Here is a 111895-nt window from a genome sequence, read left to right on the forward strand (position 1 = left end):
GCCACCGGGCGCCCCGGGGGCCCGCGGGGGGGGGGGGTGGGGGGGGGGGGGCGGGGGCCCGGGGGGGTCCGCCCCGGGGCCCCCGGCCCCCCCGCCACGAACCTAGTGCGCCTCCGGCGGGTCGTTCCACCCATTTTCTCCCGATCGGTGCGCCCCGCCCCGACGCGTCCTCACCGTCCGTCCGGCGGACATCACTTGACATGAGCAATTGGTCCAGTCCATTTTGGGGCCCTCCCCGCACCTCCACCCCCCACATCCCCCACTGGAGGTCATCGGTGCTGCACAAACGCACCCGACTGCCCGCCGTCGGTGCCGCCGCGCTGCTCGCGGCTGCCGCGGCGTTCACCGCGCCCACCGTCGCCCACGCGGCCGACCAGCTCACCAACGGCGGCTTCGAGACCGGCACCCTGTCCGGCTGGACCTGCTCCGGCGGTCTCGGATCGGTCGTCACCACCCCCGTGCACGGCGGCGGCAAGGCGCTCGCCGGCGCCGCCACCGCGAGCGACACCGCCAAGTGCGTCCAGAGCGTCGCGGTCAAGCCCAACACCACGTACACGCTCTCCGGCTGGGTCCGCGGCAGCTACGTCTACCTCGGTGTCACCGGCGGCGGCTCCGCCTGGACCTCCGCCGCCGACTACAGCAGGCTGAGCGTCTCGTTCACCACCGGCGCCACCCAGACCAGCGCCGAGGTCTACGTCAACGGCTGGTACGGCCAGGGCACCTACTACGCCGACGACATCGTGTTCGACGGCCCCGGCGGCGGCACCCCGCCGGCCGACACCCAGGCCCCCACCGTGCCCGGCAACCTGCGCGCCACCGGCAAGTCCGCCACCAGCGTGACCCTCGCCTGGGACGCCGCCACCGACAACGTCGGCGTCACCGGCTACGACGTCTACCAGGGCACCGCCAAGGTCGCGAGCGCCACCGGCACCACCGCGACCGTCCCCGGCCTGACCGCGTCCACCGCCTACACCTTCACCGTCAAGGCCCGCGACGCGGCCGGGAACGCCTCGGCCGCCTCCACCGCCCTGACCGTCACCACCGACGCCAACGGCGGCGGCCCGACCCCGGGCGCCTTCAAGCAGGCCGCGCCCTACCTCTACAACGGCTGGGGCAACCCGCCGGCCGCCACCACCGTCATGAACGCCACCGGCATCAAGTGGTTCACCCTGGCGTTCGTCCTGGCCCAGAACGGCTGCAACCCCACCTGGGACAGCCAGCGGCCGCTGCTGAACGGCGTCGACCAGGCCACCATCAACGCGGTGCGCGCGGCCGGCGGCGACGTCGTCCCGTCGATCGGCGGCTGGAGCGGCAACAAGCTCGGCCCCAACTGCGCCACCACCGCCGACCTCGCCGCCGCCTACCAGAAGGTGATCGACGCCTACGGCCTCAAGGCGATCGACGTCGACATCGAGAACACCGACGAGTTCGAGAACACCGCCGTCCAGGACCGGATCCTCGGTGCGCTCAAGATCGTCAAGCAGAACAACCCCGGTCTGCGCACCATCGTGACCTTCGGCACCGCCACCACCGGCCCGACCTACTACGGCAACCGGCTGATCGAGCAGGCCAAGGCGCTCGGCGCGGACATCGACGTCTTCACCATCATGCCGTTCGACTTCGGCAACGCCTCGACCGACATGTACGCCGCCACCGTCAGCGCCACCGAGGGCCTGAAGAACAAGCTGAAGTCCGTCTTCGGCTGGGACGACGCCACCGCCTACGCGCACATCGGTATCTCCGGCATGAACGGCCTGAGCGACACCGGCGAGGTCACCAGCGTCCAGAACTGGACGGCGATCCGCGACTGGGCCAACAGCCACCACCTGGCCCGGATGGCCTTCTGGTCGGTCAACCGTGACCGGGGCTGCCCGGGCGGCGGCCAGCAGGAGACCTGCTCCGGCATCGCCCAGAACGACTGGCAGTTCACCTCCATCACGGCCGGCTTCACCGGCTGACGCACCCCCGCGGTACGACGGCCCGGCCCCTCGGCGGAGGGGCCGGGCCGTTCCGCGCCGCCGCGCGGGCGGGTGACCCCGGCGGCGTGGCGCCGTCGGCCGTCCTCGTGGCGCTCCTAGGGTCCGTGTGATCACCGACCACCCCCCCCGGAGCGTCATGCCCTCCCATCGCGAGCCGACCCTTCCCGAGCCGCGCCGGCCCGAGCCGCCCGCCGGCGTCAAGGCCCGCCGGGTGCTCCGCAACCCCCGGGTCTGGGCCGTCCCGGCCGTGCTGGTCGGCCTGCTCAGCCTGCTGATGTCGCTGCTCTACCTCGGCGGCATCCTCGACCCCCGCGGCGACCTGCGACACCTGCCGATCGCGCTGGTGAACACCGACCGCGGCGCGGACGTCGCCGGGCAGCGGCAGAACCTCGGCGAACAGCTGGTCACCGGCATCGCCACCGCCCCCGGCCAGGGGGACGCCGTCTCCTGGCGGCAGCTCGACGAGGCCACCGCGCGGGAGCAGCTGGCCTCCGGCAAGCTCTACGGCGCGCTCCAGGTGCCCCCCGAGTTCACCGCCACCGTCGCGGCCCTCGGCGGCGCGAGCGCCAAGCCCGCGCGCCCCACTGTGCTCCAGTACACCAACCCGGGCGTCGGCAGCCTCGGCTCCTCGCTCGCCGCCCAGATCGGCCAGCAGGCCGTCCACCAGGCCTCCCTGGCCCTCGGCGCCCGGCTCTCCGCCCTCCCGCAGGCCCAGGGCCTGGACGACGCGGCCCGGCTGCTGGTCGCCGACCCGGTCGCCCTCAGCACCACCGTCGGCCACCCGATCGGCAACCGCAGCGGCCTCGGGCTCTCCGCCTTCTACTACACCCTGCTGCTGGTCCTGGCCGGTTTCTTCGGCGCCAACATCATCGGCAACGGCGTCGACGTCGCGCTCGGCTACGCCGACAACGAGGTCGGCCCCTGGCGGGCCCGCCACCCGGTGGTGCCGATCAGCCGCACCAGCACCCTCGCCGTCAAGTGCGTGATGTCGGTGGGCCTGTCGCTGCTCACCTCGTCGCTGATCATGCTGGCCGGGGTGGTGATCCTCGACATGGACGCCGCCCACCTGCCGCTGCTGTGGATCTTCTCGGTCTGCGCCAGCAGCGCGGTCGGCCTCGGCGTCCAGGCGATCAACGCGGCCTTCGGCGGCCTCGGCCTGCTGGTCAGCATGTTCGTGTTCATCGTGCTCGGCCTGCCGTCCTCCGGCGCCACCGTGCCGCTGGACGCCCTGCCGTCGTTCTACCGGTTCCTCGCGCTGTTCGAACCGATGCGCCAGCTCACCGACGGCGTACGGGCCATCCTGTTCTTCGACGCGCAGGCCGGCGCCGGCCTCACCCGGGCCTGGACCTGGATCGCCATCGGCACCGTCGCGGCCCTGCTGTTCGGCTTCGTGACGGCCCGCTACTACGACCGCAAGGGCCTGCACCGCGCCGTCCCCGAGCTCGCCTGAGCCGGGGACGGCGCCCCGCGGAGGCACCCGCCCGCGGCGCACCGGGGACGGGCGCCGCGGGCGGCGTCAGCCGGCCGGCAGCGGCGGCAGCTCCGGCCGCCACAGCCAGGCCTCGAACAGCTCGTCCAGCGGCGCCCGCGCGTACCGGGCCGCATGGGCGCGGAAGTCCGCGGTGGTCACCACCCCGTGCCGGTGGAACGCCGCCCAGTCCCTGAGCATCCGGAAGAACGCGGCGTCCCCGAGCGCCAGCCGCAGCGCGTGCACCACCAGCCCGCCGCGCTGGTACAGCCGGTCGTCGAACATCAGCTTGCGGCCCGGGTCGGCCAGCCGCAGGTCCTGCGGGAGCCCGGCCAGCAGCCGGTGCGCGTACGCCGCCCGGGCGCCCGCCGCCGGCCCGCCGGAGCGCTCCGACCAGAGCCACTCCGCGTACTTCGCCAGCCCCTCGTTCAGCCAGATCTGGCTCCAGTCGCCGACCGAGACGCTGTTGCCGAACCACTGGTGCGCCAGCTCGTGGGCGACCAGCCGCTCCCGCTCCCAGCCGCCGCCCAGGTGGTTGGTGCCGAAGGTCGCCACCCCCTGCGCCTCCACCGGGACGTCCAGCTCCTCGTCGGCCACCACCACCGTGTACTCGCCGAACGGGTACGGGCCGAACACCTCCCCGAAGTACGCCATCATCTTCGGCTGCCGCCCGAAGTCCGTGGCGAACGCCCCTGCCAGCCGCTCCGGCACGTAGCCGGTCTGCGGCACCTGCGGGTGCTCGGCCAGCACCACCGGCCGGTACTGGCCGATCGAGACCGTCACCAGGTACGTCGAGGTCGGCGCGGACTGCTCGTACACCCAGGTCGTGCTGGACGAACCGGTGGTGCGGGTCAGCAGCCGCCCGCCCACCACCACCGTGTACGGGGACGGCGTGGTGACCGCGATCTGGTACGTCGCCTTGTCCGCCGGGCGGTCGTTGCAGGGGAACCAGGACGGCGCCCCGACCGGCTGGCTGGCCACCAGCGCGCCGTCGGTCAGCTCCTCCCAGCCCAGGCCGCCCCACGGGCTGCGCACCGGCCGCGGATTGCCGGTGTAGTGCACGTCGACGGTGAACGCCGCACCCGCCGTCAGCGCCCGGGGAGGGCGGATCCGCAGCTTGCCCGCCCGGTGGGTGTAGCGGGCGGCCTTGCCGTCCACCAGCACCCGGCCGATCCGGAACTCGGCGAGGTCCAGCGCGAACTCCGTCAGCGCGGTCACGGCGACCGCACTCAGCCGGGCCGTACCGCCCAGCCGGTTCGGGCCCGGCCGGTAGTCCAGCGCCAGCTCGTAGCGGTGGACCCGGTAGCGCGGATCACCGCTGGCCGGGAAGTAGGGGTCCGGCGGGGCGACGGGCTGCGGGGGCTGCGGGGACTGCGCCGGGCGGGGGTTCACCGGGTCGTACGCTCCTGGAAACACGGGACTGGACGGGGGTCGGGGGCGGGAGACGCCGGGGGGCCGGACGGGGTGCGGACCCCGGCCGGCCCCCCGGGGGACGGCGGTCAGGAGGTGGTCTGCCACACCTCGATCGGATTGCCGAGCCACCGGGTGTCGGCGGGCACGGACTCGGCGCGCATCACCAGCGAGGCCGGGCCCAGCGTGCTGCGCTCACCCACCGTGCTGCCGGGCAGCACGATGCCGCCGGGCCCCAGGGTGGCGCCCTCGCGCAGGACGACAGTATCCATCCGCATGATCCGGTCGTGGAAGAGGTGGGTCTGCACCACACACCCGCGGTTCACCGACACCCCGTCCCCGAGCGTCACCAGATCCGCCTCCGGCAGCCAGTAGCTCTCGCACCACACGCCGCGCCCGACCTTGGCGCCGAGCGCCCGCAGCCACAGGTTCAGCACCGGCGTGCCGGGCACCGCGCCCACCAGCCACGGCACCGCCAGCACCTCCACGAAGGTGTCCGCCAGCTCGTTGCGCCACACGAAACCGCTCCACAGCGGGTGCTCCACCGCCCGGAACCGGCCGACCAGCAGCCACTTCGCCGCCACCGCCACCCCGCACGCCGCCGCGCCCGCCGCCAGCAGCACCACGCCCGACAGCAGCGCCGCCGCCGACGGGGACCACGCCTGCGCCAGCCAGGACAGCGCCGCCAGCGTCAGCGCGCCCAGCGCCCCCGAGGCCAGCACCGGCAGCAGCCGGGCCACCTCGACCAGCCCGCGCGCCCACAGCAGCCGCGCCGGCGGCTCGTACGTCAGGCTCTGGTCCGCCCGGTCGGCCGAGCGCGGCAGCCGCACCGGCGGCATGCCCAGGTACGAGCCGCCCTTCTTCGCCTTCTCCGGCGTCGCCGACAGCACGCCCACCAGGCCGCGCTTGGGCACCGAACGGCCCGGCGCGGTCATCCCCGAGTTGCCGAGGAACGCCCGCTCGCCGACCTTCGCCTCCCCGAGCCGCACCCAGCCGCCGCCCAGCTCGTACGGCGCCATCAGGGTGTCGTCGGCCAGGAACGCGCCGTCGCCGACCGTGGTCAGGCTCGGCAGCGCCAGCACCGTGGAGACCTCCGCGTGCTTGCCGACCCGCATGCCCAGCGCCCGCAGCCACAGCGGGGTCACCAGACCCGCGTACAGCGGGAAGAGGATCTCCCGGGCCCGGTCCATCAGCTGCATCACCGTCCAGGCCTGCCAGCCGACCCGGCCGTGCAGCGGGTGCACCCCCGGCTCCAGCCCGACCGACAGCAGCCGCACCGCCGCGACCAGCTGCGCCGCGTACACCGCCCCGTACGCCAGGGTGGCCGGCAGCAGGCCGAGCAGGGCGCCGCCGAGCGCGCCGCCCAGGCCGTCCGCCGGGTCGACGAACGGGGCCAGCACCGCCAGCCCGGCCACCGCGGGCAGCAGCGGCAGCAGGCTCAGCGCCGTACCGCTCAGCCCGTAGAGCGCGGACCAGCGGGCCCGGCGCACCGGGCGCTCCTTGGGCCAGCTCCGCTCGGCGCGGCCCAGCTTGACGGCGGGCGCGCCGCCCCAGCGCTGGCCGGTCGGCACGTGCCCGGTGACGCTGGAGCCGGCCACCACCTGGGCCCGCTTGCCGACCCGGGCGCCCGGCAGCAGGGTCGAGCGGGTGCCGACCACGGCGCCCGAGCCGACCTTGAGCTGCCCGACCTCCAGCCGGTCGCCGTCCAGCCAGTAGCCGCTGAGGTCCACCTCGGCCTCCACCGCGCAGCCCCGGCCCAGCTTGAGCATGCCGGTCACCGGCGGCAGCGAGTGCAGGTCCACCTCCTCGCCGACCTTGGCGCCGAGCGCCCGGGCGTAGCGCACCAGCCAGGAGCCGGACAGCGAGGTCGCGCCGCTCACCTCGGCCAGCCGCTCGGCGGCCCACAGCCGCAGGTGGACGCCGCCGCCGCGCGGGTAGCTGCCCGGGCGCAGGCCGCGCAGCAGCAGCCGGGCACCGCCGGCCGCCAGCGCCAGCCGGCCCGCCGGGGTGAACAGCACCGCCGCGCCCGCGCCGACCGCCCACCAGGAGGCGGTCGGTGCCCAGGCGTAGCCGTCCAGGTGGGAGAGCAGGTTGCCGAGCGCCAGCAGGGCCACCGTCCAGCGCAGGCCGACCACGGTGAACAGCGGCACCAGCAGGAGCAGCTGCAGCAGTTTGGCGCGGGTCGGCACCGGTGCGACGGTCCGGGCCTCGCCGGTGTCGGCGGCGGTGCGCTCCAGGTGGCGGGCGAGCTTGCGCAGCGTCGGCTGCTGGTAGATGTCCAGCACCGCCGCGTTCGGGTAGCGGGTGCGCAGCAGGGTGGTCAGCCGGGCGGCGGCCAGGCTGCCGCCGCCGATCGCGAAGAAGTCCTCCCGGGGGCCGCTCACCGGCACGCCGAGGATCTCCGTCCACTGCTCGGCCAGCCACGCCTCGGTGCCGTAGAGCTGCTCGGTGGGCCCGGCGCTCTCCAGGTCGGGCAGCGGCCAGGGCAGCGCGTTGCGGTCCACCTTGCCGGAGGTGCGGGTGGGCAGGGTGTCGACCGGGGCCAGCAGCGGGACCAGCGCGGCCGGCAGCTCGGCGCGCAGCCGCTGCACCGCCTGCTCGCGGTCCCAGCCCTCGCCGGTCACCAGGTAGCCGACCAGCAGCTGGTTGCCGCCGCGCGCGGTGCGCACGGCCGCGGCCGCGCCGGCGACGCCGGGCAGTGCCTGGAGCGCCGCGTCGACCTCGCCGAGCTCGATCCGCCGGCCGCCGAGCTTGATCTGCTCGTCGGCGCGGCCCAGGAAGAGCAGGCCCTCCGGGTCGGCCTGGACGAGGTCGCCGCTGCGGTAGGCGCGCTCCCAGCCCATCGAGGGCAGCGGCGCGTACTTCTCGGCGTCCTTCTCCGGGTCCAGGTAGCGGGCCAGGCCGACGCCGCCGATCACCAGCTGGCCGGTGCCGCCGGGGGCGACCGGCTCGCCGGCCTCGTCGACGACGACGAGGTCCCAGCCGTCCAGCGGCAGGCCGATCCGGACCGGGCCCTCGCCGGTCAGCAGCGCCCCGCAGGCGACCACGGTGGCCTCGGTGGGGCCGTAGGTGTTCCACACCTCGCGGCCCTCGGTGACCACGCGCTGGACCAGCTCGGGCGGGCAGGCCTCGCCGCCGAAGATCAGCAGCCGGACCTCGTTGAGCGCCTCGGCCGGCCAGAGCGCGGCCAGCGTCGGCACGGTGGAGACCACGGTGATCTCCTGCTCCGCCAGCCAGGGGCCGAGGTCGGCGCCGGAGCGCACCTGGGAGCGGGGGACGGGCACCAGGCAGGCGCCGTGCCGCCAGGCCAGCCACATCTCCTCGCAGGAGGCGTCGAAGGCGACGGACAGGCCGGCCATCACCCGGTCGCCGGGGCCGATCGGCTCGTCCTGGAGGAAGAGCGCGGCCTCGGCGTCGACGAAGGCGGCGGCGTTGCGGTGGGTGACGGCGACGCCCTTGGGGCGGCCGGTGGAGCCGGAGGTGAAGATGATCCAGGCGTCGTCCGCGGGGGTGGGGCGCTGCGCGGCGGCCGTCTGGTCGGCGAGCGGTCCGCGGGCCGGTCCGACCGGGGTGAGGGCGCGCTCGGCGCCGAGGACGGCGGCGACGGCGGCCTCCTCGAAGACCAGCTGGGCGCGCTCGTCCGGGTCCTCGGCGTCCACCGGGACGTAGGCGGCGCCGGCGGCGAGCACCGCGAGCACGGAGACGTAGAGGTCGTTGGTGCCGGAGGGCACCCGCACGCCGACCCGGTCGCCGCGGCCGATGCCGGCGGCGGCGAGGCGGCGGCGCAGCTGCTCGACCTCGGCGGCCAGGGCGCGGTAGCTGAGCACGGTGCGGCCGTCGTCGAGGGCGGGCTCGGCGGGGTGCTGCCGGGCGGTCGCGTCGAGGATGTCGACCAGGGTGCGCGGGGCGGCGGCGGGGCGGCCCGGGTAGCGGGCCTGCTTCTCGCCCGGCCCGGCGGTGTCCGGCCCGGCGGTGGCCCGTCCGGCGGCGTTCTGCCCGGTGGCAGGGGTCGGCCCGGAGGCGGCGTCCGGGCCCGGTTCCCGGCTGGGTGCGGCTGTCATGGCGGCCGTGTGCTCCTTGTCCTCGCCCCGTCCCGATCGATGTCCGACCCTTGGGGGCGGTGGGAGCACTGGCCTGTCCGGGTGACCCCACTCCGGGGCCGGAGCGGACAACCCGACCGATGGTAGCCCCGGGCGGTGAACACCGGAGCGGTCGACACTCCGCCCAACTGGCCCTGGAGTGGCCGAATCTGACGAGACGTCAGCTCATAACTGAGGCGCCGTGGATCATATGTGACGAACTGTCAGTCGTTTTGACGGACCGTCAGGTCGATTTTCCGACCGTGATCCATGCCACACCGGATACTGCTCCTTCGGGGTGAAGGGCCCGCCGCCCGGGGGTGCGGCGGGCCGGTCCGAGGGGGTGCCGGGGTCAGTGGAAGGGGTGGCGGAACCGCTCGGCGTGCTCCTGGAGGAAGGCCTCCAGGGTGCGCGGGGGCCGTCCGGTGAGCCGGGCGGCGGCATCGTCCGGGGCCTCCGGGCGCTCGACGGCCAGCCGCTGGATCTCCACCACATGGGCGGCCAGCCAGTCCGGCATGCCGGCCCGGGCGACCAGGTGGGCGTGCAGTTCCCCGGGCGGCAGGTCCACGTAGCGCACCGGCCGGCCGAGCAGGGCGCCGAGCAGCCCGGCGAGCTCCGGGTGGCTGTACGCCCGGCCGCCGGTGAGCGTCAGGCTGCCGCCGGCCGTCTCCGGGCGGGTGAGCACGGCGGCCGCGACGTCGCCGATGTCCCGGCAGTCGACGTAGTTGCACCGGGCCGTGCCCGTCGTGCCGTGGATCAGCCCGGCCGCCGCGATGCCGGGGGCGAGCAGCAGCAGCTTCTGCATGAACGCGTACGGCCGCAGCACGGTGGTGGTGAGGCCGTGGGCGCGCAGCCGCTCCTCGACCCGGTGGTGCCCGCGGGAGACCGCGACCGGGGAGTCCGGCTCGACGGCCGGGGCGGAGACCTTCACGACGTGCTCCACCCCGGCGTCCGCGGCGAGGTCGGCGGTGAGCAGCTCGTACGCGACCTGACGCGGGCCGTTGGCCATGGTCAGGAAGAGCTGCCTGGTCCCCCGGAGGGCGGTGCGCAGGGAGTCCGGCTCCTCGGCGTCGGCGGCGACCGCCTCGACGAGCGGGGCGGTGCGGGCGTCGAGACCGGCCAGCAGCCGGCCGGGGTCGCGGCTCAGCGCGCGGACCGGAACGCCCTGGGCGGTGAGGCTGCGCAGGGTGGCGCCGCCGGTGGCGCCGGACGCGCCCATGATGGTGATCATGCGGGGTCTCTCTTCTCGGGATCTCGGGACGGTGGCCGGGAGGGTGTTCGGAGGGACTGTGGTGCGGGGGCCGGGTCAGCGGGCCCGGCGGCGGCGCGGGCGGGTGCCGCGCCAGCGCCAGGTGACCGCGGTCGCGGCGATCGCGGCGGAGACCGGCAGGTCGAAGCGGAGCCGCCCCGGCCACGGGCTGTCGGCCAGGGCCGGGATCCGGGGCAGCAACTGCGCGCCGGCGGTGCCGAGGGCCAGGGCGAGGGCGGCGGCGCCGAGGCCGAACAGGGCCGTGACGAGCGGGCGCGGTCCCCGTTCCGCCCAGGAGCCGGCCGGGCGCCTGCGGTGCCGGGCGCCGACCAGGGCGGCGACCAGGGCCGAGGTGCCGGCGATGGTGGTGACGGCCGCGAGCCCGAGTTCCGGCTGCCCGGTGGCGAGGCCGCCGGTCCCGGCCATGACGGCGGGTGCCGCGTAGGCGACCAGCACCTCGCGCCAGAGGACGAAGGGCGGCGGTGCGGTGGTGGCGGGAGCGGCGGGCTGCCGCTCCTCGGTGGGTGAGGCGGCGGGCATGAAGGACTCCAGGTGATTAGGTGGCTAACTATAAGGGGTGAGGTGGCTGACTGCCGGGGTGTGGAGAGCCGTACCGGAGGCCTCGCCGGGCCCTTCGGGGGACCGGTCCGGTCCCCGGCCGTCAGTCGTCGGTGAGGGCGGACATGCCCTCGACCAGGCGGGCCAGCAGATCGAGGAAGAGCGTGCGCTCCTCGACCGACAGGCCGCCGACCATCGCCTGCATCCGCTCGAAGTGCTCGGGTGCCATGTCCCGCAGCCGCTGCGCTCCGCGCGTGGTCAGCACCACGACGCTGCCGCGCCCGTCCTCGGCGGACGGGCGCCGGGCCACCAGGCCGTCCCGCTCCAGCCCGTCGACCAGCCCGGTCACGGTCGCCCGGGAGACCCCGAGCGCGGCCGCCAGCTGCGACGGCGGCTTCTCGCCGCCGTGGTCCTCCAGTTCGGCCAGCAACCGGTAGCGGCCGGTGGACAGGCCGAAGCGCGCGAAGTGCGCCTCACCGGCCTGGCCGAGCCGGGATCCGGCGGCCATCAGCCGGGCCGCGACCAGGATCGCCTGCGGGTCGGCCGCCAGGCCGTAGCGGGAGAGTTGCCGGCGGGCCTGGTCGAGGGTGGGTGCGCCGTCGCCGGCCCCGGGCTGCTGAACCATGAAAGTAATATGGCGGCTAACCAGATGTGCCGTCAAGCCGCCCTCCCGGAGCCGGAAGGCCGCAGCCCCGCTCCTCGTCGCGGAGCGGGGCTGCGGCGCTCAGGGCCGGCCGGGCCGGTCGGGCCGACCGGGGTCAGCGGAGCCGGGCCCCGCCCCGGAAGTGGGAGAGGTAGACGCCCAGGCCGGTGACGGCCAGGGTGCCGACGCTGACGGCGGCGGCGATGGTCTGCTTGTGGTGCTCCAGGAAGTCCTCGATGGTGTCGAACGCGGTGTGGTGGTGGTCGGTGTCCAGGTGGACATCGCCGTGCGGAGTGACGACCGTGTACTGGTAGGCCATGGCTTCCTCCGGGTCGAGTGCTCTGCGGTAGCCGGTCCCCGGCCGCGGGTGGCCGAAAACCGGTGTCCGGTGCGGTACGGCCGGATGCACCGGAGGGAGGTGATCACATCGGACCGGTCCGGCTACGCATCGGAACCCCGGTTCGGGCGCCGGCGTTGGACCGGTGGTGCGAGCGAGTGAATTCGCCTACGGACTTCCGGTTCCCCTCCCGTGCCGGACCCCCGGCCTCCCCGGCTGCGTGCTAGCGTCCGCCGCCTGCCTCTCGGAACAGGGGAAGGAAGGTCCCGGCGATGCCCCACGCATTCTCCCGCCGCGGTTTTCTCGGCAGCACCGGAAGGGCCGCGGCCGGAGTGTCCGCCGCCTCCCTGGGCCTGGCCGCCGCCGGTGCCGCCGGAGCGGCCGGAGCCGCCGATGACACCGGTGACACCGGCATCACCGGTGACACTGGTAATGCCGGTCCGGCCGCGGCCGAGCCGGCCGAACGCCCCGAGGGGGCGACCGTCCTCCCCTCGGACCCCCGCTACGAGACGCTCAGCCAGGGCTTCAACCAGCGCTGGCGGAGCCGCCCGGCCTACATCCGGCTGGTGGGCGGCGAGGCCGACGCGGTCGCCGCACTGCGCTCCGCGCTCGACCGCGGGCTGCGGCCGACGGTGCGCGGCGGCGGCCACTGCTACGAGGGGTTCGTCGACAACGACGGAGGGGTCATCCTCGACCTCAGCACCCTGCGCGGGGTGCGGGCCGCGACCGACAAGTTCGGCGCCGCGACCTACGCCGTCGAGGGCGGAGCCACCAACTGGGACGTCTGCACCGGTCTGTTCCGCCGCTACGGCGTGACGCTCCCGGCCGGCTCCTGCTACTCGGTCGGCGCGGGCGGCCACATCTGCGGCGGCGGGTACGGGCTGCTCTCCCGCCGGCACGGGCTGACCGTCGACCACCTGGTCCAGGTCGACGTGGTCACCGTCCGCGGCGGCCGGGTGGAGGTGACCCGGGCGAACCGGGCGGATCCGGAGGGCTCGCCCGAGCGCGAGCTGTTCTGGGCCCACACCGGGGGAGGCGGCGGCAACTTCGGCGTCGTGCTGCGCTACCACTTCGCCCACCCCCTGCCGACGCCGCCGCCCCGGGTCTGGCTCAGCAGCGTCGCCTGGAGGTGGGCGGAGCTGCGCGAACACCCCGAGGACTTCCGCACCCTGCTCACCAACTTCGGGGCCTTCTTCGCCGAGCACGGCGCGCCGGCCGAGCGGGTCTACCGGGCGCTGTTCTCCATCCTCCACCTCACCCACCACTCCAACGGGAACGTCGTCCTGTTCAGCCAGTGGGACGAGGAGGACCCGGCGCCGCTGGACGCCTTCCTCGCCGCCGTGGAGGCCGGCATGCGTACCCGGGCCACCGTCCAGACCTCCGGGGCCGGCCCGCTGTTCCTGCCCTTCCCCGACCGGCGGCGCCGGCTGCCCTGGTTCCAGGCGACCATGACGGTCAACGGCTCCGGCGCCAACCAGCGCGGCAAGTACAAGTCGGCCTACCACCGCACGGCCTTCACCCCCGCCCAGATCGACACCTGGTGGAACTGGCTCACCAAGGACGTCGAGGGCGTCGACCTCACCCAGACCCTGGTCCAGATCGACTCCTACGGCTGCCGGGTGAACGAGCGCGGCCCCACCGAGACCGCCGCCGCGCAGCGCGACTCCGTGATGAAGCTCCAGTACCAGACGTACTGGACCGATCCGGCCCAGGACGCCGCGCACCTGGCCTACCTCCGCGGGCTCTACCGGGACACCTACCGGACCACCGGCGGCATCCCCGAGACCGGCACCGACACCGACGGCGCCTACGTCAACTACCCCGACACCGACCTCGGCACCACCGCCGACCGGCAGCCTGCCTACCAGCGCCTGTACTACAAGGAGAACTACCCCCGCCTCCAGCGCGTCAAGGGGCTCTGGGACGAGGGCGACGTCTTCCACCACGCCCAGTCGGTCACCCTGCCCTCCTGACCCGGGCCGGGCGGACGGGCCGGGCGGACGGGCTGCGGCGGCGCAGGCGGCGGCGGGTGCGCGGATGCGGGAGCGGGCGGGCGGGCCTAGCGTGGGGCGCATGGAGCTGTTCCCCCCGATTCCGCTGGCCCGGTGGCAGGACTCCAAGGCGACGGTGCACCGTTTCGCCCAGGTCGTCGGGAAGATCCGGCTGGCGTACAGCGTGCGGCGCAACCACTGGTGGAACGTCCCCTACTACCTCACCGGGCGCGGCATCACCACCCGTCCGATGGCGGTGGGCGACGGGGGCGGGTCCTTCTGCGTCGACTTCGACTTCGTCGCCCACCGGCTGGTGGTCAGCTCGTCCGACGGCCGGAGCACCTCGTTCCCGCTCGCCGGGCAGTCCGTGGCGTCGTTCTACCGCCGGACGCTGGAGGCCCTCGGCGCCGTCGGGGTGCCGGCGTCCCTCCGGAACCCGTACCCGTTCGACCTGCCGGACGCCGGGCGGCCGTTCACCGAGGACACCGAGCACGCCGCCTACGACCCGTTCTGGGTCAACCGCTACTGGCAGGTGCTCGGCCAGGTCGGCCTGGTGCTGGAGGAGTTCGCCGCCCGCTTCTGCGGGAAGACCAGCCCGGTGCACCACTTCTGGCACACCTTCGACATCGCCGTGACGCGGTTCTCCGGCCGGGCGGTCGAACAGCCGGCGACGGTCGACCCGGTGACCCGCGAGGCCTACTCCCGCGAGGTCATCAGCTCCGGCTTCTGGTTCGGTGACGACGACTTCCCCGGGCCGGCCTTCTACTCCTACGCGGCGCCCGAACCGGAGGGCCTGGCGGGCGCGCCGCTGCGGCCCGCCGCCGCCCGCTGGGTCGAGCGCGGCGGAAGCCACCTGGCCGTCCTGGACTACGACGCGGTGCGCGGCGGCGAGGACCCGCGGGCCGCCGTCCTCGACTTCTACGAGTCGGTCTACCGGCCCGCGGCCCGCCTCGCCGGCTGGAACACCGCGGGCGAGGCCTCGCCCGGTGGCGTCACCGACCCGGTGGCGGCCCGGCGGGAGTCGCCCGACCCGCTCTGAGACACCGTCCGGATGCCCGGCGGATGGGTCCGGTGGGGCGGTTGGCGTGCGGGCGGGGCGTGTGAAGGGCCCGGCCCGGTGGGGAGGTTGTGAGGTTGTGTCATGCTCTTAGCATGTCTAGACCAATGCTCGAAGTGATCGCGTTGGACGAGCGGGACGCCCGGGCGGCTGCGCGCGGGGGTGCGGACCGGATCGAACTGGTGAGTGACATGGGGAGATGGGGGCTCACCCCGCCGGCGGAGACACTGCGGGCGGTGCGGGCGGCGGTGGACCTGCCGGTGCGGGTGATGCTGCGGGAGGCCGACGGCTTCGCCGCCGGGGATCCGCGGACGCTGCGGGAACGGGCCCGGGAACTGCTGCGGGCCGGGGCCGAGGAGTTCGTCCTGGGCTTCCTCGGGCCGGACGGCGCGGTGGACCTGGCCGCCGTGGAGGCCGTTCTGGAGGTGCTCGACGGGCGGCCCTGGACCTTCCACAAGGCCGTCGACTTCGCCGCCGACCGTGCGGCGGCCTGGGCGGTGATCGGCGGCCTGCCCGGCCTCGACGCGGTGCTCAGCTCCGGCGGCCGGCAGGGCGTGGAGGAGGGCACGCCGACCCTGCTCGCCGAGCGGGCGGCCCGCGCGGGCACCGGCCCGCGGCTGATCGCCGGCGGGGTGCTGCGCGAACGGCACGTCGCGCCGCTGCGGGCCGGCGGCGTCGACGCCTTCCACGTCGGCACCCGGGTGCGTCCGGAGGGCAGCTGGGAGCGCCCGGTCGACGAGTCGGCCGTGCGGCACTGGCGGGAGCTGCTGGCGGACGGGTCGTGAACGGGCCGCGCGGGCGCGACGCCCCGGACGGCCTCTCGGTGACGGTCGTCGCGGAGAGCGAGCTGCACCGGCACGGCATCGCCGGGATGCTCGCCGCCCTGCCCCTGGTGGCCGAGGCGGTGACCAGGGCGCCGGACCGGATCGGCACGGCCGCCGAGCTGTGGGAGTCCGACGTGGTGGCGCTGGTGTGCGTCGCGCAGGCGCCGCCCTGGATGCGGGCGCTGCTGGCCGCCCCGCGCGGCGACGGCCGGCTGCTGGTGCTGCTGGACGCCGCCGCCGCGGGCTGCCCCGAGGCCTGGGAGGCCGCCGGGGTGGACGGCTTCCTGCCCCTGGAGCAGGTGACCACCGCGCTGCTCGCGGACTCGCTGCGCCGCCTGGTGCTGCGGCCCGCGTGGTCCCCGGCCCGCGGACGCCCCGCGCCCCGCCCGGGCGGCGGCCGGCCGGGGGTGGCCGGCGGCGCGCTGACCGGGCGGGAGCGGCAGACCCTCGGACTGCTGGTGGAGGGGCTGAGCAACAAGGAGATCGCCGCCCGCCTCGGCATCTCGGTGCACGGCGCCAAACGCCACGTGACCATGGTCCTGGCCAAGCTCAACTGCCCCAACCGGACCCTGGCGGTGGCGATCGCCCTGCGCTACGGCATCGTGAGCCCGGTCGGCGACCAGGCGGCCGAGGCCGGTCCGAGGGCCGTGACGAAGTCCGCGATGTAGTCCGGCAGTGAGATCTTCGGCTCCCAGCCGAGCTCCCGGGAGCGCGAGTTGTCCGCGCGACCGCTGGTGCGCTCGCCCCGGCGGGCCGGGACCATCGCGATCTCGCCGCCGAACATCCGGGCCACCTCGATCAGCGGGTACTCCTCGCCCCGGCCGAGCAGGTAGCCGTCCCCGGAGCCGCGCTCCGCGCACAGCAGCAGGCCCTCGACGATGTCGTCGACGTGGGTGAAGTCGCGGCTCTGGGTGCCCGGTTCGACCACGGTCAGGGGCAGCCCGGCCCGGTACTGCTGCTCGAAGATGCCGATCACGGTGGCGTACGAGCCGGTGGTGATCTGGCCGGGGCCGTACACGTTGTAGAAGTACGTGATCACGTGGTCCAGGCCGAACCAGTCCGCGGTGTTGCGGATGTACTCGATGTTCTTCGCCTTGGTCCAGGCGTAGGGGTTGAGGTGCTCGTCCCGGCCCCCGTTGCCGAACTTCGAGCTGGAGCCCGCGTAGACCAGCCGGGCGCCGTTCAGCCGGCAGAACCGGACCACCTCCCGGGTGCCGAGCAGGTTGAACTCCCAGACCCGCTCCGGCTCCTCGAAGGACTGCGGGATCCGCGAGTACTCGCCCAGGTGGTAGACGACGGCGGGCGGGCGCAGCCCCCGTTCGGGCCAGAGCGTGCCGAGGTCGGCGGTGTTGCCGTGGAGGTAGCGCACCCGGGGGTGGTCGACGTGGCGGGCCGGCGTGCCGGTGAAGTAGTTGTCCACCGAGACGATCTCCGCGCACGGCTCCGCGTCCACCAGCCGGCGGATCAGCCGGCCGCCGACGAAGCCGGCCCCGCCGGTCACCAGGATCAGCTTCCCGGCCATCAGGCCGCCTCCTTCCAGCCGAGGCCCCGGTACGTCCAGCCGGCCGCGTTCCAGGCGTACCGGTCCAGGCAGTTGCGGCCGTCGATGACGATCCGTCCGTTCACCACGCGGGCCAGGGCGGCCGGGTCGGCGTCGCGGAACTCCTGCCACTCGGTCAGCACGCAGACCAGGTCGGCCCCGGTGCAGGCCTGCTCCAGTCCGTCGGCGTAGCCGAGTTCGGGGTGGGTGCGGCGGGCGTTGTCCCGTCCGAGCGGGTCGTACACCCGCACCCGGGCGCCGGCCCCGTGCAGCAGCCGGGCGACGGCCAGCGCCGGGGCGTCCCGGACGTCGTCGGAGTCCGGTTTGAAGGCCGCGCCGAGCACGGCGATCCGGGTGCCGGACAGCTCGGGCCCGTTCGGCCCGGCCACGCAGTCCAGGAGCTCCCCGGCCAGCTGCAGGACGCGTTCGCGGCGGCGCTGGTTGATCAGGTCCACCTCGTGCAGGAAGCGCACCGCCGCACCGGCACCGAGCTGGTGGGCGCGGGCCTGTAGGGCGCGGATGTCCTTGGGCAGGCAGCCGCCGCCGAAGCCCACCCCGGCCCGCAGGAATCGCGGGCCGATCCGGTCGTCGTGGCCGAGCGCCTCGGCCAGCCCGGCGACATCGGCCCCGGTGGCCTCGCACAGCTCGGCCATCGCGTTGATGAACGAGATCTTGGTGGCGAGGAAGGCGTTGGCGGCCGACTTCACCAGCTCGGCGGTGGCGAAGTCGGTCTCCACGGTGGGCACGTCGCGTCCCTCGTGCGCGGCCAGCCGGTACACGCCCCGGTGCACCCGGGCCAGCGTCTCGCGCGCCCAGCTCCCGCGGGCGCCGACCACGATCCGGTCCGGGCGCAGCACGTCCTCGACGGCGCGCCCCTCCTGGAGGAACTCCGGGCACCAGGCGACCTCGGGGTCCGCGTCGTCGGGCGCGTGCTTGCGCAGCAGCCGCTCGACCCACTCGGCGGTGCCGACCGGGACGGTCGACTTGCCGACGACCAGGGTGCGCCCGTGCAGGTGCGGTGCGAGCGCGCGGACGGCGGCGGCGACCTGGCCGAGGTCGGCGCCCGTCCCGTCCGCGCGCTGCGGGGTGCCGACGCAGATGAGGTGCGCCTCGGCCCCGGCGGCGGCGTGCGCCGGATCGGTGGTGAAGCTCAGCCGGCCGGCGTCCAGGCCGCGCCGGACCAGCTCGGCCAGGCCGGGTTCGTGGAACGGCACCTCACCCGCGGCCAGCGCGGCGATCTTCACCGGGTCGGTGTCCAGACCGGTGACCCGGTGGCCGAGTTCGGCGTAGCAGGCCGCGTAGGTGGTGCCGAGGTAGCCGGTCCCGACGACGGACAGCCGGGGTGGAGTCCCGGGGCCGTCAGGTGGGGGGACGTCTCTTCTCATCGCTCTTCTCCTCTCTCCGCGGGCCCGAAGCCCCACGGCAGCGGCGCCACGGGCGCGAAGGTGGTGGTCGGCCGGGTGACGCTGCCGGGCCCGGCCTGGGCGATCGCCAGGGTGAGTTCGAGGACGTGCAGGGCGTGGTCCAGCGGGAGCCGCGAGGGCCGCGATCCGCCCGCGGCGACGGCGAGTTCGGCGACGCCCCGGGCGAAGTCCATGGAGTGGGTGCCCGGGTAGCGGTGGCGCCGGCGGGGGCCGGCGACGGGCGGGCAGGGTTCGGCCGGGCCGTCGGGCCGGCGGGTGACGGTGACCGGCGAGTCGTAGTCCCAGGAGTCGGCGACGGTGAGCAGGCCCTCGTCGCCGACGACCCGCAGCGAGTAGTCCTTGGGCGCGTGGATGCTGGTGGTCAGCCGGGCGGTGACACCCCCCTCGAAGCCGAGGCAGGCCAGCGAGAAGTCCGGTGCGAGCGCGGTGCCGGGCGGCACGTGCGGATTGGGGGCGACCCGCGCGGAGAACGCGGCCACCTCCCGGACCGGGCCGAAGAAGGCCGTCAGCCAGGTGAGCCAGTACCCGGCGTGTTCGAGGGTGCAGCCGGTCTCGAACTCGTCCAGGTAGGGCCAGGGCGCGCCCGAGGGGCTGATCCACTCCCGGAACGGCATCCGCAGGATCGGGCCGTCGTCCAGTTCGGCGTAGACCAGCCGGGGCGTGCCGATCCGGCCCTCGCGCAGCGCCCGCCAGGCGGTCTGGGCGGCGTCGCCGAGCAGACCGCAGGGGGCCGAGGCGAGCTGCAGGCCGCGTTCGGCGGCGAGCGCGGCCAGTTCGCGGGCCCGGTCGAGGTCGGGGGCGAGCGGCTTCTCGACGTAGACGTGCTTGCCGGCCAGCAGGGCGGCCCTGGTCACCTCGTAGTGGCTCGCGGGATTGGTCAGGTTGACCACGGCCCGCACGGCGGGGTCGGCGAGCAGCTCGGCCGCCGTCCGGTAGGCGGGCACGCCGTGGTGGGCGGTGAAGGCGGCGGCCCGGGCCGGGTCGCGGTCGTGGACGCCGACCAGACGGAGGAAGGGGTGGTCGGGCAGGGTCGCGGCGTACAGGTCGGCGACGTAGCCGCAGCCGACGAAGGCGATCCCGAACGGCTCGGCGGGCCCGTCGTAGCGCACGGCGGTCACCGCCCCTCGGGGGTCTCGAAGCGGCAGAGCACGGCGGTGGCGTCGTCCTGGTGCTTGCCGGGGTAGCGGCCCGGCGCGGTGCGCAGCTCGGCGGCGCGGACGCGTTCCACGAGTTGCACCGGGCCCTCCCGCTCCAGCAGGTCGAGGAGTTCGGGCCAGGCGCAGCCGTAGCGCTCGGCCAGCCGGGCGGCGCCGTCGGTCAGCAGCGCGGCGGTGGCCAGCCCGGCGGCGGGCGTACTGCCGGCCAGCGCGTACCGGGCGGCCTCGGGCCTGGGGCCGGCCACCCAGAAGCCGCCGGGCTGGTTGCGGTGGCGGCGCAGTTCCGCCCAGGGCAGGTGGATCAGGCGCTCCAGCCGGTCGTCGGTGACGACCTGGACGGCACCGGAGCGGTCCCGCAGCGCCACCGTGGAGTCGCCGAGCACCAGGTGCTGGACGGTGTCCCCGGCCAGCCGCAGCAGGGCGAGGGTCGCGGTGGGGCTGCACGGGTTGTCCAGGTCGCAGGTGCGGCCGTGCTCGGTGGCCAGGTCGGACAGCGCGTCGTGGAGCAGTTCGCGCGGCGGCCGTCGGCCGTCGGGGTCGTGCAGCAGGGCGCCGGTGAGCCGGAGGCCGACCTCGGCGACCAGCCAGCGGACGTCGTGGCCGCAGCCGGTGCTGGCGCCGGGTTCGGCCGTCGCGCCGTCGAGGACGAGTGCGAAGTGCGGGCCGGTGAGCACCAGGTCCTCGTTGGCGCCGCCGGGGGTGGCGATGCTGGCGGCCTCGGTGGACAGCGGGATCGGGGTCACCGGGCGCCCCCGGCGGTCCCGGCCGGCTCGGACGCCCCGGCGGGCTCGACGGACCCGGACGCGGCGGCGGGCTCGACGGACCCGGCCCCGGACGCGGCGGGGCGCGGGCCGGCCTCGTACGCCAGCCACTGGGACCAGGCCCGCAGTCCGTCCGCGAGGGCGGTGCGCGGGCGCCAGCCGAGCGCCGTCGCGGCCGCCGCCGGGGAGCGGACGGGATCCTCGGACGCCGCCGGCGCCTCCGCCGCCCGGGCCGCGTCCAGCGGTTCGACCGGCACCGGCCGGACCGCCGCCGAGGCCGCCTCGGCGAGCTGGACGGCGTCCAGCGCCTCGCCGCCGCAGACGTCCAGCGGCCGGTCGGCCGGGGGCAGCCGCAGGGCGCGGTCGACGGCCTCGGCGAGGTCGTCGACGAAGACCGGCCGCCACCGGCGCCCCTGGTGCCCGTCCACCCGGATCGGCCGCGCCAGCAGGGACCGGCGCACCGCCTGCTCCAGCACCGACCCGTTCCGGACGCCGGGGCCGTAGACCAGCCCGGTCCGCAGCACGGTGGCACCGCCGGTGTCCGGGCCGAGGGCGGCCGTCTGGGCCTCTCCCGCGACGAGCACGGCCCGGCCGACCCCTGCCGCGGCCGCCGCCCGGCCGGCCCGCAGGGCCTGCTCGGCCTGCTCGGCCGCCGCGGCGGGGTCGCCGTCCAGCACCTGGACCAGGGCGGTGGCGCCGGTCAGCGCGGTACCGGGCCCTCCCGCCGCCACCCCGGGGTGGCGGGCGTCGGCGGCGCCCCACAGGGTGACCTCCCAGTCGCCGTCGGCCAGGGCCCCGGCCAGGGCGCCCGCCAGCTCCGTCGCGTCCGGGCCGCCCCGGCCGGCGACCACCACCCGGCGCGCGCGGACCGGACGGGCCGGTCCGCCGCCGCCCGGGGCGGGGGTGAGCCGGGCCCCGGCCGCCAGGCCCTCGGCGTACCCGGCCCGGGCCAGCTCCAGCAGGCCGGGGCGCAGCCGGTCCAGGGCGTCGTCGCCGAAGCGGGTGCACAGGCCGCCCGCGCCGAGCGTGCCGAGCGCCCGCTCGGCGAGCTCGCCGTCCGGTCCGGCGGCCGCGCGGGCGCGGGTGGCGGTGACCACGCCCATCAGCAGCGCGGTCTGCCAGTGCGCCTCCAGGGCGGGCCGCCCGATCGCGTCCGGCAGGACGGCGGTCCGTGGCCCGGCGCCGTCGAGCCGTTCGTCCAGCCGCGCGCGGGCGTCCTCGGGGTCGAGGCCGATCCGGCGCAGATAGCGGTGGGCCTCGACGCCGGCCCAGCGGCCGTCCGCCCGCCGGGTGGCGACCTGGGCCCGGCCGTGCTTGAAGAACGGCACGGCGTCCAGCCGCGCCGCCCCGTCGGCGAGGTCCCAGGAGGTGCCGGGCGGCAGCGGGGCGAAGCAGGCCGCCCGGCGCGGCCCGTGGCCGCCGTTGGCGTGCATGCTGGGCACGTCGGCGTGGTCGGCGAGGTTGGGCGCGGCCAGCAGGACGGGCACACCGGCGGCGCGCAGGTAGCGGCTCATCACCACGTCGTCCGCCCAGGTGGCGCCGTGCCGCCCGGCGTACGCGGCGAAGCCGTCCGCGACCGGCGCGGGCAGCAGCAGCACCACCGTCGGGGTGTACTCGTCGGTCGCCGGCGCCCAGCGGTGCCCGGAGAGCACGGCCAGCCGCACGGCGGCGGCGTTGCGGGACTGCCAGTGCGTGTAGAAGGCGAGGGCCGCGTCGGGCACCGCGCGGGCCGCCGCCCGGACGTGGTCGAAGAATCCGGGGGTGAGCACGGCGTCGTCCTGGAGGACCAGGTGGTGGGTGGCGCCGGCGGGCACCGAGGACCAGGCCCGGACGGCGGTGCGCAGGCCGGTCGGCGGGCCGTCCGGCTCGGGGTCGAGCACCAGGTCCAGTTCCTCCGGCCGACACCGTTCGATCAACTCCCGTGCCAGCTCGGCGCGGCGCGGGTGCGTCATCACCGCTCCGCTCAGGTGTACCGCGTCCATCCCGGGTCCCCTCCCGTGGTCCTGCCGCTCGGTCAGGAGGGCGATGCTGGCACGGCGCCCACGGACGGCGGCACGGCCGAAGCGGCGGTCGGCTGTGGTACCCGGACGGGTACCACAGCCGCGTACAGACACCCGGGGCCGGCGCCGGTTAGCTTCGGCCAATGCCTCGAATGACCAGGGACGCCACCACATGGCTGCTCTACGCGCAGATCGCCGCGTACGGGTACTTCCTCTACGGATTCGGTCCGCTGGTGCCGCTGCTGCGCGACGAGCAGCACACCAGCCGGTTCGTCGCGAGCCTGCACGGCACCGCCTTCTCGGTGGCGATGCTGCTCTGCGCTCCGCTCTTCCCCCGGCTGGTCGCCCGGTTCGGGCGCGGCCGGACGCTCTGGGGGGCGATCGGCAGCGTGGCCGTCGGCTCGCTCGCCCTGGCCTTCGCCCACGGCACGGCGCAGACCCTCGGCGCGACGCTGCTGACGGCGTTCTTCGGCTGCCTGACGCTGACCGCGATCTGGCCCTCGCTCAGCGACCACCACGGTGCGGCCGGGCCGGCCGCGATCAGCGAGGCCAATGCCGCGATGTCCGGCATGGGGCTGCTGGCGCCGCTGGTCATCGCCGTCCTGGTCGACGCGGGCGCCGGCTGGCGCCCGGGCATCGCGCTGACGGCGGTGCTGGTGCTGGCGGTGATCCTGCTCGGCCGGTTCCTGCGCGCCCCGCTGCCGGAGGCGCCGGCGCCCTCGGCCGCGCCGCCCGCCGATACGCCGCCCGCCGACGCGCCGCCCGCCGACGAGCGGACGGCGCCGGGCGGCAGCCTGCCGCTGTTCCTGGCCGCGCTCGGCGTGATCGTCGCGGTCGCCGGGGTGGAGATGTGCCTCACCCAGTGGCAGTCCGACTACCTGCGCGGACACGCCGGGGTGAGCGCCGCCGGGGCGACGGCGGCCGGCTCGGCGCTGGTGGTCGGCATCTTCGTCGGGCGGTTGTTCGGCGCCCGCTTCACCCTGCGCTTCGCCGCGCCGGTCGTGCTGATCGGCTCGCTCGGCGTCTCGGCCGTCGGCTTCGCGCTGTTCTGGGCCTCGACGGTGCCCGCCGTCGCGGTCACCGGGCTGGTGCTCTGCGGGCTCGGGATGGCGCTGCAGTTCCCGATGGCGATCGTGCTGGTGCTGTCCACCGCCACCAACGGCGTCGACGCCGCCTCCAGCCGGATGGGCTACGCCTCCGGGACGGCCTTCGGCGCGGCCCCGATGCTGCTCGCCGCGCTCTCCGACCGGATCAGCCCCCAGGTCGGGTACCTGCTGGTGCCGCTGCTGCTGGTGCTGGCCGCCGTCCTGGCCGCGCTGATCCACCGCGCCCTGCGGACGCCCGCCCCCGCCCTGTCCGCCCCCGTCGTCACCCCGGAGCTGCAGCCGTGACCACCGCCCTGCCGGGACTCCTCGGAGTCCACCACGTCGCCTTCACCGTGCCGGACCTCGACGAGGCGGTCGAGTTCTTCACCGCGCTGATCGGCGGCGAGGAGCTGTACCGCGCCGGGCCGGTGGAGGACCGGGACGGCGACTGGATGCACCGTCACCTCGGCGTCCACCCGCGCGCCAGCGCCGACGTGGCGGTGGTGCGCCTGCCGGACGGCCGGGAGCTGGAGCTGTTCGAGTACCGGGCGCCCGGGCAGCGGCGGGTGCCGCCCGCCAACAGCGACTGGGGCGGCCACCACCTGGCCCTGCGGGTCGCCGACGTCGACGCCGCCGCGGCGTTCCTGCGCGCGCGGGGCGTGCGCGTCCTCGGCGAGCCGCAGACCATCGGGGCGGGCCACCCCGTCGCGGGCACCCGCTGGGTCTACTTCACCGCCCCCTGGGGCCTTCAGCTGGAGCTCTACGCGCCGCCCGCCACCGGCTGACGGCCGGCGGCCCGGTCCGGCCCGGCCCGGTGGCGGCGGCACGCGCCCGCCGGTCAGCCGGCGATGGCGCTCTCCTCGACGATCCGGCCGTCGCGCAGCTCGACCACCCGGTCGGCCAGCTCCATCAGGTTCGGGTCGTGCGTGGCGACCAGCACGGTGACGCCCTCGCTGCGCACCACCGCGCGCAGCAGCTCCATGATCGACCGGCCGGTCTCCGAGTCCAGCTGGCCGGTCGGCTCGTCGGCGATGATCAGATCGGGCTCGTTGGCCAGCGCCCGGGCGATCGCGACCCGCTGCTGCTGGCCGCCGGACAGCTCGCCGGGCCGCTGGTTGGCGTGGTCGGCCAGCCCCACCAGCGCCAGCAGCGTGCGGGCGCGCTCCTCGCGCTGGGCGGCGGGCACCTTGCGCAGCCGCATCGGGACGCCGACGTTCTCGGCGGCGGTGAGCACCGGGAGCAGGCCGAAGGACTGGAAGACGAAGCCCAGGCGGTCCCGGCGCAGCGCGAGCCGGCCCTCCTCGTCGAGCCCGCCGAGGTCGGTGCCGTCCAGGGTGATGGTGCCGCCGGTCGGGCTGTCCAGGCCGCCGACCAGGTTGAGCAGGGTGGTCTTGCCGGAGCCGGAGCGGCCCTTGAGCGCGGTGAGTTCACCGCGGCCGATGGCGAAGGAGACCCCGCGCAGGGCGTGCACGGCCCGCTCGCCGGTCCCGAAACTGCGGTGGACATCGGTGACGGCCACCATGGGAGCGGTCACGGTGCCGGCCGGTTGCTGGGTCATTGCGGCGTCCCCCCTGGGTGTGCCCGGCCCGTCCCGCCGACGGGGCGGCCGGTTCTCATTGAAGTGTTCACGTCCTCGAAATCCGGTCCGGCTGACGTGTCGTCAGGGGTGTTCCGGCTCCGGTTCGGAGCATTTGCTCATTACTTATATCCTTCGCGCAAGTCCCTTCCTTTCACCGGCCGGATCTGACAGCATCGTCCGCTATCCGGTGATCAAGCGCCGGTGATCATCTGACGGCCGCCCCTGCGGGCGCCCGTCCGCGCAGTGGGAGACGTGCGCCCGGTACGGGCGGCGCGGCGCGGACACCATTGAGGACCGGGGGAGGAACGGGATGCTCGGCTTCGTCGTGCGCCGTCTGCGCGGGCGACTGCCCCTGGCCGCCGCCGCCCTGCTCACCGTACTGATCACGACGGCGGTGCTCACCGCGCTGGTCGCCTTCCAGCGCACCGTCGGCGAGGTCGGACAGCGCCAGGCCCTCCAGGGCCGCGGCCATCCGAGGACCACCGTGGTGGTCAACTCCGAGCACGGGCTGGACCGGCGGACCAAGGACGACGCGGCGGTGGGCGACTACGCCCGCGCCCTCTTCGGCGACCTGCCGACCGAGACCCGCGGCCTGTCCCGCAGCCGCTCCTACGGCCTTCCCGCCGCGGCGGGAGGCACCGGCAGTGCCCCGACGGGCAGCCCGCAGGGCACCCCGCAGGCCTCCGCCCCCGGGGGCGACGACCTCACCCTCCTCGCCGCCCTCGACCGCCGGTACGTCCGGCTGCTCGCCGGCACCTGGCCCGCCGCCGCGAGCGGCGCGGCCGGCCCCGTCGAAACGGCCGTCCCGCGCTCGGTGCTCACCCGCCTCGGCCTCGCCGCCGAGGCCCTGCCCGCCGAGGCCGCCCTCGCCGACCGCTACGGCGGCGCGCCGCTCACCGTCCGGATCACCGGCGTCTACGGCGCCGACGACCCCACCGACCTCTACTGGCGCCTCGACCCGGTCCAGGGCCGGGAGATCCTGGTCGGCGGCTTCACCACCTACGGCCCGCTGCTCGTCGACGACACCGCCTTCACCGCCGCCGGCCTCCCGCAGAACGGCCGCAGCTGGCTGCTCGACGCCGACTTCACCGGCGTCGGTGCGAGCGCTGTGGAGGCCCTGCGCGACCGCATCACCCCGGCCCGCGACGCGCTCGACAAGAACGCCGGGCTGGTCGCCCGCACCGAACTCCCCGACCTGCTGCGCGAGCTGGACTCCAGCGCCATGGTCGCCCGCTCCACCCTGCTCATCGGCGCCCTCCAGCTGATCGTGCTGGCCTCCGCCGCCCTGCTGCTGGTCGTCCACCTCATCGCCGGCCGCCAGCAGGCCGAGAACGCCCTGCTCGCCGCCCGCGGCGCCTCCGGCCTGCGACTCGGCGGCTTCAGCGCCACCGAGGCCCTGCTGCTCGCGCTGCCCGCCGCCCTGCTCGCCCCGCTGCTCACCCCACCGCTGCTGCGCGTCCTCGGCGGCTTCGGCCCGCTGCGCCACGTCCCGCTGGACACCTCGCTGCGCTGGACCCTGTGGCCGGTCGCGATCGCCTGCGCCCTCGGCTGCGTCCTGCTCGCCGCCGTGCCCGCCCTGCTGCGCGGCGCCGGCGCCGCCGTGCTGCGCCGGGCCGGCAGCCGCCAGGCCCTGGCCGCCGGCGCCGCCCGCTCCGGCGCCGACCTCGCCCTGCTCGCCCTGGCCGTCCTCGCCCACCAGCAACTCTCCCAGTACAGCGGAGGGCTGTCGCCCGACGCGGACGGCCGCCTCGGCCTCGACCCGGTCCTGGTCGCCACCCCTACCCTGGCCCTGGGCGCCGGCACCCTGCTGGCGCTGCGCCTGCTGCCGCTCGCCGCCCGCCTGGGCGCCCGGGTCGCCGCCCGCGGCCGCGGCCTCGGGCCCGCGCTGGTCGGCTGGCAGCTCGCCCGGCGCCCCGGCCGGGCCAGCGGACCGGTCCTGCTGCTGGTGCTCGGCGTGTCCACCGGCGTCCTCGCGCTCGGCCAGCACGCCACCTGGAACACCTCCCAGCAGGACCAAGCCTCCTTCGCCACCGCCGGCGGCCTGCGCATCCACGGAGCCCACACCGCCCCGCTCGGCCAGGGCAGCCGGTTCGCCGAACTGCCCGGCGGCGACCGGATCATGCCCGTCAGCCGCCAGGAGCAGTCGCTGCCCGACAACAGCCACGGCCAGATCCTCGCCCTGAACGCGGCGGCCTTCGCCGAACGCGTCCCGGTCCGGTCCGACCTGCTCGACGGACAGGACCCGGAACGGCTGTTCACCCCGCTCACCGAGGGTGCGCCCGCCGGCGCCGCGACCGGAGTGCCGCTGCCCGGCCGCCCGCAGCGCATCGAGGCCGAGGTCAGCTACACGCCGGACCACGCGCCGGCGGACCCCGGCGCCGAGTCCGCGGCGCCGGTCAAGCCACCCGAGGCCTGGCTGCTGCTGCGCGACCGCTACGACGTCTCCTTCGTCGCCCCGCTCAAGGGCATCCCCGCCTCGGGCGAGGGCCGCGCCACCGCCGACCTCGCCGCGCTCACCGACGGCGGGCTCAGCTCGGTGTCGGCGCCGCTGACCGTGGTCGGCGTGACCCTCGCCCTCGACTCCGCCGACGGCGGCACGCTGACCGTGCGCCGGCTCGCCGCCGCCGACCACGCGAGCGCCCCCGCGGTGCCGGCCGCCGTCCCCGCCGGCCTCGCCTGGACCGGCACCGGTGACGGCACCGCGCGCGACGCCCGGGTGAGCGTCCTCGCCGACCCCTCCGACGACCGGCGGCTGCTGAGCGTGAGCTTCGCCGCCGTCCCCCACAGCGCCGGCCACCGGCGCGCCGTCGTCACCCCGGCCGGCGCCCGGCCGCAGACCGAGATCGCCGGCGTCGCCACCCGCGGCTACCTGGCCGCCACCGGTTCCGCCGTCGGATCCACCGTGCGGGTGCCGTTCGGCCTCGCCACCGTGCAGGTGCGGATCACCGGCGAGGCCGAGTCGCTGCCCGTCGTCGGCGACCGGGCCCTGCTCGTCGACCTCGGCACCGCCGGCCGGGCGCTCGCCGCCGCCGGACGCGAGACCCCCGCCCCCACCGAATGGTGGCTGCCCGCCACCGGGGCGGACGACCCCACCCCCGCCCGGGCCGCCGCCGCCCTGCGCGCGGCCCCCAACACCCCCGGACTCCAGCTCCGCGACGAGGTCGCCGCCGACCTGCTCGGCGACCCGCTCAGCGCGGCCCCGCAGAACGCGCTCGCCGCGATCGCCGTCGTCACCACCGTGCTCGCCGCGATCGGCTTCGGCGCCGCCTCGGCCGCCGCCGCGGGCGAACGCGCCCGTGACTCCGCGCTGCTGCTGGCCCTCGGCACCCCCAGACGCCGGCTGGTCCGCGCCGCCGCCGCCGAACAGGCCGCCCTGGTCGGCCTCGGCAGCATCGTCGGCCTCGCCCTCGGCGCCCTGATCGTGCGGCTGATCGTGCCGCTCGTCGTGCTCACCCCGGCGGCCCGCCGCCCCGTTCCGGAGGCCGTCGTCGACCTGCCGCTCGGCACCGCCGTGCTGCTGGCCGCCGCGATCGCCGCCGTCCCCCTGCTCTCGGCCCTGCTCGGCGGACGCCGCCGCCGCGACCTGGCCCAGCGACTGCGGCACCTGGAGGAGATGTGACCAGCCCGGCCGACCCCGCGACCCCCCGGTCCGCGGACACCGGCCCGGGGGCCGCCCACCGGCCCGCGGCCTGGGTCCGCACCCGGTTGCGCGCGGCCCCGCTCGCCGCGCTGCTCACCGCCGTGCTCGCGTTCGGCACTGTCTTCCTCGCGGCCTCCTTCCCCCGGCTCCTGGACCGCACCGCCGACCAGGGCCTGCGCGACTTCCTGCGCGACCGGGGCCCCGCGGCCACCAGCATCCTCGCCACCGCCGACCTCGGCGGCGACGCCTCGGCCCCGGGCGACCCCGCCGGGGGCCGGCCCGACGACGCCGGGCGCCTCGACGAGGACGCCGCCCGGCTCGTCGCGCGGACCGGCATCCTCGGCGTGGGCCCCGGCGGACCGGTCTACGGCGCCCGCAGCGGCAAGCCGCGCCTCCTCACCAACCCCGGCCTGGCCCGGCCCGACGAGGCCGACCCCGACCTGGACCTGCTCTACGTGCAGGGCCTGCGCGACCACGTGACCCTCGCCGAGGGCAGCTGGCCGGGCACCCCCGCGCCCGACGAGCCCGTCCCGATCGCGGTCAGCCGCAGCGTCGCCGCGACGGTCGGCTTCCACCTCGGCGACGTCCTGAGGACCGCCGCGGCCTCGCCCGACGACACCGCGCCCCTGGCGAAGGTGGTCGGCATCGTCGAGGTGACCGACCAGAACGACCCCTACTGGAGCGAGCTGCCCTGCCCCAACCGGGCCTGCCTCAACTTCACCTCCGGCAAGCAGCCCTCCGCCTACTGGCACAGCGCCGGCCTCGTCGACGCCTCCGCCCTCCCGCAGATCAAGACCTGGAACACCGGCGCCCAGGACTTCTGGCGGCTGCCCGTCGACGTCGACGGCCTGCGCGCCGACCGGATGACCGCGACCGAGCGGGAACTCGCCTCCTACCTCACCGGGCACACCGCCAACGCGCTGGCGAACGCCACCGACCGCGTCGGCCTGCGGATCAGCTCACCGCTGCCCCCGCTGCTGCGCCAGGCCGTCGCCCGGCAGGAGGCCGCCGCGCCGCTCTCCTCGATCGGCCCGGCCGGGCTGGCCGGCGTCGGCGTGGTGGTGCTCTGCCTGGCCGCCGCGCTCGCCGGCGACCGCCGGATCGCGGAACTGCGCCTGCTCCAGGCCCGCGGCGGCTCCCGGAGCGGGGTCGTCCGACGCCTGCTCGCCGAGGGCGCCGTCACCGTGCTGCCCGCCTCGCTCCTCGCCACCGCGCTCGCGCTCCTGCTGCTGCCCACCCCGCGCTGGGGCGGCGCGGTGCTCGCCGCCACGGCCGTCGCCCTGTTCTCCCTGCTCGCGCTCCCGCTGCGGGCCGCCCGGCTGTGGTCCCGGCCCCGGCCCGGCGGCGCCCGGCGGCGCCTGGTCGGCGAACTCGCCGTCCTCGGCCTGACGGTCGCCGCCGTGGCCGAGGTCGGGCGACGCGGCGTGGCCCCCGCCGGGGCGGGCGCCGACCCCCTGCTGGTCGCGGCCCCCCTGCTGCTCGCGCTCACCGGCGGGCTGCTGCTCGCCCGCCTCCAGCCGCTGCTGCTCGGCGCGCTCGCCCGCGCCACCGCCCGGCGCCCCGGCGCCATCGGCTTCCTCGGACTGGCCCGCGCCGCCCGCGGCTCCGGCGGCGGGCAGCGCCCCTCGGTGCTGCCGCTGCTCGCGCTGCTGCTCGCCGTCACCACCGCCGGCTTCGGCGCCACCATCCTCGGCGCCGTCGACACGGCGCGCACCGCCGCCGCCCGGCTGAGCGTCGGCGGCGACGCCTCCGTGGTCGTCCCGGTCGGCGTCACCGTGTCACCGGAGTTCGCCGACGCGGCCGGCCGCCTGCCCGGCGTGCGGGCCTCCGCCCGGATCTGGGCCGACACCGAGGTGTTCGTGCTCGGCGGCACCGGCGCCGTCCGGGTCTTCGCCGTCGTCGCCGACCCGGTGGCCTACGCGGAGATCTCCCGCTCGCTCGGACGCGGCGCCTTCGACCCGGCCGCGCTGTCGGGCGGCACCGGCGGGCCGGACGCGCCGGTACCCGCGCTGATCTCCACCGGACTCGCCGAGCGGCTCGGCCCGGGAGCCACCCACCGGCTGCGGCTGCCGAACGGCGGCGAACTGCTCGTCGGCACCGCCGGCACCGTCGACGGCACCCCCGCCCTCCAGGGCGACGGCCGGCTGTTCGTCGTCCTGCCGGCCGGCCCGGCCGTCGCCCTTGCCCCCGAACTCGACCGCGCCAACCTCTGGCTGGCCACCGGCCCCGTCGACGAGGGCGGGCTGCGGACCCTGGTGCGCGAGAAGATCGCCTCCGGCACCGAACGCAACGCGGCGGCCGCCGCCGGCGCCTCCGGCCCGGGCGACCTGCCGGCCGGGTACACGGTGCGCACCAGCGCGTCCGTCACCGCCGAACTCGGCGACGACCCCCTCCAGCGCTCCGCCGCCCGGCTGTTCTGGACCGCCGTCCTCGGCGCCGGCTCGCTGGCCCTGCTCGCCGTCCTGCTCACCCTGGTCCGGGCCGCGCCCGAGCGCACCGCCCTGCTCGCCCGGCTGCGCACCATGGGGCTGCGCCCCCGGCAGGGCCTGACCCTCATCCTGGTCGAGACGCTGCCGCAGACCCTGGTCGCGGCCGTCGGCGGCGGCCTCGTCGCCCTCGCCGCGGTCGCCCTGCTCGGCCCGTCCTTCGACCTGTCGATCCTGGTCGGCGCGGAGATCGCGCGCGGCCTGCCGGTCGACGTCGCGGCGGTCGCGCTGCCCACCCTCGGCCTCGCCGCGCTCGTCTCGGCCGGCATCGTCGCCGAGGCGTTCATCGCGGGCCGGCGCCAGATCACCACCGAGCTGCGCGCGGGGGACCAGCGATGAGACCCCCGGCGACGACAGCCCCGGCGGCGCCACCCCCGCGCCCGACCGACCCCGACCCCAGCACCCCAGCGCCGACGAGAGGAGAGCCGCGGTGAACGGCAGCGCCCAGGACCAGCGGACCGCCCAGGCCCCCACCTTCCAGGAGCTCCAGGAACGGGCGCGCGCCGCCGCGGCCGGGCCCCGGGCCGCCCACGACGCGGACGCCGCCATCGTCTGCGACCGGCTGGTGCGCATCTTCAGCGCCCAGGGCGTGGAGGTGCAGGCCCTGCAGGGCCTCGAACTGACCATCCGCCAGGGCGACCTGGTCGCCCTGGTCGGCGCCTCCGGCAGTGGGAAGTCCACCCTGCTGACCATCCTCGCCGGGCTGGACGTGCCGACCGCCGGCACCGCCACCGTCGCCGGCTGCGACCTGCTGGAGATGTCCCCGCGCGAGCGGCTGCGCTACCGCCGCGAGGTGGTCGGCTTCATCTGGCAGCAGACCGCCCGCAACCTGCTGCCCTTCCTCACCGCCGCCGAGAACATCGCCCTGCCGATGCAGCTGCGCGGCCGGCGGACCCACGGCGGCGCGCGTCAGCAGGCCGCCAGGGTCGCCGAACTGCTGGAGGCCCTGGAGATCGGCGACCTCGCCCGCCGCCGGCCGAGCGAGATGTCCGGCGGCCAGCAGCAGCGCGTCGCCATCGCCGTCGCCATGGCCAACAACCCGCCGGTGCTGCTCGCCGACGAGCCCACCGGCGAGCTGGACTCGGACACCGGGGCGAGCATCTTCGAGGCCTTCCGCACCGTCAACCGCGAACTCGGCGCCACCGTGGTCATCGTCACCCACGACCCGATGGTGGCCGGCGAGGTCCGCCGCACCGTCGCCATCCGCGACGGCCGCACCAGCAGCGAGGTGCTGCGCCGCACCACCACCGACGAGCACGGCGAGGAGTCGGTCAACGAGACCGAGTACGTGATGCTGGACCGCACCGGCCGCGTCCAGCTCCCGGCCAAGTTCCTGGAGGCGCTCGGCATGGAGCACCGGGTCGCCGTCGAACTCGCCCCCGACCACATCGCGGTGCGCCCGGACGACCTCGACGGGCACTGACGGACGGGCGTCGCGGTCCTGGGATACTGGACCGGAACGTTCCGCGGTGGCGACAGGTGGTGAGGGGCGGCCCATGAGCAGCCGGGTGAGGGTGCTGAGGAAGCAGAACCGGCTCAGCCTGGAGGCGCTGGCGGCGCAGGTCGGCGTCACCAAGAGCTACCTCTCCAAGGTGGAGCGCGGTCTGAGCGACCCGTCGATCTCCACCGCGCTCAAGCTCGCGCACGCGCTGAACGTGGACGTCGGCCGGCTCTTCTCGGACGAGGTCGAGCCCGAACTGGTCACCGTGGTGCGGGCCGGCGAGCGGACCCCGATGGCCGGCGGGAGCGGCCGGGGCGGCGCCGCGCGCTACGAGGGCATCGCGACCGGGCTGACCGGCAAGCAGATGGTGCCCTTCATGATGCACCCGCCCCTGGAGCCGGGCGACGCACCGTTCAAGTCCCACGCGGGCGAGGAGTTCCTCTTCGTCCACGAGGGCACCGCGGAGCTGGAGTTCCCGGAGCGGACGGTCGTCCTCGCGCAGGGCGACAGCGTCTACTTCAACGCCGCCCTGCCGCACCGCTGCCGTTCCACCGGCGGGGCGCCGGCCGAGATCCTCGTGGTGATCCACGACGACCCGGCCGGCCTCGGGGACCGCGTCCCGACGCTGCCCTGACCGCCGCCCCGTCCTCAGCGGCGCAGGCGGCGGGCCCGCAGGTACTCGCGGGCGAGCAGGCGCAGCGCGGCCGGCTTGGCCGGGCTCGCGGAACGGTGGAGCAGCGCACCGAGGTCGGCGCGCGCGGCGGCGCTGGTGAGCGTCTCCACCTCGACGACGCAGCGCACCATCGGCCGGTGGGCCTCCGGGGCCAGCGCCACCACGGCCCGGCCCTCGGCCAGCGTGCGGTCCGCCGTGTCGAGCAGTTCGCCGAGCAGGGCCCGCACGGCAGGCCGGTCCTCGGCCCGCTCCAGCTCGGCCCGGGTGACGCCGTGCCGCTCCAGCCACTGGGCGGGGATCGTGAGCCGGCCGTCCGCGAGGTCCTCGGCGAGGTCGTTGACGAAGTCGAGCCGCTGGCTGCCGTCGATGAAGGTCCGGCAGGCGGCCCGGTAGGCGCTCTGGTCGCCGGGCGGGCCGAGCAGTGCGGCGACGACCATGAAGCCCGGCAGCGAGTAGCCGTCCACGTAGCGCTGGTAGTCCTCCTCGGTGCCGAACCCGGCGAAGTCGAGGTCGGCACCGGCCGCCGCGAGGTACTCCAGGGCCCGGTCGCGCAGCACGGGGTGGGCGGCCGCGCTGTTCAGCAGCGGACCGAGCCCGGGGTCCTCGGAGCGCCCGGCGGCGAGGCCGTCGGTGACGTCCCGCCGCCACCGGGCGGCCGCCTCCCGCCGCCCCGCGACCGGGCCGCTGTCGAGCAGGGTGTCGGTGCGGTGCATGAACGCGGCCGCGGCGATCACGTGCGGGACCGTCCGCTCGGGCAGCAGCAGTCCGGCCGCCATCGCGACCTCCCGCCGGTAGCGGGCGACCTGCTCGCGCTGACGCCCGTACTCCGCCCGCAACCCGGGCTCCCGGACCCCCGCCGCGTCCAGCGCCCGCTCCCACCTGCCCACCCGGCCCACCGTTCCTCCCGCCTCTGCCCGCCCCGAAGGACTCCGAAGGCCCGAGCCTAGCCAGCGCGCCGCCGGGCGGGTGCGGCCGGGTGCCGTTCCGTGCCGGTGGCTCGGGCCGTGGCGGCGAGCAGCTCGGCGAGGCGCACGGTGCCGGGCTCGTCGAGGGGGAGCAGCGGGGGCCGCGGGGCGCCGACGTCGAGGCCGAGCAGGGACAGGCCGGCCTTGACGGTGGTGGGCAGGCCGCCGCGGAGGATGAACTCCAGGACGGGCAGCTGGCGGTAGAAGACCTCGCGGGCGGTGTCGAGGTCCCCGGCGCGTACGGCGCGGTGGAGTTCGAGCACCGGGCCGGGGATCAGGCAGGGCGCCGCGGTGCACCAGCCGGCCGCGCCGGCCGCGAAGGCCTCCAGCGCCAGTGGGTTGCTGCCGTTGTAGAACGGCAGCTCGCCGTCGGTGAGCCGGGCGAGCCGGTGCATCCGCTGCACATCGCCGCTGCTCTCCTTGACCATGGTGATGTTCTCCACCCGCCGGACCAGCGAGACCATCAGCTCGGGGGAGAGGTCGGTGCCGCTGGTGGCCGGATTGTTGTAGATCATCACCGGGACGCCGACGGCGTCGGCGACCTCGGTGAAGTGCCGGACCACCTCGCGTTCGTCGAGCTTCCAGTACGACTGCGGCAGCACCATCACCGCGTCCGCGCCCGCCCGTTCGGCGAACCGGGCGCGCCGTACGGCGTTGCGGGTGGTGAGGTCGGCGACGCCGACCACGGCGGGCACCCGGCCGGCGACGGCGGCGAGCGAGGCCTCGGCGGTGGTGTACCACTCCTGGTCGTCGAGGTAGGCGCTCTCGCCGGTGGAGCCGAGCGGGGCGACCGCGTGGCAGCCGGCCGCGATCAGCCGGTCGACGAGGGCGGTGAGGGCGGCGGTGTCGACGCCGCCCGCCGCGCCGGGGGCGAACGGGGTCACCGGGTAGGCGATGATCCCCTCCAGAACGGGACCGGCCATCTCAGGCACCTCCGTCGGTACGGGCGCCGGCGGTGGTCAGCGCGTCGCCGTGCCCGGCCCGCAGCGCGCGGCGGGCGTAGTAGGCGAAGGTGGCCTGGCTGCGCTTGGGGGTGGAGGTCCAGTCGTGGGCCTCCCGGGCGAGGGCCTCGGGTATCTCCTGGATCCGGCCGGCCGCCGAGGCGAGCAGCTGGAGCCGGGCGGCCCGTTCGAGGAGCACGGCGAGGGTGCAGGACTCCTCGACGCCGCCGGCGGCCACCAGCATGCCGTGGTGGGCGAGCAGGAGCGCGCGTCTGTCGCCGAGCGTGGCGGAGATCAGCTCGCCCTCCTCGTTGCCGACGGGGATGCCGGGCCAGCTCTCCAGGAAGGCGCAGTCGTCGTAGAGCGGGGTGAGGTCCATGTGCGAGACGACCAGGGGCGTCTCCAGCATCGACAGCGCCGAGACGTGCGGCGGGTGGGTGTGGATGATGCAGCCGACGTCGGGACGGGCCCGGTAGACCCAGCTGTGGAAGCGGTTGGCGGGGTTCGCCATGCCGTCGCCCTCCAGGACCTCCAGGTCCTCGTCGACCAGCAGCAGGTTGTCCTCGCTGATCTCGTCGAAGCCGAGCCCGAGCCGCTGGGTGTAGTAGGTGCCGGGGCGTTCGGCGCGGGCGGTGATCTGCCCGGCCAGGCCGGAGTCATGGCCGGCGTCGAACAGGATCCGGCAGGTGAGGGCGAGCTTCTGACGGGTGGTCCAGGCGTTGTCGGGGATGGCGGTGCGCATCCTGCGGTGTGCGAGGTCGACCAGGTCCGCCTTGGCGGTGGTCATGGTGTCGGCCATGCCGGGGTCCTCCTTCGTCCGGGCGGGGCGGCGCTGCCGTGCGGCCCGGGCGGGGCACGTGGCAGGCCGGTGTCCTGCGACCTGGGGGACCGGCCGGAGGACACGTTGTTCACCATAGGACACGATGTGTCCTGGTGTCGACGGCGAACCCCGCGGGCCGAACGCCGCGATGGCCGACGGTGAAGTGATGATCCGTCAGTGGTCGCGGCCGGTCGGCCGGATGAGGCCGGAACGCTCGGCGTCCGAGCGCAGATCGCCGCCGGGGGCGTCGCCGGTGGTGCGGCCGCCGCGGCCCCCGGCCGTGCAGAGGGCGAAGACGAGCACGGCGCTCGCCGCGGTGGCGAGGATGCCCAGGGCGGTCAGGACGCGGAGCCAGGTCACGGAAGATGCCTCCAGAGGAACGGCGCGAGGAAGTGCCGCCGGTGATATCGGCAGACCGGCCCGCCGGGTCGAGTGCCCACGGGAGGGTCCGGCCCCCCGGACCGCCGCACGGACGCCGGTGCGCGCGGGCGGTCGAAGCACCGGAGGCGTGGACCGGAGCGGTCCGTGCGCCCCGGGGCGCCGCCGGGGGCGCCCGTCGGCCCCACCGCCCGCACCGGGAGCCGGGGAACCGGGCGCGGGCCGGACGGCGTGGATTGTTATCGTTCCGGATCGGACACGCACGGGATGAGAGAGCAGCATGGAGAGGTCGGCCATCGCGGATGGGCCGGGGGCGGTCCCGCCCGGAGCGGGCCGGACGGCGGGGGCGGAGATGGAACCGCGGGGCCTGGTGGACCTGCGGGGCGAGCCCGGCGCCCCGTTCGCCGTGCGCTACCCGGACGACGCGGTCGTGGTGGTCTCCGGACTGCCAGGCAGTGGCAAGAGCACCCTGCTGCGCCGCTGGTCCGCCCGCGCCCCGCACGTCGTGACCGTCGACCCCCGGGCGGTGCACGAGGCCTGCGCCGCCGTCATGCCGGACCGGCTGCCGTACGCGGTCTACCGGCCCTGGGCCAGGCTGGAACACGTCCGGCTGCTGCGCCGCTCGGTGCGCCGGGGCGGTCCGCTGCTGGTGCACGACTGCGGCAGCCGGGCGTGGATGCGCCGCTGGCTGGCCCGTGAGGCCGCCCGGCGGGGGAGGGAACTGCACCTCGTCCTGCTCGACGTCGGCGCGGCCACCGCCCTGGCCGGCCAGCGGGCGCGCGGCCGCCGGGCGTCGCGACGGGCCTTCGCCCGGCACCGCCGGGGCCTCGGCCGGCTGCTCGCCGCGCTCACCGCGCACGCGCGCCACGCCGCCGCGACGCCCGTGCCGGAGGCGGTGTCGGTCCTGCTGCTGGACGGCGCCTCCCGCTCACGGGCGGCCGAGGCCCGCTTCGGTGCCTGACCCGGCCCCGGGAGCGGTCCCGGTGGCGGCTCCGGCCCCGGCGCGCACGCCGACGCGGCGGACGGTTGACGCGGACGCGGGTCGGATGGGGAGACTGTGCCCGGAGATGATCCTGTTGCCCCGTCAGCCGCGAGGGAGAGTACCCGCATGTCCGGCCGCACCGCCGTCACCGACAGCCTCTGGTTCCGCCGATTCCACCCCTTCGACACCGCGCCGGCGCGGGTCGTGATGTTCCCGCACGCGGGCGGCTCGGCCGGGTTCTTCCGCGACTGGTCGGCCGAGCTCTCGCCGTACGCCGATGTGCTCGCCGTGCAGTACCCCGGCCGGCTGGACCGGATCGAGGAGCCGGCCCTCGACTCGCTGCCCGAGCTCGCCGACCGCGTCTACGCCGCGCTGCGGCCCTGGGCGGACCGGCCGCTGGTCCTGTTCGGGCACAGCATGGGTGCGGCGGTCGCCTTCGAGGTGGCGCGCCGCTTCGAGCGCGACGGCGTGAGCGGCCCGGTGCGGCTGTGCGCCTCGGGCAGCCGGGCGCCGTCCGAACCCCGTGACTCCGCGGTGCACCTGCTGCCGGACGAGGGGCTGCTGGCCGAGCTGGCCCGGCTCGGGGGCACCGACGCCCGGCTGCTGGCCGATCCGGAGCTGCGGGCGCTGATCCTGCCGTCGCTGCGCGGCGACTACACGGCCATCGAGACGTACCTCGCCGGGCGGGAGGAGACCGTCGCGGTGCCGGTCACCGCGCTGACCGGCGACGCCGACCCGAGGGTGACGGTCGAGCAGACGCGCGACTGGGCCGCCCACACCACCGGGGACTTCGACGTGCACGTCTTCCCGGGCGGGCACTTCTACCTGACGCACCAGCGGCGGGCCGTCCTGGAGGTCGTCCCCCCCCCCCTGCGGCGCTGCCCGGGCAGGCCGCGGCGGCCCGGGGGCCCGGGGCCCCCGGGGCCGCCGCGCGTGCGGCGGCGCCCTGCGCGGCGCCGCCGGGGGTCAGCACCCCGACGGGGGCCAGGACAGGCCGGGGTCCATGGCCTGCAAGACCTGGAGGCAGATCCTGCGCAACTGTTCCAGCTGCTCGGCGTCCAGCGGATCCACGACCAGTGACCGCACCTGCTCCACGTGGCCGGGCGCGCTGCTCGCGAGCTTCCGGAACCCGTCCTCGGTGAGGACGGCGTTGGTGGCGCGGCCGTCGCCCGGACAGCGCTCGCGGCGTACGTAGCCCTGCCCTTCGAGCCGGGTGACCACGTGGGAGAGCCGCGAGAGCGAGCCGTTGGCGAGGACGGCGAGGTCGCTCATCCGCAACGTGCGGTCGGGGGCGTCGGAGAGTCCGGCCAGGACGAGGTACTCGAACTGGTTCAGGCCCGCGTCGGCTCTCAGCTGGGCGTCCAAGGCGGCCGGCAGTTTGATGATCATCGCGCTGAACGCCTTCCAGGCCTCCAGTTCGGATGCGCTGAGCCAGCGCGGTTCGTCCCTGTCCATGGCGCCCACTCTAGAACCCGGGGATTAACTTGACGCTTCAAGCAGCGTGGGCGTAATTTGCTTGAAGCTTCAACTCAATCTTCGGAGTGACATGAACGTCTTTCTCTGGGTCCTCGCCGGCCTCCTCGCCGCCCTGTTCCTCGCGGCCGGCACGCCCAAGCTGCTCCAGTCCAAGGAGAAGGTCATCGAGGCCACCGGAACCTGGGCGGTGGCCTACCCGCCCGCCGCGATCAAGGCGATCGGCCTGCTGGAGATCCTGGGCGGCATCGGCCTCGTCCTGCCGGCCGCCGTCGACGTCGCGCCCGTACTGGTCCCGGTCGCGGCGACCGGGCTGGGGATCGTCATGGCCGGCGCCGCGGTCGTGCACGGCCGGCGCGGCGAGGGCCGGAGCGTCGTGGTGAACGTGCTCCTGCTCGTCCTGGCGGCGGTCGTGGCCTGGGGGCGTTTCGGGCCGTACGCGTTCTAACGGGCGGTCAGGGATGGTCGAAAGCGCTCGACATCGGTCGCGGGAAATCAAAAGTTGACACGCCTGTGACGATGAGTCGCGCGCAAAGCCTTCCCCGCGTGCGCACCTTTCTGGCATGTTGCGTTCAAATCCCGTGTGATCCCCTCGAACACGGGTCGATCGGAGGACGCACGTGTCACCCCTGATATCCCGTCCGCTGTCCCGTCCGTTGTCCCGGCGGGCCGGCCGCCCCGCCGCCGCGCTCGCCCTCCTCGCCGCCGCGGCCCTGGCCGCTCCGGCGACCCTGGCCGCCGCGGCGCCCGCCGCCCCGGCCGGCGCGGTCCCCGTCGCCGCACCCGCCCCGCAGGCCCCGGCCGCGGCGGCCGCCCCCCTGGCCGCCGCCGGCTGGGCCGCCGGGACCCGCGCCTACCTGGTGATCAGCGCCCCCGCCGACGTCGCCGCCGCCAAGGCCGCGGTCACCGCGAACGGCGGGACGGTCTTCGCGAGTTACGACGCGATCGGCGTCGTCGTCGCCCACGCCACCGCCACCGGCTTCGCCGCCGCCGTGCGGGCCGTGCCCGGCGTCCAGCAGGTCGGCGCCACCCGGACCTCGGACGTCCCGGCCGACGCCTACAACCCGGCGCTGCCCGCCAACCCCGCCCAGGCGACCACCACCCTCACCGAGACCAACCGGTGGGACATGACCCAGATCAAGGCCGACCAGGCGTGGGCCGTCTCCACCGGCTCGGCCGCCGTCAAGGTCGGCGTGCTGGACACCGGCGTCGACGACCAGCACCAGGACCTCGCGCCCAACTTCGACGCCGCCGACTCGGTCTCCTGCGCGTACGGCAGGCCCGACACCCGCACCGGGGCCTGGCGCGACGTCGACACCCACGGCACCCACGTGGCCGGCACCATCGCCGCGGCGAAGAACGGCAAGGGCGTCGTCGGCGTGGCCCCGGGCGTGCGGATCGCCTCGGTCCGGATCGCCGAGCCGACCAGCACGCTGTTCTACGCCGAGAACACCGTCTGCGGCTTCGTCTGGGCCGGCGACCACGGCTTCAGGGTGACCAACAACAGCTACTACACCGATCCCTGGCAGTTCAACTGCCCGGACAACCTGGACCAGGCGGCCATCATCGAGGGCGTCCGCCGCGCCCAGGAGTACGCCGAGGGCAAGGGCTCGCTGCAGGTCGCCGCGGCCGGCAACTCCAACGTCGACCTCGCCAACAAGACCACCGACAGCGCCAGCCCCAACGACTCGACTCCGGTCACCCGGACCATCACCAACGCCTGCCTGGACATCCCGACCGAGTTGCCGGGCGTCGTGACGGTCTCCGCGATGGCCAGCGGCACCGCCAAGGCCTCCTACTCCAACTACGGCCGGGGCGTCATCGACGTCGCCGCGCCCGGCGGGGACGGCGCCACCGGCGTGTACTCCACGCTGCCCGGCGGCAGGTACGGCACCAAGAGCGGCACCTCGATGGCCTCCCCGCACGTCACCGGCGTCGCGGCGCTGCTCGCGTCCGCCAACCCGTCCGCCACCCCGGCCGACCTGCGGGCCCGGCTGGCCGGCCAGGCCAACGACGTCGCCTGCCCCGCGTCCGACAGCCGCTGCACCGGCACCACCGCCGTCAACGCCTTCTTCGGCGAGGGCCAGGTCGACGCGCTCAAGGCCGTGAGCGGCACCACCCCGCCGGCCGGCAGGTACTTCGAGACCCTGACCGACGTGGCGATCACCTACAACGCCACGGTGGACAGCCCGCTCGTCGTCACCGGCGTCGGCGGCAGCGCCCCCACCGCCCTGAAGGTCGGCGTGGACATCAAGCACACCTACCGCGGCGACCTGGTCCTCTCCCTGGTCGCCCCGAACGGCACCGTGTACCTCCTGGAGGACTTCGCGGACGGCGACAGCGCCGACAACGTCGCCAAGACCTACCTGGTGAACGCCTCCGCGAGCGCGGCCGACGGCACCTGGAAGCTGCGGGTGAAGGACGGCGCCGCCGGCGACACCGGCACGATCGACGCCTGGAACCTCACCTTCTGAACCCGCTGACGGGCCCCCTGCCGTCCCGGCCAGGTACCGAGGACCGCGGCGGCAGGGGACCAGGCGGCCGCGGGGCGCCGCTGGTCAGCCGGTCGGGGGGCCCTGCAGCAGCGGCCCGGTGACCTGCCGGACCTCGTCGTCGTCCGAGGTGACCTCCGCGGTGACCGAACCGCCCGCCCCGGACAGCAGCCCGAGCAGCAGGAAGGCCACCAGCAGGGCCCGGCCCGGGCCGCCGAGGACCAGCGGGCGGGTCGCCGACACCGGCCCGCCCGGCTCGGAGCCGGGCTCGTCGCCGAAGAGCCGCTTCGGGTAGGCCGAGGTCAGCATCAGCAGGTAGGCCAGGTAGCGCATGCGGTAGCGCAGCACCGCCGCGGTCGCCTCGAACAGCGGCTGCGGCATCCGGCCGAGGATCAGCACCACCAGCCAGCTGATCCAGCCGACCACCCACCAGCCGGCGAACAGCAGCCCCTGGACGACGGCCGCCGGGATCACCAGGACCAGCCGGAACAGCACGGCGAGGCGGTTGAGTCCGCCCGGCCGCAGTTCCACGCGGACCGGATGGCCCGGCGTGCGGAAGGCGAACGGCGGATAGCGGTCGTGGGTCAGCAGGAGGTAGCAGGAGACCCGGGTCTCGTACGGCACGTACGCCGCGAGGTAGTCGGCCGCGAAGCCGGGCAGGCGGCCCAGGACCAGCGCGCCGAACCAGCCGACGACCGCGACGAGGAAGGCCACCACCGACAGCACCCACACCACCACGAACTGCGGGATCAGCAGCAGGATCCGCAGCAGCACGGTGAGCCGGTTCTGCGGTCCGGGGGCCGGCAGGTCGAGCGCGGGCAGCCACTCCCGCGGATACGGGGCGGCTGCGGGGGGAGCCTGCCACATCGGGGGCCTCCAGGTCTCGGCACCGGCGGACGGCGCGGTGTAGCCGCACGTGCTCCGAAGATCCCAGCCCCGCTCCGGTGTCCGCGCGGTGCGCTGCTCCGTCCGGGGGAGGGGCGTCCTGGCGGAACGTCCGCCGGTGGTCCGCCGCGGTCAGGTCGACATCCGATCCGACAAGCAGCCCGTTGTTCAACGGTGGCGTCATGGACACCCGTGATCAGGTTCGGAGGATTCCGCTCATATGCCCGGGGGAGCGGGCCGGTACGGCAGCATCGCCCCCGGTCGGCTGTCATGTCCCGGGCGTGCTCACCCGGCGGCCGGGCCGGTCGCCGGCCGGGTCATCGGCCCGCCCGCCGGCTCGGCGTCACGCCAACTGCCCTGCCGGTCGGTGAACTTCACTCCATCAGGTGAAGCGGACGGCGGCTGGGCGGACGGGCCGCCACCGCTCGCCGATAGTGGGAGACCGATCGGGCACCCAGCGGCCCCGACGTACGGAAAGAAGGAGCGGCACATGCGGACCGAGGCCACCCAGCGGATCGAACTCGTCTTCGGCCTGTTCGACGCCAATGGCAACGGTGTGATCGACATCGGTGACTTCGAGCTGATGTCCCAGCGCGTGGTCGCGGCCGCGGTCGACGCGGACGAGGCCGCCAAGGACGCCATCCGCACCGCCTTCCGGCGCTACTGGGTGACCCTGGAGACGGAGCTGGACACCAACGGGGACGGCGTGGTTACCCGGGAGGAGTTCCGCGAGTTCGTGCTGTCCCCCGAGCGCTTCGGCCCGACCATCGGACAGTTCGCCGACGCCCTGGCCGCGCTCGGCGACCCGGACGGCGACGGCCTGGTCGAACGCCCGCTGTTCATCGCGCTGATGACCGCGATCGGCTTCGGCCACGCCAACATCGACGCCCTCTTCGACGCCTTCGGGCCGAACGCGGACGACCGGATCCCGGTCGCCACCTGGGCGGAGGGCATCCGCGACTACTACGCCCCGGACAAGGCGGGGATCCCGGGGGACCACCTGGTGGGCGACCCGACCACCTGATCCGTCCGGCCGCGGCGCCCCGCCCGTACCGGACCAGTCGACGACCAGCCGAGGAGCAGTGTGAAACCAGCAGTCGGACTCGCGGTGGGCCGGGGAACGGGCGCCGAGCTCGCGGCCGTCTTCGAACGGGCCCTGCACCGGATAGCGGCCGTGTGCGGCTCCGGTGCCGGGATCGAGATCGTGAGGTCCCCCCGGACCTACCACTCCTACGTCTCGCTCCGGCAGGAGGTGGGCGACACCGCGCGGATCCGCCGGCTGACCGAGGAGGACGCCCGCCACTACGAACGCTTCTGCCGCGAGCGGGCGCGGCTCGGCACGACGGCCGTCTTCCGGACGGCCGTCAACGCCCAGTCGCTCTACCTGGTCCGCCAGCGCCTGCAGGCCGTCAAGGTCGAGCCGATCACCGCCGGCGACGCCTCGCTGCTGCTGGTCCGGGACGAGGCCCAGGGCTTCTACACCGGGGAGAACCGGCACACCCCGGGGGTGGTCACCCGGACCATGGAGTTCAGCCGGGAGATCACCCGCAAGGTGCTCGACTTCGCCGTCCGGCGCGCCCGGCGGCAGTGGCCCGACGGCGGACCCGCCCGGGTGGTGATGGCCTACAAGCACCACCTGCTGGACGGCGCCCTGGACGACTGGGTGGACGAGATCGCGCGGGGCCTCGGCGTCGAGGTGCGGCTGTTCCAGCCCGACACGGTCAACCGCAACCTGATAACGCACGGCCCGGGCGACCGCACGGTCATCGTCGCGGGCAACGAGTGGGCCGACATCATGCACGTCGTCCTGCTCGACCGCTTCGGCGGCGAGCGGCAGGAGAACCGTTGCACGGAGAACGTCCACCTCCACCCGGAGCTGGGGGAACTGGTCGAGTACCAGACCGTGCACGGCTCCGCCGACGACCTCACGGGCAAGGACACCGTCAACCCCGTGGCCACCCTGCGCGCCGCCGCGGCGATCGCCGAGCGGCACGCGGGCGTTCCGGGGGCGGTGGCCGCCGTCGAAGCGGCCCTGGCCGCGGCGGGCCGGAGCGGCGTGCGGACGCCCGACCTCGGGGGACGGCACTCCACCACCGACGTCGTCGACGCCGTGCTCGACGGCCTGACGGCGCGGGTGCCCGCCGGGCCGCCGCCGGTCGCGGCCCCCCGGCCGCTCGTGGGCCCCCGGACCGCGGGCGACGCGCTGCCGACCGGAGCCCGGGCCGCCGAACCCCTGGCCGCCGACGTGCTGCCCGTCGGCACGGTCCCCGTCGGCACACTCCCCGTCGGCACGCTCGCGGACCGGCCGTGAACGCCGGGACGGACCGGACGGCGCTCGTCGTGGTCGACCTGCAGAACGACTTCTGCGCCGGCCCCGTCGCCGCCGCCCGCTACCCCGGGGACCCGGAGCGGCTCACCACCGTGGCCGCCACCTCCGCCCGGGCGGTCGAGACGGCCCGGGCGCACGGCACCGAGGTGGTCTTCGTCCGCTTCCTCGGCGACCCCGAGCACCAGGGCGCCGCCTGGCGCCACCGGGACGCCGTCCTCGGCAAACGCCCCAAGTGCCTCGACGGCAGCTGGGGCGCGGAGTTCCACGGCGTGGCGCCCCAGCCCGGGGAGGCGGTGTTCACCAAGTACGCCTGCTTCGACGCCTTCCTCGGCGAGGGCTTCGGCCCCTACCTCGCCGAGCACGGGATCGGGCACCTGGTCTTCGCGGGCGTCTTCGCCGACGTCTGCGTGGACAGCACCGCCCGCACCGCCTTCCAGAAGGGCTTCCACGTGACGGTGCTGCGCGACTGCACCGCCGCCCTGCACTACCCGGACGAGGAGGTCCTGCGCTTCATGGGCCGTGTCTACGGCGCCCGCGTCACCACCCACGACCGACCCGCCGTCTGGACACGGCTTCCCGACCCCCTGGAGTCTCCATGACCCCCACCGCGGCCGCTCCCGTCACCACCGGTGTCGACGAGGGGGTCGGACGGACCGCCCTGCTGGTCGCCGCCGCGCGGGCGATCGAGAGCCGCCGCCCCGACGCCCTGGCCAGGGACCCGTTCGCCGAGCACTTCGTTCGCGCCGCCCGCGCCTGCGCCCGCTGGCCGGTCCGTCCCGGGGACGTCCCGGAGGACGCGGACGTCGCGGACGACCCGCTGTGGGGCCGGCTCGGCGGCTACTTCGCGCTGCGCACCAGGACCCTGGACGACCACCTGCTGCACGCCGCCCAGCTCGGCGCCCGTCAGGTGGTGCTGCTCGGCGCCGGGCTGGACACCCGGGCCCACCGGCTGGACTGGCCGCCCGGCACGACCGTCTTCGAGCTCGACCGGGCCCGGATGCTGGCGTTCAAGCAGCAGGTCCTGGACGGGGTCGGCGCCCGGCCGACGGCACGGCGGGTGCCGGTGGCCTGCGACCTGCGCCTGGACTGGGCCGCCGCGCTGACCGCCGCCGGGTTTCGCCCCGCGGCGCCGACCGCCTGGCTCGCCGAGGGACTGCTGCTCTACCTGCCCGCCGCGGCGGAGCGGTGCCTGGTCGCCACCGTGGACCGGCTGAGCGCGGCCGGGAGCAGTCTGGCCTACGAGGTGAAGCTGGGTCTGGAACCCGCCGCCGTGCGCCGCAATCCCGTGTACCTCGCGGCCCGCGACCGGCTCGGCATCGACCTGCTCGCCCTGTTCGACGACGAGCCGCGGCCCGACACCGCCGCCGACCTGGCCGCCCTGGGCTGGGCCACCGTCACCCACACCCCGTTCGACTTCACTCGGCACTACGGTCGCGGCCCCCGGCCCGAGCCCGACGACGCGCTCGCCGCCAACCGCTGGACCTTCGCCTCACGCGGCCCGCTCCCCGGCCCCCGCGGGCCGGCCGGGACGCCGCGGTGACCGCCGCGCGTCACCGGATCCCCGCCGCGGACGGCAACCGCCGGGCGCCGCACCGGGCCGGCCGGGGCGGCCGACGGGCCGTCCGGCCGGTGGAGCAGCCGTGGCGTCCGGCTCCGGAGGCGCCTTCGGCGCGGCACGGGTAGCCGGGCAGGGACGTCCGGCCGTCACCCCGCAGGGCGGGGACGGTTGTGGCGGCGGCCCGGGTCCGGTGGCGGCGGTCGGACAATCGGCGCCGGCGGCGGGCGGGCGATGGGCAGGGCCCCGGCGCGGGCCGCCGACGGTGCCCGTTCCAGGATCTCCACGAGCGGAGCCGCGGCCGGGTGGCCGGGTGGTCCGCCGGGACCGCCGTCCGCCGGGACCGCCGCTCCGTCCCGACCGGGCGGTCCGGTCCGGTCAGCCGCGCCGCCCGGGCCGGGCCGGCACCCGCAACCGGATCCCCGGAGGCGAGCGGGGCGAGCACGCCGAGCAGCGTGGTGCAGAGGGGATCGGCCGGCCCCGGCAGCCGCCCGTCCGCCGGTGCCGGGCCTCGGTTCTCCGATTGGTGCGGACCGTCGGGCGGGCCTACGGTCGGGGCATGAGCACGTCGATCCGGCGAGCCGACCCTCCGGAGACCCACCATGCCGAAGAAGATCCTTTTCGTGATGACCGGCGCCGACCACTGGACGCTCGCCGACGGCACCCGGCACCCGACCGGCTTCTGGGCCGAGGAGGCCGCCGCGCCGTACGAGGCGTTCAAGGCCGCCGGTCACACCGTGACCGTGGCCACCCCGGGCGGCGTGGTGCCGACCGTCGACGCCGGTAGCCTCGCCCCGGACTTCAACGGCGGGGAGGAGGGCGCGCGGCGGGTCGCCGAGGTGCTCGCCGACGCCGAGGAGCTGAAGAGCCCCGTCGTGCTGGCGGACGTCCGGCTGGACGACTACGACGCGGTCTTCTACCCCGGCGGCCACGGCCCGATGGAGGACCTGGCCGTCGACGCCGACTCCGGCCGCCTGCTGGTCCGCGCGCTGGCGTCCGGCAAGCCGCTCGGCGTCGTCTGCCACGGGCCGGCCGCGCTGCTGGCCGCGGTCGGGGAGGACGGCGCCAATGCCTTCGCGGGCTACCGGGTCGCGGCGTTCACCAACGAGGAGGAGACCCAGGCGGGCCTCGCCGACAAGGCCGCGTGGCTGCTGGAGGACCGACTCGTGGCGGCCGGTGTCGAGGTGCAGGCCGGCGAGCCCTGGGCCCCGAACGTGGTCGTCGACCGCAACCTGGTCACCGGCCAGAACCCGGCCTCCGCCGCGCCGCTCGCCGCCGAACTGCTGAAGCGGCTGTCGGCCTGAGGCACGACCGGGCCCGGGACCCGACGGGTGCCCCCCGGGGCGCGGCAGCGCCGCCGAGGCCCGGTGTGCAGGGCCCCGGCGGCGGTCGGTGACCTCCGGTCAGGGGGTGGGTGCGGGGCGGAAGGCGCACTCGGGGACGCCGGGCAGCCAGGCCGGCCCCTGGACGTAGATGTTGCTGATCCAGCCGCGGTAGTCCGGCAGGTAGGACCAGGCGTCGTTGGTGTAGCCCTCGGCGGTCACGCTCTCACCGTGCGCCTGGCACTGGACCCGGACCGTGGTCGGCCCCGGCAGGACGGCCACCGGGGCGCCGGAGGTGGCCGGGGTCGGCCGGATGTTCACCCCCGAACTCCAGGTCTGGTGCTCGGTGGTGGGAGGCTGGCCCTGGTCGGTGGGCGAGAAGCGCAGCGCCCCGGCGTAGTCGGACGCGGTGTGGCTGGAGAAGTCGGACACCATCAGGTGGGTGTCGGACTCCCGGGCCTCGACGATCTTGCCGGCGCCGAGGTAGAGGGCCACGTGGTGGACCCAGGAGCGGCCCCAGAAGACGAGGTCGCCGGGGCGCAGCGCGCCGGTGTCGGTGCCGAGCCGCTGACCGGGCAGGTCGAAGATCTCGGCGGCGTCCTTCTGCCCGACGGCGTCGTACCCGACGGCCTGGGACCACGCCCACCGGACGAAGCCCGAGCAGTCGAAGCCGATCCGGTACGGGTCGTTCTTGGACCGCTCGGGGTCGCTCGGGTCCACGGAGCCGTAGGTGGCGCCGGGGGTGGGGCCGTGGCCGCCGCCCCAGGTGTACCAGGTGCCGGCGGCGACCTGGGTGCAGGAGGCGGTGATGGCCCGTCCGGCGGCGGCCGAGAACGGGGTGCCCTGGGCCGCGCAGGTGGTGGCGGTCGTGCCGGTGGGCACGGCGGCGGTGGCGGCCGGGGACGCCGTGGCCGGGGTGGGCAGCGCGGCGGTGGTCAGGAACCCGGCCAGCAGGGCGAGTAACACGCCGGCCAGGGCGGTGCTGTGGTGCTTCGCTCGCACGGAAGTCCTCTTCTCGTACCGTTCACGAAGGGCCGGGACCGCCGGCCGGTGCTTCCGGCCGGCGGCCCTGACGATGACGCGGTCGACGGGTCGACGGGTCGACGGGTCGACGGGTCGACGGGTCGGCGGGTCGACGGGTCGGCGGGTCGGCGGTGCTCCGGTGGTGGGCCCCGGGGGCCGGTGGTGGTTCAGCCGGTGATGCAGTCCGGGACCGGGTTGGTCTCGCTGTAGATCGCGGAGTCGGCCATCCAGCCCCAGCCGCCGGTGTCGGACTGCGTCCACAGCCAGCGGTAGGGGTGCGGGCCGCCGCCGTTGTAGCCGCCCTCGTCGGTCTTGCAGACGAACCAGCTGGGGTTGCTGCGCATGGTGCCGGTGACGGGGTAGGCGCTGGAGGGCTGCGAACGCACGCTGGTGTTGGGGACGTTGTTGCAGTAGTGGACCCGCCAGCTGCCGCTGACGGTGCCGCCGACGGTCCCGGTGTAGGTCCAGCCGGCGTCCCAACAGTCGGCGGCCGCGTGGGCCGGCACGGCCGGGAGAACGGCGGCGCCGGTGGCGGCCGCCAGGGTGATGCCGAGCGTGGTGAGCTTCCTGCGGAGGTCCATGGTGGTGCGGGTCCTTTCGCTGCGGTGCGGGTCTGGGTGCTGGGTGTGGGTGCTGGGTGTTGGCTGCTGGGCGTGACGCGGTGCCGGGCGCGGCCGTGGTCGGGGGAGCCGCCGGGCAGGGGCCGGGAACGCGCGGAGGGCGTGCCGGGCGGTGGTCCGCCGGGGTGCGGCCGGGCCGCGACGGGTCGGACGGGTCGCCGGAGCCGGACCCCGGGGGCGTCGGTTCCGAGCGTCGCAAGGACGTCCGGACGGCGTCCAGCGGACCGCCGTCGCCCGTTGCGGGGGGAAACGGGAAACCCCCCGGGAAACCGCGGCCGAGCTGCCGTGACCTCCGGGGGTCAGCCCGCGCCGCACCCCTTCCGGTAGGGCTGCCCCGGCAGCAGCTGCGCCCAGCGGTCGCGGTCCACCGGGCCGAGCAGCGCGCAGACCGCCGCCGAGCGCTCGGCGGTGTCCGGGCGCCACAGCCGCACCGTGCCGTCGCTGCCGCCACTGGCCAGCGTCCGCCCGTCGGGGCTGAACCCGACGGACCAGACGGCGTTCCCGTGGCCGGTGAGGGTGGCGGTGGGCGTGCTCCGGCCGGCGTCCCAGAGGCGGACCGTGCCGTCGTTGCCGGCACTGGCCAGGGTGCGCCCGTCGGGGGAGAACGCGACGGTGCGCACCGCCCCGGTGTGCCCGGTGAGCACGGCCGGCGCGCGCCGGGCCGCGGTGTCCCAGGTGCGGACGGTGGCGTCGTTGCCGCCGCTGGCGAGCGTGCGGCCGTCGGGGGAGAACGCGACGGTCCGCACCGCCCCGGTGTGCCCGGTCAAGGTGGCGGTCGGCCGCCGGTCGGCGACGTCCCACAGCCGCACGGTCAGGTCGTCGCTGCCGGTGGCCAGGGTGCGGCCGTCCGGGGCGAAGGCGACGCCGTTGACGAAATCCTGGTGGCCGATCAGGACGCCTTCCGGCCCGAGCCGGCCGACGTTCCAGAGCCGGGCCGTGCGGTCCTCGCCCGCGGAGGCGAGCAGCTGCCCGTCCGGGCTGAACGCCACGGCGAACACCGAGCCCTGGTGCCCGGTGAACCTGGCCCGCTCGCGCAGGGTCGCGAGGTCCCAGAGGCGGACGGTGGCGTCGGCGCCGGCGGAGGCGAGCAGCCGGCCGTCCGGGCTGAACGCCACGCCGAGGACCTGGCCCCCGTGGCCGGTGAGCGCGCCCGTCTCGCCGAGGGTCGCGACGTCCCAGAGCCGGACGGTGCCGTCGGCGCCGGCGGTGGCGACGGTGCGGCCGTCCGGGCTGAAGACCGCGCGCCAGATCTCCGCGTACGGACGGGGGGTCAGCGTGGCGGCGCCCAGGTCCCAGAGCACGGCGGAGCGGTCGAACCCGGCGGTCGCCAGCAGCGTGCCGTCCCGGCTGGCGGCGACGCCCTGGACGTAGTCGGTGTGGCCGCCGAGGGTGGCGGTCACCCGGCGCCCGGCGACGTCCCAGAGCCGGACCGTGCCGTCCCCGCCGGCGGTGGCCAGGGTGGCGCCGTCCTTGGCGAAGGCGAGCGCGTTGACGTCGTCGTCGTGGCCGGTGAGCGTGCCGGTCCCGGTGCGGGTCGCGATGTCCCAGAGCCGCACCGTGCGGTCGGCGCCCGCCGAGGCGAGGGTCCGTCCGTCCGGGCTGAGGGCGAGGCCGAGGACCTGGCCGTGGTGGCCGGTGAGGGTCGCGGTGGCGGTGCCGTCGGCGGTGTCCCACAGCCGTACGGTGTGGTCCGCGCCGGCGGAGGCGGCGGTCCGGCCGTCCGGGCCGGTGGCGACGGCCAGCACCTCGCCGTCGTGGCCGTCGAGGGTCACGAGGAGCCGGCGTTCGGCGGGCGGCTCCTCCGGTGCGAGGCCGGGCTGGGAGGAGCTCGGGGCCGCGGTGGGGTCGGCCCGGGACGGACGGGTGCCCGCGCGGAACGCCGTCCGGTCCGTCGTGCGGTCCGATGTGCGATCCGCCTTCGAGTCCGCCGCCCGGTCCGTTCGTGGGTCGTCGGCCCTGCCCCGTTCGGTGGCGGGCGGCGCGTCCCACCCGACGACCGACCAGACCCGGACCGTCCCGTCGGCGCCGCCGGAGACCACCGTCCGGCCGTCCGCTCCGAAGGCGACCGCGCGGACCGGGCCGACGTGGCCGCGCAGCACGACCGGCGGGCGGCGCTGCGCGACGTCCCAGAGCCGCACCGTGCCGTCCGAGCCCGCCGAGGCGAGCAGCCGCCCGTCCGGGCTGAAGGCCACCGCGCGGACCGGGCTGTTGTGGCCGGTCAGGGTGGCGACCGGCCGGCGGTCCGGCAGGCTCCACAGCCGGACCGTGCCGTCCGTGCTCGCCGTCGCCAGCAGCCGGGCGTCGGGGGCGATCGCGCAGCTGTTCACCGGGCCGGTGTGGCCGGTCAGCCGTCCGGCGAAGGGCTGCGCCTGGGTGCTCAGCAGGGCGCCGCGGGCCTCGGCGGTCGGGGCGAGGGCGAACGCCCGGTCGGCGAGGAGCATCGAGGCCTCGGGGCGGCCCACGGCGAGCCGGACGGACTCGACGGCCATCGCGCGGGAGGCCGCCGCCCGGCCCTGGTCCAGTGCGGCGGTCCGCTGCTGCTGGGCGAACACCGCGGCGGTGAGCGCGACCACGAGCAGTCCGGCCAGGGCGGTGAGCAGGCCGCGTTCGCGGCGGGTCCGCCTGCGGGCCTCGCGCCGGCGCCGCTCCTCGTGCTCCAGGCCGGCCCGCAGGAAGGCGTCCTGCGAGTCCGTCAGACCGGCCCGGCGCACCGGGTCCCGGGCCCACTGCCGGGCGGTGGCGAGCCGGCTCCCCCGGTAGAGGGCGGCCGGGTCGCGCCGTTCCCGTTCCCAGTCGGCGGCGGCCTCGGCGAGCCGGCGGTGGATCAGCAGACCGGCGCGGTCGTCGTGCACCCAGTCGCGCAGCCGCGGCCAGGCCCGCGGCAGGGCGCCGTGGGCGATGGCGACGCTGTCGCGGTCCACGGTCAGCACCCGGGCCCGGACGAAGGCGTCGAGCACCCTTCCGGCACCATGCTCCCCGGCGGCCCCGCCGGATGCCGCCGGGGCGGCCCGGCGCGGCTCCAGGAGTTCCCCGCGGGGGACCGGCCGCCGGGACCCGGCGCCCTCCGGCCCGACCTGCACCAGGCGCAGCAGCAGGAGCCGGGCCCGTTCGCGGTCCTCGGGGGCGAGCCCGGTGAAGACCCGCTCGGCGTTCGCCGCGATCGCGCCCTGGATGCCGCCGGTGCGCAGATAGCCGTCGACCGTCAGGGTGCGGCCGGTGCGCCGGCGCCAGGTGGCCAGCAGCGCCTGCGCGAGCAGCGGGAGGGTGCCGGGGGTGCCGTGGCCGGTGTCGCCGTCGGTGTCGTGGTCCGGGCCGTCGTCGGTGCCGAGGTCGCGCAGCAGGAGCTCGACCAGGCCCGGTTCCAGTCGCAGTCCGGCCTCGGCGGCCGGGCGGGTGATGCACTCGCGCAACTCGGCGGCGGTCATCGCGGGGAGGGGGAACAGCCCGTGACCGGTCACCGGGGGGAGTCCGGGCTGGGCGAGGCAGCGTTCGCCGAAGTCCGCCCGCAGGCCGAGCACCACGAGGGCGGCCGGCCGTGCGGTGGCGAGGGCGTGGAGCACCCGGACGAACGCGCGCCGCTCCCGTTCGTCGGTACAGCGGGTGAAGATCTCCTCGAACTGGTCCACGATCAGGGCCAGTCCGCCCGCCGCGGGCGGTTCCTCGCCCGGCCCGGCGGCCCCGTGCGGGCCGCCGGGGGGCAGGGCGGTGCGCAGGGCGGTGCGCAGGGCCGCGATCGGGTGCGCCGTCGGGGTGCACACCGCCACCCGCCACGGCGGGCCGCCGTCGGGGCGCAGGGCTCCGGCGCGCAGGGCGGGGACCAGCCCGGCCCTCAGTAGCGAGGACGTTCCCGCCCCGGACGCTCCGACCAGCGCCAGCGGCCCGTGCCCGGCCCGTTCGGCGAGCCGTTCCAGGAGTGCGGCGGCCGTCTCGCCGCGTCCCGCGAACCAGCGGGCCTGGTGCGGTCCGAAGGCCTCGGCGCCGGGGTACGGGCAGGGGCCGTCGTCGTCCTCGGCGGTGCCGGGCTCGCCGCTGTCCGCCGGTTCGAGCAGCCGCAGCAGCGCCCCGTCCGCCCGCAGCACGTCGTCGCAGCGCTGCGCGAGGTCGGTGGTGGCGGGCTTGCCGCCGTTCTCGATCTTGCTGAGATATCCCTTGCTGTAGTGGACCAGCCGTGACAGCGCCGTGAGCGAGAGCCCGCGCTCCTGCCGCAGACGTCGCAGCTCCGTCCCGAACTCCTTCGTGTCCGGCGGCGCTTGGCCGGTGTGCTGCCCCATCCTGTCCCCCCGTTCAGGTTGACGCGCTCCGCTCATCCTCGCCCCCCGGACGCCCGGCAGTCGCCCGGAAGGCGGGAATTGCTCCGGTGCGTACGACTCTCCATTGACGGCCCGTCGCGTCCGGGGGACCATCCGCCGTCCGGCGGAGCGCGTGCCGCCGCCGGGGGCGGGTGCCCGCGGGCCGGCCCCGGCGCGGCGGTCGGCGTGCGTCGGCGCGGGTCGCCCCGGGCCGGCGTTCCACCGGGTTGCACGGAGCGCAACGCCGCTGGTCCGCCGGGCGGTCCTTGCTCCCGCCCCCGGAGTCTCGCCCGGCGGACCGTACGGAAGCGAACCGGCCATTCACCGCAAGGAATCCGCCATCGCCACGAACCGCACGCGCAATGGTCACGAACGGTTTTCGGAGTGGTGGCTTCCGGTTCGGTCGCCGTCCCTAGCGTGCCGCCCATGACACAGAGTCACCGCCCCCACCGGGCACGTCGCACCGGTCTGCTGGCCGCCGCCGTCGCCTCCGCACTGAGCCTCACCACCGTCGCGCTGACCGCCCCGAGCGCCGCCTCCGCCGAGCCGGCCGCCCCCGTCGACGCGGCTCCCGCCGCCGCGGCCGCGGCTCCCGCCGCTCCGGCCGCCGGCGAGGTCGTCGTCGACGAGCACTTCGCCGGTGGCGCCCTGCCCGCCGGCTGGAGCGCCGTCGAGGGCGACTGGAAGGTCGAGAACGGCCGGCTGGTCGGCACCTCCGCCAACTCCGGCCAGCAGAGCCGGATCACCTTCGGCCGTCACCTCGACGACTTCCGCATCGAGGCCACCGCCCGCTTCGAGAGCGTCCAGGACGCCGCCCGCTGGACCGCCTTCGGCCTGGACGTCCCCGCGAGCGGCGCCACCCCGTGGTCCATCGCCACCATGCGTTCCGGCACCACCGCCGCCAACGGCCTGGAGTTCGCCCAGCGCACCCCCGCCAACAGCTGGAACGTCACCAACACCGGCTCCGCCCCGACCGCCGCCGGCACCGGACGTGACATGCGGATCGCCGTGGAGGTGCACGGCACCACCGCCCGCTGGATCTTCGACGGCAAGGAGGTGCTGCGGACCTCCCAGGTCGCCCGCAGCGCCGACGGCGGCCAGGCCCTGGTGGTGAACGGCTCGAAGGTCTCCTTCGACGACCTCAAGGTGACCGCGCTCGCTCCCGGCGGCTGGCTGCGCCCGGCCGGCTCGCCGCTCACCGTCTTCGCCCACCGCGGTGCCTCCTCCGCCGCCCCGGAGAACACCCTGGACTCCGACGAGATCGCCCGCCGCGGCGGCGCCGAGTGGATCGAGAACGACGTCCAGCCCAGCAAGGACGGCGTCCCGTACGTCCTGCACGACGACACCGTCGACCGCACCACCAACGGCAAGGGCCGCATCCGCGACCTGACGGCCGCCCAGCTGGACGCGCTCGACGCCGGCTCCTGGTTCGGCCCGACCTACGCGGGCGCCCGGGTGCCGAGCCTGGCCGCCCAGCTGGAGGACCTGCGCACCCGCGGCGGCAACCTGCTGCTGGAGATCAAGGGCAAGCACAGCCGCGACGAGGTCGCCCGGATCGTCAAGGAGATCCGCGACCACGGCATGACCGGCCGGGTCTTCGTGCAGAGCTTCGAGGTCGACGCCCTGCGCTACACCCGCGAGCTGGCCCCGGAGCTGCCGCTGGGTCTGCTGCGCGGCGACCTCGACGCCGATCCGGTGGCCATCTCCAAGGAGCTCGGCCTGTCCGCCTACAACCCCGCCGACGGTGCCCTCGCGAGCCGCCTCGGCGTGGTGAAGGACCTGCACGCGGCCGGGGTCGCGGTCAACGTCTGGACCGTCGACTCGGCCACCCGCTGGAAGGCCCTGGAGGCCGCCGGCGTCGACGGCATCATCACCAACCGGCCGGCCGAGCTGGCCGGCTGGAACTCCGCGTGGCTCCAGGGCGGCACCGTCACCACCCCGCCGGCCGCGCCCACCGTGGCGATCACCTCGCCGGCCTCCGGTGCGACCCTGGACCGCGCCCAGCAGCCGGTGACCGCCGTGCAGGCCGTCGGCGCCGACAGTGTCCGGCTGACCCTGGACGGCAAGGAGCTGCCGGCCGGCTCGCCCCTCGACACCACCGCGCTCGCGCTCGGCAAGCACACCCTGCGCGCCGAGGCCACCGGCCCCGGTGGCCGTGCCGCGACGACCGCCGAGTTCACCGTCGCGGCCAGCCCGACCGGCCTGGCCTCGCTGGTGCTCACCTCGGGCGCCGACCGCAACGCCGTCGCCACCCTGACGGTGATGCTCGGCCAGGGCCAGTACCAGCCGCTCGCCCACTGGGCCGACAACCAGGCCGGCCGCAGCATCCCGGCCGAGCGCGCCCGGCTGATCGCCGAGGACGCCCGCGTCCTGGACGCCGCCCCGCGGGGCTGATCCACAGAGCCGAGCCGGCCCCGCGGAACCCACCCCGCACCCGGCGCCGCTCCCGGGGACCTCGTGCCGCCCACCGCGGTACGAGGTCCCCGCCGTTCCGGGGCCGCTCCCGCAGCCGCCCCGGAAGCCCCGGCCTCCCTGCCCACGTCCTGCGGATCCCGGGTCCTGCGGATCCGCGTCAGGCGGCTCCGGGGGAGGCCCGCGCCGGTGGGGCCGCCCCCTCGGGGGCCGCCGCTCCGCCGGCCTCCGGCGGGCCCTGCGCCGCCCCGGCCCAGCGGCCGGCGAGCAGGGCCCCCGCGACCAGCTGGAGCTGGTGGTACATCATCAGCGGCAGCACCAGCAGCCCGGCCTGCGGCCCGAAGAGGACGGCGGCCATCGGCAGCCCGCCGGCCAGGCTCTTCTGCGAACCGCAGAGCACCGCCGCGATCCCCGAGCCCCGGTCGAGGCCCAGCAGCCGCGCTCCGAGCCGGACCGCGAGCACGGTGGCCGCGAGCAGCCCCAGCAGGACCGCCCCCAGCCCCACCAGCGCGGACGGTGTCACGGTGGACCAGATGCCCTGCGCCACCGCCCCGCTGAACGCGGTGTAGACGACCAGCAGGATCGAGCCCCGGTCGACCGGGGCGAGCGCCCGGCGGTGCCGGCCCAGGAAGCCGCCGATCCATGGCCGCAGCACCTGGCCGAGCACGAAGGGCGCGAGCAACTGGGCGAGGATCCGCAGCAGACCGTCGGCCGAGAGCGCCGCGCGGGCCCCCAGCAGCCAGGCCGCGAGCAGCGGCGTCAGCACCAGGCCCACCAGGCCGGAGTAGGTGCCGGCACAGATCGCGGCCGGTACGTTCCCCCGGGCGGCGCCGGTGAGCGCCACCGAGGACTGCACCGTGGACGGCACCAGGCAGAGGAACAGCACGCCCGTCCGCAGCTGCCCGGTGAGCGCACCGGGCAGCAGCGTCGTCACGGCCACCCCGAGCATCGGGAACAGGACGAAGGTCGAGGCCAGGACGAGTCCGTGCAGCCGCAGGTGACGCAGTCCGGCGAGCGTCTCGCGGGTGGAGAGCCGGGCGCCGTACAGGAAGAACAGCAGCCCGACCGCGAGGTCGCAGGCCAGCTCCGCGCCGCGCGCCGCCCGTCCGGTGACGGGCAGCAGCGAGGCCAGCGCCACCGTCCCGGCCAGCGCCGCGACATAGGGGTCGAGCGCGCGCCACCACGGCCGCCCCCGCCCGCCGCCGCCCGGCGGACGGCCCCGCGCCCGGGCCGTGGGCGGCGGTGCCCGGTGCTGACGGGCCGTGGTCATTCCCCGCCCCCTTCCTCCACCTCGGGGACCGCCGGGGCGGCGCCCAGCAGACCGGTCACCAGGGCGGTGGAGCCGTCGTGGTCGCTTCCGGCCGCGCCGCGCCCGATCTGCAGGTCGGCCGTCCGGTCGACCTCGACGATCGAGTCCGCCCGGGAGTTGTCGATCACCGTGACCAGGCTGCGTCCGGCGGAGGGAGCCTCCGCCCCCGGGAACGCCTCCGCCGTCGCGGACGCCGCCGCGGACGCCTCCGTCGCGCCGGCGCAGCCGAGCACGGCCCAGGCCCCGGCCAGCCCCGCCGCCGCGACCCGGCGGCGGCCGGGGCGCAGCCGCTGCGGGACGCCCCGCGGCGCCGCTCCGAACGCCCGCGGCATCACACGCCCACCTCCTCGCGGGCCTGCGGGCGCGGGATGTTGCGCTCCAGCAACGCGGTGGACTCCCGCACGCCGATGCCCTGCCGCGCCCCGGCGGTGGCCGGCAGCCGTCCGTCGGCCACCTTCAGCCCGGCGAGCGCCTCGTCCATCGCCTGGTGCGCGGCGAAGAGGCAGGGTGTGCTGTAGATGGCGACGTCCACGCCGAGCGCGCCCAGCTCGGAGAGCGACAGCCGGGGCGATTTGCCGCCGGCGATCTGGTTGAACAACAGCGGCTTGTCGCCCACCACCCGGCGGATCCGGCGGATCCACTCCTCGCTGCGCACGCCGTCGACCAGCACCACGTCCGCGTCGGTCGCGGCGAGGGCCTCGGCCCGGCGCAGGATGTCGGCCTCCTCGGTGGCGTCCGTCCGGGCGACCACGACGAGGTCGGTGCGGGCGGCGAGGACCTGGTCCAGCTTCTCCAGGTACTCGTCGAGGGGGAGGACCTGCTTGCCGTCGGCATGGCCGCAGCGGCGCGGGCGCTTCTGGTCCTCAAGGATGATGCCCGAGGCGCCGATCCGCTCCAGCCGCCGCACCACGTGGCAGGCCACCTCGGGGTCGACGTAGCCGTCGTCGATGTCGACCAGCAGGTGGTGCCGGGGGAAGGCGCCGCGCAGCCGCTCGACGAAGGCGACCATGTCCGGCCAGGCGATGAAGCCGATGTCCGGCAGGCCGTAGTAGGAGGCCGCGAAGCCGAAGCCGGAGACGAACATGCCGTCGTAGTGCGCGGCCGCGATGGAGGCGGAGTACATGTCGTAGACACCGATGAGCGGGGTCGCCCCCGGGGCGGCGATCCGCTCGCGCAGCCGCTGCCCGTAGCCGTCGTGAAGGTTCCCGTGACGCAACGCCATCTCCTCGTCTGCCAGGGGCCCGTGCGGAACGCGCACGGTCCTTTGCCATAAGTTGGCCATTCCTAGGGCCAACTGAGACGCCATCACTATGCGCTCTTTAACATTCCGTGGGCAAATCTTTAAAGGAAGTTCCCTCGGTGGAGTGAATGCGGTCGGATGAATCTGATGATTCAGATCAATCTGAGGAATTCAATCGCACCCGGGGGCCGTCAGAGAGCGAGCCGGCCGCCGCACACGTACCAGTGGCCGCCCGCCCGCAGGTGGTCGACCAGGGCGCGCTGGAGGACGGTGTCCCGGGGAAACGACTCCAACGGCCGCTCGACGTCGCCGAAGACGTACCGCAGCGGGTTGGTGTCCTCGGGCACCCGCGGCCGGTCCGGCCGCACCAGGGGGGTGAACCGCCGCTGGAAGCGCATGATGTTGGACTCCGCCGGCAGGTGGCCGGCGAGCTGCGGGTCGAGCAGCCAGGAGAAGACGCAGACGCTGCGGTACGCCTCGCCGGGGAAGTGCCGGGGGAAGAACGCCCGGGCCCGGTCCAGCGCGCGGTCGCACGCCCCGGGGGAGAGCGGCCCGCAGTGGTCCGGGATGTGCAGCTGGAGGCTCCGCTCGCCGGCCTCCGCCGTGTCCGCCGCCCCCGTCGCCGCGCCGTCCGCCCCGTCCGCCCCGTCCGCCCCGTTCGGCCGCCGGCGCTGGAACTGCAGCCGGCCCAGCTGGAACAGCTCGCCCCGGAAGTGCAGGGTCAGCCAGCGCGGATTGCCCAGTCCGGTGCGGCCGCGCCACCGGCTCACCGCGAGCTGCCGGCCGAGATCGGCCAGCGTCGACCGGCTCACCTCCGGCGCGACGCCCAGCGCGCGGTGGTGGGCCCGGGTGTACGGGGCCAGCGCGACGAAGAGCAGCGTCGCCAGGCCCGCGCCCCGCGAACCGTCCGCGCCGTCCGCGACGCCCGCCGGCCAGTCCCGGTCGAGCCCGGACGGCTCCCCGAGCGTCCCCACCGCGCGCACCTGGGCGCGCAGCATCTCCTCGAAGGCCGCCCGCAGTCCCGCGTCCCGGGCCAGCCGGGCGCGGGCCGCCACCAGGCCGTTCACCTCCTCGAACGGCACCGCGAGCGCCAGCAGCGCCTCGACCAGGTCCTCGTCGGCCGGGAGGTACGGGCCGTCGGCCGGATCCGCCCCCGCGAACGGGCCGGACGTGCCGGACAGGTCGAACGGCCTGGACGGCCCGGCCGGTTCGAACGGCTCGGGCAGGTGCGGCAGTCGCGGTTCCACGGCGCCCTCCACGGTGCGGGATCGGTCCGCCCACCGGGCCGGCGGGCGGACCGGCCGACCCTACCGGCGGCGGGCCCGCCCGCCGGGGGGCGTCCGCGCCGCGGGATCAGCGCAACAGCACGAACACCAGCGCGCAGATCCCGCCGAGCGCCGTCCCGGCCACCACCTGGGCCGGTGTGTGCGCCCTGAGCACCAGCCGCGACCAGCCCGCCGCCACCGGGAGGGAGGCCGCCGCGGCCAGCAGCGCGGGCGACGCCGGACCGAGTGCCAGCAGCAGGATCATCGCCGTCCCCCCGGCCACCGCGTTGTGCAGCGAGATCTGCCACCACACCGTCACGGCCAGCGCCGAGACCAGCCCGGCCAGCATCGCCACCACCAGGGCCCCCACCTCGGCCGGGGCGTCCAGCAGGTACAGCAGCGCCACGCCGGCCACCACCGAGAGCAGACTGACCCCCATCGGAACCACCCGCTGGCGGCGCACCCGGATGTGCTTGTCCGTCAGCGCGCCCCGCCGCACCCCGAGCGCGATGACCCCGAGCGGCACCACCCCGCAGAACAACGCGGCCAGCAGCCCCCAGCCGACCCCGCTCCAGCCGTCCGTGGCGTGCGCGCCGACGACCAGCAGCAGGGTGATCACCAGCGGGACGGGCGCCAGCACCTCGGTGACGACCCGAGCCGCCCGCTCGCGCGGCGAGGCGGCGGCGAAGGCCGGGGGCTCGGGCGGGACGAAGCCGCTCACCGGAGGCCGTGGGCGGGGCGGGGCCCGTGGGCGGTGGTCCGTCGGTGCACGGCCGACAGACTACCGGCCCCGCCGGCCCGCCCCGCCGGGATGGGCCGCACGCCGCTCCCGGAGCGTGCGCAGCCCCCGCCGGACGGCGCGGGTGGCCGCGGGCGGCAGCAGGTCCAGCAGCAGCCGGCGCGAACCGGAGCGCGCCGGGGCCGGCCGCACGGCGTTGTTCAGCCGCAGGACCCGCCGGCCCGCGATGGCGTCCTCGTCGACGGTGAACCCCTCGGCCCGCCAGTCCCGGGTCAGCAGCGCCTCGCGGACCGGCTCCGGATCGCCCCACGTCCCGTAGAACTTCATCGGCGTCAGCAGCACCGGGCACAGCCCGCCGGTGAACACCGCCTGCCAGACCGCGGCGGACACACCCGGCGTGTGCTCCGAGCGGTAGTCGTCCAGCGCCACCAGCCCGCCCTCGGCCAGCGCCCGGCGCGCCACCTCGATGTCCCCGGTCACGTGCTCGTAGAGGTGGGAGGCGTCGACGTGCACGAACCGGCAGCTGCCGGCCGGGATGCGCCCGTCGGCCAGCACGGAGGTCGGCGCCTGCACGATCGTCGGCAGCTCCGGGTGGAACGCCAGGTAGTTGGCCTCGAACCCGCGCCGGGTCAGCGAGGAGCGGTAGGACATCGCCATCTCGGCGTCGTTGTCCGCGTCGTCCGCCTGGGAGTCGAACAGGTCGCAGACCGTCAGCCGCTCGCCCGGCCGCAGGTGGTCGCCGAGCAGGACGGCGCTGCGCCCCAGGTAGCTGCCGAGTTCGAGGATGTCGCCGGTGAGCCCGGCCTCGCTCTGGGCGGTGAGCAGGTGCCGGAAGGCCTCCTGGTCGAGCCGGAAGAACCAGCCGGGGATGGACTCCGGGCGCGCGGCCGGACCGGGCGTGTCCGACAGCGGCGTGTCCGGAGCCGCGGCGGACCGCACGGAGGCGGACTGTCCGGAGGCGGACCGACCGGAGGCGTCGGAGGCGGCGGTCTCGGCACTGGGCACGGCGGTCTCCCTCGGGACGGGACGGAGCGGGCGCGGGCCCGCGTCCTGGTCACGCGCGGCGGTGCCGTGGTGCCGGACGGGCCGGCCGGGGTGGGTGGCGGCTCATCATAGTCACGCCGCACCGCGGCGGGACCACGCCGGAACCCGGCGTCCGGCCCGGTTCAGGCATTCGGCCGGTCAGGCGTCCGGCTCCCCGGGCGGGTTCTGCCCGTCGAGGGCGGCGATCGTCTCGGCCAGCCACGCCCGCTCGGCCGCCCCGGAGGCGCGGGCGACCAGCAGCATGCCGCGCCGGAACGGGTTGCGCTCCTGTTCGGCGGTGACCGGCCGGCCCCCGGCGTCGTAGAAGAAGCTGCTCGGCGCCTCCAGGAAGGCGAGCCGCCGCCGCAGCACCGCGGCCTGCCGGGCCGGGTCGTCCAGCCGGTCCAGGAAGGCCGCCACGGTGAAGAAGCGGATCTGGTCGGAGATCTCGGTCTCCTCCGGATCGGCCAGCCGGCGCTCCAGCTCGGCGCGTCCGGCCGCGGTGAGCTCCAGTACCTGCCGGGGAACGGCCCCGCTGCCGGGCTCGCTGCGCCGCCGCAGCAGCCCGGCCTTCTCCAGCCGGGTGATGGCGGGGTAGAGCGCGCCGTCGCTGACCGGCCGGACGTGGCCGGTCAGGCCGGTGATCCGGGACTTCAGCTGGTAGCCGTGCAGCGGTTCGTCGTACAGGAATCCGAGGATCGCGAGCGTCAGCACGGTCGAGGCCTTTCCGTCGTCGTGGCGTTTCGTCCGAACCGGCGAGCGCGCTTCCGTGCTCGCGCGCCCTCTCGTGCGGTCTTCATGCTACCTCTTGTCGAGGTGCCTCGATTCGATGTATCTCTATTCGGGGTCGCGCCGGCGGGTCCGGCGCGCGACCGGGACTGCACGGGCAGCGGGGACCTCCGGAACCTCCGGAACCTCCGGGATGCCCGGAACACCGGGGACATCGGGGAGGAAGCATGCGGGGGAACCTGCCGAGGCTCGTCGCACTGGCGGGACCGGTCTACGCCGAGCTGCTCTCGGGGGTGGTCGCCTCCGTGACCGGCACCTTCTGGGTGGCCGGGCTCGGCGGGCCCGCCGTCGCCGCCGTCACCCTGGCCGGCACCGTGGAGAACCTGCTGCTCGGCCTCGTCCTGGTGGTCGCCTCGGGGACGACCGTGCGGCTCGCACGGGCCCACGGCGCGGGCGACCCGGTCGCGGCCGGGCGGGTCGCCCGCGTCGCCTGGCGGCTCTGCGCGCTGGGCGGCCTCGCGCTCGCCGTTCCCGGCTTCCTGCTCCGCGAACCGCTCGCCGGCGCCTTCCTGGACGGCGAGGCCGCCGCCCTCGCCGCCGACTGGTTCACCGTGGCGTTCCCGGCCTTCCCGCTGTTCTTCGCCCAGCGCGTCGCCGACGAACTGTTCAAGGGCGCCGGCGACACCCGGACGCCGATGCGGACGGCGCTGCTCTCCAACGCCCTGCTGCTCCTCCTGGACCCGCTGCTCATCCTCGGGCCCGGCCCGTTGCCCGCCCTCGGCGTGAGCGGCGCCGCGCTCGCGCTGACCGCCTCCCGGGCCGTCGCCCTCGCGGTCACCCTGCTGCTCCGGCGCCGCCACCGGCTGCCGGTGCCGACCGGCGGGCTGCTCTCCGAGGCCCGGGCGGTCACCGCCGCCGGCGCGCCGTTCGGCCTGGACTTCACCGCGCGGATGGGCGTCGGCACGGCGCAGCTCGCCCTGGTCTCCTCCTTCGGGGTGTCCGCCGTCGCCGGGTACGGGGTCGGCTACCGCGTCCTGCTGGTCGTCACCATGGCCTTCTACGCCGTCCGGCAGGCGGCCGCCATCGAAGCCGCCCGGCTGGCCGGGGCCGGCTCCGCCGCGGCCGTGCGCGCCCTCGGCCGCGACACCGCCAAGCTGGCCGCCGCCCTCGGCGCGGGCGCCGCCGTGCTCTGTGCGGCGGCCGCGGTGCCGGTCGTGGCGCTGTTCACCGACGATCCCGCGGTGGCCGGCCAGGCGGTCGGCTTCCTGCGGATGGCGGCCCTCTACCTGCTGCCCTACGCGCTGGTGGTCGCCCTCGGCGGCGTCCACCAGGCGGCGGGCGCCGGCCGCCCGCTGGTGCTCGCCGTGCTGCTCGGCCTCGCCGCCCAGCTGGGCTCGGGCGCCGCCCTGTCGGGTCCGCTCGGCGTCCACGGCCTCTGGGCCGGCATGACGATCGGCGCCGTCGTCCACCTCGCGCTGCTCCGCCTCCTCCTGCCCAGCCGCCGGCCGCTCGCCGGGGCGGGGGAGCCGGGCCTGCGGCACCTCGCCCCGGTCGGGCGGGCCCGCCACCTTCTGCGCGCGCCGCTGATCCGCCGTACGGAGGGCGAGTGACACCGGGTGACGTGTTCCTGCGAATAGCCGGTTACCGGGATGAGTCGTACGGGAACTGTTGGCGGAGTCCCACCTACCGAGGAGGTCCCCCATGAAACGACTGCTCTGCGTGGCCGCCGCTGCCGCGGTCCTCTGCCTGACCGGTGCCGGAGTCGCCGGCGCTGCCGGCGCGGAGGCCGATCCGCCCACCGCCGGTACCGGCGCCGAGGCCGCGCCCGCCGCTGTGGACCCGAACTGGCTGGCCTTCGGCGAGGGCGCCGATTGGACCGCTGCCGGTGCGGACCCGGCCTGGACCGCCGCCGGTGCGGACGCGACCTGGTCGGCCCCCACCGCGGACCCGAACTGGGCCGCCGCCGCGGATCCGAACTGGGCCGCGCTCGCTTCGGGCACCGACCCGGCCGGCGCCGACCCGTCCGGCGCGGGGGCGGACTCCGGCTGGGCCGCCCTCGGCGCGGAGCCGCACCGGCCGACCCCCGGCGGCTCCGAGGGCCGGACCGGCTGAGTCACCGCCTCCGACGAGCAGGAGGACGACCCGCCGAAGGTGCCCGGCCGGGCCGCGTTCCAGCGGCCCGGCCGGACACGTCCGGCGGCGCCCGGACGGCTGGTCCGCCGACCGGGCCGGGGAGTGCGCGCCGCCGGGAGCCGGGTGGCGAGGAGCGCGCCGGCGGCAGCGGTGGCCGTCAGGGCGGCGAGGGCGGCCGGGAGGGCGTCGAGCAGGGCGTGACCGGCGGTCAGGGTGGTGGCGAGGGCGACGCCGAGGGCGGGCCCGGTGTTCATCGCCGTCTGCTGCCGCCAGCCACACCCGCGTGGGCGGCCGGCACGGCGCGGACGAGCGCGGCCGTCGCCGTGGCCAGCACCGCCCCGGAGCCGGCGCCCAGCAGCAGGAAGGCCGCGCCGGTCGGCAGGGCCGGGGTGCCCGGCCGGAGGGCCGCCACCCCGAGGGCGCCCAGCGTGATCGAGGACATCCCCGCGACGACGGTGCGGCGCGGTCCGTGACGGCGGGCCGGCGAGGCCGTGGCGGGTGCGGCGGCCACCATCGCCAGCGCCAGTGGCAGCGCCCGGAGCGCACTGGCGGGCGGGTCGGGGGCGAGTACGTCCTGGAGGACGTAGGTGGCGAGGAAGAGCGGGCCGGAGAGCGCCGCCGAGGCGGTGAGCAGCACACCCGGCGCGGGCGCCACCGCGGGCGCGCGGAGCACGGCCGGTGGCAGCAGCGGGTCGGGGGTGCGCCGCTCGCGACGCACGAACAGCGCGCCGAGGACGCCCGCGGCCGCGAACCCGTGCCAGGGCCGCAGTCCGGGCCCGCCACCGGGTGCCGGGTCCTGCTCCGCCAGGCCGGCCGGCGCGGACACCGGGCCGGCCGGCGCCCCGCCGAGCAGCGCGGCGCCCGGCAGGCGAGCCCGGCGGCGCGGCCTTCCGGCCGGGTGGCGGTGCGGGTGGCGGCGCCGGCCGGCACCACCGCCGACGGCGCGGTCGGTGCCGGGCGCGGGCAGCCGGACCGCCGGCGCGGCCACCCCGGCGGCCACGGCGGGTGCGACCGTCAGGCAGAACACCGACCGCCAGCCCCACTGCGCGGTCAGGAAGCCGCCGACCAGCGGTCCGGCGGCGGCCGAGAGCCCGATCGCGCTGGTGCGCAGCGCGATCGCCCGGCCCAGCAGCTCGGCCGGGTACGCGGCGCGCAGCAGGCCGAGGGTGGCGGGCTGGAGCAGCGCCCCGGCGGCCCCTGGAGGACCCGCAGCCCGATCACCCGTCCGACGCCGGGGCGAGGCCGATGCCGGCCGACACGGCGCCGAAGCCGAGCACGCCCACCGCGCAGACCCGCCGATGGCCGTAGCGGTCGCCCAGCCGGCCGGCGAGCACGAGCGGGGCGGCCACCGTGACCAGGTAGGCGGTGCTGGTCCACTGCACGGCGGGGAGGGAGGCGTGCAGGTCGCGCTGGAGGCTGGGCCGGGCGACGGTGAGCACCGTCCCGTCGAGGGCCGCGGTCACGGGGCCGGGGATGCTGCCGGCCAGGGTGAGGCGCCTTGCGCCCGCCGGGCTCACCGGGGCGTGGGGCGCAGGTGGGCGTCGAGGGTGGCGCGCAGGACGGGGGCGAGGGTGTCGGTCCCGGTGGCGAGCACCAGGCTGCCCCAGGCGCGGAGCTGGGCGAGGCCGTGCAGGTTCGCCCGGAGGGCCGCCGCGATCGCCGCCGGGGAAGGGGAGTCCTCGTCCGTGGGCGGGTGGATCACCGCGACCAGCCGGGTCAGGGCGTCGAACAGGGGGAGCGAGGTGCGGCGCAGCTCGGCGCCGCCGCCCTCCAGGACGTCGTGGTGGAACATCAGCTCGAACATGCCCGGCTGCTCGGCCGCGAAGGCCAGGTGGTCGCGGGCGAGCCGGTCGAGCCGGTCGAGCCGGGCCCGGGCCCCGGCGGGGCCGTCGACCTCGGCGGCCGACCGGGCGGCGTGGTCGCCGTCCAGCCCCAGCGCGGTGGCCAGCCGGCCGAAGCCGTGCCGGGCGGTGGCGGCGAGCAGCTCGGCATGGGTGGCGAAGTGGCGGCGCGGGGCGCCGTGCGAGACCCCGGCCCGGCGGGCGATCTCGCGCAGGGTGAGGGCGTGCACGCCCTCCAGGGCGAGCGGGTCGACGCCGGCCGCGACGACCCGCGCGCGCAGGCCGCCCGGGTCGTCGCGCCCGGTCTGCCCGGTCCTTTGGTTCCGTTCGGTCACGGGGCGTGGCCACTACCAGCGAGTAGACACGGTCTACTCGCACTCGGGGCGGCCCGACGGGGGCACAATCGGCCCATGGACGAGGGCGGCGAGGCGGCCTGCTGGCTGGACCGGGTGTGCGACGAGTGCGGGAAGCTGCGCGAGCGGTCCGGCCCCGGCCCCTGCGAGCACTGCGGCGCCGACGACCGGCGGACGGCCGGGCCTGCGGAACCCGACGCGCCGGAGCCCGGGGCCGCGGAACCCGGGAACGGGAAGAGCCCCTGGGCGGACCACCGGAGGTGACCCGCCCCGGGGCAGGATGACGAGCCGGCCCGAGGGGGCCGCTCAGGAAGGGTCAGCGCGACAGGCCGTCGAGCGGCTGGCCGGACTGCGCGTCCAGCGGCTCCTCCACCGGTTCCGCGCCGTCCGCCCCCGTGCCCTGCGCGGGGATGCGCGCCTTGGGCGTCCAGGGGCGGCGCCGGGAGAGCACGGCGCCCAGGCGCTCCACGGCGGGCTGGGTGTAGCGGGCGGCGAGCGGGCCGGTGACCACCAGGATCAGCACGTACGCGGTGGCCAGCGGGCCGAGGCCCGGTTCGATGCCGGCGGTGACGGCGAGTCCGGCGATGACGATGGAGAACTCGCCGCGCGACACCAGCGCGCCGCCGGCCCGCCACCGGCCGCGGGCGGCGATCCCGGCGCGGCGGGCCGCCCAGTAGCCGGTCGCGACCTTGGTGAGCGCGGTGACCACGGCCAGCAGCAGGGCCGGCAGCAGCACCGGCGGGATGCTGGTCGGATCGGTGCTGAGGCCGAAGAAGACGAAGAACACCGCCGCGAAGAGGTCCCGCAGCGGGCTGAGCAGGGTGTGCGCGCCCTCGGCGGCCTCGCCGGAGAGCGCGATGCCCACCAGGAAGGCCCCGACCGCCGCCGACACCTGGAGCTGTTGGGCGATGCCCGCGACCAGCAGGGTCAGCCCGAGCACCACCAGCAGCAGCTTCTCCGGGTCGTCGTGGGAGACGAACTTCGAGATCAGCCGGCCGTAACGGAGCGCGATGAAGAGCACCGCCCCGGCGGTGGCGAGCGCGATGGCCAGCGTGATCGACCCCGCGAGCAGACCGGCGCCGGCCAGCAGGGCGGTCAGGATCGGCAGGTAGACCGCCATCGCGAGGTCCTCCAGCACCAGGATGCTGAGGATCACCGGGGTCTCCCGGTTGCCGAGCCGGCCGAGGTCGCCGAGCACCTTGGCGATGACGCCCGAGGAGGAGATCCAGGTGACGCCGGCGAGCACCACGGCGGCCACCGGGCCCCAGCCGAGCAGCAGGGCGGCGACGGCGCCGGGCACCGCGTTGAGCAGGAAGTCGACCGCGCCGGCCGGGTACTGGGCCTTGAGGTTGGTGACCAGGTCGGCGGCGGTGTACTCCAGACCCAGCATCAGCAGCAGCAGGACGACGCCGATCTCGGCGCCGGTCGCCACGAACTCCTCGCTGGCGCTCAGCGGCAGCAGCCCGCCGGTGCCGAAGGCGAGCCCGCCGAGCAGGTAGAGCGGGATCGGCGAGAAGCCGTAGCGGCCGGCGATCCGGCCGAGCAGTCCGAGGACGAGGATGACCGAGCCGAGCTCGATGAAGACGGTGGCGGTGTGCAAACCCCGGTCACCCCCGCTCCAGGATCGCCGCCGCCGCGTCCACACCCTCGCGGGTGCCGATCACGATCAGCGTGTCGCCGCCCGCCAGCCGGAAGTCCGGCGCGGGGGAGGGGACGGCGCCGGTGCGCCGCAGCACGGCGACGATCGAGGCGCCGGTCTCGGTGCGCATCCTGGTCTCGCCGAGCAGCCGCCCGTTCCAGTACGAGGCGCCGTCGACCGGGAGCCGCTCGGCGACCAGGCCGAGGTCGGTGGTGTGCAGCATCGCCGGGTTGTGGTGAGCCGGGGTCAGGGCGTCGACGAGGGCGGCGGACTCATCGGCGGTCAGCCGGAAGGCCTGGGAGCAGGCATCGGGGTCGTCCGAGCGGTAGACGTTGAGACTGCGTGAGCCGTCCCGGTGGGCGATCACGGACAGGTGCCGCTGTTCTCGGGTGGTGAGGTCGTACTGGACGCCGACACCGGGAAGCGGAGTGGTCCGGACACGGGCGATCGACACGGCGGCTGTCCTCTCGTCAGGGGGTCTCGCGGGCGGCCGCGCGCGGCGCGGGCGCGCCGGAACGGGGGACGCCGGCGCTGACCGCGTGTGACACACGAACGCGCAACCGGACTAATAGTAATGAGTATGTAAAGTCCAAAAATAGTGCCCCGGTCGTGTGCACGCGGGGAAGCGCGCACACGAACCGGGGCGACGGGCCGCAGGGCGGCCCGGGCGGGGGGCGAGGACTACTGCGGCGGGCGGTCGTCGCGCAGCTGGTCCTTGAGCTTCTCCTGGCCCGTGTCGACCTGGCTGCTGTACTTGCCCTGCGTACGTTCGTCGACCATGTCACCGCCCTTGTCGACGCCTTTCTCGGCCTGGTCCTCATGGCCCTTGAGCATGCTCTTGAGCTTGTCGAACATGGACATGTGGTCACACTCCCGGATGAGACGGCCCCACTTCTCCCAGCATCGCCGCACCCCGGGGTGTCCGCATCCGGTCAGCTTCCGCGCCGGGGTTGGCAAGGCGTCGAGGAGCATGTCAAATCGGGAGTCCCACGAACCGTCGGAAGGACAAGCCTTGAACGCTCGGACCGGTCGCCCGGCCGCCACCCGCCGCGCCCGCACCGCCCCCGCCCGCCGGACGGCGGGCGCCGCGCTGGCGGTGGCCGCGCTGGTCACCCCGCTGCTGCTGGTCGGCACCGGCAGTGCCGCCGCCGACCCGGACCCGGCCCGCAAGGGCGCGAAGCTCGCCACCCGTCTGGCGCAGGAGAGCACCGCCGACAGTGCCCACGACACCCTGGAGGCGCTCCAGCGGATCGCCCGCCGCAACGGCGGCAACCGGGTGGCCGGCTCGGCCGGCCACGACCAGTCGGCCCGCTACGTCTACGAGCAGGCCCGCCGGGCCGGGCTCAAGGTGTCCAAGCAGGAGTTCGAGTACACGTTCTTCCAGGAGCTGTCCGAGCGGTTCTCGGTGGTCTCCCCGCAGGCCGAGGACGTCGCGATCAAGGCGATGACCTACTCCGTCGGGGGCCCGGACGGCGGCCTGACCGCCGCGCTCGCGGTCGTCCCGGTGGACGCCACCACCGGCTGCGAGGCCGCCGACTACGCCGGTGGAGCGGTCACCGGCCGGATCGCGCTGATCCGGCGCGGCGGGTGCAGCTTCGCGGTCAAGCAGGCCGCGGCGGCGGACGCGGGCGCCCTGGGCGCGGTGATCTACAACAATGCCGAGGGGGACCTCAACGGCACCCTCGGCGAGCCCGGCCTCGGCCGGATCCCGGTCGGCGGCATCTCCCAGGCCGCCGGACAGGCGCTCGCCGCCCGGGCGGCCGCCGGGCCGGTCACCGTGGCCCTGGACATCCGCACCCACATGGAGAAGCGCACCACCTGGAACGTGATCGCCGAGACCCGCGGCGGCGACCCGGCGAACACCGTCGTGATCGGCTCGCACCTCGACTCGGTGCTGGCCGGCCCCGGCATCAACGACAACGGCTCCGGCTCGGCCGGCATCCTGGAGGTCGCCAAGAACCTCGGCAACCGGCCGGTGAAGAACAAGGTCCGGTTCGCCTGGTGGTCCGCCGAGGAGTTCGGCCTGCGCGGCTCCGCGGCGTACGTGAAGTCGCTCTCCGAGGCCGAGCGGCAGAAGATCAAGCTCTACCTGAACTTCGACATGATCGCCTCGCCCAACTCGGCGCAGTTCGTCTACGACGGCGACGACTCCGATCACGTCGGCTCCGGCCCCGGCCCGGACGGCTCCGCCCAGCTGGAGCGGCACATCACCGACTACCTCGACCGCCGCGGGCTGCCGCACGAGGGCACCGACTTCACCGGCCGTTCCGACTACGGTCCGTTCATCGACGCGGGCATCCCGGCCGGCGGCACCGACACCGGCGCCGAGGTGATCAAGACCGCCGCCCAGGCCGCCACGTACGGCGGCACCGCCGGCCAGGCCTTCGACCCCTGCTACCACAAGGCCTGCGACGACCTGCGCAACCTCGACATGAAGGCCTTCGACGTCAACATCGACGTCATCGCGGACTCGGTGGGCACCTACGCCTGGGACCTCTCCTCGCTGCACGCGCCCGTCGCCGCGCAGCGCACGGAGGGCGGCACTCTCCAGGAGGGCCACGTGCACGGGACCGAGGCCTGACACCCGCCCGGCCCACCCCGCAGGACACCCGCCGGCCCGGCACCCCGCTCCGCCCGTGCTTCGCACGGCGGACGGGGCGCCGGGCCGGCGCCCCGTCCGGGGGTCCGGCGGCGGGGGTCCGATGGGTGCGCGGGGCGGTGGCCTGACACCATGGCACCGAGATCACGACACCGTGACACCCTCGGAGGAGTCAGCACCATGAGCAGCACGCACTACGACGTCGTCGTCCTCGGCGCCGGCCCCGGCGGCTACACCGCGGCCGTCCGCTCCGCCCAGCTCGGCCTGAAGGTCGCCGTCGTCGAGTCGAAGTACTGGGGCGGGGTCTGCCTGAACGTCGGCTGCATCCCCTCCAAGGCGCTGCTGCGCAACGCCGAGCTCGCGCACATCGTCACCAAGGAGGCCAAGACCTTCGGCATCAAGGTCGAGGGCCAGGTCACCTTCGACTACAGCGAGGCGTTCAAGCGCAGCCGCACCGTCGCCGACGGCCGCGTCAAGGGCGTCCACTACCTGATGAAGAAGAACGGCATCACGGAGTACGACGGCCGCGGCACCTTCGTCGACGACCGCACCCTGCAGGTCGCCCTCAACGGCGGCGGCTTCGAGGTCGTCACCTTCGACCACTGCATCATCGCCGCCGGTGCCACCACCCGGCTGCTGCCCGGCACCAGCCTGAGCGACCGCGTGGTCACCTACGAGGAGCAGATCCTCACCGAGGAACTGCCCGGCAGCATCATCATCGCCGGCGCCGGCGCGATCGGCGTCGAGTTCGCCTACGTGCTGCACAACTACGGCGTGCAGGTCACCATCGTCGAGTTCCTCGACCGGATGGTGCCGCTGGAGGACGCCGAGGTCTCCGCCGAGCTGGCCAAGCAGTACCGCAAGCTCGGCATCCAGGTGCTCACCTCGACCCGGGTCGACTCGATCGACGACAAGGACCCGGCCGCCAAGGTCAAGGTCACCGTCACCGCCAAGGACGGGCAGCAGCAGGTGCTGGAGGCCGACAAGGTGCTCCAGGCGATCGGCTTCGCCCCGCGCGTGCACGGCTACGGCCTGGAGAACACCGGGGTCAAGCTGACCGAGCGCGGCGCCATCGCGGTGGACGGCCGCGGCCGGACCAACGTCCCGCACATCTTCGCCATCGGCGACGTCACCGCGAAGCTGATGCTGGCGCACGCCGCCGAGGCGATGGCCGTGATCGCCGCCGAGACGATCGGCGACGCGGAGACCATGGAGGTGGACTTCGCGATGATCCCGCGCGCCACCTACTGCCAGCCGCAGATCGCGAGCTTCGGCTACACCGAGGCGCAGGCCCGCGACCTCGGCCACGACGTCAAGGTGGCCAAGTTCCCGTTCACCGCCAACGGCAAGGCGCACGGCCTCGGCCACCCGACCGGCTTCGTCAAGGTCATCTGCGACAACACCCACGGCGAGCTGCTCGGCGCCCACCTGATCGGGCCCGAGGTCACCGAGCTGCTGCCGGAGCTGACGCTGGCCCAGCAGTGGGACCTCACCGTGCACGAGGTCGCCCGCAACGTCCACGCCCACCCGACCCTGGGCGAGGCGGTCAAGGAGGCGATCCACGGTCTGGCCGGCCACATGATCAACATGTGACCGCGCCCTGCCGGTGCGCCGGGCCCGTCCGGCGGGGACCACCCCGCAGGGCGGGCCCGTCCCGTCCCCCCGGTCCGCCGGTCCACGAACCGTCCACCGGACCGGTCCCTCTCCTCAACTGCCTTCGTCTGTAGAGGGTTTACTGCTCACCGTGGCCTGGGTACGGGCGCCTGACCCGTCCGGGGGCAGGCCCCGGAATGCCGGGACGAGGGGGGAATCCTCCATGCGCACCCATCGAACGCGCCGGATCGGCGCCAGGGCGGCGGCCCTGCTGGCCGCCGTCCTGCTGTTGCTGCTCGGCCTCCCGCAGGGCGCCGGGGCCGTGCAGGTCCGCGGTCACACCGGCTGGTCGGTCCTCATGTGCAAGGTCTCCGACAACACCTCCGAACCGCACACCGCCGGCTGGCTGCGGAACTTCTTCACCGACTCCGGCGCCGGCACCGGCGGCATGTACGACTACTTCACCAGCGTCTCGGCCGGCGCCGTGCAGATCCGCAACTCCAGCACCGCCGGCTGGTACACCATGCCCTACACCCTCGCCCAGGAGCAGGGCCGCGACCGCTGGACCCGCTTCCAGGACTGCGTCGCCGCCGCGCGCGCCGGCGGCTACACCGTTCCGGCCGGGCACCGCACGGTCGTCGTCACCAACGTCGGCATCGACTGGTGGGGCGCCAACGGCGCGGTCTACCTGGACGGCACCGGCCTCGGCTCGGTCTCCGTCGCCCACGAGATGCTGCACGGCTACGGGCTCGGGCACTCCTTCTCCAACGACACCGGCTACCGCAACGCCCCGTGGTCGCAGCCGGGCGAGTACGACGACCCGTGGGACGAGATGAGCGCCGCCAACGTCTACAGCTCCGGCACCGGCGGCACCTACGGCAACGCCGGGCCGGCCGGCCTGGCCGCCTACCACCTCGACAAGCTCGGCTGGGTCGACCACAGCCGGGTGGCGGTCGCCCCGGCCGGCTGGAGCAGCTACACCCTCACGTCCTTCCAGAGCGACGACGGCACCCACCCGCAACTGCTGCGGGTGCCCATCGGAAGCGACCCGTTCCACTACTACACCGTGGAGTTCACCCGGAAGCTCGGCTACTCCGCGGGCATCCCGAACGACGTCGTCCTGATCCACGAGATCGTCAACGGCACGCCCTACCTCCAGCGGACCCTGGACGGCGGCGCCCGGCTGCCCGTCACCTCGCTGAACGCCAACGGCGACTCGATCACGACCTCGGTCAACGGTGCCACCGCGAACGTCACCGTCCACTCGGCCACCTCGGCGGCGGTCTACGGGCCCAACACCTGTACCGCCGGCTACGTCTGGCGGGACGGCGACAACCGCGACTACACCTGCGTGACCCCGGCGACCCGCAGCCAGGCCGCCGCCGACAATGCGGCCCGCTTCGGCCGCTGGGTCTCCGGCCCCTACGGCCCGCACACCTGCGTCAACGGCTACGTGTGGCGCGAGGCCTGGCCGGGCGACGACGTCTGCGTGACCCCGGCGATCCGCAGCCAGGCCGCCGCCGACAATGCCGCCGCCCCCTCCCGCGTCCTGCACCCCTGACCGCCGACCGGTGACCGGCCGCACCCGGCCCGCCCCGCGGGGGCCGGGTGCGGCAGGATGACCGGATGACCGACAGCACCCTCAACCTCTGGCGCCGGCCGCTGGGCACCGTCCCCGGCGAGGTCTGGGACCGCACCGACCTGACGGTGCTCATCCTCGCCGAGACCGGCATCACCGACGTCCCGCCCGCCATCGGCCGGTTGCGCCGGCTGCGCACCCTCGACCTCGGACACAACCGGATCGCCGGGGTGCCGGAGGAGATCGGCGACCTGGCCGGCCTCACCGACTTCCTCTACCTGCACGACAACGCCCTCACCGCGCTGCCCGACGCCCTCGGCCGGCTTACCGCGCTGCGCTACCTCAACATCGGCGAGAACCGGCTCGCCGAACTCCCCGACGCCCTCGGCGCGATGACCGCCCTGGTGGAACTGCGCGTTCAGCACAACCGGCTCACCGCGCTCCCCGGCTCGCTCGGCACCCTGCCCGCGCTGCGCGAACTCTGGCTGCGCGGCAACGCGTTGACCGCCCTGCCGGACTCCTTCGCGGGCCTCGCCGAACTGCGCGAGCTGGAACTGCGGGAGAACGCGCTGACCGAGGTGCCGGCGGTGCTGGCCGGGCTGCCGCGGCTGCGCCGGCTCGACCTGCGCGGCAACCGGATCACCGCGCTGCCGCACTGGCTGGCGGACCCGGCCGCGCTGCCCGCGCTGGAGAAGCTCGACCTGCGGTGGAACGCGGTGGAGCCGGCCCCCGGGCTGCTGGCGGCGCTGGCGGCCCGCGGCTGCCACGTCCTGCACTGAGGGCGCTCCGGGCGGCCCGCGCCGAAAACCGCTCGCCCGGCCGGGTGCTCCGGTGCTAGCGTCGCTCCCATGAAGCGCGCCGCAGCCGTCCTCACGACGACGCCGGAGAGAGTCCCGGCGCGCTGACTGCCGACCCAGTCCGAAGCCCCGGGGCGAGTGCCCCGGGGCTTCGCCGTACCGGTCCACTCGCCCGCCCATCCGAGTGGAGACCACCGCCGTGCGCAGCAACCCCGTCGCATCCCGGGCCGTGCCCGCCCCCACTCTCGCCCCCGACCACCGCCGGCTCGGCCGGGAACTCGAACTCTTCGACACCGACCCGCTGATCGGCTCCGGCCTCCCGTACTGGCTGCCCGACGGCGCCGCGGTCCGGCACGCCCTGGAGGAGTTCGTCCGCGGGCGCGAGCGGCGCGCCGGCTACCGCCACGTCTACTCGCCGGTGCTCGGCAAGCGCGAGCTCTACGAGATCTCCGGCCACTGGCAGCACTACCGCGAGGACATGTTCCCGCCGATGGACCTGGGCGCCGAGCAGGTCGTCCTGCGGCCCAGCCTGTGCCCGCACCACGCCCTGATCTACCGTTCACGGGCCCGCAGCCACCGCGAACTCCCGCTGCGGATCGCCGAACTGGGCGGCATGTACCGCTCGGAGCCGTCCGGGGTGCTCGGCGGCCTGACCAGGGTGCGGGCCATCCAGCTCAACGACGCCCACGTCTTCTGCACCCCCGGGCAGGCCGCCGACGAGGCGCTCGCCGCCCTGGAACTGATCGGCGAGGCGCACCGCGCCCTCGGCATCCGCCCGGTGCGCCACCGGCTCTCGCTGCCGGGCGCGGGCGGCAAGTACGTGGCCGACCCGGCGCTCTGGGAACGCGCCACCGCGTTGCTGACCGAGGTGATGGAGCGCTCCGGGGTGCCGTTCGAGGCGGTGGAGGGGGAGGCGGCCTTCTACGGGCCGAAGATCGACGTCCAGATCGCCGACGCCGCCGGGCGCGAGTCCACCCTCTCCACCGTCCAGATCGACTTCCACCAGCCGGAGCGGTTCGGCCTGCGGTACACCGGCCCGGACGGCGCCAGGCACCGCCCGGTGATGGTCCACCGCAGCGTCATCGGCAGCGTCGAGCGGGTGGTCGCCCATCTGATCGAGCTGTACCGCGGGGCCTTCCCGGCCTGGCTGGCGCCGACCCAGCTGATGCTGCTGCCGCTGTCCGAGGGGGAGCGGGAGCGGGCCGAGCGGGTGCGCGGACGCTGCCTCGACCTCGGGCTGCGGGTCGAGGTGGCCGGACCGGAGCGGGGCAGCCTCGGCGCCCGGATCCGGGAGGCGCGGCTGGTCCCGTACCAGGCGGTCATCGGCCCCCGGGAGGCGGCGGACGACCTGCTGGCGCTGCGCCTGCGCGACGGCCGGCGCCCCGCCCCGCTGCCGGTGGCCGAGGCGCTGGCCCGGATCGGGGCACTGGTGGACGCCTGCGCCCCGGAGCTGTGGGACGAGACCTCCGGGGGCGGCCCGGGGGGTCAGTAGGACTGGAGCTCGATCAGCCGCCCCTCCGGGTCACGCACGTGCGCGGTGCGCAGGCCCGGGCCCCACTCCGGGCGGTCGGCGGGTCCGGTGACGGGCCCGCCGCCGTGCCGCAGACAGTGGGCGAGGGCCCGTTCGACGTCGCCGACCCGCAGGACCAGCATCGTCGTGTCCTGGGCGGCGGCCGGTGCGGCGGGCAGCGCGCCGGTGCCGACGGCGGCGGCCAGCTGCCCGCGGTCGAACAGCGAGAGCGCGGTCCGGCCGTCGAGGTCCCAGGAGGCGTACGGGCCCGCGGGGGCGCCCTCGGCCGGCGCGGCGCCGGTCAGCGGCGGCAGCACGGCCTCGTAGAAGGCGAAGCAGGCGGGGAAGTCGGCGACGAGCAGACGGTGGTACGGCGCGTCCATGGCGGGCGGGCTCCCTCGGGAAGCGGGCGGGTCGCGACGAGCGCGGCGCGCGCGAGCGGTGTCGCGGAATCGATGGGTCGCGACCCACTATAGGACTGGACCCTAGACTTGTCCCATGGCTGTCTCCGAGGAACCCGCACCCGCCGCCGCGTCCACCCCGCCGACGCTGCTGGACCTCAGCACCTACCTGCTCTCGCGCACCGGGAAGGCCGCCCGCGCCCGGCTGGCCGAGCGGCTCGCCCGCCGGGGGCTGCGGCTGTGGGACATGGCGGTGCTCGCCGCGCTCGCCGACTTCGGGCCGCACGCGCAGCGCGACCTGGTCCGCCGGCTCGGGGTGGACCCCAGCGACCTGGCCAAGGTCGCCGACCAGCTGGCCGCCGCCGGCCACGTCGAACGGGCCCGTGACACCGCCGACCGCCGGCGCGTCCGGGTCACCGTCACCGACTCCGGCCGCGCGCTGCTCGCCGAACTGCGCGCCGAGGCGCTCGCCGTCCAGGACGAGGTGCTCGCCCCGCTGAACGCGGCGGAGCGGCAGGTCCTGCACGAGCTGCTCGGCCGCCTGCACGCCCGGCTGGCCGGAGCCCCGTGAGGACCCCCCGCCGCCCGGACGCTCAGCCGGACGCCAGGGGGCGGCGGGCGCCCGCGAACTCGCCGGACCACCGGGGGATGCCGAACACGCCCTCCAGCCGGGCCACCAGGGTGCCGGTGCGCTCGGCGTGGATCATCGCGCCGTCGCCGGCCCAGACGCCGACGTGGTGCAGCGGTGCGTCGGGGCGGGAGAAGAACAGCAGGTCGCCGGGGAGCAGCGCGGACCGCTCCACCGGGGCGGAGCGGTGGTACTGGGCGACGGTGTAGTGGGCCAGCTCGACGGCGCCGGCGCTCGCGCGGTACCAGCAGTACAACGACAGCCCGCTGCAGTCGTAGCCGACCGTGCGCTCGCCCAGGCACTGGCCGTCCAGGTAGCCGTTCTCCTCGTCGCAGAACCCGAGGCTCGCGCCCAGGCGGTCCCCGCCGCCCCAGGCGTACGGCACCCCGATCTGCGCGGCGGCCACGGCCGCGACCCGGCGGCCGAGCGCGGCCTGCGGGCCGTCGTCGCCGGGGCGGGCCGCGGCGGGGCCGGCGGCGGCGGGGGCCGCGCCCAGGGCGGGGGCGAGACCGGCCCCCAGGGCGAGTCCCAGCATCCGGCGGCGGCCCCAGATCCCGGTGCGGTGCGGAAGCGGCATGCGGACCCCCTCGGTCGTCGGCGAACCGGGCGAGCCACCAGGATCCCGGCCGGCGCGGGCGCCCCGCCATCACCCGCACCGGTGAATTCGCCGGCCGCCGGTCCTGCCCCGCCGGGCCCCGGGCCGGAATTCGATTGACGCTGCCACCGGCGGTTCCGACGATGGGCGCGGCAGGACCGAACGATCATCCGGGAGGGACCCATGAGCAGTTCCGTCAGACTGGTCCGCAACAAGCGCCTCACCCAGGCCGTCGACTACGCCTACGCGGCCGCCGTCGACGCGCCGGTCCGCTCGCTCTGGCTGGCCGGGGCCTGTCCGCTGGACGAGGAGGGGCGCACGGTGGCGGTGGGCGACTACGCCGGCCAGGCCCATCAGGTGATGCGCAACCTGCTGACCGTCCTGGAGGACGAGGGCGCCGCGCTCACCGACCTGGTGCGCACCACGGTGTACGTCGCCTCCTCCCGGCAGGCGGACCTGGGGGCCGTCTGGGGCGTCTACCGCGAGTACCTCGGCGAGCACGACGTGCCGAGCACCCTGCTCGGCGTCTCCGTGCTCGGGTACCACGACCAGCTCGTCGAGGTGGAGGCGGTCGCCGTGCTGGGCTGACGGCCGGCACCGGGGCGCGCGGTCCCGGCCCGGCCGCCGCTCGGTGCCCGACCGCGGAGCGTAGCCGCCGCCCCCGGGCGTCCCCGATGGGTCGTCAGCGGACCACCGGGAGTACGGAGCTGGCCGTCCGTCCGGTGGCCGCCTCGATGAACTCCACCGGATCGGCCACCTCCGCCAGCAGGATCCGGGTGGCCTCCAGCGCCTCCGGCGGGGGCGGCGGGCCGCCGACCGCCGCCGCCAGGTCGAGCAGGTGGACGGTCGCCTCCATCACGGCCACCTCGACGAGCGCGTCCAGGGTGACGGTGGTCAGCAGCGGATGGCCGATCGCCGTGTCCGGTGACAGCTGCGCGAGCCGGGCCAGCACCTGCGGTCCCTCCTCGGCGAACCGGGCGACCAGGGCCTGCGGGCCCACCGCCGCCGCCACCTGCCGGGCGGTGTCCGCGATCAGTCCGGCGGCGGTGTGCGCCACCCCGCCGGGCCGGTTGTACGCCCGCAGCACGGCGGAGCCGCGGTCCACCGCGGCCGGGCCGTCGACCACCGCGCCCTCCGTCCCGGCGAACAGCTCCGGTGTGGCGGCCACGTGCGCGTACAGGTCGCGCACCGTCCAGCCCGGCAGCCGGGTGCTCCGCTCCCACTGCCCGGCGTCGAAGCCCGCGCCGCGCTCCGCCCAGATCCCCCACAGCTCGGCCAGCAGCCCCGGCCGGCCGTCCTTCTGACGCTCCATCGCCCCGCTCCTCCCTACGGTGTACGGATCACTGTCCACCGTAGGACACGCCCGCGCCGCGGCGGGCGGCGGGAGTCACCGCGGGGCGGGCCCCTCCAGTGTGCGCAGGGCGTCCAGCACGTCCAGGCCGAGACCGGGGGCGGCGTCCTCCGGCAGGCTGACCGAGACCCGGGTGGCCAGACCCGCGTACCGCCGGTGGATCTCCCGGGCGGCCTCCTCGACCGTGCCGGTGACGGCGAAGGCGTCGAGGACCCGGTCGTCGATCAGCGCGGCCATCTCGGGCCAGCGGCCGCGCAGCGACAGCCGGTGCAGTTCCTCGTGCAGGTCCTCCCAGCCGTGCTGGGCCAGCACCGGGCGGTAGGCGGGCGTGGAGGCGTAGAAGGCGAGCCGTTCGCGCACGGCCGCCAGGTTGGCCCGCAGCTCCTCCTCGGTGTGCCCGGTCGCGGTGAGCACGCTGCCGACCACCTCGAAGGGGCGCCCGGTCCACTGCGCGCCGTCGGCCTCGGCCCGTGCGCGTTCCTCGGCGAGCGCCGGCAGCACCTGCCGGGTCAGGTAGTCCACGGAGGTGAACGGGTGGCTGAGGAAGCCGTCCGCCACCGCGCCCGCCGTGCGCACCATCAGCGGGCCGACGCCCGCCAGCAGGATCCTCGGCACCCCGGACGGGACCGGATCGGGGGAGAAGACCGGCGTCATCACCGTGTGGGTGTAGAAGTCGCCCCGGAAGCGCAGCCGTTCACCGGTCTGCCAGCTGTGCCAGATCGCCCGCACCGCCTGCACGTACTCGCGCATCCGCGCGGCGGGCCGGTCCCAGGGCATCCCGAAGCGCTTCTCGATGTGCGGCTTGACCTGCGAGCCGAGCCCGATGACGGCCCGTCCGCCGGAGGCCGCGTGCAGGCCCCAGGCCTGGTAGGCGAGGGTCATCGGGGTCCGGGCGAGGGCGACGGCGACGCCGGTGGCCAGCTCGATGGAGCTGGTGCGGTCGGCGGCGCGGGCCAGCTGCAGGAACGGGTCATAGGCGGTCTCGGAGACCACCAGCCGGTCCGCGCCGCGCCGCTCGGCCTGCTCGGCGGCGTCCAGGATGCCGGACGGGTGCGCGGGGGCGAGCGCGTCGAGGAGGAGGGCGGGGGACTGCGGGCGGTCCATGGGGCGGGCTCCTGGTGGGCGGCGAGGTCCGGCCGCTCCGGCGGGGCGAGGGGCCGGCGGGGCGGGGGGCCGGGCGGGACGAGGAGGGCCGGGCGGGATCAGGGGCGGGGCCAGGGCCGGCCGTCGAGCCGTTCGATGCCGGTGTTGAAGCGCCGCAGGAACGCGGCGAAGGCCTCGATGTCCTCGGAGGCCCAGTCGGCCATCACCAGGCCGAGGGCGTGGGCGTGGGCCGCGCGGTCCTCGTCGAGCCGCCGGTCGCCCTCCTCGGTGATCCGGAACTTGCGGGCCAGCCCGCCCTGCGGGTCGGGGATCCGCTCGACCAGCCCGGCCCGGGTCATCGCGGCGGTCTGCCGGTTGAGGGTGGAGGCGTCCAGCCCGAAGGCGTCGCTGAGCTCGCCGATCGACATCGGGCCCTGCACCCGGATCCGGCTGAGCAGGATGTACGCGCTGCGGTCGAGCCCGCTGCCGTGCGGCCGGACGCCGGCCGAACTCAGGTAGTGGTGCCGGCTGAGCACCATGTACTCGAACGCCACCTCGTCGGTGGGTCCGCCGGGCTCGCTGGGTCCGCTCATGACGTCGTCCTTCCCGTCCCTGGCTCCGGCGCCCCGACCTGCGGTGTGTGCGCACAGTATGGCAGGCGTGCGCGCACCGGAGTGGATATGCATCATGCATATCATGTGTAGGATGCATATCCTTCGCCCGCCGTACGGACCCTAGGAGCACCCGCTCATGGCCGCCGCCTCACCGACCACCGCCCCGCGCACCACCGCCCCCGACCGGACCCGGGGCATCGTCGCCACCCTCGCCCTCACCGGCACGGTGGCGGCGATCATGCAGACCCTCGTCACCCCGCTGATCGGCGAGCTTCCGAAGATCCTCGACACCTCCGCCTCCAACGCCTCCTGGGTGATCACCGCGACCCTGCTGTCGGCCGCCGTGTTCGTCCCGATCAGCGGCCGGCTCGGCGACCTGCTCGGCAAGCGCCGGATGCTGCTGGCCTGCTGCGCCCCGCTCCTGGTCGGCTCGGTGATCTGCGCGCTGACCTCCTCCGTCCTGCCGATGATCGTCGGGCGCGGACTGCAGGGCATGGGCATGGGCGTGGTCCCGCTCGGCATCAGCCTGCTGCGCGAAGTGCTGCCGCCCGAGCGGCTCGGTTCGGCGATCGCCCTGGTCAGCGCGTCGATGGGAATCGGCGGTGGCCTCGGCCTGCCCATCTCGGCGGCGGTCGCCCAGTACACCAGCTGGCGCGCGCTGTTCTGGGGCGCGGCCGTCCTCACCGTGGCGATCGCCGCGATGATCCGCTTCCTGGTGCCCGCTCCCGCCACCGCCCCGGCCGGAGGCCGCTTCGACGCCGTCGGCGCGGCGGGTCTCGGCGCCGGACTGGTCTGTCTGCTGCTCCCGGTCTCCAAGGGCGGCGACTGGGGCTGGACCGACGGGACGACGCTCGGCCTGTTCACCGCCGCCGTCGTCCTGCTGCTGGCCTGGGGCGCGTGGGAGCTGCGCATCGCCGAACCGCTGGTCGACCTGCGGGTGACCGCCCGTCCCCGGGTGCTGCTGACCAACGCGGCGTCCGTGCTGGTCGGCTTCGGGATGTACGCGCAGGCGCTGATCATCCCGCAGCTGCTCCAGCTGCCCGAGGCCACCGGCTACGGACTGGGCCAGTCGATGCTGGCGATGGGCCTGTGGATGGCGCCCTCCGGCCTGATGATGATGGTCGTCTCGCCGATCGGCGGCCGGCTCTCGGCGGCGCGCGGCCCGAAGTTCACCCTGGTCCTCGGCGCCCTGGCGATCGCCGCCGGGTACGGGCTGTCGATGCTGCTGATCGGCTCCACCTGGGGCGTGCTGATCGTGACGCTGGTCTGCAACGCCGGCGTGGGCCTCGCCTACGGCGCGATGCCGGCGCTGATCATGAGCGCCGTACCGCTGTCCGAGACGGCCTCGGCCAACAGCTTCAACACCCTGATGCGCTCGCTCGGCACCTCGGTCTCCGCCGCCGTGGTCGGCGTGGTGCTCGCCCAGCTGACCACCACCGCGGGCGGTCACGTCCTGCCCTCCGAGGCCGGCTTCCGGGTCGGCCTGCTGATCGGCTGCGGGGTGGCCCTGGTCGCCGCGGCGGTGGCCGCCACCATCCCGGCGCCGCCCGTCCAGGGCGCGCCGAAGGCCGCCGCCGGGACGCCGGAGCGCGCCGCCGTGCGCGACGCCGCCTCCGCCTGACGGCCGGCCGGTCCGGCCCGGCCCGGCCGCCCGCCCCTCGCCCCCGCCTGACCAGGCACGCCGCGCACCGCCGTCCCGGGACGGCGGTGCGCGAACGGGTGACGGAACGGGGTGGTCTGCGTAGACTCGGGCGACTTGCGCCGGACGAGTCCAGGAGCCCTCACCATGACCTCGCCCTCCCCCTCTCCCAGCATCAGCGCCGGCGACACCTCCGTGCCGCTGCTGGAGCACACCATCGGTGCCGCGCTCGACCGCGCCGTCGCCGCCTTCCCCGACCGGGAGGCACTGGTGGACGTCCCGAGCGGGCGCCGCTGGACCTACCGGGAACTGGCGGCGGAGGTGGACCGGGTCGCGCTCGGGCTGCTCGGCCTCGGGGTGCGGACCGGGGACCGGGTCGGGATCTGGGCGCCGAACTGCCCGGAGTGGGTGTTCGTCCAGTACGCCACCGCGCGGATCGGCGCGGTCCTGGTGACCGTCAACCCCGGCTACCGCGCCCACGAGGTCGAGTACGTGCTGCGCCAGGCGGGGATCCGCACGATCGTCGCGGTGCCCAGCTTCAAGACCTCCGACTACGCGGCCATGCTCGCCGAGGCCGGCCCGCGCTGCCCCGGCCTGCGGGACGTGCTGCTGATCGGCTCGCCGGGATGGGAGGAGCTCATCGCGGCGGGCGACCGCGGCGACCGCGCCCGGCCGGCCGCGATCGCCGCCGGGCTGCGCCCGGACGACCCGATCAACATCCAGTACACCTCCGGGACCACCGGCTTCCCCAAGGGCGCCACGCTCTCCCACCGCAACATCCTCAACAACGGCTACTTCGTCGGCGAGCTCTGCGGCTACACGGAGGCGGACCGGATCTGCGTCCCGGTGCCGTTCTACCACTGCTTCGGCATGGTCATGGGGAACCTGGCGGCGCTCTCGCACGGGGCGTGCGTGGTGATCCCCGCCCCGGCCTTCGAGCCCGTCGCCACCCTGCGCGCGGTGGCCGCCGAGCGCTGCACCTCGCTCTACGGCGTGCCGACCATGTTCATCGCCGAGCTCAACGACCCGGGCTTCGCGGAGCACGACCTGTCCAGCCTGCGCACCGGCATCATGGCCGGCTCGCCCTGCCCGACCGAGGTGATGAAGCAGGTCGTCGACCGGATGGGCATGCGGGACGTCTCCATCTGCTACGGCATGACCGAGACCTCGCCGGTCTCCACCCAGACCCGCGCCGATGACCCGCTGGAGCGGCGGGTCTCCACCGTCGGCCGGGTCGGCCCGCACCTGGAGGTCAAGGTGGCCGACCCGGAGAGCGGCGAGAGCGTCCCGCGCGGCACGCCCGGCGAACTGTGCACCCGGGGCTACTCGGTGATGCTCGGCTACTGGGACCAGCCCGACCGCACCGCCGAGGCGGTCGACGCCGACGGCTGGATGCACACCGGCGACCTCGCGGTGATGGACGAGGAGGGCTACCTCACCATCACCGGCCGGCTCAAGGACATGGTGATCCGCGGCGGCGAGAACATCTATCCGCGCGAGATCGAGGAGTTCCTGTACACCCACCCGGACGTCCAGGACGTCCAGGTCATCGGGGTGCCGGACGCCAAGTACGGCGAGGAGCTGATGGCCTGGATCCGGCTGCGGCCCGGCGCGCCCGAGCTGACCGCCGAGGCGCTGCGCGCGTACTGCGCGGGCCGGATCGCCCACTACAAGGTGCCGCGCTACGTGCACCTGGTGGACGAGTTCCCGATGACGGTCACCGGGAAGATCCGCAAGGTGGAGATGCGGGAGCGGGCCGTCGGACTGCTCGGGCTGGACGGCGCGGCGGGCACCGAACACGCCTGATCCCGGGGCGGGGCGCCCGCACGCCCGCCCCGCCGGGGGGCGGCGGGCGTGCGGCCGCACGGTCAGAGCGCGGCGACCTCGGCCCGCAGGGCGGGCAGGGTGGCGTACATCGTGCCGCCGGGGCAGTCGGTGGCCAGCCAGTCGCGGTGGCCGCTGATCAGGTCGACCGGCTTGGTCACGCCGTTGACCGGGTTGACGAAGGTGACGTGGGCCTGCGGGTCGAGCCCGTGGGTGCGGGTCAGCAGGGCGAGCACCAGGGCCAGCGAGTGGCGGGCCGCGGCGGTCGGCTCCTGGCCGGTCAGGGTGCCGAGCAGGGCGACGCCGAGGTTGCCGGAGTTGAAGCCGGAGGTGTGGAAGGCGGTCACCACGTTGCCGCCGGCGTCGTGCGCCGGGAGGCCGTCGTCGCCGGACCAGCGGCCCTCGTAGATCCGGCCGGCCTCGTCGATCAGGAAGTGGTAGCCGATGTCGCCCCAGTCCTGGGTGACGGCGTGGTACTCGTAAATGGCCCGCACGGTGGCGGCCGGGTCGGCGTCCGCGTTCGGGGTGTCGGTGTGGTGCACCGTCAGGGTCTGCAGCGGGTAGTACTTGGCGGGGGAGTTCTCCACGCCGTTCTTGAAGCGCTTGGACTCGTCGGCGCCCCACGCGGCACGGCTGAGGTACTCGACGCCGCAGAAGGTGGCCGGCGCGGTCGGGGAGAGCGCGGCGGTGCGGGCCGGCCCCCGGGTGGTGTCCAGGGCGGTGGAGCGCAGGTTGGCCGCGCCGTCGGGCAGCCGCAGCTCGTAGCCGGTGGCGCCGCCCGCCGGGACCAGGACGGCCGCGCCCGCGGTGACGGCGTCGCCGGCCGGCAGGTCCGGGCCGCCCGCGCAGCCCGCGGTCAGCGGCTGCCAGGCGCCGGGACCGGTGCCCTCGTGGTGCAGCCGTATCGCGCCGCCGCGCCGGGGGCCGTCCCAGCTGACGCCGACGTAGTGGATCGGGAAGTCGGTGCGCGCCGCGGCGGCCGCGCGCCCGGCCGCGGAGCGCGACCGGGTGGCCGGCACGGTGACCGTGCGGGCGCCCGGGCCCGCCGGCGACGGGGCGCCGGGAGTGGCGGGCGCGGCGGGAGCGGCCGGTGCGGCGGCGTGCGCGGCCGGTGCGGCGGCGAGTGCCGCGGCCGTGGCGCCGATGGCGGTCACCAGGGTGCGGCGGCTGACGGCGGAGCTGGGCTCGGTCATCGGGATCCTGCTCTCGGTGCGTGAGGGGAACGCGGTCTGACTGCGCAAAAGACGATCATGAATGTAGCGAAGTGATCGTCCTCGGCGGCACGTCCGCAGGAAGCCTCTGCCCGAAGAGGCACCCGCCGTCCCTCACTCCAGGAACCGCAGCGCCTCCGCCGCCCGCGCACCCACCGGCGCGCCGGCCCGCGCGAGTTCACCGAGGTAGAGGCAGACGTCCGCCCGCGCCGCCCGCGCGCCGGGCACCGCCAGGAACGCCCGCGCCAGCTCCTGCGGCGCGCCCTCCCCGGCGACCAGCCCGTACAGCAGGGTGCGCACCCCCGGCTCGAAGAGGTCCCGCGGATCCTCGTACGGGCAGGCGAGGAACGCCTCCCAGGCCTGTGCCGCGGCTGCCGGGCCCTCCGTCAGCAACCGCAGCACCGCCACCTCCACCAGCACCGTCGAGGACGCCGCCACCTCCGGCGCCAGCCCCTCCAGCACCTCCCGGGCGTCCTCGAACCGCCCGTCGTGGCGGTACGCCGCCGCCAGGGCGCAGCGCACCGCGACGTCCGCCGGGTCCCGCGCCAGCACGGCCTCCAGGTCCGCCACCGCCTGCGCCGTCCGCCCCGCCTGCCGGTGCGCCTGACCGCGCTCGGCGAGCGCCCACGCGTAGTCCGGGTTCTGCGCCAGGGCGGCCGTGAGGTCCTCGACCGCCTCCTCCACCTCGCCCGCCTGCCGGCGCGCCTGGCCCCGGGAGCCGAGTGCCCAGGCGTCGTCCGGTTCGAGCGCGAGCGCGGCCGTGAGGTCCTCGACCGCCTCCTCCAGGTCCCCCGCCAGCCGGTGCGCCTCGCCGCGCAGCGCCAGCGCCCAGGCGTACTCCGGGTCGATCGCGAGGACGGCGGTCAGGTCCGCGATCGCGTCGTCCAGCCGCCCGGCCTGCCGGTGCGCCTGGCCGCGCGCCCGCAGCGCCCACACGTCCGCCGGGTCCAGGAGCAGCGCCGCCGACAGGTCCGCCACCGCCTCGTCCAGCCGTCCGGCCTGCCGGTGCGCCTCGCCGCGCTCGGCGAGCGCCCAGGCGTACTCGGGGTCCAGTGCGAGCGCCGCGGTGAAGTCCGCGACGGCCTCCTCCAGCCGTCCGGCCTGCCGGTGCGCCTCGCCGCGCTCGGCGAGCGCCCAGGCGTACTCGGGGTTCAGCGCGAGCGCCGCGGTGAAGTCCGCGACGGCCTCGTCGAAGCGTCCGGCCTGCCGGTGCGCCTGGGCCCGGGAGCCGAGCGCCCAGGCGTTCTCCGGGTTGAGCGCCACCGCGGCGGTGAAGTCGGCCACCGCCTCCTCCGGCCGGCCCGCCAGCCGGTGCGCCTCGCCCCGCTCGGCGAGCGCCCAGGCGTTGTCCGGACCGAGCGTCAGCGCGGCGGTCAGATCGGCGACCGCCTCGTCCAGCCGGCCGGTCTGCCGGTAGGCCTGGCCCCGGGAGCTCAGCGCCCAGGTGTCGCCCGGGTCCAGTGCGAGCGCCGCGGTGAAGTCGGCGACCGCCTCGGCCGGCCGGCCCGCCATCCGGAACGCCTCGCCGCGCTGGGTGAGCGCCCACGCGTACTCCGGGTCGAGCAGGATGGCGGCGGTGAGGTCGGCGACGGCCTCCTCCAGCCGCCCGGCCAGCCGGTGCGCCTGGCCGCGCGAGCCCAGCGCCCAGGCGTCGTCGGGGTCGAGGGCGAGCGCGGCGGTGAAGTCGGCCATCGCCTCCTCGGCCAGCCCCGCGAGCTGCCGGGCCTCACCGCGCCGGGACAGTGCCCAGGCGTACTCGGGGTCGAGGGCGAGTGCGGCGGTGAAGTCGGCGAGCGCGCGTTCGTGGTGGCCGTGCCAGTTGAGCACCCGCCCGCGGTGGGCGAGGGCCTGCGGCAGGTCGGGGGCGATCGCGACGGCCTGGTCGAGATCGGCGAGCGCGTCGTCGTCGCGGTCCTCCACGAAGTACTGGTAGCCGCGGTGGGTGAGGGCCCAGGCCCGGACCCGGGTGGGCAGCCCCGGCCCCGCGAGGGCGTCGAGCGTCTCCAGGACCGGCTGCTCGCCGCCGGCCGCCGTGTGGATCCGGCGGGCCCAGCGGACCAGCTCGGCGTCGTCGCTGTCCTGCGCGGCCTGGTTGAGCATCTCCGCCCACGGGGCCAGCGTGTCCGGCGCGTCCCCGGCGGTGCGCGCGGTGTGCTCCAGTGCCACCGCCAGATGGGCGAGCGGGTCCGCGCAGAGCAGGTGGTAGAGCTCGTTCAGCAGCGGGCGGCGCCAGCGCGGGTCGGCGCCGCGCCGGGCCGCCGGCAGGTACTGCTCGACCGCCGTGCGCGCGGCGGCGTGGTGCTCGGCGAGCCGGGTGTGCGCGGCCGTCCACTCCCGGGGGGTGTGGATCCGGCGCCGGCGCACCATGCTGGTGCGGACCACGGCGTGGTACTGCAGGAAGTCGCCGCGCCCGGTCACGAAGGGCTGCGCCGACAGCCAGGCCCAGGCGGCCGGTTCGGCGTCCGGCACGGCGCAGGCGAAGAGGTCCTGGTTCAACTGCAGCGGGAGCGCCGCCGCCAGCACGGTCTCCCGGCGCTCCTGCTCGGGGATCCACTGCAGGAAGCGCACCACCGCCTGGTCGACCATGTCCGCGCCGACGTCGGCGACCTCCTCCACCGCGCCGGGGTCGGCGGCCGCCAGCAGCGCGACCAGCAGCGGCAGCCGCATCGACATCCGCAGCACCGCGTCGACCACCAGGGGATCGGTCACCCCCCGGGCCGCCAGCAGGTCGCGGGCCTCCTGCTCGGTGAACACCTCCAGCGGCACGTCCACCAGGACCGGCCGCCACGGCGCCCACTCGCGTTCGGCCAGCTCGTCCCGGCCGGCCAGGACGAAGACCACCTCCAGCGGCAGCGGGCCGAACGCGTCGTCGAGGGTCTCCCGCAACCAGCCGTCGAGGTAGCGGCCGGTCAGCTCCCAGGTGTCCAGGAACAGCACGACCCACGGCCGCCGCCCCTGCCGCCGGTCGCGGTCGCAGAGACGGGCGAGTTCGGCGACGAAGGCGCGGCTGAGCGCCGACTCCTCGACGTCCCCGCCGCGCCGGCGCTGGCGCACCCCGGCGATGAGCCGCTCGGCGCCCTGGGCCACGGCGTCCGGGTTGGCCATCGCCGCGACCACGCCCGCGCCCGGCAGCACCGAGGCCGCCCCGAGCGCCGCCTGGGCCGCCATCCGGGTCGGCAGCGAGGCGCCCTCCCCGCCGGGCGGCTGCTCCGGCTCGCGGTCCGCCGCGGCCTGCAGGGAGCGCCGGTACTGCTCCACCGCCTTGTCGAACTCCCGCAGCGGGCCGGCCTGTTCGGCGAGCTGACGGGCGAGTGCGGTGAGCGCCGTCTCGACGCCGTGCACCTCGGTGTCGTCGACCAGCGCGGTGAGCGCCCCGGCCCGCCGCGCCGCCTCGCGCCACTGGGCGAGCAGGGTGGACTTGCCGACCCCGCCCACTCCGCGCACATGGAACAGGAAGTCCGCCGGGTCCGGCCCGGAGTCCGGGTCCGGGTCCCGGGCGAGGTTGTCGGCGAACAGCGCCAGCTGGGCTCTGCGGCCGATGAACTGCGCACCGGTGCGCTGACGCACCGCCTCCGCACGCGACAGACGCCTCCGTGCCTGTGCCATGCCACCCCCTGCCGCTCCACCCGGCGGGTCGCCGACCACGTGTCCGGTGCCGCCGGTGCCGCTGTCGTGAGGACGACCGTAGTGAATCGGCCCCGGACTTGTCCCGCTTTCGGCCGTCCGCCGTGCGCGACGGGGCGGCACCGGCGGACGGCGGGCTTCACCCGGCGGGCGTAACTTCGCACCCGTTCACCCGCGTCGGCGCTGCGAATGCGCCCGGTGCCCCGCGTTCGTGTGCAAACGTGTGTGCCGCCCGGCCGTCCCGCGTGGCGGCCGGCGCAGCCTGCTGACCTTCCATCAAGGAGTACCTGAGATGTCGGTTCGTGGAACGCTCCGCAAGTTCGCCGTGATCGCCACCGTCGCCGCCGCGGCCGCCGTGCTCGCGCCGACCGCCGCGGTGGCGCACGGTTCGGACGAGCACCCCTCCTCCTCGTCGGCGGCTCTCCTGGCCGGCAACGCCGCCGTGGGCCTGGTCGGCCCGCGCATCAGCTGGCTGGAGGCCTTCGAGAGCACCAACGGCTGACCCGTCCGCCCCGCGCCCCGGAGCCCCCGGCTCCGGGGCGTTCGCGTGTCCGGGCCCGGGCCGGTCGCGGCGCGGGTCCGTTCACCGCGGGCGGTGCGTCCTCGGACCGCCCGGACCGGCCCCGCCGTCCACCTGCCAGGTGCGTCCGTCGGCCGTGGCGCCGCGCAGGCCGTCCAGGGTGCCCGGACCGGCGAGCGCGCGGGCGAGGGCGCTGCCGGTGGCGGCGAAGCCGACGGTCCGGGAGGGGTCCCAGTCGGTGCTGGGCCGCAGCCGCCGGCTCATGCCCGCCCAGCCGCGCGGCCCGGCGGCCACCACCCAGGCGTCCGGCGCGGGGGCGGTGAACCGGCGGGCCTGGCGCAGCCAGGAGGCGGCCTCCTCGGGCCAGTCGACGACGGCCGCCACGGTTCCCCCGGCGGCCTGCCAACGGGCGGCGAACGCGCCGGCGGCGGCGACGGAGGCCGGGTCGCGGCCGTGGCCGATCACCACGACGGCATGCCGGGGCACCAGGCCTTCCAGGGCGGCGAGTTCGGCGTCGGTGTGCGGTTCGGCCGGGTCGGCGCCGAGGTCCGGGGGGAAGGCGGAGCCGGGGCCCGCGCCGGGGATGTCAGGCGGCATCGTGGAACACCAGGCCGAGGGTGCGGCGCAGCCCCGAGCGCACGGTGCTGACGCCGTGCCGGACGGGCGCCGCCGACCAGCCGCGCGCCGAGCGCACGGGGCGGTCGCGGGTGGTGAAGACCAGCCCGCGGCCCTGGGGGAGGGCGAGGGAGGTCCCGCGCGACTGGGCGCGCAGCCGCTGCTCGACGGTCAGGAACTCGCCGCCGGTGTAGTCGGCCCCCGGCACGTCGAGGCCGATGACCACCTGGAGCGGGAACACCAGGGGGCCGTACAGGTCGCGGTGGAGGGCGTTCCAGTCGCCGGCCCGGTAGCGCAGCAGGATCGGGGTGGGCCTGGTCTGCCCGGCGGCGTGGCACTGCTCCAGCCATGCGGCGAGGCCGTCCGGCCACGGCGCGGGGCGGCCGAGCCTGGCCGCCCAGTCCCGGGCGACCGGCAGCAGGCGCGGGTAGAGCGCCTCGCGGAGGGCGGCGACCGGGGCGGGGAACGGCTCGCGGAAGTAGCGGTACTGCCCGGAGCCGAACCGGTGGCGCGCCATGTCGACGGTGCTCCGGAAGCGTTCCGCCTCGTCGTAGAGCCCGGCCAGCTCCGCGCACTCGGCGGGGTCGAGCAGGCCGGGCGTCAGGGCGCTGCCGTGCTCCCCGAGTTCCTCGGCGACCGCCGCCCAGTCGGCCCCGTCGACCCGCTGCGCGAAGGTCGCCGCGGAGACGTCCGCGGAGACCTCCGCAGGGGTCTTCGCAGGGGTTTCGGTCATCGTTCGCACGCTCACGTCCGCTCTCCGGTCACTCGTCCCAGCTGTCCCACGCCTTCCACTCTGCGCCGCCGGCCGGGCCCGGGGCTGGCGGGAATCGGCCCTCGCGTTCCGGCCGGCCGGCGTCCGCGGGAGCTCGGGGGCCGTGACCGGGTCGGCGGTGACGCGGGACGGCGGCGGCACGGTCCCGCCCCGGTCCCGGGTGGTCGCGGGGGTCCTGCGGTCGCGGACCGAGGCCGGGCGGGTGGCCGGCCGCCGAGCGGCGCCGCCGGGCCGCTCCACCTCCGCCCTGGCAGGATGACGGGCATGGAACACGTGCTTGGCATCGGCGGGTACTTCCTGCGCGCGGCCGACCCCGAGGCCCTGACGGCCTGGTACCGCGACTGCCTCGGCCTGGACATCGACGGCCACGGCCTGTGGCAGCCGGACGCGGGGCCGACGGTCTTCGCGGCCTTCGACTCCGGGACCGGCTACTTCGGCTCCCGCGAGCAGCAGACCATGGTCAACTTCCGGGTCCGGGACCTGGACGCGATGCTCGCGCAACTGCGGGAGAAGGGCGCGGAGGTGGCCGAGGAGACGCAGGACATGGCCGGGGTCGGCCGGTTCGGCTGGGTCACCGATCCCGAGGGCCGCCGGATCGAGCTCTGGCAGCCCGCCTGACCGGACGGCCGGGCGTCGCCCGGCGCCCCCGCGCGGCGGGCGGGTCAGGCGCCGGCGAGGGGGACGGTCGCCACCGGGGTCCAGGAGAGCTCCCAGGCGCTCTGCCGGCCGGGGCGGGGGCGCAGCCGGAAGCGCACGTCGAGCAGCTCGACGGCGCGGACGCGGACAGGGGCGTGGCTGGGGGAGATGCGGCGGAAGGCCGTCTGGAGGGCGTCGGAGGAGCCCTCGGTCCACGCGTAGCCGAGCGAGATGTGCGGACGGCCGCCGTCGTGCCGCAGGGCGCCGGGGCCGCGGGTGCGGCGGATGGCGTCGCGGACGCGTTCGCGCAGGTCCACCAGGGCGTCGTCGGGGAAGAGGTCCAGGAAGGCCCCGCCGAGCCCGGCGATCGGCGAGCCGGCCATCACCTCGAACGGGCCGGTGGCGGCGAGGTCCTCGCGCAGGGCCGTGACGAGGTCGCCGCGCTCGCCGGCGGTGATCCGGTCGGCGGTGGTGTCGGCGATCATGTCGAGGGTGCAGTGCAGGGTGTCGTCGTCCAGCCGGGTGATCGGGAAGGGGCGCATCGCGGCACGGCACTCGCGGACCAGGCCCGCGAGTCGGAGGTCGGCCCGCAGGTCGGGAACGGCGTAGACGTGCAGGGCGCGGGCGCCGTCGGTCCACGGCGCGCCCTGGAACTTCGGAACGAACTTCTCCACGGTCGTCTCCTCCGTCGAACGGCGGGCGGAACCGGCGGGCCGGCTCCGGGCCGTCGGTGTCCTGGAAGGACGGTAGCCGTGGGGAGGCGGTACCAGAAGGGCGCCCGGCGGAGCGCGGGGGGCGGTCAGTGGAAGGTGAAGGAGGGCGTCGCGGGGTCGGCGCGGGCGGCGAGGTGGACGGGCCAGGCGAGGGCGAGGTCCTGCCAGGGGAGGCCGACCGGGGCGAAGACGGTGGGACGGTCGTCGGGGCGGGCCGGGGCGTCGCCGCGCAGGATGTCGCCGAGCCGGGTGGCGGGGTCCGGGTCGGGGGCGGCGCCGTGCAGGACGCCGGAGGCGGCGGCGAGGACAGGGTCGTCCACGACGAGGCGGGCGGCGCGCAGCAGGGCGGGGGAGAGCTCGGTCTTGCCGGGTTCGTCGAAGCCGAGGCTGGTGAGGTGGAGGCCGGGCCGCAGCACGTCGGCGTCGAGCAGCGGCTCGCGCGACCAGGTGGCGACGAGGACGATGTCGGCGGCCTCGACGGCGGCGCGTGCGGTGGGCACGGCCCGCCCGACGGCCGCGGCGCGCTGCGGGTCGAGGTCGTAGGCGTACACCTCGTCGATCGGCCGCAGGGTGCGCAGGGCCCGCAGCGCGGTCCGGTTCTGGGCGCCGGCGCCGATGACGGCGACCGTCGTCGCATGGTCCGGGGCGAGCGTGTGGGTGGCCAGGGCGGCGGCCAGCCCGGTCCGCCAGGCGGTGACGGAGGCAGAGTCGAGCAGCGCGAGCAGTTCGCCGTCGGCGAGGGCGTGCAGGCAGACGATCCCGCGCAGGGCGGGGGTGGCGGCCGGGAACTTGGCGTTGACCTTCACGGTGTACGCGGGCACGTCGGGGAGCAGCCCGGGAACGAGGCACATGGCGGTTCCGGGGCCGGGCAGCCGGGCGCCCACCCGGTGGGCGGCCGGGAGCCGGTCGGCCGTGCGGAAGCCCGCTTCGAGCGCCGCGAGCACGGTCGGGATGTCCAGGGCGGCCTCGACGGCCGAGCGCGAGAGCAACTGGGTCACGGGGAGCAGTCTCCTCCCGGAGCCGGAGCCGGCGACGACGGGGCGGCGGATGCAGCACGGGGGCGGCACCCGTCACACGGTTGCCGCCCCCGGGGATCGGAGCGCCGGGCCCGAATCGAACGAACTCTTCCCGCTGAAAGCGGGCGTGCTGCCAATGCACCACCGACGCCTGGCCGAACGGGCTTTCCGCCGCCTGCGCGGCCCGCCCTCTCGACGAGGAAGAAACTACCAACTGATGATCAGAAATCGAAATCGCCGGATCGGGCCGGGACCAGCAGGCCCGGACGCGGCCCGCCCCGCAGGTGGAGCCGGCGGAGGAAGCCGAGCACCCCGGGGGTGCCGACGGCCCAGGCGCGGGACTCCGCGCCGGGGTCGCCGCCGGGCAGGAGCGGGCGGCCCGGGGGCCCGCCGGCGCGGGTCAGGATCAGGCCGGCGACCTCCTCGGCGGCCCGCCAGTGGCGTTCCTCCCCGGTGGCCGAGGCCAGGTCGGCCAGCAGCTCGCCGACGCCGGCGAGGCCGCAGCACTGGCCGGTCATGCCCATCCGCGGCGCGAGCGCGCGGCAGACGGCCGCCGCCTCGGCGGCCCGGCCGAGCAGCGCCGGTTCGCGGTAGTGACGGGCGGCCTGGACCAGGACGCTGCCGATGCCGGCGAGCCCGCGGCACCAGGAGCCGTAGCGCCGGGTCGCACCGGGGGCGCGGGCGGCCGCCGCGAGCCGGGGGACGTCCGCGGCGAGGCCGTCGACCAGGCGCCGGGCGGCCTCCGGGTCCCCGCCGGGCAGGGCGAGGAGGAAGTGCGCCAGACCGGCCCGGCCGTGGGCGAAACCCTCCACGAGTGCCGCCGTCGCCGGGCCGGGATCCTCCCGGGGGTCGGTGGGGCGGCCGTCGGTCAGCCGCCGGGCGCACTCGGCGGCCACCGCCAGGTGCTGCGCGGCCTCCTGCGGACGGCCGTCGGCGCGGGCCGCGCGGGCCAGCAGGAGCCGCGCGGTGCCGATCCCGGCGGCGCCGGAGACCTGGTCGGCCGGGAGGTCCTCGCCGAGCGCCCCGCCCGCGCCCGGTGCCCCGCCCCCGGCGCAGGGCCGCTCGGTGCCGAGCAGCCGGGCCGCGTGGGCGAGGAACAGGTCGACGCCGGCGCGGCCGTCGTACAGCCCCGGGCCGAGGCGGCCCAGGGCGGGGTGGGCGGCGGTCCAGCGGGCGAGCGCGGCGGCCGCCGCGCGGACCTCCGGCCGGTCCGGGTGCTGGAGCAGTTCCAGGCCGAGTCCGGCGGCGCCGTCGTAGAACGACAGCAGGGTGCGCGGCTGCCCGCCCCGGGGGCCGGCCCCGACCAGCTCGTGGGCCATCCGGACGCAGCGGTCGAGGGTGTGCCGGACGGTCTCGGCGAGCAGGTCGCCGGTCACCGCCGCCGGCCGCCGGGAGGGTCCGGCGGGGCGGAGGGGGGTGTCGCGCCGCAGCCGGGCGGCGGCCGAGGTCCGCTCCCCGGCGTCGGGGCTCAGCAGTCCGGCCACCACCGCCACCACGGCGTCCGCCACCGTGCCCGGCCCCGTGCCCGGCCCCGCGGCCGGCGTCGTGGCGGGACTGTCCGAGGGCAGCGCTCCGGCCAGGCAGGCGAGGGTGCGCTCGCGGTTGACGGCCGGGTCCGGGTCGATCACCACCGGGTCGAGTCCGGTGGCGGCCCAGTGCAGGGTGGCGCCGAGCGCGTAGTAGTCGTCGGCGGGCCGCGCCGCGCCCGCGCCGGGCAGGCCGTAGCCGCGGGTGGCGCCCTCGGGCCGGTCGCCGGCGAGGGAGCTGACGCCGAAGTCGACCAGCGAGCAGCCGACCGGGCCGTCGAGCACCACATTGGCCGGCTTGAGGTCGCACACCACCACGCCCCGCGCGTGCACCGCGTCCAGGACGGCCAGCAGCCCGCGCGCCAGCGCCCACCAGTCCCGGCCGTCCGCGCCGCCGCCGGCCGGGTGGTACGGGCCCGCGGCGAGGACGTCGCGGCGCAGGTCCCGGGGCCCGCGGGCGGTGCTCACCAGGTACTCGTCCTCGCCGTGCCGGAAGTAGTCGACCAGGCGCGGCACCCCGGGCACCCCGTCGAGCGCGGCCAGCACCCGCCGTTCGTGCCGGAGCCGGCCGCGGGCGTCGGTGCCGGACGGGTCCTCGGCGACGAAGGCACGCGCCTGCTTGACCACCACCGCCCGCCCGGTGGCGAGTTCGACGGCGCGGTAGACGTGGCCGTTCGGTGAGCGGGTGATCCCGGCGGTGATCCGGTAGCGGCCGTCGCCGACCCGGGTGCTCGCCTCCGGTCGCGCGGCGCGGGCGGCGAACGGGTCCGCCGCCCAGGGCGGTTGGCGGTAGGCACCGCCGGCCAGCCCGGGGAAGGCCTCCCCGGCGGGGCCGGTCATCACGAGGTCCGGGTCCTCGTCGGTGACCCGGAAGGGCCCGTAGCGGTAGTAGACCGGGGCGTCCGCCCGCAGCCGCCGGTCGCTGACCACCCGGGGGCCGGGACGGCCCGCCAGCACCTCGGCCAACTCGCCCGCCAGTGCCTCGATCCCGCCCGGTGCCGGGTAGACCGTCACCGCCTTGCCGACGGCCGCGGCGCCGCGCAGCCCGGAGTTGAGCCGCCCCAGTACGGCGGCGTCGGCGGCGAACTTGGCGTCGCAGCGGTGGCGGAGCAGGACGGGGAGCACCAGGTCGACCAGGTCCGCCAGGTGCTCGGGCCGGCCGGAGAGGTGGAGCTTCCAGCCGTGGGCGAGGGCGGGCATCCGCGGGTCGTGCAGGTACAGCCAGCCGTCGCCGGCGTGCAGCCGGCGGCGTGGGCCGGCCGCCGCGCTCAGGTGGGCCGCGATCCGGGACCGCACCTCCCCGGCCGCCCCGTCACCGGACCCGCCTGCCGCCGCCATCGCCGAGCCACCCCTCCCGTGATCCGTGCCCCGTGATCCGTGCCCCGTGCCCTGCGTGCCGCGAGCCGCCGCCGGTTCCCCCGGCCCGGCAGCGCGGTGACCGCCGCGCGGACGCCCGCCCGGCGGTCACCTTCCTACGCGGAGCTCCCGACGGAGGTCAGTAGTCGAGCCCGCACTCGAAACGGGTGGGGACGTAGGTGACCCACGGGTCGTCGAGACAGGCCACCGGGGCGAGGTCCGCGTCGAACTCGTCCTCGAAGGCGATGGTCTCCTCGTCGATGTCGAGCAGACCGGCGTCGCGGATCTCCAGAAGCTGTGCGCTCATGAGGGTTCCTCCCGTAGAGGGTCGGTGGATACCTGTTCGACGGCATGCTCATGCTAGCCACCTCGGGGCGTTCACCACAGGGGCGCGACATCACCACATCTGCGACACCCGGGTCCGGACCCGTGGTTTGACGGTGTGTGACATGGCACCGAACGGCTGACCGGCGGACTTCTGCGGTGCTACGGTCGGGCCCATGTCCAAGACCGAGATCGACCGGCTGACCGCCGAGTTCTTCGCCGCGTTCGACAACCGCGGCGGCGAGCGGGCCGACGTGGCCCGGATCCGGCGGCTGATGCTCCCGCAGGGAGTGATCGTCAGCACCTCCCCGACGTTCACGGTCTACTCCGTCGAGGAGTTCGTCGCGCCGCGCGAGCGGCTGCTGAACGACGGCCGGCTGGTGGGCTTCGCGGAGTGGGAGACCTCCGAGCGCACCGAGATCGCGGGGGACGTCGCCTCCCGCATCGGCGAGTACCGCAAGTCCGGCACCCTGGACGGCGAGCCGTACGAGGGCGGCGGGACGAAGACCTTCCAGTTCGTCCGCACCCCCGAGGGCTGGCGGATCGCCGCCTTCTCCTGGCACGACCCGGCCTGAGCCCGGGACCGGGCGACCCGCGGGCCGCCGCCACGCCCGCACCGCCGCCGGCCCGGCCCGGCTGCGGGCACGGGGCGGTGACGTGGCAGCATCCCGGATGTGGTGATCTACGACGAACGACTCTCCGTCCCGCTGCGCTGGTGGCTGGCGGCCCTGGCGGCCGCCGCCGCGCTCACGGCCGCGCTGCTCCCGCTCGGCCCGCTGACCGCGCTCGCCGGCGGAGCCCTGCTGCTCGCCGTCGTCGCCCCGGCGCTGAACGGGTACGGCGCGGTCCGGATCAGGGTCTGCGACGGCGTCCTGGTGGCGGGACCGGTCGTGCTGCGCGGCGAGCACACTGGGGCCGTCGAGGTGCTCGACGAGGACGGCGCCTTCGCCTGGCGCACCCGGCTGGCCGGGCCCAGGGCCCGCCTGCTCATCCGCGGTTACCTCCCGCGTGCGGTCCGCGTCGAGGTCGCCGAGCCCTCCCTGCTCTGCCCCTACGTCTACCTCTCCACCCGCCGTCCCGAGGCCCTCGCCGCCGCCCTGGCCGAGGCCCGTGACCACTGCGCACCGCGAGCCGTCAGCGGCCGCTGACCCGTTCCGGGGTGCGGCCGGGGTGCCCCGGCGGGGCGGGGCGCCGCATACTGCCGGTGGCACCGCCCGGGACGGGCGGGCGCACGACGCACCGGGGGAGAGATCCGTGACGTACGAGAGCGCCGACCGCACCGCCGCACCCGGCCTCGGCATCGTGGGCGCCGCCGCCCGCGTCGGCTGGGGCGTGCTCGGCGTCGCCCTGTTCGCCTGGACGGTCTTCGAGGCGGTGAAGCACACCGGCCTCACCGTGCCGCTCGCGGTCCTGGGCCTGCTCGTTCCGTGGCTCGCCGCACTCGCCCGGCCCGCCTCGGGCGCGCCACCGGCCCCGGGTGCGGCCGCCGTCCGCCGGGCGCTGCTGCGCGTCCGGACACCGCTCGCCGTCATGGTGGTCTGCTCGCTCGTCCCCGGTCCCGCCGACAACACCGCCGCACCGTTCACCTTCGGCATGGCCTGGCTGACCCACCTCGTGCTGCGCCGGGCCCTGGGCCGCGACCCGCGCTGACCCCCCGTCCGGCCCGGCCGCCGTCCCCCGGGGGCGCCCAACCCCGCCGACGCGCCGGGCCGCGCTCCCGTGCGCCGTCGGCGGCGGAGCGCGCCGGGGCCGCAGGCGGGCATCATCCTCCGCGGACGGCGGCGCGACCGATGGGGGCCGGTTCCGACGGTGCGGGAACGGGGACGGGTGCTGCTGGGGTTCGCCGTGTTCGGGGTGTTCTGGGGCGCCTGGGGCGCACTGATCCCGGAGGTCCAGCGGCGGGCGGGGGTGGACGACGGCGAACTCGGGATCGCCGTCCTGATGATCGGCCTCGGCGCGCTCTGCTCGATGCGGCCGGCCGGTGCGGCCGTGGACCGCTCCGGCCGCTCCGCCGTCGCGGTGCTCCTGCTGCTGATGGCGGTCGCGGCCGTGCTGCCGGTCCGGCGCGCGGCGCACCGGCGCTGATGGCCGCGCTCGCCGTCCTCGGCGCGGCCTCCGGGGCCGTCGACGTCGGCGTCAACGCGCCGGCCGGCGCGGAGGAGAGCCGCTCCGGCCCGCTGATGAACGCCGCCCACGCCTGCTTCTCGGCCTGCGTGGTGTGCGGCGCCCTCGCGGCGGGCCTCGCGCTGGGGCGCGGCCTCGCGGCCGGCACGCTCCTGGCGGCGGTGGCCGTGCTCCTCGCCGGGGGCGCGGCCGTGCTCGGCCTCCCGGGCCCGTCGGCGGCAACGCCCCCGGCGAGGAGCACGGCGGCGCGACCGTCGGCGGGCGGGTGTCGCGAACCGGCCGCTGCTGCTGCTCGGGGTGCTGTGCGCGCCGGCGTTCCTGGTCGGGAACGCCTGGCAGAGCTGGAGCGCGGTGATGCTGCGCACCGTCCACCACACCGGCGCGGGCGCCGCCGCGGCCGGCCCGGTGGTGTTCGCGGCCTCCGCCGCCGTCGGCCGGCCGGCCGGGCACGCGCTGGCCGGCCGACGGCCGCGGCGTCAGCTGCTCGCGCCGGGCGCGGCGGTGGCGGCCGCCGGCACCCTGGGCGCCGCGCTGGCCCCTGGCATGGGGGCGATGCTCGCGGGACTGGTCGTGGCCGGCCTCGGTACCTCGGTGTGCGCGCCGGCGCTGCTCTCGCCGGCCGGGGCGCGGGCCCGCCCCGGGGTGCGGTCCTCCGCCGTGGCCGTGGTCGCCTCCGTCGGCTACGGGGGCTTCCTGGCCGGGCCCGCCGCCGTCGGTCCGACCGCTTCGGTGGCCGGACTGCGGGCGGCACTCGCCGCCGTGGCCGCCGTGGCCGGGGTGGCCGCGGTGCTCGCGCTCGCGGCGCTGCGCATGCTCCCGGCCTCGGAGGGCACGGACGGCGCGGAGGGCGCGGAGGGCGCCGAGGGTGCGCCGGGCCTCCCCGACCGTCCGTCTGTTCGGTCGGGACGCCGGAAACAGAAGCTGTGATGTGATGGGCGGATGATCGACGATAGATTCGCCGCGGAGTGCCTGGGCCCGGTGGAGGAGGCCGTCCGACGGGCGGCGGCCGCCGAGATCATGCCGCGTTTCCGCGCGCTGACCGCCGACCAGGTGGCCGAGAAGAACGGCCCGCACGACCTGGTGACGGTCGCCGACCGGGGCGCCGAGGCGCACCTGACGGCCGCTCTCACGGCGCTGCTCCCCGGCTCGGTCGTCGTGGGGGAGGAGGGCGTCGCCGTCGACCCCGGCCGGTACACGGCACTGGCCGGCGACCGCCCGGTCTGGATCGTCGACCCGATCGACGGCACCCGCACCTTCGTCCGCGGCGACGAGGGGTTCTGCACCCTGGTCGCCCTCGCCCACCGCGGCGAGCTGCTGGCCTCCTGGACGTACGCCCCGGCCCACGACCGCATGGCGACGGCCCTGCGCGGCGGCGGCGCCCGCCTCGACGGCGCCGCCCTGCGGGCCGGCTCGCCGGCCGCCGGCGCACCGCTGGAGATCGCCGCCTCGTACCCCTTCCACACCACCCCCGAGGCGAAGCGCGCGCTGCTCCGCCTGCGCACCGAGGGCGTCCGGGCCCGCCCGTGCGCGGGCTCGGCGGGTCTGGAGTACCTGGAGATCGCCCGCGGCGCCCTCGACGCGACCGTGTTCGCCTGGGAGAACGCCTGGGACCACGCGGCCGGGCTGCTCCTGGTCGCCGAGGCGGGCGGCGCCCACACCACCCTCTCCGGCGCCCCGTTCCACCTCGCCGGCGGCAACGCCCTGCCGTTCGTCACGGCCCGCGACACGGAAACGGTCACCCGGATCCGCCACCTCCTGCTCGGCGACCACCCCGCCCCGTAGGGACCCACCCGGCCCTCGCGAGGTCCCGCTGGCCGGCTCGGCCCGGCAGCCGCAGGAACGGCTCCGGACGACCCCGTCGCGCGGGGCGGGTGGGCCGGGGTCCGCCGACCGGCCCCGGCCGGGTGCGGCGGGGCCGGTCAGCCGCCGACGTGGTCGCGGACGGCGTCGGGGAGGCGGCGGCCGGTGACGGAGCGCCAGGCGCGTTCGACGGCGCGGGGGCCGAGGTCGCGGGCGAGGAGGCCGAGGTTGACCACGCTCGGCCAGGTCAGGGGGTGCGGGAACTCCTCGTAGCAGGTGATGCTGCGGACCAGCCACTCCATCGCCTCGCGCGGCCGCCCCTGCTCGGCGGCGAACAGGCCGAACTGGCCGAAGGTCCGTGCGAGTCCCGGCGTGTCGCCGATCCGGTGCGAGACGTCCAGGGCCTTGCGGTACCGGGCCTCGGCGTCCGCCGCCCGGCCGCCGGTCTGGGCGGCCAGGCCGAGCTGGTGGTGGCCGACCGAGACGCCGGCCTGGTCACCCAGTTCCTCCCGGACCTCCAGGGCCCGGGCGTACCAGGTCTCCGCCCCGGCCAGGTCGCCGCGGTGGGCGGCGACCACGCCGAGCTGGTGCTGGCTGGCGGCCGTGCCGGGCCGGTCGCCGAGGTCCTGGCGGATCCCCAGCGCCCTGCGGTGCCAGGACTCGGCCTCCTCGAACCGTTCCCGGGCGGTCGCCAGCACGCCGAGCTGGTGGCAGCTGCGGGCGGTGTCCGGCAGGCTGCCCGCCTCCTCGGCGAGGGCCAGGGCCTCCCTGCACCACTTCTCGGCCGCGTCGAGGCGGCCCAGTTCGGCGGCGACGGCGGCGAGCCGGTGGTGGAGGTCCGTGACGAGGGGGAGGTCGGCGGGCCGGTCGGCGCCGGCCAGGGCGCGCCCGAACCACAGGTAGGCCTCCTCGGAGCGGCCCTGTTCCTGGGCCAGCACGCCGAGCTGGTGCCGGCAGGCCGCCGCCCGTTGCGGCTCGCCCAGGCGCTCGAAGGCGTCGAGCGCCTGCCGGGTGCGCCGCTCGGCGTCGGCGGGCCGGCCGAGGCGGTGGGCGATCACCCCGAGCTGGTGGTGCCCGAGCGCGACGCCGTCGGCGTCGTCGAGCTGTTCCAGCACGGCCAGCGAGCGCAGGTACCACTGCTCGGCGTCGTCAAACTCGCCGCGGTCCACCGCGATCCGGCCGAGCTGCTGGTAGCCGTCCGCGAGGTCGTCGAGCTGGTCGGGGTCCGGCGGCCGCTGGTCGACGGCCTGGTGGATCTCCCGGAAGGCGCGTTCGGCCTCCTCCGTCCGGCCTGCCCGGACCAGGCGCCGGGCGTCGGCGCCGACGACGGACAGCCAGAGCGCGCCGGCCGGGGTGTCGGCCGGCGGAGGGCCGCCGGGGCCCGACTCCAGGGCGGTGCGCACCAGGTCGGTCCAGCCGCGCGCCTCGGTGTCCAGCCCGTGGGCGCTCCAGTAGGCGGGCAGCGGCCGGACGAGTGCCCGGGCCTGCAGCCACCGGCCGTCCCCGACGGCCCGGCCGAGCAGCGCGCCGATGGTCCGCCGCTGGAGGTCGAGCGCGGTCAGGGCGAACTCGCGGCTGCCGCCCAGCAGTTCGCGGGCGAGCAGCAGGCAGAAGTTGACCTGGGCGCCGAGCAGGGCCTGCTCCGCGGCCGCGTGCTGCTCGGTGAACGCGGGCTCCGCGGCGCGCCACCGGGCGGTGAGGACGGCCGCGACCGCCGGGTGGACGCCGAAGGCGGTGCCGTGCGAGGCGGTGAGCAGACCGAGGCCTGCCGCCCTTTCCAGCAGCCGCTGCCAGTCCTCGGTGCCGCGGTTCCGGAAGTGTTCGGGCGCGAGCGGCTGGCGGGAGAGCAGGGCGAGCACCGTGGCGTCGGCGGTCCCGTGGCAGAGCGTGACGGCCGCCAGCGCGCGACGGTCGGCGGCGGGAAGCCGGTCCAGGGCGTAGGCGGCGCTCACGGCGAGCGCGGCGTCTCCGGCCTCCCGCTCCCCGGCCTCCCGTCCCCCGGCCTCCCGCTCCCCGCCCGGCGGACCCCCGGCCGCGGCAGCCGCGGCGCGCGCCAGGGTGTCCAGGGTGTGCCACGGTTCGTGGCCGCCGAGCGAGGACAGCACGAGCCGCATGCGCAGCGGGTGTCCGTCCAGCCACTCCAGCAACTGCCCGAAGACCCGCAGCCCGCGTTTGCGGACGGTGTCGGGGTCGTCGGCGAGCAGCTGGTCGGCGTACAGGACGGCCTCGTCCGGCTCCAGGCCCGGCACCTCGATCCGCAGCGGTCCCGGGCCCAGCCAGTCCTCGGTGGTCCGGCTGGTGAGGACGACCGCGCCGTGTCCGCGCCGGGCCGCGCGTTCGAGGAAGGCCTTGAGCTCGGCGCGTTCCTCCTCGGTCGGGGCCGGGACGCCGCCGGCCGGGCCGTGCCGCGTGTGCAGGGACTCGACGCCGTCCCAGATCAGCAGCACGTCGTTGGTGTCGAGCGCCTCCTCGACGGCCTTCCGGCGTTCGGCCGGCGCGAGCGGGTCGAACTCCTCGGGGGTGAACAGCCGCCGGCCGATCCGGTCGACGACCCCGGCCAGGCCGAACGACGCCACCCCCGGGGCGAAGGAGTGCAGGAGCACCGCGTCCGGCCCGTCCACCGCGCCGGTGTCCCGCCACCAGCGGCCGAAGGCCTTCGCCAGCTCCGTCTTCCCGATGCCCGCGGGGCCGTGAAGGACGATCACGCGGTGGAGCCGGGCCGCCGCGTCCAGCCGGAGCAGCAGGCCGTCGCGTCCGGTGAACGCCCCGACGGCGGCCAGGCCTTCCGCGTGGCCCGGGGCGTTGCGGGCGGGGCCGGGGCCGGGGGCGGGGGTGTCGTCGGACAGCACCAGCTGCGGCCCGGTCCCTTCGGCCTGCGGCGCGGGGAAGATCACCTCGCTCCGGCGGTGGAGGGCCGGGACCGTCCAGTCGGCCAGTGGCAGCGGGCCCCTGGGGGAGGGGCGCCGGTCCTGTTCGGCGAGGTGCCGGCGGCCGGCCGCGACCGCCCGGGTGAGCGGGACGCCGGAGGCCAGCCGCGTGTAGACCGCCGTCAGGAACCCGGCGGTGGCCATCGGGTCGAGCCCGTACGGCAGCGCGAGAACGGCGGCGGCGCCCTCCCGGAGCAGCCGGCCGGCCGCGGCGGCCTCGGACTGCCCGGCCGGGCTGCCCGACCGCCGGGTGCCCAGGACCACCAGCGGGACCTCGGCGGAGGCCAGCAGCCGGGCGACGCGCCGGACCGGCACCGGCTCCGCGCCCCCTTCCGGGTTCTCGAACGCCAGCGCGCCGTCGGCCTCGAACCGCGCCCCGGGCTCGAACGGCGTCCCGGCCCCGGCCCGCGTCCCGGCCCCGGAGCCGGGGACGACGACGGCGCCGTCGAAGTGCACGATCCGGAACGGCCGGCCCTCCTCGCGTGCCGCCCGGAGCGTCTCGCCGAGGCCGGCGAGGGTCGCCGGGCGCAGGACCCGGAGCTCGACCGCGCCGCCCGGCGCCGCGAGCCGGCGCAGCAGGGGGAGGGCGGTGGTCCGGGGAGCGGCGTCACCCGGGCCGTCCGGCGGGGCGGCCACCAACAGCACCCGAAGGAGTGAACCGCCCGCGACGGTGACCGCGTCGCGGGGGTCGGCCGCGGCGGGGCTCCGGGTGACCGTCACCTCGTCGAGGGCCGGCGGGAACGAGTGGTCCGGGTCCGCCATCAGGTCCCAGGGCAGGGCGAGCAGCGGTGCGGAGTCCGAGCGCAGCACGATCTCCAGCGCGCTGCCGCGGGCCCGGGCCCGTGCCCTGGTCCGCCGGTAGGCGTCCCGGCCGGGGCCGCTCCCGAACAGCGCGGAGAACATCCGGGCGCCCCAGCCGGGGAGCTGGCGGGCGGTGTGCGGGCCGCGCTCGCCGTAGGCGCCGAACGGCGTCCGGAGGTAGTCCTCCAGGTACCAGCGCAGGCCGTCCAGGGCCGGGTCGCCCAGGGGACCGTGCAGCCATCCGGCGTCGACGGCGGGCGCCGGGACCTCGTCTCCCGGCGGCCACTCCGTCACGGACATCCGGCCGTCGGCGTGGAGATCCAGCACCAGACGTTCGACCACAATCGCCCCCAGCGAGTGCTTGGCGGCCGCTCGGCCGTTCCGCTGCGGAGCACAGGGTAGCGGCGTCGCCACGCGGAACGGACGCCCGGGTGCGAAGTCACGGTAACGATCCGTCAAAGGAGCGCGGGCCGGGGAGCGAAACGGAAGGGGCAGCCGGTCTGCCCCAAGGGGCAGACCGAACGTTCCGTCGGTCCCCGTCCGCCCCCGCCCGGCCCGCCGGGCGGAACGCCCCGTTCACCTTCCCGCCACCGGCCGACCCTGCCGCTGACCAGCGCTGTCGCGCTCGCGTCAAGGATCTCCGGGCCGGCCGAGGGGGCGTCAAACCTGCCGGGCCGGTGATCCTGCGGGCGTGCCGCGTCACTTGACCGTGTTTTCGGGCTGGGATTCACTTTTCCCCGGCGGCGGAAAGCGAAGTGCACGAATTCCGTCGGGCCCGTCCCGGAGTCCGCGGTTCGCGGGCCGTCCGCCGAAAAGTGGTTCGTCATCGTTCCCCGTTGAGATGGAGGTGCTGTCATGAAGCTCGTTCACTTCGTGAAGAAGGTCATGCCGGAGAAGAGCCTGAAGGCCTACGCCTGGTACGGCTGGATCTAATTCCCGGCGGTTCTTCCGCTGCCGGACGCGTGCCCGGCGAGTGCCACCCGCACTCGCCGGGCACGGGCCGCTCGCCGCGAGCCGGCCTCCCGCAGCCGCTCACCCCTTGGAGTCACGGATGGCTATGTCCAGCACCGGCCGGAGCGCCCGCGTCACCCTCTTCGCGCCGCGGATCGAGGAGCTCCTGCACAAGTACCGAGGTCAGGACCTGTTCCGCCTGGAGGCGGACACCGTCGGGGTCGCCGGTGCCGACCTCATGGACGGACTGCTGCGCAGCAGGCCGGCCAACGCGGAGGAACGCCCGACCTTCAAGCCCGTGCAGGGGCGGCCGGTCACCCGGGCCGACGCGTCCGCGCTCATGCAGGCCGTCTCCGCCGACGTCCGGGCCGCTTTGAAGAAGCCGCTGGACGACCGGACGGACCTCTCCGGGAAATGGCCGCACACCCCGCACGTGTATCTCCGGGACCTCGTCTTCGGGCGGGAGAGTTTCCGGTTCCGGGTGCTCGTCGACCGCCGCCTGGAACTCACGCCGAAATTGACCTGGATGGCCGTCGCGGCCGGAACGGCGATGCTCGGAAAGCCGGGCACCGAAATTCCGCTGTCGAATCTGGCGGCCCGGGTGCTGGACGCCGAGTCGTACGACGACCGCCGCTACGCGATGTACCTCTACCGGCGGGTGGCGGCCCCGATCTGCTTCACCGTGGCCGCGCTGGTGACCAACGCGGTCTGGCTGGGGGCGCCCTTCGACGACGACGTGCCCAACCGGGACGTGCTGCTGGAGGCGCTGCGGCTGCTGCCGCCGTCCTGGAACATCCTGCGGGTCGCCTCCCCGGAGTTCGGCGAGGTCGACGGCCGGATCGGCCGGCAGGACGACATCCTGATGCTGCCGCTGCTGAGCCACCGCGACCCCCGGCTCTGGGACGACCCGGAGGCCTTCCGCCCGGAGCGCTGGAAGGACCTCGACCCCGACACCCAGCCCGGCTACCTGCCGTTCGGGCACGCCGACGAACGCTGCTGGGGGCGCCACATGGTGATGCCGCTGGCCGAGCGGATCCTCGACGCCGTCCGCCGCGACGGCCTGGTGGTGAGCCCGGAGCAGCGGGTCGGGCGGGTGGAGCTCGACGGCCTGCTGGAGGTCTCGGGCGTGCGCGTGGTCCGCCGCTGACGGGCCGTGCGGGCGGCGGCGCGGTGCCCGTCCCGGGCCGGGCATCCCGGTGCGACACCCCGGCCACGCCCCCCGCCCACCACGCGCCGGCCTGCGGCGACGACAATGGCGCGGTGAACGACGCGAACGGTACGAGCGGCACGCCCAGGATGAACAGCACGGACAGCACGGACAGCACGAACGACACCGACGAGGACCTCCAGGCCCTGGTGCACGACGCCATGGCGGCGGCCGTGCGCTCGCCCCTGCGCGGCCGGGTCGCCGACTACATCCCCGCCCTCGCCGAGGCCGACCCGGCGGCGTTCGGCATGGCGATCGCCACCCTCGACGGCCGGGTCCTCGGCGCGGGGGACTGGCGGAAGCCGTTCTCCGTGCAGTCGGTGTCCAAGCTGTTCACCCTCGCCCTGGCGCTCGCCGAGGGCGGCGACGCCCTGTGGACCGGCGTCGGCCGCGAGCCCTCCGGCAACCCGTTCAACTCGCTGGTCCAGCTGGAGTCCGAGCACGGCATCCCGCGCAACCCCTTCATCAACGCCGGTGCCCTCGTGGTGACCGACCGCCTGCTGGAGCTCACCGGTGACGCGGTCGGCGCCGTCCTGGAGCTCCTGCGCGCGGAGTCCGGCGACCGGGCCGTCGACGTCAACCGCTCGGTGGCCGCCTCCGAGGCCGAGCACGGCCACCGCAACGCCGCCATGGCGCACTTCATGGCCGGCTACGGGAACCTGCGCAATCCGGTCGAGGACGTGCTCGCCCACTACTACGCCCACTGCGCGATCGAGGCCGACTGCCGCGACCTGGCGCTGGCCGGCCTCTTCCTCGCCCGCCACGGCGTGCGGGCCGACGGCTCGCGCCTGCTGACGCGCAGCGAGGCCAAGCGGGTCAACGCCGTGCTGCTGACCTGCGGCACCTACGACGCGGCCGGCGAGTTCGCCTACCGGGTGGGCCTGCCCGGCAAGAGCGGCGTGGGCGGCGGGGTCCTCGCCGTCCTGCCCGGCCGGGGCACGGTCTGCGCCTGGAGCCCCGGCCTGGACGCGGCCGGCAACTCGGTGCTCGGCGTCGCGGCCCTGGACGCCCTGACGACGGCCACCGGCTGGTCCGTGTTCTGACGGCGGCCCGGGCCGGGGGATCCACCCGGACGGCTCCGGCTGGTGACGGGCCGGAAGCTGACGGTCACGAAGTTGTTATGCCCTCTTCACCGGATCGACGACCGGCCGGGTCATGCTCTGCACCGGCGGTGGCCACCGCCGAAGGCGCGCCGGCCAGCAGGCGCACTGACAAGGGACTGACACCGTGACCGTCCGCCGCACCCTCATCGGCACCCTCGCCGCCGGGCTGCTCGCCACCGCCTGCGCCGTCCTGCCCGTCGGCAGCACCGCGCAGGCCGCCGGCGGCGCCCCGGGCGAGCTCCCGTTCGCCTCCGCGACCACCGTCGGCCTGCACAACACCTACGACCCGGCCGCCTTCGGCTACCTCGCCCAGGGCCTGGACACCGGCACCGGCATGATCGAGCTGGACGCCTGGCCGAACGCCGTCACCAAGGAGTGGAAGGTCAGCCACTCCAACCCGCTGGGCAACGCCAACAACTGCGTCAGCGCCACCACGGCCGCCCAGCTCTACTCCGGCGGCGGCAACAAGAACCTGGAGACCTGTCTGGACGACGTGCGGATCTGGCTCGCCGCCCACCCCGGCGCCGGCCCGCTGGTGATCAAGCTGGAGCTCAAGCCGGGCTTCTCCGGGAACCTCGGCATGGGCCCCGCCCAGCTCGACGCGCTGATCGCCGCCCACCTCGGCTCCACGGCACTGCGCCCGGCCGATCTGCTCGCCAAGCCGGGCGGCGGCGCCTACCCGACCCTGGACGACGCCGCCCGGGCCGGCAACTGGCCCACCAGGTCGGCGCTCGCCGGCCGCGCCCTGGTGTACGTCATCCCCGGCACCGTCGAACTGGACAACCCGTTCGACACCCTGCACACCGACGTCGAGTACGGCCGGTACCTGCGCGACCTGGCCGCGGCCGGCCGGATCGGGGAGGCCCGGATGTTCCCGACCGCGCTCGGCGCGGCGGCCGGCGACCCGCGCACCAGGTACGGCGAGACCTCGATCCGCCCGTGGTTCGTCGTCTTCGACGGCGACGCCGCCACCTATGTGAACGGCATCGACACCACCTGGTACGACACCAACCACTACCTGCTGACGATGACGGACGCCCACAACGTCGCGCCTGCCATCAGCAACACCGACCCCACCGCCGACCAGGCCCGCACCCGCACCGAACAGCTCGCCCGCGCCCACGCGACCATCGTCTCCAGCGACTGGCGCAAGCTGCCCGCCGTCCAGTCGCTCGTCCTCCCGCGCGGCTGACCCCGGCTCACCGCGGCCTTCCCCCGGCGGCCGCGACGGCGGGGCCGGTTCCCCGCGGCCGGACGGCCGGACGGCCCGCCCCCGGCACCCGGGGCCGGGCCGGCCGTCCGGCCGTCCGGCCGTCCGGGCGGCGCGCCCGGCGGCGGGGCTCAGCCCGCCGCGGCGTCCCCGGACCCTGCCAGCGAGGCCACCAGCGAGCGGAACGCCGCCCGGTAGACGCTCGGCGTGGTGCCGGTGTGGCGCTGGAAGTGGTGGCGGAGGTTGGCCGGTGTGCCCAGGCCCGTCCGGGCCGCGATCCGCGCCACCGGCTCGTCCCCGCGCTCCAGCAGCCGCTGCGCCCGCTGGATCCGCACCCGCAGCAGGTACTGCAGGGGCGGCAGTCCGGTCTCCGCCCGGAACCGGCGGCTCAGGGCCCGGACGGTGAGACCGGCGTGGCCGGCGATGTCCTCCAGCGTCAGCGGACGGTCGAGCCGCGTCTCCAGCCAGCCGAGCGTGGGCCCGAGGCCGTCGCCGGACACCGGGGCACCGACCGGGGCGCCCGGCCCGCCCGGTGCCCCGGCGCCCTCCGCGTACAGCTCCAGGAACACCTGCCGCTCCGTCTCGACGGCCACCGCCACCCCGTGGTCCACGGTGATCAGCCGCAGGCAGAGGTCGACCCCGCCGAGGACCCCGGCGGCGGTGTGGAACGGGCCGTCCGCCACCACCACCCCGTCCGGGTCCACCTCGGTCCGGGGGTGGCGCCGGGCCAGTTCGGCGGCGAGTCCGGGCGCGGTGGAGGCCCGGCGGCCGTCCAGCAGCCCGGTCGCGGCCAGCGTGAACGTCCCGCTCCCGAACGCCCCGATCCGGCAGCCCCGGTCGGCGGCCGCCCGCAGGGCCCCGGCCACCTCCGGCGGCGGACCGCCGGGCCGGACGGCCTGCCCCGGCACCAGCACGGTGTCGGCCTCCGTCAGCTCCGCCAGGCCGTCCAGCCCCCACGGCGCCGCCAGGCCGAAGGCCGCAGGCCCGCCGGTCGACCGGAACCCGGGCGCGGCGCAGAGCCGCACCTCGTACGAGACCCGCGGGTGGCAGCGGTCGGCCGTGCCGAAGCAGACGGCCGGCGTCGTGACGTGATGCCCCGGCACCCCGTCGAGCAGCAGCACGGCGATCACAGGCATGTCCAGAATTTAGCCCAGGGTGATCTCGCCGCCGCTGTCGGCCCCGGGGGCCCGGCGCGAAGGATGGGACGCACCGACGCCGCAGGTCACCGGCCCTGCGGGCGATCGGTTCCCGACACCCCCGGCGTGCCCGCGCACGCCCCCGAACGAATGGAACGCCCATGTCCCGAAGCGCCTCCCGGTCCCGCCGTACGGCCCGCGCCGTCACCGTCGCCCTCGCCGCCGCGGCCTGCGTCGCGACCCTGACCGGACCCGCCGGGGCGATCGTCAACGGCCGGGCGGCCACCGAGCACTACCCCTTCATGGCCTCGATCCCGATGACCGTGCCCGCGATCGGGTTCGACGACGGCGTGTGCGGCGCGGCCCTGATCCACCCCCGCTGGGTGCTCACCGCCGCCCACTGCGTGGACACCTCGCTGGTGCGCCCCGACGGCATCGTGCGCATCGCCTCCGAGCGGCGCACCGAAGGCGGCACCGTGCGCGGCATCGAACGGACCGTCACCCACCCCGGCTACCTGCAGGGCGCGGCGGCCGGGGCGAACCGGGACGACCTCGCCCTGGTCCGGCTCGACCGCGCCGCGCCGCAGACCCCGGTCCCGCTCGCCGACCGGGCCGGAGCCCCGGGAACGCCGACCCGGCTGCTGGGATTCGGCACCACCGCCGACACCACCGACATCACCCGGGCCGCGTTCGCCGGGCGCCTGCGGCAGCTGGACACCCGCATCGGTGCGGTCGACGAGTGCGAGCCGGGCCGCGCCGGGCTGACCAGGCTCTGCACGGTCAGCCGGGTGCCCGGCGCGATGGCCTGCATCGGTGACTCCGGTGGCCCGCAGATCCAGCGCGGCCGGGGCGGCCGCTGGGAACTGGTCGGCACCACCTCGGGGGACGGCGACAGCGACCCGGCCTGCTCCACCGGCCCCGGGCTCTACAGCAATGTGCCCGCCTACGCGGACTGGATCCGGGCCACGCTGCGGGCCTACGGCGACTGACCTCCCGCCAGGTCGGCCCGGCGCACCCCGGCGGGAGCGCGCCGGGCCCCCGCCCCACCCGCCCCCGCACGCTCCCGGTCCCGGTCCCGGAGAGGACGTACCCTGCCGCCATGCCCGTGATCGCCGTCCTCGCGCTCGACGGCCTGCCCGGCCACCACCTCACCACCCCCGGACTCGTCTTCGGCACTGCCGCCCGCGAGCACCCCGCTGCCGCCTACGACGTCCGGCTGTGCGCGGTCGGCGGGCCCGGCACCGTCCGCCTCGGCCTTCCCGCCCCGGCCGAGGCCGTGCTCCCGTACGGACTCGCCGGCGCCGCCGAGGCGGACGTCCTGCTGCTGCCCGCCCATCGCGACGAGGGCGCGGGCCCGGCGCCGGCGCTGCTCGGCACGCTCCGCGCGGCCGCCGCCCGAGGGGCCCGGATCGGCGCCTGCGGCACCGGGGTCCTCACCCTCGCCGCCGCCGGGCTGCTGGACGGCCGGCGTGCCACCACCGCCTGGCGCCACACCGGGGAACTCGCCCGCCGGCACCCCCGCGTCGCGGTCGACCCCGGCGGCACGCTGGTCGCCGACGGCCCGTTCCGCACCTCCGCCGGGATGTTCGGCGGCCTGGACGTCTGCCTGCGCCTGCTGGCGGAGGACCACGGCGAGCGGATCGCGGACCGGACGCGCCGGGAGCTGCTCAGCCCCCTGACGGTCCACGCCGAACGGGTGGCCGAGACCATCGACCGCACCCTCGCCGGCAGCGGCGGCCTCGACGCGACCCTCCAGTGGCTGGAGAACAGCCTGCACCTGCCGCTCACCCCGCCCGCATCGCCGCCCACGCGGGCGTCAGCGTCAGCAGCCTCAACCGGCGCTTCCTCGCCCGCACCGGCCTCAGCGCCCCGCGCTACCTGCTCGGCCTGCGCCTCCAGCGGGTCCGCGAACTGCTCGAACGCACCGACGACCCGGTGGAGGCGATCGCCGCCCGCACCGGCTTCGGGTCCT

Annotated in this window: 97 protein-coding genes, 1 tRNA gene and 1 pseudogene (1 of these 99 running past the window's edge); 49 read left to right on the plus strand and 50 right to left on the minus strand. The window is 76.1% G+C overall.

What is annotated here, in order from left to right; genetic code table 11:
- Positions 1-200 precede the first annotated feature (200 nt).
- Both ACF1AK_RS03890 and ACF1AK_RS03895 read left to right on the plus strand, forming a co-directional pair.
- Complete coding sequence (locus tag ACF1AK_RS03890; protein WP_391497144.1) at positions 201-1958, plus strand: carbohydrate binding domain-containing protein; 1758 nt, start codon at positions 201-203, stop codon at positions 1956-1958.
- 157 nt (positions 1959-2115) lie between these two features.
- Positions 2116-3429, plus strand: a complete 1314-nt coding sequence (locus ACF1AK_RS03895; RefSeq protein WP_391497145.1) for a YhgE/Pip domain-containing protein — start codon at positions 2116-2118, stop codon at positions 3427-3429.
- Positions 3430-3495: 66 nt separating this feature from the next.
- Here ACF1AK_RS03895 and ACF1AK_RS03900 read toward each other — a convergent pair whose 3' ends face one another.
- The 6 genes from ACF1AK_RS03900 to ACF1AK_RS03925 form a co-directional block, all read right to left on the minus strand.
- A complete protein-coding gene (locus ACF1AK_RS03900; RefSeq protein ID WP_391497146.1) occupies positions 3496-4839 on the minus strand; it encodes a M1 family metallopeptidase in 1344 nt (447 codons plus the stop codon).
- Positions 4840-4946: 107 nt separating this feature from the next.
- Positions 4947-8918: a Pls/PosA family non-ribosomal peptide synthetase gene (locus ACF1AK_RS03905; RefSeq protein WP_391497147.1), complete on the minus strand. Its 3972-nt coding sequence runs from the start codon at positions 8916-8918 to the stop codon at positions 4947-4949.
- A gap of 370 nt (positions 8919-9288) precedes the next feature.
- Positions 9289-10167 carry an NmrA family NAD(P)-binding protein gene (locus tag ACF1AK_RS03910; protein ID WP_391497148.1) on the minus strand — a complete coding sequence of 293 codons (879 nt, stop codon included), beginning with the start codon at positions 10165-10167 and terminating at the stop codon, positions 9289-9291.
- Positions 10168-10242: 75 nt separating this feature from the next.
- The gene (locus tag ACF1AK_RS03915; protein WP_391497149.1) at positions 10243-10725 is read right to left on the minus strand and encodes a hypothetical protein; all 483 of its coding nucleotides are present in this window, start codon (positions 10723-10725) and stop codon (positions 10243-10245) included.
- Positions 10726-10846: 121 nt separating this feature from the next.
- Positions 10847-11368, minus strand: a complete 522-nt coding sequence (locus ACF1AK_RS03920) for a MarR family winged helix-turn-helix transcriptional regulator (protein ID WP_391497150.1) — start codon at positions 11366-11368, stop codon at positions 10847-10849.
- Between the two features lie 133 nt (positions 11369-11501).
- Positions 11502-11705, minus strand: a complete 204-nt coding sequence (locus tag ACF1AK_RS03925) for a hypothetical protein (RefSeq protein ID WP_391497151.1) — start codon at positions 11703-11705, stop codon at positions 11502-11504.
- Positions 11706-12055: 350 nt separating this feature from the next.
- Between ACF1AK_RS03925 and ACF1AK_RS03930 the strand changes: the two genes are divergently transcribed.
- The 4 genes from ACF1AK_RS03930 to ACF1AK_RS03945 all read left to right on the plus strand — a co-directional run bounded on the left by ACF1AK_RS03930 (position 12056) and on the right by ACF1AK_RS03945 (position 16263).
- On the plus strand, positions 12056-13696 hold the full coding sequence (locus ACF1AK_RS03930) for an FAD-binding oxidoreductase (protein ID WP_391497152.1): 1641 nt from the start codon (positions 12056-12058) through the stop codon (positions 13694-13696).
- 100 nt (positions 13697-13796) lie between these two features.
- Positions 13797-14753: a DUF5996 family protein gene (locus ACF1AK_RS03935; RefSeq protein WP_391497153.1), complete on the plus strand. Its 957-nt coding sequence runs from the start codon at positions 13797-13799 to the stop codon at positions 14751-14753.
- Between the two features lie 125 nt (positions 14754-14878).
- The gene (locus tag ACF1AK_RS03940; protein WP_391497154.1) at positions 14879-15556 is read left to right on the plus strand and encodes a copper homeostasis protein CutC; all 678 of its coding nucleotides are present in this window, start codon (positions 14879-14881) and stop codon (positions 15554-15556) included.
- A complete protein-coding gene (locus ACF1AK_RS03945; RefSeq protein WP_391497155.1) occupies positions 15553-16263 on the plus strand; it encodes a LuxR C-terminal-related transcriptional regulator in 711 nt (236 codons plus the stop codon). The genes ACF1AK_RS03940 and ACF1AK_RS03945 overlap by 4 nt, the downstream gene beginning before the upstream one ends.
- Here the strand turns inward: ACF1AK_RS03945 and ACF1AK_RS03950 are convergent.
- The 5 genes from ACF1AK_RS03950 to ACF1AK_RS03970 are packed head-to-tail and all read right to left on the minus strand — an operon-like array spanning position 16188 to position 22459.
- Positions 16188-17117 carry an NAD-dependent epimerase/dehydratase family protein gene (locus ACF1AK_RS03950; RefSeq protein ID WP_391497156.1) on the minus strand — a complete coding sequence of 310 codons (930 nt, stop codon included), beginning with the start codon at positions 17115-17117 and terminating at the stop codon, positions 16188-16190. The two genes, ACF1AK_RS03945 and ACF1AK_RS03950, sit on opposite strands and share 76 nt — an antisense overlap.
- On the minus strand, positions 17117-18520 hold the full coding sequence (locus ACF1AK_RS03955; RefSeq protein WP_391497157.1) for a UDP-glucose dehydrogenase family protein: 1404 nt from the start codon (positions 18518-18520) through the stop codon (positions 17117-17119). The genes ACF1AK_RS03950 and ACF1AK_RS03955 overlap by 1 nt, the downstream gene beginning before the upstream one ends.
- A complete protein-coding gene (locus ACF1AK_RS03960; RefSeq protein ID WP_391497158.1) occupies positions 18517-19677 on the minus strand; it encodes a Gfo/Idh/MocA family protein in 1161 nt (386 codons plus the stop codon). Before ACF1AK_RS03960 ends, ACF1AK_RS03955 begins: the two co-directional genes overlap by 4 nt.
- Positions 19674-20459 (minus strand): protein phosphatase 2C domain-containing protein, encoded by a 786-nt coding sequence (locus tag ACF1AK_RS03965; RefSeq protein ID WP_391497159.1) that lies wholly within the window; start codon positions 20457-20459, stop codon positions 19674-19676. Before ACF1AK_RS03965 ends, ACF1AK_RS03960 begins: the two co-directional genes overlap by 4 nt.
- Entirely contained in the window at positions 20456-22459 is a 2004-nt protein-coding gene (locus ACF1AK_RS03970; RefSeq protein WP_391497160.1) for an NAD-dependent epimerase/dehydratase family protein, read from the minus strand. The genes ACF1AK_RS03965 and ACF1AK_RS03970 overlap by 4 nt, the downstream gene beginning before the upstream one ends.
- A gap of 170 nt (positions 22460-22629) precedes the next feature.
- Here ACF1AK_RS03970 and ACF1AK_RS03975 point away from each other — a divergent pair, with 170 nt between their 5' ends.
- Together ACF1AK_RS03975 and ACF1AK_RS03980 are read left to right on the plus strand one after the other, a co-directional pair.
- Entirely contained in the window at positions 22630-23868 is a 1239-nt protein-coding gene (locus ACF1AK_RS03975) for an MFS transporter (protein WP_391497161.1), read from the plus strand.
- Positions 23865-24347 (plus strand): VOC family protein, encoded by a 483-nt coding sequence (locus tag ACF1AK_RS03980; RefSeq protein WP_391497162.1) that lies wholly within the window; start codon positions 23865-23867, stop codon positions 24345-24347. Before ACF1AK_RS03975 ends, ACF1AK_RS03980 begins: the two co-directional genes overlap by 4 nt.
- 53 nt (positions 24348-24400) lie before the next feature.
- On the opposite strand, the gene ACF1AK_RS03985 is transcribed toward ACF1AK_RS03980, so the two are convergent.
- A complete protein-coding gene (locus ACF1AK_RS03985) occupies positions 24401-25120 on the minus strand; it encodes an ABC transporter ATP-binding protein (protein ID WP_391497163.1) in 720 nt (239 codons plus the stop codon).
- Positions 25121-25451: 331 nt separating this feature from the next.
- Here ACF1AK_RS03985 and ACF1AK_RS03990 point away from each other — a divergent pair, with 331 nt between their 5' ends.
- The 4 genes from ACF1AK_RS03990 to ACF1AK_RS04005 all read left to right on the plus strand — a co-directional run bounded on the left by ACF1AK_RS03990 (position 25452) and on the right by ACF1AK_RS04005 (position 33342).
- Complete coding sequence (locus ACF1AK_RS03990; RefSeq protein WP_391497164.1) at positions 25452-28760, plus strand: FtsX-like permease family protein; 3309 nt, start codon at positions 25452-25454, stop codon at positions 28758-28760.
- Complete coding sequence (locus ACF1AK_RS03995) at positions 28757-31606, plus strand: hypothetical protein (protein ID WP_391497165.1); 2850 nt, start codon at positions 28757-28759, stop codon at positions 31604-31606. The genes ACF1AK_RS03990 and ACF1AK_RS03995 overlap by 4 nt, the downstream gene beginning before the upstream one ends.
- A gap of 91 nt (positions 31607-31697) precedes the next feature.
- The gene (locus ACF1AK_RS04000; RefSeq protein ID WP_391497166.1) at positions 31698-32690 is read left to right on the plus strand and encodes an ABC transporter ATP-binding protein; all 993 of its coding nucleotides are present in this window, start codon (positions 31698-31700) and stop codon (positions 32688-32690) included.
- A 73-nt stretch (positions 32691-32763) separates the two neighbouring features.
- Positions 32764-33342 (plus strand): helix-turn-helix domain-containing protein, encoded by a 579-nt coding sequence (locus tag ACF1AK_RS04005; protein WP_391497167.1) that lies wholly within the window; start codon positions 32764-32766, stop codon positions 33340-33342.
- 14 nt (positions 33343-33356) lie between these two features.
- Here ACF1AK_RS04005 and ACF1AK_RS04010 read toward each other — a convergent pair whose 3' ends face one another.
- From ACF1AK_RS04010 to ACF1AK_RS04025, 4 genes are all read right to left on the minus strand, one after another.
- Positions 33357-34268: a squalene/phytoene synthase family protein gene (locus ACF1AK_RS04010; RefSeq protein WP_391497168.1), complete on the minus strand. Its 912-nt coding sequence runs from the start codon at positions 34266-34268 to the stop codon at positions 33357-33359.
- 56 nt (positions 34269-34324) lie between these two features.
- Complete coding sequence (locus ACF1AK_RS04015) at positions 34325-35269, minus strand: dihydrodipicolinate synthase family protein (RefSeq protein WP_391497169.1); 945 nt, start codon at positions 35267-35269, stop codon at positions 34325-34327.
- 1 nt (position 35270) lies between these two features.
- Entirely contained in the window at positions 35271-36086 is an 816-nt protein-coding gene (locus tag ACF1AK_RS04020) for an aldolase (RefSeq protein ID WP_391497170.1), read from the minus strand.
- Positions 36087-36281: 195 nt separating this feature from the next.
- A complete protein-coding gene (locus tag ACF1AK_RS04025) occupies positions 36282-36467 on the minus strand; it encodes a hypothetical protein (RefSeq protein WP_391497171.1) in 186 nt (61 codons plus the stop codon).
- Positions 36468-36837: 370 nt separating this feature from the next.
- Here ACF1AK_RS04025 and ACF1AK_RS04030 point away from each other — a divergent pair, with 370 nt between their 5' ends.
- A complete protein-coding gene (locus ACF1AK_RS04030) occupies positions 36838-37446 on the plus strand; it encodes an AAA family ATPase (protein WP_391497172.1) in 609 nt (202 codons plus the stop codon).
- Between the two features lie 147 nt (positions 37447-37593).
- On the plus strand, positions 37594-38547 hold the full coding sequence (locus ACF1AK_RS04035; protein ID WP_391497173.1) for a thioesterase II family protein: 954 nt from the start codon (positions 37594-37596) through the stop codon (positions 38545-38547).
- Here the strand turns inward: ACF1AK_RS04035 and ACF1AK_RS04040 are convergent.
- A complete protein-coding gene (locus tag ACF1AK_RS04040; RefSeq protein WP_391497174.1) occupies positions 38434-38922 on the minus strand; it encodes a MarR family winged helix-turn-helix transcriptional regulator in 489 nt (162 codons plus the stop codon). The two genes, ACF1AK_RS04035 and ACF1AK_RS04040, sit on opposite strands and share 114 nt — an antisense overlap.
- Before the next feature lie 91 nt (positions 38923-39013).
- Here ACF1AK_RS04040 and ACF1AK_RS04045 point away from each other — a divergent pair, with 91 nt between their 5' ends.
- Together ACF1AK_RS04045 and ACF1AK_RS04050 are read left to right on the plus strand one after the other, a co-directional pair.
- The gene (locus ACF1AK_RS04045) at positions 39014-39388 is read left to right on the plus strand and encodes a DoxX family protein (RefSeq protein ID WP_391497175.1); all 375 of its coding nucleotides are present in this window, start codon (positions 39014-39016) and stop codon (positions 39386-39388) included.
- Between the two features lie 208 nt (positions 39389-39596).
- Complete coding sequence (locus ACF1AK_RS04050; protein ID WP_391497350.1) at positions 39597-41414, plus strand: S8 family serine peptidase; 1818 nt, start codon at positions 39597-39599, stop codon at positions 41412-41414.
- 84 nt (positions 41415-41498) lie between these two features.
- Here ACF1AK_RS04050 and ACF1AK_RS04055 read toward each other — a convergent pair whose 3' ends face one another.
- Entirely contained in the window at positions 41499-42299 is an 801-nt protein-coding gene (locus ACF1AK_RS04055) for a DUF4389 domain-containing protein (RefSeq protein ID WP_391497176.1), read from the minus strand.
- Between the two features lie 508 nt (positions 42300-42807).
- On the opposite strand from ACF1AK_RS04055, the gene ACF1AK_RS04060 reads away from it, so the two are divergent.
- From ACF1AK_RS04060 to ACF1AK_RS04080, 5 genes are all read left to right on the plus strand, one after another.
- The gene (locus ACF1AK_RS04060) at positions 42808-43341 is read left to right on the plus strand and encodes an EF-hand domain-containing protein (RefSeq protein ID WP_391497177.1); all 534 of its coding nucleotides are present in this window, start codon (positions 42808-42810) and stop codon (positions 43339-43341) included.
- A 60-nt stretch (positions 43342-43401) separates the two neighbouring features.
- Entirely contained in the window at positions 43402-44628 is a 1227-nt protein-coding gene (locus ACF1AK_RS04065; protein WP_391497178.1) for an isocitrate/isopropylmalate family dehydrogenase, read from the plus strand.
- A complete protein-coding gene (locus ACF1AK_RS04070; protein WP_391497179.1) occupies positions 44625-45245 on the plus strand; it encodes a cysteine hydrolase family protein in 621 nt (206 codons plus the stop codon). The genes ACF1AK_RS04065 and ACF1AK_RS04070 overlap by 4 nt, the downstream gene beginning before the upstream one ends.
- The gene (locus ACF1AK_RS04075; RefSeq protein WP_391497180.1) at positions 45242-46186 is read left to right on the plus strand and encodes an SAM-dependent methyltransferase; all 945 of its coding nucleotides are present in this window, start codon (positions 45242-45244) and stop codon (positions 46184-46186) included. Before ACF1AK_RS04070 ends, ACF1AK_RS04075 begins: the two co-directional genes overlap by 4 nt.
- Positions 46187-46803: 617 nt before the next feature.
- Complete coding sequence (locus ACF1AK_RS04080) at positions 46804-47505, plus strand: type 1 glutamine amidotransferase domain-containing protein (protein ID WP_391497181.1); 702 nt, start codon at positions 46804-46806, stop codon at positions 47503-47505.
- Between the two features lie 99 nt (positions 47506-47604).
- Here ACF1AK_RS04080 and ACF1AK_RS04085 read toward each other — a convergent pair whose 3' ends face one another.
- The 3 genes from ACF1AK_RS04085 to ACF1AK_RS04095 all read right to left on the minus strand — a co-directional run bounded on the left by ACF1AK_RS04085 (position 47605) and on the right by ACF1AK_RS04095 (position 53437).
- A complete protein-coding gene (locus ACF1AK_RS04085) occupies positions 47605-48525 on the minus strand; it encodes an NlpC/P60 family protein (protein ID WP_391497182.1) in 921 nt (306 codons plus the stop codon).
- A gap of 188 nt (positions 48526-48713) precedes the next feature.
- Entirely contained in the window at positions 48714-49127 is a 414-nt protein-coding gene (locus ACF1AK_RS04090) for a hypothetical protein (protein ID WP_391497183.1), read from the minus strand.
- Positions 49128-49465: 338 nt separating this feature from the next.
- Positions 49466-53437, minus strand: a complete 3972-nt coding sequence (locus ACF1AK_RS04095) for a helix-turn-helix domain-containing protein (protein ID WP_391497184.1) — start codon at positions 53435-53437, stop codon at positions 49466-49468.
- Between the two features lie 444 nt (positions 53438-53881).
- Between ACF1AK_RS04095 and ACF1AK_RS04100 the strand changes: the two genes are divergently transcribed.
- Positions 53882-55849, plus strand: a complete 1968-nt coding sequence (locus ACF1AK_RS04100) for a glycerophosphodiester phosphodiesterase family protein (protein WP_391497185.1) — start codon at positions 53882-53884, stop codon at positions 55847-55849.
- A gap of 178 nt (positions 55850-56027) precedes the next feature.
- Here the strand turns inward: ACF1AK_RS04100 and ACF1AK_RS04105 are convergent, their stop codons facing one another.
- The 7 genes from ACF1AK_RS04105 to ACF1AK_RS04135 form a co-directional block, all read right to left on the minus strand.
- A complete protein-coding gene (locus tag ACF1AK_RS04105; protein ID WP_391497186.1) occupies positions 56028-57137 on the minus strand; it encodes a bile acid:sodium symporter family protein in 1110 nt (369 codons plus the stop codon).
- Positions 57134-57508, minus strand: a complete 375-nt coding sequence (locus tag ACF1AK_RS04110) for a hypothetical protein (RefSeq protein WP_391497187.1) — start codon at positions 57506-57508, stop codon at positions 57134-57136. Before ACF1AK_RS04110 ends, ACF1AK_RS04105 begins: the two co-directional genes overlap by 4 nt.
- Positions 57508-58398 (minus strand): oxaloacetate decarboxylase, encoded by an 891-nt coding sequence (locus ACF1AK_RS04115; RefSeq protein ID WP_391497188.1) that lies wholly within the window; start codon positions 58396-58398, stop codon positions 57508-57510. The genes ACF1AK_RS04110 and ACF1AK_RS04115 overlap by 1 nt, the downstream gene beginning before the upstream one ends.
- Positions 58399-58607: 209 nt before the next feature.
- Entirely contained in the window at positions 58608-59663 is a 1056-nt protein-coding gene (locus tag ACF1AK_RS04120; RefSeq protein WP_391497189.1) for an acyltransferase domain-containing protein, read from the minus strand.
- Positions 59664-59769: 106 nt separating this feature from the next.
- Complete coding sequence (locus tag ACF1AK_RS04125) at positions 59770-60402, minus strand: phosphatase PAP2 family protein (protein WP_391497190.1); 633 nt, start codon at positions 60400-60402, stop codon at positions 59770-59772.
- A 60-nt stretch (positions 60403-60462) separates the two neighbouring features.
- Positions 60463-61329, minus strand: a complete 867-nt coding sequence (locus ACF1AK_RS04130) for a class I SAM-dependent methyltransferase (RefSeq protein ID WP_391497351.1) — start codon at positions 61327-61329, stop codon at positions 60463-60465.
- Positions 61330-61602: 273 nt separating this feature from the next.
- The gene (locus ACF1AK_RS04135; protein ID WP_391497191.1) at positions 61603-62157 is read right to left on the minus strand and encodes a PadR family transcriptional regulator; all 555 of its coding nucleotides are present in this window, start codon (positions 62155-62157) and stop codon (positions 61603-61605) included.
- 242 nt (positions 62158-62399) lie between these two features.
- Between ACF1AK_RS04135 and ACF1AK_RS04140 the strand changes: the two genes are divergently transcribed.
- Positions 62400-63782, plus strand: coding sequence for an MATE family efflux transporter (locus tag ACF1AK_RS04140; protein ID WP_391497192.1), 1383 nt, complete (start codon positions 62400-62402; stop codon positions 63780-63782).
- A gap of 91 nt (positions 63783-63873) precedes the next feature.
- Positions 63874-64284: a hypothetical protein gene (locus ACF1AK_RS04145; RefSeq protein WP_391497193.1), complete on the plus strand. Its 411-nt coding sequence runs from the start codon at positions 63874-63876 to the stop codon at positions 64282-64284.
- 271 nt (positions 64285-64555) lie between these two features.
- On the opposite strand, the gene ACF1AK_RS04150 is transcribed toward ACF1AK_RS04145, so the two are convergent.
- Genes ACF1AK_RS04150 through ACF1AK_RS04160 form a run of 3 tightly spaced genes read right to left on the minus strand, consistent with a single transcriptional unit; the run spans position 64556 to position 66481 of the window.
- Complete coding sequence (locus ACF1AK_RS04150) at positions 64556-65605, minus strand: MFS transporter (protein WP_391497352.1); 1050 nt, start codon at positions 65603-65605, stop codon at positions 64556-64558.
- On the minus strand, positions 65523-65768 hold the full coding sequence (locus tag ACF1AK_RS04155; protein ID WP_391497194.1) for an MFS transporter: 246 nt from the start codon (positions 65766-65768) through the stop codon (positions 65523-65525). Before ACF1AK_RS04155 ends, ACF1AK_RS04150 begins: the two co-directional genes overlap by 83 nt.
- 50 nt (positions 65769-65818) lie before the next feature.
- On the minus strand, positions 65819-66481 hold the full coding sequence (locus ACF1AK_RS04160; protein WP_391497195.1) for a TetR/AcrR family transcriptional regulator: 663 nt from the start codon (positions 66479-66481) through the stop codon (positions 65819-65821).
- Between the two features lie 75 nt (positions 66482-66556).
- On the opposite strand from ACF1AK_RS04160, the gene ACF1AK_RS04165 reads away from it, so the two are divergent.
- Positions 66557-66763, plus strand: a complete 207-nt coding sequence (locus tag ACF1AK_RS04165) for a hypothetical protein (protein ID WP_391497196.1) — start codon at positions 66557-66559, stop codon at positions 66761-66763.
- 52 nt (positions 66764-66815) lie between these two features.
- Here the strand turns inward: ACF1AK_RS04165 and ACF1AK_RS04170 are convergent, their stop codons facing one another.
- The 3 genes from ACF1AK_RS04170 to ACF1AK_RS04180 all read right to left on the minus strand — a co-directional run bounded on the left by ACF1AK_RS04170 (position 66816) and on the right by ACF1AK_RS04180 (position 68999).
- Positions 66816-68099 (minus strand): cation:proton antiporter, encoded by a 1284-nt coding sequence (locus tag ACF1AK_RS04170; RefSeq protein ID WP_391497197.1) that lies wholly within the window; start codon positions 68097-68099, stop codon positions 66816-66818.
- A 7-nt stretch (positions 68100-68106) separates the two neighbouring features.
- The gene (locus tag ACF1AK_RS04175; protein ID WP_391497198.1) at positions 68107-68592 is read right to left on the minus strand and encodes a cation:proton antiporter regulatory subunit; all 486 of its coding nucleotides are present in this window, start codon (positions 68590-68592) and stop codon (positions 68107-68109) included.
- A gap of 227 nt (positions 68593-68819) precedes the next feature.
- Positions 68820-68999 (minus strand): antitoxin, encoded by a 180-nt coding sequence (locus ACF1AK_RS04180; RefSeq protein WP_391497353.1) that lies wholly within the window; start codon positions 68997-68999, stop codon positions 68820-68822.
- Between the two features lie 229 nt (positions 69000-69228).
- Here ACF1AK_RS04180 and ACF1AK_RS04185 point away from each other — a divergent pair, with 229 nt between their 5' ends.
- The 5 genes from ACF1AK_RS04185 to thrS all read left to right on the plus strand — a co-directional run bounded on the left by ACF1AK_RS04185 (position 69229) and on the right by thrS (position 76198).
- Positions 69229-70719, plus strand: a complete 1491-nt coding sequence (locus ACF1AK_RS04185) for a M28 family metallopeptidase (protein WP_391497354.1) — start codon at positions 69229-69231, stop codon at positions 70717-70719.
- A 198-nt stretch (positions 70720-70917) separates the two neighbouring features.
- Complete coding sequence (gene lpdA / locus ACF1AK_RS04190; RefSeq protein ID WP_387679235.1) at positions 70918-72330, plus strand: dihydrolipoyl dehydrogenase; 1413 nt, start codon at positions 70918-70920, stop codon at positions 72328-72330.
- Positions 72331-72553: 223 nt separating this feature from the next.
- Positions 72554-73891, plus strand: coding sequence for a hypothetical protein (locus tag ACF1AK_RS04195; protein WP_391497199.1), 1338 nt, complete (start codon positions 72554-72556; stop codon positions 73889-73891).
- Between the two features lie 65 nt (positions 73892-73956).
- Positions 73957-74688: a leucine-rich repeat domain-containing protein gene (locus ACF1AK_RS04200; RefSeq protein ID WP_391497200.1), complete on the plus strand. Its 732-nt coding sequence runs from the start codon at positions 73957-73959 to the stop codon at positions 74686-74688.
- A 217-nt stretch (positions 74689-74905) separates the two neighbouring features.
- On the plus strand, positions 74906-76198 hold the full coding sequence (gene thrS / locus ACF1AK_RS04205; protein WP_391497201.1) for a threonine--tRNA ligase: 1293 nt from the start codon (positions 74906-74908) through the stop codon (positions 76196-76198).
- Here thrS and ACF1AK_RS04210 read toward each other — a convergent pair.
- Complete coding sequence (locus tag ACF1AK_RS04210; protein WP_391497202.1) at positions 76192-76599, minus strand: VOC family protein; 408 nt, start codon at positions 76597-76599, stop codon at positions 76192-76194. The genes thrS and ACF1AK_RS04210 overlap by 7 nt on opposite strands.
- A 115-nt stretch (positions 76600-76714) precedes the next feature.
- Between ACF1AK_RS04210 and ACF1AK_RS04215 the strand changes: the two genes are divergently transcribed.
- Positions 76715-77188, plus strand: coding sequence for a MarR family winged helix-turn-helix transcriptional regulator (locus ACF1AK_RS04215; protein ID WP_391497203.1), 474 nt, complete (start codon positions 76715-76717; stop codon positions 77186-77188).
- Between the two features lie 22 nt (positions 77189-77210).
- Here the strand turns inward: ACF1AK_RS04215 and ACF1AK_RS04220 are convergent, their stop codons facing one another.
- The gene (locus tag ACF1AK_RS04220) at positions 77211-77822 is read right to left on the minus strand and encodes a C40 family peptidase (RefSeq protein ID WP_391497204.1); all 612 of its coding nucleotides are present in this window, start codon (positions 77820-77822) and stop codon (positions 77211-77213) included.
- 201 nt (positions 77823-78023) lie between these two features.
- On the opposite strand from ACF1AK_RS04220, the gene ACF1AK_RS04225 reads away from it, so the two are divergent.
- Positions 78024-78428, plus strand: a complete 405-nt coding sequence (locus ACF1AK_RS04225) for a RidA family protein (protein WP_391497205.1) — start codon at positions 78024-78026, stop codon at positions 78426-78428.
- Between the two features lie 94 nt (positions 78429-78522).
- On the opposite strand, the gene ACF1AK_RS04230 is transcribed toward ACF1AK_RS04225, so the two are convergent.
- The 3 genes from ACF1AK_RS04230 to ACF1AK_RS04240 all read right to left on the minus strand — a co-directional run bounded on the left by ACF1AK_RS04230 (position 78523) and on the right by ACF1AK_RS04240 (position 80867).
- Positions 78523-79152 (minus strand): maleylpyruvate isomerase N-terminal domain-containing protein, encoded by a 630-nt coding sequence (locus ACF1AK_RS04230; protein WP_391497206.1) that lies wholly within the window; start codon positions 79150-79152, stop codon positions 78523-78525.
- Positions 79153-79227: 75 nt separating this feature from the next.
- Positions 79228-80295, minus strand: a complete 1068-nt coding sequence (locus ACF1AK_RS04235) for a TIGR03617 family F420-dependent LLM class oxidoreductase (protein ID WP_391497207.1) — start codon at positions 80293-80295, stop codon at positions 79228-79230.
- Positions 80296-80393: 98 nt separating this feature from the next.
- Positions 80394-80867: a MarR family winged helix-turn-helix transcriptional regulator gene (locus tag ACF1AK_RS04240; RefSeq protein WP_380292571.1), complete on the minus strand. Its 474-nt coding sequence runs from the start codon at positions 80865-80867 to the stop codon at positions 80394-80396.
- Positions 80868-81024: 157 nt separating this feature from the next.
- Here ACF1AK_RS04240 and ACF1AK_RS04245 point away from each other — a divergent pair, with 157 nt between their 5' ends.
- Both ACF1AK_RS04245 and ACF1AK_RS04250 read left to right on the plus strand, forming a co-directional pair.
- Positions 81025-82509 (plus strand): MFS transporter, encoded by a 1485-nt coding sequence (locus tag ACF1AK_RS04245; protein WP_391497208.1) that lies wholly within the window; start codon positions 81025-81027, stop codon positions 82507-82509.
- A 165-nt stretch (positions 82510-82674) separates the two neighbouring features.
- Positions 82675-84333, plus strand: coding sequence for an AMP-binding protein (locus ACF1AK_RS04250; protein ID WP_391497209.1), 1659 nt, complete (start codon positions 82675-82677; stop codon positions 84331-84333).
- A 62-nt stretch (positions 84334-84395) separates the two neighbouring features.
- Here ACF1AK_RS04250 and ACF1AK_RS04255 read toward each other — a convergent pair whose 3' ends face one another.
- Complete coding sequence (locus ACF1AK_RS04255) at positions 84396-85544, minus strand: peptidoglycan recognition family protein (protein ID WP_391497210.1); 1149 nt, start codon at positions 85542-85544, stop codon at positions 84396-84398.
- 132 nt (positions 85545-85676) lie between these two features.
- Entirely contained in the window at positions 85677-89168 is a 3492-nt protein-coding gene (locus ACF1AK_RS04260) for a tetratricopeptide repeat protein (protein WP_391497211.1), read from the minus strand.
- A gap of 310 nt (positions 89169-89478) precedes the next feature.
- On the opposite strand from ACF1AK_RS04260, the gene ACF1AK_RS04265 reads away from it, so the two are divergent.
- Positions 89479-89688 (plus strand): hypothetical protein, encoded by a 210-nt coding sequence (locus ACF1AK_RS04265; protein ID WP_391497212.1) that lies wholly within the window; start codon positions 89479-89481, stop codon positions 89686-89688.
- An 81-nt stretch (positions 89689-89769) separates the two neighbouring features.
- On the opposite strand, the gene ACF1AK_RS04270 is transcribed toward ACF1AK_RS04265, so the two are convergent.
- Positions 89770-90303, minus strand: coding sequence for a hypothetical protein (locus ACF1AK_RS04270; protein WP_391497213.1), 534 nt, complete (start codon positions 90301-90303; stop codon positions 89770-89772).
- On the minus strand, positions 90293-91054 hold the full coding sequence (locus ACF1AK_RS04275; protein WP_391497214.1) for a 2OG-Fe(II) oxygenase: 762 nt from the start codon (positions 91052-91054) through the stop codon (positions 90293-90295). Before ACF1AK_RS04275 ends, ACF1AK_RS04270 begins: the two co-directional genes overlap by 11 nt.
- A gap of 303 nt (positions 91055-91357) precedes the next feature.
- Between ACF1AK_RS04275 and ACF1AK_RS04280 the strand changes: the two genes are divergently transcribed.
- Positions 91358-91711 carry a VOC family protein gene (locus tag ACF1AK_RS04280; RefSeq protein WP_391497215.1) on the plus strand — a complete coding sequence of 118 codons (354 nt, stop codon included), beginning with the start codon at positions 91358-91360 and terminating at the stop codon, positions 91709-91711.
- A 44-nt stretch (positions 91712-91755) separates the two neighbouring features.
- Here ACF1AK_RS04280 and ACF1AK_RS04285 read toward each other — a convergent pair whose 3' ends face one another.
- The 5 genes from ACF1AK_RS04285 to ACF1AK_RS04305 form a co-directional block, all read right to left on the minus strand.
- Entirely contained in the window at positions 91756-92403 is a 648-nt protein-coding gene (locus ACF1AK_RS04285) for a 2'-5' RNA ligase family protein (protein ID WP_391497216.1), read from the minus strand.
- 125 nt (positions 92404-92528) lie between these two features.
- A complete protein-coding gene (locus tag ACF1AK_RS04290; protein WP_391497217.1) occupies positions 92529-93440 on the minus strand; it encodes an ornithine cyclodeaminase family protein in 912 nt (303 codons plus the stop codon).
- A gap of 100 nt (positions 93441-93540) precedes the next feature.
- Positions 93541-93609, minus strand: a tRNA-Glu gene (locus ACF1AK_RS04295).
- Between the two features lie 70 nt (positions 93610-93679).
- Positions 93680-96322 carry a class IV lanthionine synthetase LanL gene (gene lanL, locus ACF1AK_RS04300; protein WP_391497218.1) on the minus strand — a complete coding sequence of 881 codons (2643 nt, stop codon included), beginning with the start codon at positions 96320-96322 and terminating at the stop codon, positions 93680-93682.
- A gap of 157 nt (positions 96323-96479) precedes the next feature.
- Positions 96480-96647, minus strand: coding sequence for an SflA family class IV lanthipeptide (locus tag ACF1AK_RS04305; RefSeq protein WP_391497219.1), 168 nt, complete (start codon positions 96645-96647; stop codon positions 96480-96482).
- A gap of 193 nt (positions 96648-96840) precedes the next feature.
- Between ACF1AK_RS04305 and ACF1AK_RS04310 the strand changes: the two genes are divergently transcribed.
- The 6 genes from ACF1AK_RS04310 to ACF1AK_RS04335 all read left to right on the plus strand — a co-directional run bounded on the left by ACF1AK_RS04310 (position 96841) and on the right by ACF1AK_RS04335 (position 100570).
- Positions 96841-97239 (plus strand): nuclear transport factor 2 family protein, encoded by a 399-nt coding sequence (locus ACF1AK_RS04310; RefSeq protein WP_391497220.1) that lies wholly within the window; start codon positions 96841-96843, stop codon positions 97237-97239.
- A gap of 99 nt (positions 97240-97338) precedes the next feature.
- Positions 97339-97812: a DUF3093 family protein gene (locus ACF1AK_RS04315; RefSeq protein WP_380295597.1), complete on the plus strand. Its 474-nt coding sequence runs from the start codon at positions 97339-97341 to the stop codon at positions 97810-97812.
- Between the two features lie 106 nt (positions 97813-97918).
- The gene (locus ACF1AK_RS04320) at positions 97919-98314 is read left to right on the plus strand and encodes a hypothetical protein (protein WP_391497221.1); all 396 of its coding nucleotides are present in this window, start codon (positions 97919-97921) and stop codon (positions 98312-98314) included.
- Between the two features lie 177 nt (positions 98315-98491).
- Entirely contained in the window at positions 98492-98749 is a 258-nt protein-coding gene (locus tag ACF1AK_RS04325) for a hypothetical protein (protein WP_391497222.1), read from the plus strand.
- 336 nt (positions 98750-99085) lie between these two features.
- Entirely contained in the window at positions 99086-99715 is a 630-nt protein-coding gene (locus ACF1AK_RS04330; RefSeq protein WP_391497223.1) for an MFS transporter, read from the plus strand.
- A 12-nt stretch (positions 99716-99727) separates the two neighbouring features.
- Positions 99728-100570 carry an inositol monophosphatase family protein gene (locus ACF1AK_RS04335; RefSeq protein WP_391497224.1) on the plus strand — a complete coding sequence of 281 codons (843 nt, stop codon included), beginning with the start codon at positions 99728-99730 and terminating at the stop codon, positions 100568-100570.
- A 137-nt stretch (positions 100571-100707) separates the two neighbouring features.
- Here the strand turns inward: ACF1AK_RS04335 and ACF1AK_RS04340 are convergent, their stop codons facing one another.
- The gene (locus ACF1AK_RS04340) at positions 100708-104658 is read right to left on the minus strand and encodes a tetratricopeptide repeat protein (protein WP_391497225.1); all 3951 of its coding nucleotides are present in this window, start codon (positions 104656-104658) and stop codon (positions 100708-100710) included.
- Between the two features lie 513 nt (positions 104659-105171).
- Here ACF1AK_RS04340 and ACF1AK_RS04345 point away from each other — a divergent pair.
- From ACF1AK_RS04345 to ACF1AK_RS04360, 4 genes are all read left to right on the plus strand, one after another.
- Positions 105172-105249 carry a tryptorubin family RiPP precursor gene (locus tag ACF1AK_RS04345; protein WP_350540985.1) on the plus strand — a complete coding sequence of 26 codons (78 nt, stop codon included), beginning with the start codon at positions 105172-105174 and terminating at the stop codon, positions 105247-105249.
- 118 nt (positions 105250-105367) lie between these two features.
- Positions 105368-106414 carry a cytochrome P450 gene (locus ACF1AK_RS04350; RefSeq protein WP_391497226.1) on the plus strand — a complete coding sequence of 349 codons (1047 nt, stop codon included), beginning with the start codon at positions 105368-105370 and terminating at the stop codon, positions 106412-106414.
- A 149-nt stretch (positions 106415-106563) separates the two neighbouring features.
- On the plus strand, positions 106564-107517 hold the full coding sequence (locus tag ACF1AK_RS04355; RefSeq protein WP_391497355.1) for a glutaminase: 954 nt from the start codon (positions 106564-106566) through the stop codon (positions 107515-107517).
- Positions 107518-107701: 184 nt separating this feature from the next.
- Positions 107702-108769 (plus strand): phosphatidylinositol-specific phospholipase C domain-containing protein, encoded by a 1068-nt coding sequence (locus ACF1AK_RS04360; RefSeq protein ID WP_391497227.1) that lies wholly within the window; start codon positions 107702-107704, stop codon positions 108767-108769.
- A gap of 149 nt (positions 108770-108918) precedes the next feature.
- On the opposite strand, the gene ACF1AK_RS04365 is transcribed toward ACF1AK_RS04360, so the two are convergent.
- Entirely contained in the window at positions 108919-109923 is a 1005-nt protein-coding gene (locus ACF1AK_RS04365; protein WP_391497228.1) for a GlxA family transcriptional regulator, read from the minus strand.
- Positions 109924-110084: 161 nt separating this feature from the next.
- On the opposite strand from ACF1AK_RS04365, the gene ACF1AK_RS04370 reads away from it, so the two are divergent.
- The 3 genes and pseudogenes from ACF1AK_RS04370 to ACF1AK_RS04380 form a co-directional block, all read left to right on the plus strand.
- Positions 110085-110912 carry a S1 family peptidase gene (locus ACF1AK_RS04370; RefSeq protein ID WP_391497229.1) on the plus strand — a complete coding sequence of 276 codons (828 nt, stop codon included), beginning with the start codon at positions 110085-110087 and terminating at the stop codon, positions 110910-110912.
- 110 nt (positions 110913-111022) lie between these two features.
- Positions 111023-111484 (plus strand): annotated as a pseudogene (locus ACF1AK_RS04375) (transcriptional regulator); the annotation flags it as partial.
- 194 nt (positions 111485-111678) lie between these two features.
- A protein-coding gene (locus ACF1AK_RS04380; RefSeq protein ID WP_391497230.1) for a helix-turn-helix domain-containing protein crosses the window boundary here: on the plus strand, positions 111679-111895 show its 5' portion. Its footprint extends 80 nt past the window's final position; 217 of the gene's 297 nt are visible here — the first part of the coding sequence; it begins with the start codon at positions 111679-111681; the stop codon falls past the right edge of the window.

The sequence above is a fragment of the Kitasatospora sp. NPDC015120 genome (genome assembly GCF_043080305.1).
Classification (GTDB): domain Bacteria; phylum Actinomycetota; class Actinomycetes; order Streptomycetales; family Streptomycetaceae; genus Kitasatospora.

Bases quoted from the DNA above. Each gene is read 5' to 3' on its own strand.
- ACF1AK_RS03890 (WP_391497144.1), top strand. From the start codon at position 201: ATGAGCAATTGGTCCAGTCCATTTTGGGGCCCTCCCCGCACCTCCACC.
- ACF1AK_RS03895 (WP_391497145.1), top strand. From the start codon at position 2,116: ATGCCCTCCCATCGCGAGCCGACCCTTCCCGAGCCGCGCCGGCCCGAG.
- ACF1AK_RS03905 (WP_391497147.1), bottom strand. From the start codon at position 8,918: ATGACAGCCGCACCCAGCCGGGAACCGGGCCCGGACGCCGCCTCCGGG.
- ACF1AK_RS03910 (WP_391497148.1), bottom strand. From the start codon at position 10,167: ATGATCACCATCATGGGCGCGTCCGGCGCCACCGGCGGCGCCACCCTG.
- ACF1AK_RS03915 (WP_391497149.1), bottom strand. From the start codon at position 10,725: ATGCCCGCCGCCTCACCCACCGAGGAGCGGCAGCCCGCCGCTCCCGCC.
- ACF1AK_RS03920 (WP_391497150.1), bottom strand. From the start codon at position 11,368: ATGGTTCAGCAGCCCGGGGCCGGCGACGGCGCACCCACCCTCGACCAG.
- ACF1AK_RS03925 (WP_391497151.1), bottom strand. From the start codon at position 11,705: ATGGCCTACCAGTACACGGTCGTCACTCCGCACGGCGATGTCCACCTG.
- ACF1AK_RS03935 (WP_391497153.1), top strand. From the start codon at position 13,797: ATGGAGCTGTTCCCCCCGATTCCGCTGGCCCGGTGGCAGGACTCCAAG.
- ACF1AK_RS03940 (WP_391497154.1), top strand. From the start codon at position 14,879: ATGCTCGAAGTGATCGCGTTGGACGAGCGGGACGCCCGGGCGGCTGCG.
- ACF1AK_RS03950 (WP_391497156.1), bottom strand. From the start codon at position 17,117: ATGGCCGGGAAGCTGATCCTGGTGACCGGCGGGGCCGGCTTCGTCGGC.
- ACF1AK_RS03955 (WP_391497157.1), bottom strand. From the start codon at position 18,520: ATGAGAAGAGACGTCCCCCCACCTGACGGCCCCGGGACTCCACCCCGG.
- ACF1AK_RS03970 (WP_391497160.1), bottom strand. From the start codon at position 22,459: ATGGACGCGGTACACCTGAGCGGAGCGGTGATGACGCACCCGCGCCGC.
- ACF1AK_RS03975 (WP_391497161.1), top strand. From the start codon at position 22,630: ATGACCAGGGACGCCACCACATGGCTGCTCTACGCGCAGATCGCCGCG.
- ACF1AK_RS03985 (WP_391497163.1), bottom strand. From the start codon at position 25,120: ATGACCCAGCAACCGGCCGGCACCGTGACCGCTCCCATGGTGGCCGTC.
- ACF1AK_RS03990 (WP_391497164.1), top strand. From the start codon at position 25,452: ATGCTCGGCTTCGTCGTGCGCCGTCTGCGCGGGCGACTGCCCCTGGCC.
- ACF1AK_RS04005 (WP_391497167.1), top strand. From the start codon at position 32,764: ATGAGCAGCCGGGTGAGGGTGCTGAGGAAGCAGAACCGGCTCAGCCTG.
- ACF1AK_RS04015 (WP_391497169.1), bottom strand. From the start codon at position 35,269: ATGGCCGGTCCCGTTCTGGAGGGGATCATCGCCTACCCGGTGACCCCG.
- ACF1AK_RS04020 (WP_391497170.1), bottom strand. From the start codon at position 36,086: ATGGCCGACACCATGACCACCGCCAAGGCGGACCTGGTCGACCTCGCA.
- ACF1AK_RS04030 (WP_391497172.1), top strand. From the start codon at position 36,838: ATGGAACCGCGGGGCCTGGTGGACCTGCGGGGCGAGCCCGGCGCCCCG.
- ACF1AK_RS04035 (WP_391497173.1), top strand. From the start codon at position 37,594: ATGTCCGGCCGCACCGCCGTCACCGACAGCCTCTGGTTCCGCCGATTC.
- ACF1AK_RS04040 (WP_391497174.1), bottom strand. From the start codon at position 38,922: ATGGACAGGGACGAACCGCGCTGGCTCAGCGCATCCGAACTGGAGGCC.
- ACF1AK_RS04045 (WP_391497175.1), top strand. From the start codon at position 39,014: ATGAACGTCTTTCTCTGGGTCCTCGCCGGCCTCCTCGCCGCCCTGTTC.
- ACF1AK_RS04055 (WP_391497176.1), bottom strand. From the start codon at position 42,299: ATGTGGCAGGCTCCCCCCGCAGCCGCCCCGTATCCGCGGGAGTGGCTG.
- ACF1AK_RS04060 (WP_391497177.1), top strand. From the start codon at position 42,808: ATGCGGACCGAGGCCACCCAGCGGATCGAACTCGTCTTCGGCCTGTTC.
- ACF1AK_RS04075 (WP_391497180.1), top strand. From the start codon at position 45,242: ATGACCCCCACCGCGGCCGCTCCCGTCACCACCGGTGTCGACGAGGGG.
- ACF1AK_RS04080 (WP_391497181.1), top strand. From the start codon at position 46,804: ATGCCGAAGAAGATCCTTTTCGTGATGACCGGCGCCGACCACTGGACG.
- ACF1AK_RS04090 (WP_391497183.1), bottom strand. From the start codon at position 49,127: ATGGACCTCCGCAGGAAGCTCACCACGCTCGGCATCACCCTGGCGGCC.
- ACF1AK_RS04095 (WP_391497184.1), bottom strand. From the start codon at position 53,437: ATGGGGCAGCACACCGGCCAAGCGCCGCCGGACACGAAGGAGTTCGGG.
- ACF1AK_RS04100 (WP_391497185.1), top strand. From the start codon at position 53,882: ATGACACAGAGTCACCGCCCCCACCGGGCACGTCGCACCGGTCTGCTG.
- ACF1AK_RS04105 (WP_391497186.1), bottom strand. From the start codon at position 57,137: ATGACCACGGCCCGTCAGCACCGGGCACCGCCGCCCACGGCCCGGGCG.
- ACF1AK_RS04110 (WP_391497187.1), bottom strand. From the start codon at position 57,508: ATGCCGCGGGCGTTCGGAGCGGCGCCGCGGGGCGTCCCGCAGCGGCTG.
- ACF1AK_RS04115 (WP_391497188.1), bottom strand. From the start codon at position 58,398: ATGGCGTTGCGTCACGGGAACCTTCACGACGGCTACGGGCAGCGGCTG.
- ACF1AK_RS04140 (WP_391497192.1), top strand. From the start codon at position 62,400: ATGCGGGGGAACCTGCCGAGGCTCGTCGCACTGGCGGGACCGGTCTAC.
- ACF1AK_RS04145 (WP_391497193.1), top strand. From the start codon at position 63,874: ATGAAACGACTGCTCTGCGTGGCCGCCGCTGCCGCGGTCCTCTGCCTG.
- ACF1AK_RS04165 (WP_391497196.1), top strand. From the start codon at position 66,557: ATGGACGAGGGCGGCGAGGCGGCCTGCTGGCTGGACCGGGTGTGCGAC.
- ACF1AK_RS04180 (WP_391497353.1), bottom strand. From the start codon at position 68,999: ATGTCCATGTTCGACAAGCTCAAGAGCATGCTCAAGGGCCATGAGGAC.
- lpdA (WP_387679235.1), top strand. From the start codon at position 70,918: ATGAGCAGCACGCACTACGACGTCGTCGTCCTCGGCGCCGGCCCCGGC.
- ACF1AK_RS04195 (WP_391497199.1), top strand. From the start codon at position 72,554: ATGCGCACCCATCGAACGCGCCGGATCGGCGCCAGGGCGGCGGCCCTG.
- ACF1AK_RS04200 (WP_391497200.1), top strand. From the start codon at position 73,957: ATGACCGACAGCACCCTCAACCTCTGGCGCCGGCCGCTGGGCACCGTC.
- ACF1AK_RS04210 (WP_391497202.1), bottom strand. From the start codon at position 76,599: ATGGACGCGCCGTACCACCGTCTGCTCGTCGCCGACTTCCCCGCCTGC.
- ACF1AK_RS04215 (WP_391497203.1), top strand. From the start codon at position 76,715: ATGGCTGTCTCCGAGGAACCCGCACCCGCCGCCGCGTCCACCCCGCCG.
- ACF1AK_RS04220 (WP_391497204.1), bottom strand. From the start codon at position 77,822: ATGCCGCTTCCGCACCGCACCGGGATCTGGGGCCGCCGCCGGATGCTG.
- ACF1AK_RS04225 (WP_391497205.1), top strand. From the start codon at position 78,024: ATGAGCAGTTCCGTCAGACTGGTCCGCAACAAGCGCCTCACCCAGGCC.
- ACF1AK_RS04230 (WP_391497206.1), bottom strand. From the start codon at position 79,152: ATGGAGCGTCAGAAGGACGGCCGGCCGGGGCTGCTGGCCGAGCTGTGG.
- ACF1AK_RS04235 (WP_391497207.1), bottom strand. From the start codon at position 80,295: ATGGACCGCCCGCAGTCCCCCGCCCTCCTCCTCGACGCGCTCGCCCCC.
- ACF1AK_RS04240 (WP_380292571.1), bottom strand. From the start codon at position 80,867: ATGAGCGGACCCAGCGAGCCCGGCGGACCCACCGACGAGGTGGCGTTC.
- ACF1AK_RS04245 (WP_391497208.1), top strand. From the start codon at position 81,025: ATGGCCGCCGCCTCACCGACCACCGCCCCGCGCACCACCGCCCCCGAC.
- ACF1AK_RS04250 (WP_391497209.1), top strand. From the start codon at position 82,675: ATGACCTCGCCCTCCCCCTCTCCCAGCATCAGCGCCGGCGACACCTCC.
- ACF1AK_RS04255 (WP_391497210.1), bottom strand. From the start codon at position 85,544: ATGACCGAGCCCAGCTCCGCCGTCAGCCGCCGCACCCTGGTGACCGCC.
- ACF1AK_RS04260 (WP_391497211.1), bottom strand. From the start codon at position 89,168: ATGGCACAGGCACGGAGGCGTCTGTCGCGTGCGGAGGCGGTGCGTCAG.
- ACF1AK_RS04265 (WP_391497212.1), top strand. From the start codon at position 89,479: ATGTCGGTTCGTGGAACGCTCCGCAAGTTCGCCGTGATCGCCACCGTC.
- ACF1AK_RS04270 (WP_391497213.1), bottom strand. From the start codon at position 90,303: ATGCCGCCTGACATCCCCGGCGCGGGCCCCGGCTCCGCCTTCCCCCCG.
- ACF1AK_RS04275 (WP_391497214.1), bottom strand. From the start codon at position 91,054: ATGACCGAAACCCCTGCGAAGACCCCTGCGGAGGTCTCCGCGGACGTC.
- ACF1AK_RS04280 (WP_391497215.1), top strand. From the start codon at position 91,358: ATGGAACACGTGCTTGGCATCGGCGGGTACTTCCTGCGCGCGGCCGAC.
- lanL (WP_391497218.1), bottom strand. From the start codon at position 96,322: ATGGCGGCGGCAGGCGGGTCCGGTGACGGGGCGGCCGGGGAGGTGCGG.
- ACF1AK_RS04305 (WP_391497219.1), bottom strand. From the start codon at position 96,647: ATGAGCGCACAGCTTCTGGAGATCCGCGACGCCGGTCTGCTCGACATC.
- ACF1AK_RS04310 (WP_391497220.1), top strand. From the start codon at position 96,841: ATGTCCAAGACCGAGATCGACCGGCTGACCGCCGAGTTCTTCGCCGCG.
- ACF1AK_RS04335 (WP_391497224.1), top strand. From the start codon at position 99,728: ATGATCGACGATAGATTCGCCGCGGAGTGCCTGGGCCCGGTGGAGGAG.
- ACF1AK_RS04345 (WP_350540985.1), top strand. From the start codon at position 105,172: ATGAAGCTCGTTCACTTCGTGAAGAAGGTCATGCCGGAGAAGAGCCTG.
- ACF1AK_RS04350 (WP_391497226.1), top strand. From the start codon at position 105,368: ATGGCTATGTCCAGCACCGGCCGGAGCGCCCGCGTCACCCTCTTCGCG.
- ACF1AK_RS04355 (WP_391497355.1), top strand. From the start codon at position 106,564: ATGAACAGCACGGACAGCACGGACAGCACGAACGACACCGACGAGGAC.
- ACF1AK_RS04365 (WP_391497228.1), bottom strand. From the start codon at position 109,923: ATGCCTGTGATCGCCGTGCTGCTGCTCGACGGGGTGCCGGGGCATCAC.
- ACF1AK_RS04370 (WP_391497229.1), top strand. From the start codon at position 110,085: ATGTCCCGAAGCGCCTCCCGGTCCCGCCGTACGGCCCGCGCCGTCACC.